The 97,470-nt window shown below is 70.3% G+C and carries 72 protein-coding genes; 30 read left to right on the forward strand and 42 right to left on the reverse strand.

Annotation, left to right across the window (positions count from 1 at the left end; translation table 11 throughout):
- Positions 1–306 precede the first annotated feature (306 nt).
- Positions 307–1,182: a GntR family transcriptional regulator gene (locus tag ETD86_RS03205; RefSeq protein WP_138664564.1), complete on the forward strand. Its 876-nt coding sequence runs from the start codon at positions 307–309 to the stop codon at positions 1,180–1,182.
- 2 nt (positions 1,183–1,184) lie between these two features.
- On the opposite strand, the gene ETD86_RS03210 is transcribed toward ETD86_RS03205, so the two are convergent.
- The 3 genes from ETD86_RS03210 to ETD86_RS03220 form a co-directional block, all read right to left on the reverse strand.
- Positions 1,185–1,769 (reverse strand): DUF4240 domain-containing protein, encoded by a 585-nt coding sequence (locus tag ETD86_RS03210; protein ID WP_138664565.1) that lies wholly within the window; start codon positions 1,767–1,769, stop codon positions 1,185–1,187.
- A gap of 620 nt (positions 1,770–2,389) precedes the next feature.
- On the reverse strand, positions 2,390–2,845 hold the full coding sequence (locus ETD86_RS03215; RefSeq protein WP_138664566.1) for a hypothetical protein: 456 nt from the start codon (positions 2,843–2,845) through the stop codon (positions 2,390–2,392).
- Positions 2,842–3,186: a hypothetical protein gene (locus ETD86_RS03220; protein ID WP_138664567.1), complete on the reverse strand. Its 345-nt coding sequence runs from the start codon at positions 3,184–3,186 to the stop codon at positions 2,842–2,844. Before ETD86_RS03220 ends, ETD86_RS03215 begins: the two co-directional genes overlap by 4 nt.
- Between ETD86_RS03220 and ETD86_RS58980 the strand changes: the two genes are divergently transcribed.
- Both ETD86_RS58980 and ETD86_RS03230 read left to right on the forward strand, forming a co-directional pair.
- The gene (locus ETD86_RS58980) at positions 3,171–3,293 is read left to right on the forward strand and encodes a hypothetical protein (protein ID WP_281286866.1); all 123 of its coding nucleotides are present in this window, start codon (positions 3,171–3,173) and stop codon (positions 3,291–3,293) included. The genes ETD86_RS03220 and ETD86_RS58980 overlap by 16 nt on opposite strands.
- Positions 3,294–3,510: 217 nt before the next feature.
- Positions 3,511–4,287 carry a hypothetical protein gene (locus ETD86_RS03230; protein WP_138664569.1) on the forward strand — a complete coding sequence of 259 codons (777 nt, stop codon included), beginning with the start codon at positions 3,511–3,513 and terminating at the stop codon, positions 4,285–4,287.
- A gap of 983 nt (positions 4,288–5,270) precedes the next feature.
- Here the strand turns inward: ETD86_RS03230 and ETD86_RS03235 are convergent.
- From ETD86_RS03235 to ETD86_RS03250, 4 genes are read right to left on the reverse strand one after another with little or no spacing between them, the layout of a single operon-like run.
- Entirely contained in the window at positions 5,271–5,459 is a 189-nt protein-coding gene (locus ETD86_RS03235; protein WP_138664570.1) for a hypothetical protein, read from the reverse strand.
- A gap of 30 nt (positions 5,460–5,489) precedes the next feature.
- Positions 5,490–6,512 (reverse strand): ABC transporter ATP-binding protein, encoded by a 1,023-nt coding sequence (locus tag ETD86_RS03240; protein WP_170222854.1) that lies wholly within the window; start codon positions 6,510–6,512, stop codon positions 5,490–5,492.
- On the reverse strand, positions 6,509–7,210 hold the full coding sequence (locus ETD86_RS03245; protein ID WP_138664572.1) for an ABC transporter permease: 702 nt from the start codon (positions 7,208–7,210) through the stop codon (positions 6,509–6,511). Before ETD86_RS03245 ends, ETD86_RS03240 begins: the two co-directional genes overlap by 4 nt.
- 22 nt (positions 7,211–7,232) lie before the next feature.
- Positions 7,233–8,105: an ABC transporter substrate-binding protein gene (locus tag ETD86_RS03250; RefSeq protein ID WP_138664573.1), complete on the reverse strand. Its 873-nt coding sequence runs from the start codon at positions 8,103–8,105 to the stop codon at positions 7,233–7,235.
- Positions 8,106–8,160: 55 nt separating this feature from the next.
- Here ETD86_RS03250 and ETD86_RS03255 point away from each other — a divergent pair, with 55 nt between their 5' ends.
- Positions 8,161–9,168 (forward strand): substrate-binding domain-containing protein, encoded by a 1,008-nt coding sequence (locus tag ETD86_RS03255; protein ID WP_138664574.1) that lies wholly within the window; start codon positions 8,161–8,163, stop codon positions 9,166–9,168.
- Here the strand turns inward: ETD86_RS03255 and ETD86_RS03260 are convergent.
- A complete protein-coding gene (locus ETD86_RS03260) occupies positions 9,163–9,441 on the reverse strand; it encodes a hypothetical protein (protein WP_138664575.1) in 279 nt (92 codons plus the stop codon). The genes ETD86_RS03255 and ETD86_RS03260 overlap by 6 nt on opposite strands.
- A 95-nt stretch (positions 9,442–9,536) precedes the next feature.
- Here ETD86_RS03260 and ETD86_RS03265 point away from each other — a divergent pair, with 95 nt between their 5' ends.
- A complete protein-coding gene (locus ETD86_RS03265) occupies positions 9,537–9,836 on the forward strand; it encodes a hypothetical protein (protein WP_138664576.1) in 300 nt (99 codons plus the stop codon).
- Positions 9,837–10,133: 297 nt separating this feature from the next.
- On the opposite strand, the gene ETD86_RS03270 is transcribed toward ETD86_RS03265, so the two are convergent.
- The 8 genes from ETD86_RS03270 to ETD86_RS03310 form a co-directional block, all read right to left on the reverse strand.
- Positions 10,134–10,940 carry a TIGR03943 family putative permease subunit gene (locus tag ETD86_RS03270; protein ID WP_138664577.1) on the reverse strand — a complete coding sequence of 269 codons (807 nt, stop codon included), beginning with the start codon at positions 10,938–10,940 and terminating at the stop codon, positions 10,134–10,136.
- A 10-nt stretch (positions 10,941–10,950) separates the two neighbouring features.
- Entirely contained in the window at positions 10,951–11,640 is a 690-nt protein-coding gene (locus ETD86_RS03275) for a TIGR03943 family putative permease subunit (protein WP_170222855.1), read from the reverse strand.
- Positions 11,637–12,662, reverse strand: a complete 1,026-nt coding sequence (locus ETD86_RS03280; protein ID WP_138664579.1) for a permease — start codon at positions 12,660–12,662, stop codon at positions 11,637–11,639. The genes ETD86_RS03275 and ETD86_RS03280 overlap by 4 nt, the downstream gene beginning before the upstream one ends.
- A gap of 855 nt (positions 12,663–13,517) precedes the next feature.
- Positions 13,518–16,865, reverse strand: a complete 3,348-nt coding sequence (locus tag ETD86_RS58985) for a S8 family serine peptidase (RefSeq protein ID WP_138664580.1) — start codon at positions 16,863–16,865, stop codon at positions 13,518–13,520.
- Positions 16,866–17,094: 229 nt separating this feature from the next.
- Positions 17,095–17,868 carry an ABC transporter ATP-binding protein gene (locus ETD86_RS03295; RefSeq protein ID WP_138664581.1) on the reverse strand — a complete coding sequence of 258 codons (774 nt, stop codon included), beginning with the start codon at positions 17,866–17,868 and terminating at the stop codon, positions 17,095–17,097.
- A complete protein-coding gene (locus ETD86_RS03300; RefSeq protein ID WP_138664582.1) occupies positions 17,865–18,902 on the reverse strand; it encodes a FecCD family ABC transporter permease in 1,038 nt (345 codons plus the stop codon). The genes ETD86_RS03295 and ETD86_RS03300 overlap by 4 nt, the downstream gene beginning before the upstream one ends.
- Complete coding sequence (locus tag ETD86_RS03305; protein WP_211369800.1) at positions 18,899–19,912, reverse strand: FecCD family ABC transporter permease; 1,014 nt, start codon at positions 19,910–19,912, stop codon at positions 18,899–18,901. The genes ETD86_RS03300 and ETD86_RS03305 overlap by 4 nt, the downstream gene beginning before the upstream one ends.
- Positions 19,909–20,757, reverse strand: a complete 849-nt coding sequence (locus tag ETD86_RS03310; RefSeq protein ID WP_170222856.1) for an ABC transporter substrate-binding protein — start codon at positions 20,755–20,757, stop codon at positions 19,909–19,911. Before ETD86_RS03310 ends, ETD86_RS03305 begins: the two co-directional genes overlap by 4 nt.
- Positions 20,758–21,093: 336 nt before the next feature.
- On the opposite strand from ETD86_RS03310, the gene ETD86_RS03315 reads away from it, so the two are divergent.
- Both ETD86_RS03315 and ETD86_RS03320 read left to right on the forward strand, forming a co-directional pair.
- On the forward strand, positions 21,094–22,722 hold the full coding sequence (locus tag ETD86_RS03315; protein WP_138664584.1) for an ABC transporter ATP-binding protein/permease: 1,629 nt from the start codon (positions 21,094–21,096) through the stop codon (positions 22,720–22,722).
- Positions 22,719–24,377: an ABC transporter ATP-binding protein gene (locus tag ETD86_RS03320; RefSeq protein ID WP_138664585.1), complete on the forward strand. Its 1,659-nt coding sequence runs from the start codon at positions 22,719–22,721 to the stop codon at positions 24,375–24,377. The genes ETD86_RS03315 and ETD86_RS03320 overlap by 4 nt, the downstream gene beginning before the upstream one ends.
- Before the next feature lie 41 nt (positions 24,378–24,418).
- On the opposite strand, the gene ETD86_RS03325 is transcribed toward ETD86_RS03320, so the two are convergent.
- A complete protein-coding gene (locus ETD86_RS03325) occupies positions 24,419–25,420 on the reverse strand; it encodes a methyltransferase (RefSeq protein ID WP_138664586.1) in 1,002 nt (333 codons plus the stop codon).
- Positions 25,421–25,427: 7 nt separating this feature from the next.
- Entirely contained in the window at positions 25,428–26,636 is a 1,209-nt protein-coding gene (locus tag ETD86_RS03330; protein WP_211369801.1) for an isochorismate synthase, read from the reverse strand.
- Positions 26,637–26,771: 135 nt separating this feature from the next.
- Here ETD86_RS03330 and ETD86_RS03335 point away from each other — a divergent pair, with 135 nt between their 5' ends.
- The 6 genes from ETD86_RS03335 to ETD86_RS03360 are packed head-to-tail and all read left to right on the forward strand — an operon-like array spanning position 26,772 to position 47,902.
- Entirely contained in the window at positions 26,772–32,168 is a 5,397-nt protein-coding gene (locus ETD86_RS03335) for an amino acid adenylation domain-containing protein (protein WP_138664588.1), read from the forward strand.
- Positions 32,161–33,321 (forward strand): saccharopine dehydrogenase family protein, encoded by a 1,161-nt coding sequence (locus ETD86_RS03340; protein WP_138664589.1) that lies wholly within the window; start codon positions 32,161–32,163, stop codon positions 33,319–33,321. Before ETD86_RS03335 ends, ETD86_RS03340 begins: the two co-directional genes overlap by 8 nt.
- On the forward strand, positions 33,318–34,361 hold the full coding sequence (locus ETD86_RS03345; RefSeq protein WP_138664590.1) for a Gfo/Idh/MocA family oxidoreductase: 1,044 nt from the start codon (positions 33,318–33,320) through the stop codon (positions 34,359–34,361). Before ETD86_RS03340 ends, ETD86_RS03345 begins: the two co-directional genes overlap by 4 nt.
- Positions 34,358–35,848: an alpha/beta fold hydrolase gene (locus tag ETD86_RS03350; RefSeq protein ID WP_138664591.1), complete on the forward strand. Its 1,491-nt coding sequence runs from the start codon at positions 34,358–34,360 to the stop codon at positions 35,846–35,848. The genes ETD86_RS03345 and ETD86_RS03350 overlap by 4 nt, the downstream gene beginning before the upstream one ends.
- 13 nt (positions 35,849–35,861) lie before the next feature.
- On the forward strand, positions 35,862–46,313 hold the full coding sequence (locus tag ETD86_RS57860) for a non-ribosomal peptide synthetase (RefSeq protein ID WP_138664592.1): 10,452 nt from the start codon (positions 35,862–35,864) through the stop codon (positions 46,311–46,313).
- Positions 46,310–47,902 (forward strand): (2,3-dihydroxybenzoyl)adenylate synthase, encoded by a 1,593-nt coding sequence (locus ETD86_RS03360; protein WP_138664593.1) that lies wholly within the window; start codon positions 46,310–46,312, stop codon positions 47,900–47,902. The genes ETD86_RS57860 and ETD86_RS03360 overlap by 4 nt, the downstream gene beginning before the upstream one ends.
- Here the strand turns inward: ETD86_RS03360 and ETD86_RS03365 are convergent.
- From ETD86_RS03365 to ETD86_RS59910, 14 genes are all read right to left on the reverse strand, one after another.
- Positions 47,895–49,637, reverse strand: coding sequence for an ABC transporter ATP-binding protein (locus ETD86_RS03365; protein ID WP_211369802.1), 1,743 nt, complete (start codon positions 49,635–49,637; stop codon positions 47,895–47,897). The genes ETD86_RS03360 and ETD86_RS03365 overlap by 8 nt on opposite strands.
- On the reverse strand, positions 49,634–51,376 hold the full coding sequence (locus tag ETD86_RS03370; RefSeq protein ID WP_211369803.1) for an ABC transporter ATP-binding protein: 1,743 nt from the start codon (positions 51,374–51,376) through the stop codon (positions 49,634–49,636). The genes ETD86_RS03365 and ETD86_RS03370 overlap by 4 nt, the downstream gene beginning before the upstream one ends.
- A gap of 11 nt (positions 51,377–51,387) precedes the next feature.
- Entirely contained in the window at positions 51,388–52,272 is an 885-nt protein-coding gene (locus ETD86_RS03375; RefSeq protein WP_138664594.1) for an energy-coupling factor transporter transmembrane component T family protein, read from the reverse strand.
- Entirely contained in the window at positions 52,269–53,942 is a 1,674-nt protein-coding gene (locus tag ETD86_RS03380) for an ABC transporter ATP-binding protein (protein WP_138664595.1), read from the reverse strand. Before ETD86_RS03380 ends, ETD86_RS03375 begins: the two co-directional genes overlap by 4 nt.
- Positions 53,939–54,502, reverse strand: a complete 564-nt coding sequence (locus ETD86_RS03385) for an ECF transporter S component (protein WP_170222857.1) — start codon at positions 54,500–54,502, stop codon at positions 53,939–53,941. The genes ETD86_RS03380 and ETD86_RS03385 overlap by 4 nt, the downstream gene beginning before the upstream one ends.
- A gap of 54 nt (positions 54,503–54,556) precedes the next feature.
- A complete protein-coding gene (locus ETD86_RS03390; protein ID WP_211369804.1) occupies positions 54,557–54,973 on the reverse strand; it encodes a Fur family transcriptional regulator in 417 nt (138 codons plus the stop codon).
- A 44-nt stretch (positions 54,974–55,017) separates the two neighbouring features.
- On the reverse strand, positions 55,018–55,740 hold the full coding sequence (locus tag ETD86_RS03395; RefSeq protein WP_138664597.1) for a class I SAM-dependent methyltransferase: 723 nt from the start codon (positions 55,738–55,740) through the stop codon (positions 55,018–55,020).
- 4 nt (positions 55,741–55,744) lie between these two features.
- Entirely contained in the window at positions 55,745–55,972 is a 228-nt protein-coding gene (gene rpsR / locus ETD86_RS03400) for a 30S ribosomal protein S18 (protein WP_138664598.1), read from the reverse strand.
- Positions 55,969–56,145 (reverse strand): hypothetical protein, encoded by a 177-nt coding sequence (locus ETD86_RS59905; RefSeq protein WP_425465611.1) that lies wholly within the window; start codon positions 56,143–56,145, stop codon positions 55,969–55,971. The genes rpsR and ETD86_RS59905 overlap by 4 nt, the downstream gene beginning before the upstream one ends.
- The gene (locus ETD86_RS57865) at positions 56,061–56,426 is read right to left on the reverse strand and encodes a CobW family GTP-binding protein (protein ID WP_246147566.1); all 366 of its coding nucleotides are present in this window, start codon (positions 56,424–56,426) and stop codon (positions 56,061–56,063) included. The genes ETD86_RS59905 and ETD86_RS57865 overlap by 85 nt, the downstream gene beginning before the upstream one ends.
- Positions 56,427–56,671: 245 nt before the next feature.
- Positions 56,672–56,956: a hypothetical protein gene (locus ETD86_RS56660; protein WP_211369805.1), complete on the reverse strand. Its 285-nt coding sequence runs from the start codon at positions 56,954–56,956 to the stop codon at positions 56,672–56,674.
- Between the two features lie 510 nt (positions 56,957–57,466).
- On the reverse strand, positions 57,467–59,788 hold the full coding sequence (locus ETD86_RS03415; protein WP_138664600.1) for a beta-galactosidase: 2,322 nt from the start codon (positions 59,786–59,788) through the stop codon (positions 57,467–57,469).
- A 23-nt stretch (positions 59,789–59,811) separates the two neighbouring features.
- Positions 59,812–60,807, reverse strand: a complete 996-nt coding sequence (locus tag ETD86_RS03420) for a LacI family DNA-binding transcriptional regulator (RefSeq protein WP_138664601.1) — start codon at positions 60,805–60,807, stop codon at positions 59,812–59,814.
- Positions 60,808–60,832: 25 nt separating this feature from the next.
- Positions 60,833–63,913: a dipeptide ABC transporter ATP-binding protein gene (locus tag ETD86_RS59910; RefSeq protein WP_211369806.1), complete on the reverse strand. Its 3,081-nt coding sequence runs from the start codon at positions 63,911–63,913 to the stop codon at positions 60,833–60,835.
- A 242-nt stretch (positions 63,914–64,155) separates the two neighbouring features.
- On the opposite strand from ETD86_RS59910, the gene ETD86_RS03440 reads away from it, so the two are divergent.
- On the forward strand, positions 64,156–66,297 hold the full coding sequence (locus tag ETD86_RS03440) for a family 78 glycoside hydrolase catalytic domain (RefSeq protein WP_170222858.1): 2,142 nt from the start codon (positions 64,156–64,158) through the stop codon (positions 66,295–66,297).
- A gap of 302 nt (positions 66,298–66,599) precedes the next feature.
- Here the strand turns inward: ETD86_RS03440 and ETD86_RS03445 are convergent, their stop codons facing one another.
- Positions 66,600–67,055 (reverse strand): hypothetical protein, encoded by a 456-nt coding sequence (locus ETD86_RS03445; RefSeq protein WP_138664603.1) that lies wholly within the window; start codon positions 67,053–67,055, stop codon positions 66,600–66,602.
- A 129-nt stretch (positions 67,056–67,184) separates the two neighbouring features.
- Between ETD86_RS03445 and ETD86_RS03450 the strand changes: the two genes are divergently transcribed.
- Both ETD86_RS03450 and ETD86_RS03455 read left to right on the forward strand, forming a co-directional pair.
- A complete protein-coding gene (locus ETD86_RS03450; RefSeq protein ID WP_138664604.1) occupies positions 67,185–67,646 on the forward strand; it encodes an SMI1/KNR4 family protein in 462 nt (153 codons plus the stop codon).
- Between the two features lie 103 nt (positions 67,647–67,749).
- The gene (locus tag ETD86_RS03455; RefSeq protein ID WP_138664605.1) at positions 67,750–68,187 is read left to right on the forward strand and encodes a tetratricopeptide repeat protein; all 438 of its coding nucleotides are present in this window, start codon (positions 67,750–67,752) and stop codon (positions 68,185–68,187) included.
- A gap of 414 nt (positions 68,188–68,601) precedes the next feature.
- Here the strand turns inward: ETD86_RS03455 and ETD86_RS03460 are convergent, their stop codons facing one another.
- The 3 genes from ETD86_RS03460 to dnaE form a co-directional block, all read right to left on the reverse strand.
- Positions 68,602–69,357, reverse strand: coding sequence for a DinB family protein (locus ETD86_RS03460; protein WP_138664606.1), 756 nt, complete (start codon positions 69,355–69,357; stop codon positions 68,602–68,604).
- Positions 69,358–69,791: 434 nt separating this feature from the next.
- Entirely contained in the window at positions 69,792–70,139 is a 348-nt protein-coding gene (locus ETD86_RS03465) for a DUF6300 family protein (protein WP_138664607.1), read from the reverse strand.
- Positions 70,136–73,693 (reverse strand): DNA polymerase III subunit alpha, encoded by a 3,558-nt coding sequence (dnaE, locus tag ETD86_RS03470; protein ID WP_138664608.1) that lies wholly within the window; start codon positions 73,691–73,693, stop codon positions 70,136–70,138. Before dnaE ends, ETD86_RS03465 begins: the two co-directional genes overlap by 4 nt.
- Before the next feature lie 419 nt (positions 73,694–74,112).
- On the opposite strand from dnaE, the gene ETD86_RS03475 reads away from it, so the two are divergent.
- The gene (locus tag ETD86_RS03475; protein WP_138664609.1) at positions 74,113–74,691 is read left to right on the forward strand and encodes a TetR/AcrR family transcriptional regulator; all 579 of its coding nucleotides are present in this window, start codon (positions 74,113–74,115) and stop codon (positions 74,689–74,691) included.
- Positions 74,692–74,920: 229 nt separating this feature from the next.
- Here the strand turns inward: ETD86_RS03475 and ETD86_RS03480 are convergent, their stop codons facing one another.
- Positions 74,921–75,802 (reverse strand): helix-turn-helix transcriptional regulator, encoded by an 882-nt coding sequence (locus tag ETD86_RS03480; protein WP_211369808.1) that lies wholly within the window; start codon positions 75,800–75,802, stop codon positions 74,921–74,923.
- A gap of 101 nt (positions 75,803–75,903) precedes the next feature.
- Between ETD86_RS03480 and ETD86_RS03485 the strand changes: the two genes are divergently transcribed.
- Positions 75,904–76,602 carry an SDR family NAD(P)-dependent oxidoreductase gene (locus ETD86_RS03485; RefSeq protein WP_138664611.1) on the forward strand — a complete coding sequence of 233 codons (699 nt, stop codon included), beginning with the start codon at positions 75,904–75,906 and terminating at the stop codon, positions 76,600–76,602.
- Between the two features lie 46 nt (positions 76,603–76,648).
- On the opposite strand, the gene ETD86_RS03490 is transcribed toward ETD86_RS03485, so the two are convergent.
- Both ETD86_RS03490 and ETD86_RS03495 read right to left on the reverse strand, forming a co-directional pair.
- On the reverse strand, positions 76,649–77,794 hold the full coding sequence (locus tag ETD86_RS03490; RefSeq protein ID WP_138664612.1) for a winged helix DNA-binding domain-containing protein: 1,146 nt from the start codon (positions 77,792–77,794) through the stop codon (positions 76,649–76,651).
- A gap of 32 nt (positions 77,795–77,826) precedes the next feature.
- Positions 77,827–78,252, reverse strand: coding sequence for a VOC family protein (locus ETD86_RS03495; RefSeq protein ID WP_138664613.1), 426 nt, complete (start codon positions 78,250–78,252; stop codon positions 77,827–77,829).
- A gap of 184 nt (positions 78,253–78,436) precedes the next feature.
- On the opposite strand from ETD86_RS03495, the gene pta reads away from it, so the two are divergent.
- From pta to ETD86_RS56670, 4 genes are all read left to right on the forward strand, one after another.
- Positions 78,437–80,515 (forward strand): phosphate acetyltransferase, encoded by a 2,079-nt coding sequence (gene pta, locus ETD86_RS03500; protein WP_138664614.1) that lies wholly within the window; start codon positions 78,437–78,439, stop codon positions 80,513–80,515.
- Positions 80,516–80,993: 478 nt separating this feature from the next.
- Positions 80,994–81,653, forward strand: a complete 660-nt coding sequence (locus tag ETD86_RS03510) for an SRPBCC family protein (RefSeq protein WP_138664615.1) — start codon at positions 80,994–80,996, stop codon at positions 81,651–81,653.
- Positions 81,646–82,359 carry a DUF998 domain-containing protein gene (locus ETD86_RS03515; protein WP_211369809.1) on the forward strand — a complete coding sequence of 238 codons (714 nt, stop codon included), beginning with the start codon at positions 81,646–81,648 and terminating at the stop codon, positions 82,357–82,359. The genes ETD86_RS03510 and ETD86_RS03515 overlap by 8 nt, the downstream gene beginning before the upstream one ends.
- A gap of 323 nt (positions 82,360–82,682) precedes the next feature.
- Entirely contained in the window at positions 82,683–83,078 is a 396-nt protein-coding gene (locus tag ETD86_RS56670) for a hypothetical protein (protein ID WP_138664616.1), read from the forward strand.
- 43 nt (positions 83,079–83,121) lie between these two features.
- Here ETD86_RS56670 and ETD86_RS03525 read toward each other — a convergent pair whose 3' ends face one another.
- Positions 83,122–85,563, reverse strand: a complete 2,442-nt coding sequence (locus ETD86_RS03525) for a ligand-binding sensor domain-containing protein (protein ID WP_138664617.1) — start codon at positions 85,561–85,563, stop codon at positions 83,122–83,124.
- A 359-nt stretch (positions 85,564–85,922) separates the two neighbouring features.
- On the opposite strand from ETD86_RS03525, the gene ETD86_RS03530 reads away from it, so the two are divergent.
- The 3 genes from ETD86_RS03530 to ETD86_RS03540 all read left to right on the forward strand — a co-directional run bounded on the left by ETD86_RS03530 (position 85,923) and on the right by ETD86_RS03540 (position 88,994).
- The gene (locus ETD86_RS03530) at positions 85,923–86,816 is read left to right on the forward strand and encodes a Gfo/Idh/MocA family protein (protein ID WP_170222859.1); all 894 of its coding nucleotides are present in this window, start codon (positions 85,923–85,925) and stop codon (positions 86,814–86,816) included.
- Between the two features lie 76 nt (positions 86,817–86,892).
- Positions 86,893–87,900, forward strand: a complete 1,008-nt coding sequence (locus tag ETD86_RS03535; RefSeq protein ID WP_138664619.1) for an NAD-dependent epimerase/dehydratase family protein — start codon at positions 86,893–86,895, stop codon at positions 87,898–87,900.
- 38 nt (positions 87,901–87,938) lie between these two features.
- Positions 87,939–88,994 (forward strand): dihydrodipicolinate synthase family protein, encoded by a 1,056-nt coding sequence (locus tag ETD86_RS03540; protein ID WP_211369810.1) that lies wholly within the window; start codon positions 87,939–87,941, stop codon positions 88,992–88,994.
- A gap of 31 nt (positions 88,995–89,025) precedes the next feature.
- Here ETD86_RS03540 and ETD86_RS03545 read toward each other — a convergent pair whose 3' ends face one another.
- Positions 89,026–90,231, reverse strand: a complete 1,206-nt coding sequence (locus ETD86_RS03545; protein ID WP_138664620.1) for a response regulator — start codon at positions 90,229–90,231, stop codon at positions 89,026–89,028.
- A 68-nt stretch (positions 90,232–90,299) separates the two neighbouring features.
- Between ETD86_RS03545 and ETD86_RS03550 the strand changes: the two genes are divergently transcribed.
- From ETD86_RS03550 to ETD86_RS03570, 5 genes are all read left to right on the forward strand, one after another.
- Positions 90,300–91,487, forward strand: coding sequence for a DegT/DnrJ/EryC1/StrS family aminotransferase (locus tag ETD86_RS03550; protein WP_246147568.1), 1,188 nt, complete (start codon positions 90,300–90,302; stop codon positions 91,485–91,487).
- Between the two features lie 86 nt (positions 91,488–91,573).
- A complete protein-coding gene (locus tag ETD86_RS03555; protein ID WP_138664621.1) occupies positions 91,574–92,821 on the forward strand; it encodes an extracellular solute-binding protein in 1,248 nt (415 codons plus the stop codon).
- Between the two features lie 56 nt (positions 92,822–92,877).
- Complete coding sequence (locus tag ETD86_RS03560) at positions 92,878–93,744, forward strand: carbohydrate ABC transporter permease (RefSeq protein ID WP_138664622.1); 867 nt, start codon at positions 92,878–92,880, stop codon at positions 93,742–93,744.
- Entirely contained in the window at positions 93,741–94,604 is an 864-nt protein-coding gene (locus ETD86_RS03565; RefSeq protein WP_138664623.1) for a carbohydrate ABC transporter permease, read from the forward strand. The genes ETD86_RS03560 and ETD86_RS03565 overlap by 4 nt, the downstream gene beginning before the upstream one ends.
- A gap of 66 nt (positions 94,605–94,670) precedes the next feature.
- A complete protein-coding gene (locus tag ETD86_RS03570; protein ID WP_138664624.1) occupies positions 94,671–95,636 on the forward strand; it encodes a dihydrodipicolinate synthase family protein in 966 nt (321 codons plus the stop codon).
- Between the two features lie 5 nt (positions 95,637–95,641).
- Here ETD86_RS03570 and ETD86_RS54795 read toward each other — a convergent pair.
- A partial coding sequence (locus ETD86_RS54795) for a ligand-binding sensor domain-containing protein (protein WP_170222860.1) occupies positions 95,642–97,470 on the reverse strand: 1,829 nt, incomplete at its 5' end.

The following is a 97,470-nucleotide window of genomic DNA, read 5'->3' on the forward strand; positions in this document are numbered from 1 at the left end:
GCCTTCAGCGTGTCGTCGATCTTCACATAGAGTGCGGTGGCGAGGGTGTTCAGGTCGTTCGTCACACAATGATCTTGGACACCCTCACCCTATTTCCGCAGGCGATCCCTTGGACTCATTCGTCTAGGCGGACCAGATCGGCCATCCACTCGGCGTTGGACCGCTGATCGTCGTGCCGTTCCTCCCCGCGCATAGGACACCACCTCCTTCGCTCGACTACTTGTACTACAGGTTGACAGACATGGCGCATGGCCGTCAACCTGTAGTACAAGTAGTCCTGAAAGCTTTACCCAAGGAAGGCGCATCATGGAGACCACCACCGACGACAAAGACGCCCGCTGGCGCGTCATCGCCACCGACCTACGAGCCGCCATCCTGGACGGCCGCTATCCCCCCGGCGGCGCGCTGCCCAGCGAACCCGAACTCGTCAGGACCTACGACGTCTCCCGCCCCACCGTCCGCAAGGCCATCGACACACTCGTCTCCGAAGGACTGGCCTACGTCATGCGCGGACGCGGCTCCTTCGTCCGTCCCATGCCCGAACGCCGTACCATCCTCATCACCGATCGCGACCGGCCCGACCTCGCCGCCCCCGGCAATCACCCCGACGTCCAAGCATTCGGCTGGGACCTCGCCCACCGCGACCGCGAACCCGAAGCCCCACTCTTCACCGGCGAGAAGACCCCAGCCAACCGCGACGTTGCGATCATGCTCGGAGTCCGGCCCGGCCACCCGGTCATCCACCGCCGCAGCATGTGGCACCGAGGTCACACCGCCGCCATCCACGGTGCATCAGCCCGGCTGGAGATCAACTCCTACACCAACGCCGACATGCTCCCCGATTGGGACGACCCAAAGCGGCTTGCGCAGTACCGCAAGCGCCCCGGCCTCTTCTACCAGTCCCTCTACCGGGAACACAGCCCCGTCCGCTGGATGACCCTCACCACAGCCCGCATCGCCTATGAAGACGAACGCGCCGCTCTCGGCATGGACTACGCCGAAGCCGTCCTCATCATCCGCCGCACCATGGCCCACCCCAACGGCCACCCCATCGAGGTCACCGAGGTCAAAGCTCCCGCCAACCGCTACGAGATCGGCCACCACCGCGAACTCGCCGACGAACCGGAAGCCGACCTCAGGCCGCAGGAACTCAGCGACAACGGTATCGACCTCGTGATCTAGGCTCAGCCGTAGAGTTCGCGCATGTATCGGTTGATTCGGGGGAGCCTGCGGGCGGACTCTTCCGCATTGTCGAGCTCCCATGCCTCGTCCGTGGGGTTGGGAAGCGCGAACAACTCGAAGCCGCGAGACTCAAGGGCATCCGCTAGTTCCTCATGCCCCTTGCCCGTCGCTTGGTCCCAGGCCTTGACGGCTACGTAAGCCAGGCTTTCAAACGTGGGCCAGTCATCGTTGGTCCACGTTTGCCGGTTCCGCGCCATGACGACAAGTCGCTGGACCGCTGGTACGTCCACCAAGGCATCGGGCTCACGGGCCACCCGTTCGAAGGTCTCACGGCCCTGGCCGACGAGCCACATCTGGAAGTACCAGAAGCCGTCGTCCGACCCGTCCAAGTACAGAGCGCGCACGGCGCCCCACATCAACCATGTATCGACCTTGCGCCGAGCCGTGAGTATCCACGCGTCGAAATCGACGATCTCCTCGGCGGAACGTTGCACCAACCGCTCGTGGAGCCATTCCAGACGAGCCTCTTTACCTGTGGTTTCACGCGCAGATTGCTCGATCAGAAGCCAGAACTCGTCCACACCCATGACGAGCGATCTTGGCAGACGAGAGACAGCCAGCCAAGAGGCACCGATCGGTCAGGCAGAAACGGCGAACCCCGGCACGGCCGAACGCCGACATGGCTCCGAACTGGCTCAGAGTTTCTTTACTGGTTCAAGGCGACGGCGCTCCGCGCCGCGCGCACGGCCCCGCGCCCGCCTGCCGTCCCGGGCATGCGGCCTGGGGGCCGGTCCCGGGCGGCAGCGGCTCGGGCCGTACCACCGCACGGCCGCCGCACCGCCGTACATCCCCTGCGGCCGACCTCCGCACCGTCGCCGTTCCGCCGCCGGCCCCCACCGCTGCGCGGCCCTTCGGGTGCTTCGCATGGGCGCCGGCCGCTCCACTCACGAGAGACGAAACGACTCTTCAAGCTTCATGCCTCCGGCGGGAGCACTCCGGCACCGAGGTGGGTGATCACCTCGCACACCATCGACTCAGGCAAGCCCAGCAGCCCGCCTCCTCCGTATCAAGCCCGGCTCTGACCGCAGGACAACGCATGACCGAGGAACGGCGACCGGCCAACGTACACGCGAAGCCGGGCTTGAGACTCCGTCCCCGGCCCGCTGCCGCTACGCGGTGAGTCGACGGCGTACGAGGTGGTCAGAGGTCACGGTCCCGTCTGTCCCCGTACGAGCGTGGCGCATATCTCGCAAGCGCGCGTGGCTGTGGGCGAGAAGGAGATGGACCAACCGCAGATGGGCAGCGGGTACACCTCCCCTCCGCACAGGCTGTTCTCCGTGTCCGCTGGGACTGCGTGCTGAATCGCATCGCGGCCTGAGCCTGACAGACCGAGGCGATAGTCGTCCTCCGGGCTGTCTGGCCCGCTCTCCAGCGAGTAGATGAGTAGGTCGTCCCACTGGACAGGCCAGCGCCGCACTCCGCCCGGTAGGTCGGCCCAGTCGGCGTCCAGTTCCACTAGCGCCAACGTGCCGCTGCGTAGGATCTCCGCCACCGTCCCGCGCTGCCCTATCAGCAACTCGCCAACGGCCCGGGTACGGGCGGGACTGTGCAGCATGTCCACGATCTTGACCCGGCTTCCCAGCTTCTCGCGAGGCTCCTTCATCCAGTGCCCGCTTCCGCCGCTTCCGGGGAGGGAAGATCGCGGACCGTCTCCGAGAGGGGATGGTGCCTTCGGAGATCCGCGTAGTGGAAGGCGATCCGCCGCGCAGCCCGTGATGGCTCGACGGCCGGATGGCGCGCGTACAGAACCCGCTTGCGCCGGTCGTCCCAGCCCGCCCGCCACCAGTACCACTCGCCGTCGCACCAGACCACGAGCCCGATCCACACGGACACCAGGCTCAGCCCGTAGCCGTCGTGCACGTCGGTGGAGACGCCGTGAGCGGCGAGGGCATCGGCCAGGGTATCGGCGGCGTACTTCTCCGGTCGCGATGAGGGAAGGCTCACAGCGCCTGCTCCGCTGTCTCCTGCTCCTTCAACTGCTCGGCGAGCTGGGCGACGTCGTCCGCATCGATCGTCCGGCAGAGGCCGTGATCTACTTCGTGCTGGGATAGGTGTCGGCCGTTTCGAGTTGCCCAGAGACGCCCTGCAGAACTACGCCAAATGCACCAACCAGGAAAAGCCGCCTGGAGGTCTTCGAGAATCACCGGTGTTGGCATGTGATCAGCGTGCTTACTTAAGAGTGACGAACCCACCGCGTTATTTAGACGTCCAGGACGTTATGGCGTTACGCTCAAAACGTCCCTGACGTCCTCCCTCCCGAGGAGTACCGTGGCCAACGTCGCCCTACGCAGCGCCATGCTGAACGCCCAGGTCACGAACCAGAAGTTGGCCGACCGGTGTGGTGTGGACGTCAAGACGGTGGAACGCTGGTTGCAGGACGAGGCTCGTGTCCCGCACCTGCGACACCAGTGGGCCGCCGCAGAGGCTCTAGGAGTTGAGACAGCCGTGCTATGGCCAGACGCAATTCGCAATACGGTGAAAACGGGGCCGGATAAAGAAGTCTTGTCCGTTTACCCGTATCGTTCCGCTTGTCCGAAATCAATCTGGCGCAACCTCATCAACGCGGCGCGTAACGAGATCGTGTTCGCTGGCTACACGAACTACTTCTTGTGGCTGGAACACCCGAACCTGGCGAAGGCACTCAGGCGGAAGGCCCAGCAGGGCTGCAAGATCCGGTTTCTCGTCGGCGACCCGGAAAGCGACGTCACACGCAACCGTGAGGAAGTGGAGAACGTCCCGTTGACCGTCTCCACGCGTATCCGGATCACGCTGTCGGAGATCGAGCAGCTCCGAGACGTCCCCGGCATCGAGGCCCGGTACGGTGACGAGCACATCGCCATGAGCGTGTTCCGGTTCGACGCGGAGATGCTCGTTACGCCCCATCTGGCCAAGCTCGTCGGTCACGACTCGCCGATGCTGCACCTGCGGCGGTACCAGGACGATGGCCTGTTCGACCGATTCGCCTACCATGCCTCCGAGCTGTGGAGCAACGGCCGTGACGTGTGGCAGCAGCCCCAGCCCACGGGCCAGGTCCTGGGTGACTAACTGAGTGACGATCGGCCCGGACGGCCCTGGACTCCAGGGGACCATACGGGATCGTATTCCCAGGTGGGGGCGGGTATCGGACGTGATCCCACCCCCTTGTGATGTGCCTGGGGGTCAAGGGGTCGCAGGTTCAAATCCTGTCGTCCCGACGGTGGAACGAGGCCGGTCGTCTTGGGTGAAAGCCCAGGTAGACCGGCCTTCTGTCTCTCTTGACGATCATGCTGATCATCTAGACCGCCTTCAGCTTGGGACCAGTTTGGGACCAGCCCGTGGTGAGATGGGCGCTCAGGGCAGCGCTCGCCGCGCTTCGTGACCACGCCGATCGCCTGGACGCCGGCGTCCGCGGCCACGAACATGTCCTCAGAGGACACGCTGATCAGCGTGCAGTCAGACGGTTCCGCGTCCAGCGGCGACCACCAGAATTTGAAAGCGCCATCGTTCTCGGGCCGCTGGATCATGCGTGATCACGCATGATGGACCAGGTCTGTAAGCCCGCCCGATGCTTCTGGCAGGGAAAACTCCCGCACCTGGCCAAAGGCGGCTGTTACTTGGAGGCCGGTGTGACCGCCAACGGACAGCAGCCCGGAGATGCCCGAGGCCTCCTCAGAGGTTCGGCTGGCATCTCGGCGGGCTTCGCGGGTGTAGCGACGCAACTCCTCGGCTTGGGCTGCGAGCTTGTCGGGGTGGGGAGCCCGGGCCAGCCCCTCCTCCAAGGCGGATTCAGCGGCGTGAGGATCGCTTCGGCTGCGGTGACGTCTCCGTTCAGCAGTGCGTCGGAGGCGCGGTGTTTGATCTCCTGGGCCTCCAGGAACAGCCGCTCGGCCCGCACGACAGGGTTGGGAACGCGTCCGGCAGCCTGGTCGCCGGGCACCATGTTGACCGAGGTCGGCGTGGTGACCGTATAGGTGGCCGGGGTCTGGGTCTCGGCGTAGGCAAGACGATTTCGGCGACGGTGGCCAGGCCAAGGGCCTCGCCGAGCTCGGTCATGATCTAGGTGCTGGGCAGTCCGCCGTACAGCAGCACCGAGGTGACCGGGCGTGCGGCGTGATGGTGATCGAGGCGGCCTGAACCACCTTGGACAGCAGGCCAGTGACTTCGGCGGCGATGAGTTGGACGGCGGTGGCGGGGTCTTCGGCGTGCAGGGAGGTGCCGCCGTCGGCGATGGCGGCCATGAGGCGCTCGTCGTGCCCCCGGCCGTCGTCTCAGTCAGCGGTGATCAATGACCGCGCGTGCCGAATCCTGACGCGGACGTGGCTGCCGATCGGGGGAAGCTCGGTGGTGAGCACGTCGCCGGGATGCAGGCAGGTCAGCGGGCCGGTGGAGGTATCGACGTCGACGCGGGTGGCGATGCCGAGTGCGACGGTTCGGCGCAGGGTTCCGGTCACCACCCGCACATCATCGGTTTGGACGGCGTGGCTGTCGGACGGGTCGAGAAGGAGTTGGGTGTGCTCGGGCCGCGCCGCGAGGGTGAGCGTTCGGCCGGTGAGAGCTGGCGGGAGGAGGTTGGTGTAGCCGAGCAGTCGGGCCGTGTCGGCGTCACTGGGGTGGTCCAGCACCTGGGCGGTCGGGCCGTGCTGGCGGATCCGGCCGTCGATCAGCAGCGCGGTGTCCTCGGCCAAGGCAAGGGCCTCCTCCCGGTCGTGGGTGACCAGGATCGTGGCGGTGGGCTGCCCGGTCAGCGCGGCGCGCAGGTCGGCGAGCAGATCGGCGCGGGTGGTGCTGTCCAACCCGCTGAACGGCTCGTCGAGCAGCAGTACCCGAGGTCCGACCGCGAGTGCGCGGGTGATGCTGACCCGTTGAGCCTCGCCTATGGACAGGCTGCGGGCATCCCGGTCGGCGAGGGGCGCCAGGCCGAGCGCCTCGATCCACGGCCATGCGCGGATTCGGGCCTCGCGGCGGCTCATGCCGCGAAAACGCAGTCCGCTGATCACGTTGGCGGCCACCGTGCCGCGGCGCAGGATCGGCCGTTGCAGCACGGCGGCGATCGCGTCGCGCATCAGTGACCGTGTCGCGGGGCGGCCGTCGAGCAGGATCTGGCCGCTGACGCGGTGGCTGCTGAGCAGGCCAAGCGCGCGCAGCAGGGTGGACTTGCCGGCGCCGTTGGGGCCGAGCACGGCCAGCGTGCGCCCCGAAGCGACGTGCAGTTCCGGCGCGCTGAGCAGTTCCCGGCCTCCGGCGTGTACGCGCAGGTCTCGGCACCCGATCCCGGTGCTCAGGTCGCTCACCGCAGCACTGTCCGTCGCTGTTGCATCAGAGTCAGCGACAGGTTCACGGCGAACGCGATCAGCAGCAAGATCATGCCGAATGCGATGGCGAGCGAGAACTGGCCCCGGCTGGTCGCCAGTACCGCAGCTGTGGTCAGCACCCGGGTCTGCCCGGCCAGGTTGCCCCCGACCATCTGCGCGGCCCCGACTTCACTGACCACTGCGCCGAACGCGGCCATTGCCCCGGCCAGCAGCGGCAACCTGGCCTCGCCCAGCAGCGCCGCGAACGCGCGGATCGGAGTCGCGCCCAGAGCCTGCATCTGAACCCGGAAGTCGGGATCGACCTGTTGCAGCGCGGCCGCGACCAGGGCGACCACGATTGGGGTGGCGATCGCGGCCTGAGCGATGACCATCGCGGTCGGGGTGTAGAGCAGTTCGAGCCCGCCGAGCGGCCCGCTGCGCCACAGCAGCACGGTGACGAACAGGCCGACCACGACCGGTGGCATGCCCATCCCTGTATTGGCTGCCGCCAGGACCATCCGCCGGCCTGGGAAGCGGGCCAGCGCCAGGGTCGCGCCCAGGGGCAATCCGATCAGCAGGGCGATCGCGGTTGCGGTCAACGAGACTCGCAGGGTCAGCATGATGATCGACCAGCTGTCCTGGTCCCCGGAGAGCAGCAATCTGATCGCGTCTAACAGCCCGTCGAACAGCACGTCCATCAAGTAACTCCCCCGGCCATGCTCACTGGCCCAGTTCCGCCTCGTCCGCGCCCGCGTCCGGGGTGAACAGCGGTTGGCCGAACTTCGCTCGGCCGAACGCACCGATGAGCCGCTGCGCGGGCGGGGCGACGATCCAGTCGGCGAAGGCCTTCGCGCCGTCGGGCTGCACCCGATCGCCTGCCTTCTTGGTCATCTCGATGACGTGGTAGACGTTGAGCAGGCCCGGATCGCCCTCGCTGAGCACCTCCAGCGCCAGAGTGCCGCGCTGGGTGACAAAGGTGGCCCGGTCCGACAAGGTGTAGGCGGCCTTCTCACTGGCGACCCGCAGGGTCTCGCCCATGCCCTGCCCGGTGGACTGGTACCACGATCCGCCCGGGGGCACCGCGGCCTTGGACCAGAGGTCCTTCTCCTTGGCATGCGTACCTGACTCATCGCCCCGGGAGATGAACACCGCCTGTGCGGCCGCGATCTTCTTCATCGCCTCAACGCTGCTCGTGCCTCGTATCTTGGCCGCGTCGGCCCGTGGACCGACCAGCACGAAGTCGTTGTGCATCACCAGCCGTCGCGAGCCGGCGCCGCCCTCGGCCACGAACTTCACCTCCGCTGCGGGGGAATGCACCAGGAGCACGTCGGCCTCCCCGCGACGGCCCAGCTCGATGGCCTGCCCACTACCGACTGCCAGGGTCTTGACCTGCCAGCCGCTGTCGCGGGTGAACGCCGGCAACAGCTCATCGAGCAACCCGCTGTCCTGGGTGCTGGTCGTGGTGGCCAAGATCAGCGACTTCTCCGCCGAAGCGTTTGACGCCGGCCCGGTGGAGGACGGGGCGGTCCCACACCCGGCCAGTAAGACAGTCGCGACCCACGCGAAAACGGCCAAGAGCCGTTGAATCATCATTGTGGCCCTATCTGTGCTACTTCAGAGCAGTGCAGCAAGTGTAAATTGTGCAAGCGTGACCCGATATCGGGAGATCTGCACCGACCTTGCCCACCGGATAGGCGCGGGGGCCCTCCACCCAGGCGACGAACTGCCGGGGGTCCGCGATCTCGCCCAGCAATGGCACACCACCGCCTCAACCGTCAGCCGAGCGCAGCGCCGGCTGGCCGACGCCGGAATGCTCGAGTTGGCCGACCGTCGCCGTGCACGCATAGCCCCCGGCGCTGCGCTCGCTGCCCGGCGGTTCCTGCACGCGGACTCGGTTTTCACCCTCGCGGGCAGCGACGATCCCGCTCTCGACCTCCTCACCGGCGCGCTGGACGGAAAGCTGAGAATCGTCGCACGCGAGGGCAGTGTCGCCGGCCTCGGCGCGGTGCGCCAGGGTCGCGTCGACGGTGCCGCGATCCATCTGCTGCACCACACCGGGGTCTACAACGCGCCTTTCGCGCTCGGAATGTTGCGCGGCCTGGAACCGCACCTGATCCATCTCTGGCGACGCGAGCAAGGGCTGATCGTGCTGCCGGGCAACCCCCACCACATCACCGGCATCGCCGATCTCGCAGAGCGGCGGGTCGCTACCCGACGCCCAGGTACCGGGACCCGAATCCTTCTGGACCGGCTGCTCCTCGCCGCCGGTCACGACCCGGACAGGCTCCGGGGACCGCAGGTAGGGACCCATCTCGAGGTTGCTCTGGCCGTCGCCACCGGCACCGTCGACGCCGGCCTCGGAGTCCGCTCCGCCGCGACCGATCTGGACCTCGAGTTCATTCCCCTGACTTGGGAGGACTTCGACATCGGGCTAGTCGGGCACGCCCTCGACCCGGCTGCTCATCTCATCGCCGCGCTGCACACGCCGGCCCTGCGTGACAGGATCTCCTCACTCAGCGGCTACGACACCTCCAGGTCCGGCGTCGTCACGAAACTCTCCGACACGGACCCGAGTGGGCCTCCTGTGCCGGGACGTGGCCAGCGCCGCCGAGCGGTCCCGGACACCCTCTCGCCGGAAAGCGCAGGCACTCTATGACGACCGGAGCACCTGCGGGCTCGGTGACGTGCCCGCAATCGTCATCCAGCACACCGGGCAGGTAGTTGTGTTGCCGCCCTCCACCCAGATCTCCCGGCGCCGGATCGCCTTGCGCAGCGCCACCAGCGCACAGCTCGTACGGATACGCTCGACACAGCTGCGCTCGTCGGCCACCGCCCGTTCTCCTGGCGCGCAGCCTTCCTGGTCGCCGGCTATCTGATGCTCCCAGGTCGGCGCCACCGGCGGGCTGCCGCTCCTCGTCGCGGGCTTCATCGTCCTGTATCCCGCCGTCGCCCCCTCGATGGCGCTGACCACCAACCTGGTCGTCGGCTCGGTGCCGCCGAACAAGGCGGGCGCGGCCTCCGGGCTTGGCCACCACCTGCAGCGATCTGGGCATCTCACTCGGCATCGCGATCCTCGGCAGCATCGCCGCCGCCGTCTACCACGGCCAGGTCGGCGCCGACCTGCCCGCCGGCCTGCCGCCCGAGGCCGCCGCGGCCGGCCGTGACAGCCTCGACGGCGCGGTCGCCGCGGCGCAGACGCTGCCGGGCGAGCTGAGCAGCGCCATGCTCGCTCCCGCCCGGGCGGCGTTCGCCGGCGGGCTCAACACGGCGGCCGTCGCCGCCGCGGTCATCGCCGCCGCCGCGGCGGGTTGCTGGCGGAGGTGACCGATGCCGAGATCGGCCAGGCGCCGCAGAGCTGGCCTCGCTGCTCCTGGCTCCCGGCGGAATCCTGTACGCGTGGGAGCCGACCCGAGCAGGCCCCGCTCAGCCTTCCTGCGATCAGCCTCCTGGAGCGGGGATTCGACCAGCTGGACGGGGAACCTCAGGCGGCGGCGCAGCCCGCTGCTCGGTCGCAAGTTCGACCGGCGGGCCGTGCAGCGGCTGCTCGACACCGGCCAGGCGGCTCCGGGCTCGTTCGCTGTTCGGCTCGCCCGGGACGAACGCCGATCGCTCAGCACATGCTTATTCATACGGTTCGTCGGGCACGGCCATCGGTTCGATGCGGGAAACGGTCATCTCGGGCGGAGTGTAGGTGCCCGTTCTCCGGGGACTTCGCGGGATCCAGGTGCCGGTGACTCGTACCCAGGAATCGGTCGCGGGCGCGGGGGCGCCTTTCACCATGACCTGCATCGTGAGGGCGTCGGCGGCGCAGCAACTGATCCGCATGCGTGTCAGGTACCACGCGTCGTCCCGTCCGGACGGGACGACGAAACCGGTCAACCGGACGGTCTTGCCCCGCAGGGATCCACTGGGGTCGTCCCAAGCCAGATTGGCAAACTCGATCATGCTCAGCACGTTCACCCGGCCGTCTTTGAGCACGGTGGGGCGGGCCTCGACGAGAGTGGGCGGAGGCACGTGGGAGGTCTGCTCGGACTGCCGGACGGCGAACGAGCCGAGGGCCGGGGGAGCGACCAGGAAGATCATCGCGAGCGGAGCCACCAGCATCCACGCCACCCGGTGCCCTCCCGCGTGCTTGTGTTCGTGTTTGCGCGTGGGGACGACCGCATCGCGACCGAGCATCTGTGCCAAGTACGTCTCCTCGGCCGCGCGAGCGCGGAGGAGCTCCTTCTGGCGCGTTGCGCTCCTGCACCTGTGGTGGTCCAGAGCCAAGGCGGCCGCGGCCAGGACGACCAGCACCACGCCCGCCGCGATCACCAGCGGCCGGAACCCCGGCTTGACGTAGTTGGCGAAGTCCGCGGAGAAGGCGGAGATCTTCAACAGCGCCCCGCCGAGCAGGAGGAGCAGGAGGTTCTGCGTGACCCGATTCACCGGCGCAACCCTATTCGTACGGCTCCGCCGGCCGCTCGACGGCGGTCACAGCGGTCGCGGCCAGGGCCGGAACCACGTAGTCATCGGGCACCCCGTCCCGCCACGGAACCCAGGTGCCCGTGACCGCCACCCACGAGTCCTCCGCCGGGGCGGCCGCCCCCTGGACCGCGACCTCCAAGGCGAGCGCGTCGGCGGCGCAGCAGCGGATCCGCATCCGGGTCAGATACCAGCTCCTGCCGTCCTCGGCCGGGACGGCGAAGCCGATCAGCCTGACCTTCCTGCCGGCGAGCGACGGCCCCGGCCTCGCGTAGGCGCGCCCGATGAACTCGCCCAGCGTCAGCTCCATCACCTCGCCTCCCGTCAACGCGCTGTAGCCCCCGGTCCGGACGAGCGCCGGCGGGCCGTCGCCGTGCCTGGCCGCGAAGGCGCCGAGCGCGGGCGGGGCGATCAGCACGATGGCGAACACTGGCACGGCCAGCAGCCACGCCACCCGTGGCCCACGCTGGTGGGCGCCGGGCCGGTCCACCAGCCCGGCGACGACGGACAGCAGGCCGAGAACCGCCAGCACCGCACCAGCGCCCACGAGCAGCGGTCGGAAACCGGGCTTGACGTAGTTGACGTACGTCGTGGAGAACGCGGAGATGCTCAGCACTGTCGCACCGAGGATCAGCAGGACGGCGCCCTGCGTCTGGCGGCTCACAGCAGTGCCCAGCCTGCGACGAAGCTGACCCCGATGGCGAGGACCAGCGTGAGCGGCGCGAAACGCCAGGCGAAGGCCCGGCCGAAGGTGCCCGCCTGCAGGGCGATGAGCTTCAGGTCCACCATCGGCCCTACCACCAGAAACGCCAGCTTGGCCGTGGGGGAGAACGCCGTGAACGACGCCGCGACGAACGCGTCGGCCTCCGAGCAGATCGACAGCAGCACCGCCAGGAACGCCAGCACCAGCACGGACACGACCGGCACCCCGGCCACCGCGGTCAGCCAGTCGCGGGGGATCACCACGTTCAGGGTCGCCGCGGCCAGCGCGCCGACCACCAGGAACCCGCCGGCGTGCAGCAGGTCATGACGCATCGCGTCCACGAACACGCTCATCTTGCCCTCGCCGGTCTCGACGGTCCGGCGGGGCGTCGGCAGCCACGCGGTGCGCCCGAACCGGGCCCAGGTCCAGCCGGCCAGCACGGCCACCGTCAGCGAAGCGGCGAATCTGGCCACCACCATCGACGGGTCGTCGGGGAAGGCCACCGCGGTGGCCACCAGCACCACCGGATTGATCGCCGGTGAGGCCAGCAGGAATGCCAGCGCCGCCGGAGGCGCCACACCGCGCGCCATGAGCCCGGAGGCCACCGGCACCGACGCGCACTCACAGCCGGGCAGCACCGCCCCCGCCATACCCGCCACCGGCACCGCCGCGTAGGTGCGCCGGGGCAGCGCCCGCGTCCAGAACGAAGCGGGCACGAAAGCAGTGATGGCCGCCGACAACGCCACGCCCAGCACCAGGAACGGCAGCGCCTGCACGCACACCGCCACGAACACGGTCGCCCAGGTCTGCAACGCCGGGTGTGTCAGGTACGGCGCAAGCAGGAACCGTCCCGCTGCCAGCAAAGCCACGAGGACAAGAAAAGCCCAGGGCAGCCGGAACCCACCCGAGTCCCGCTGTGACCCGGACTCCGGCGGCAGGTCACTCTGCAAGACCGGCCGATCTGCCGCGCTCGGCTGCGACATCACCCTCCCCACCCGCACCAGGTACGCGGAGCAGACTAACCCGGCTGTCGCACCACCTACACCCTGATGGCGCACAAGGCCCAAGCCCGCGACCGCGCTGACGGTGACGGGGGCGCCCCGCCGGCCTCGCGAACCTGCACGGTGAACGATCCCCGCGCCCAGGTAAGGCGTGGCCGAACAAGGCATGTTCGGCGAAGTACACCCGCCAGGTTCGCGACGACGCCGACCACCGAGGCGGTGAACACATGCCCGGAGTCCCGCCAGCGTAATTACGTCGTTGTACCGAATCCTGCAGGGCACGCTTCTCCACCTGGGAAACTCCTCGCCGTTTTCAAGGCCAGTTCATGTATGTGTCGGAAGGAGACGACGGCAGCTATCGCTGACAGTAGGAGCACGCTTGCGGTAGTGGTCCGCTTGAACGAGCCGCTGTTCAGCGAACGTACTGCCATACCCGTGCAGGGCATTTGACCTGTGAAAACCGCTACCCCTACGTTCTGGGGGTCAAGGGGTCGCAGGTTCAAATCCTGTCGTCCCGAGCAGGTTTTCGCTGGTCGAGCAGGGTGTCACTCATCAGGGTGGCACCCTTTCGCATTGCTGGGTGACTAACTGAGTGACTACGGGGCGGATCTGCTTGCGGTCGACGGCTTCCGTCACAGCCGTGCCGCTGTGGCCGACCAGGCGGGCGATGTCTTCCAGGGGACGCAGGAGTCGGAGAGGAGTGAGAAGAAGCTGTGGCGCATCTCGCGGGGCGTCCAGTAATACGCGGGCATCCCGGCGTCCTTGACGATCTTCCCGAACGATTATCATCGCGCGCGGTAGCCGCGGGCGGTTGTTCCGCCCGCGGCTGCGGTCAGATCATTGGACGGTGATCTTGTCCACTTCGACGGTGATCCCGCGGACCTGCGGTGTCGAGGTGGCCGTCGTCACCTTGCCGACGCCCGGGCTGACCCCCTTGACCTTCATCGAGTACGTCAGGGTGCCGCCGGGAACCGCGGGTGTGCTCTTGACGACGAGGTCTTCGGTGGGCGGCCCGGTGATCTGGTCGCCTGCGGTGCCCTCCTGGTTCTCGGCGCCCACGGTCAGGCCGTAGCTCGCCGGGGGTGCGCCGGGCAGGTTGGCCGGGTCGTAGGCGTAGCTGACGTCCTCCGTGCCGTTGAGCCCGATCCACTGCTGGAACACCTTGGTGTCGGTGGTGCCGAAGAGGTTCAGCCGCCACTCCACCACCAGCCACCTGTTGGCCCCGCTGGACAGGATCGTGGCGAGAATGCCTGGGGCGCCGGTGCCGTCGAGGTCGGTCCAGTAAGGGGCGAGCACGCCGTTCGGGCGTGCCGGGTCGGGCAGCGTTTGCGGGGTAAAGGTGATGTCGCCGGAGGTGGCGCCGCCGGCGACGCTGTAGCCGTTGGAGGTCACGCCGAGCCTGGTGTGGCTCTGGCCGGCGAAGGTGAACGCGGGAAGGGTGAAGTTCACCGCCTGCTCGTCACCGACCGGGATCGGGGTGACGCCGAAGGTGTCCAGCGGGACGTACCCGGCCGGTCCGGCGCCCGGTGCGATCGTCGGCCTGGCGGGCTGCCTGGCGGCCAGTGTCGCCTTCGTGGTCGCGACCTGGGTGCCGATCTTGGTGGCTCCCGTGACGCTGTTCAGGCGCAGGCGGGCGTCGAGCGTGCTGAGCGCGGTCACCTCCGCGTTCTCGAGCGTGTTGTTCTGCACGGTGACCGTGCAGGTGGACTCGCCGGTGTTCCTGGCGATGGTCTCCGGCGCGCAGGTCTGGTCGACCGGCACCGCGCCCTCCTGGCGGAAGAACGCCACGGGCAGGTGCAGCGCGCGCGAGCCGCCGACCTGCTTGAGGTCCACCTGGCCGAAGTACTGCCCGTCGGGCAGGTCGGGCGCGGTGATGACCACGCTCAGCTTGGCGCTCTTGCCCGGCGCGACGGAGAAGCGCGGCGGCAGCACCGTGATGTCGGCGCCGCTGACGGTCTTGCCCGAGGTGGTGAACGTGAGCGTCCTGTTCGTCACGTTCGTGACCGTGCGCTTGGCGGTGATGACGCCCGGCATGGTCGGGGCGTTCACCGACGGGAGGTTGAGGTCGATCCGGTTGAGCGGGTCGGCGGCCGAGGCGACGAAGCCGGCCGCGCTCTCGTCCAGCGTCAGACCGGGGTCGCCGGCCTTGGTCAGGTCGATGCGCCCGCCGCCCATGTCGAACGGGTCCGCCGGGGTGGTCCGGTCCTGCTTGGTGACCGTGGTCTTCGCCGTGGTCTCCAGTGCGGACTTCACCTGTCCGGGTGTCCAGCCGGGATGCAGGGCGAACAGCAGCGCGGCCGCCCCCGCCACGTGCGGCGCCGACATGGACGTGCCCGAGATGACCTGGTACAGGTTGCCGGGCGGTCCTTCCGGAGGCGACTCGGGGGTCGGGGTCATGCCCGCCATGATGTGCAGGCCGGGGGCGGTGACGTCCGGCTTGAGGAAGTCCCCGCCGGGGCCGCGCGAGGAGAAGTGGGTGATCGCGTCGCCCTGCCAGGTGCTCTTGGCGCCCTGGGTGAAGGACGCGGCGGCGTCCGGGTGCGCGGACAGGAAGCTCAGCAGGGTGTCGGCCTCCGGCTTGTCGACGTGCACCGACGGGATCCAGTGGGCGTCGGTGAATACGTCGAACGGGAAGCTGTTGTAGAGGATCATCCCGGCCGCGCCGCCCTGCATGACGTTGTAGCCCTTCAGCACCCGGTTCGGGCCGCGTTCGCAGGCGACGATCTTGCCGGTGAACAGCCCGGCGGGCGCCGGGGCGTCACACAGCGGCCGCGAGTACGGCGGCGCCGAGGCGAGCACCACGGGCAGCGGCGAGCCGATCCCCGGCGTGATCGAGGCGCCCTTGATCGTCGCCGTGGCGCCGCCGCCGGTCAGCGTGATCGTGGACTGGAACGTCCTGGTCTGCGTGGAGGCGGCCACCGTGGTCGTCCAGGGGCCGAGGTGGTCGGTGGTGTCCGGGCCGGGCCCGGAGTTGCCCGCCGACGCCGAGACCAGCACGCCCGCCGCGTACGCGTCGAGGAACGCCAGCTCCACCGGGTCGCTGTACGGGTCGCTGCCGCCGGAGATCGAGAAGTTGATGACCCGGACGCCGTCCAGGATGGCCCGCGCCACCGCCTGTGCCGAGTCCGAGGGGAAGCAGCCCTCCGCTCCGCACACCTTGTAGACCGAGACCGCGGCGCCGGGCGCGATGCCGTGGATCGGGCCGCGGCTGATGCCCAGCGGGTTCGCGTCGGCCACGGGGCCGCCGGCGGACGTGCTCGCGGTGTGGGTGCCGTGGCCGTTGGAGTCGCGGGCGCTGTCGGGGTAGACCTCGCCGCCGAAGACCGCGTTGTACGTCTCCAGGAACGGTTGCCCGCCGACGAGTTTGTTGTTGCAGGTGAACGGGTCGCCGGCCGGAGTCGTCGGGTTGTCGCCGAAGTCGCACACGCGCGGCGTGCCGTCCTTGGTCGGCCCCGGATCGGGCAGGCCGGATCGGGCGGCGAAGGACGGGTGCTCGGGCCAGGCGCCGGAGTCCAGCACGCCCACGATCACGCCCTTGCCGGCCGAGTCGCTGCCGCCGAGCTTGCCGTAGACGGTGGGCGCGCCGATGAAGGCGGGACTGGAGTCAGTGAGGAGCTGCTGAGGCTTGTCCTCCTGCACGGCGACCGCGCCGGGCAGCTTCAGCACTTCGGCGGCCTTGTCGCCGGGGATGCGCAGCGCGATGCCGCCGTACACCGTCCTGATCCGCTGGCCGACCTCGGCCCCGGGGACCTTCCTGGTCAGCTCGGCGAGGAAGGCGTTCTCGACCTCCTCGATGTGCTCGCCGTACCTCCTGGCCTCGGAGCTCCTGGTGTCGAGGGCCCTGCCGGTGACGGCCGGGCTCGTACCGGGCAGGCCGGGCAGGCCGCCCTGGTAGGCGGCCAGGGAGTCGTAGTCCAGCTTGACCACGACGTTGACCGGCTTCGATGAGGTGTTGCGCAGCAGGGCCGGGTCGCTCTTGGCGAGCTTGCCCGTCGGGGACTTGGCGCCGTCGACGACCTCGGCGGGGGTGAGGGGAGTGGACGTCCACTGCTTCGCCGACGGGGACGGGGTCGGGGGCGTGGGTGTTGCCAGGGCCGCGGCCGGGCCCATGGCGACGACGACGCTCAGCCCGACGGAGACCGGGACAAGCCGCCGCACGCGGGATAAGAGGGCGCTGGAAGACACGAAGTACCTCCGCTTTGAGGGGGCTGCGTGGACCCGCCAGGCCGCCCGGGAGGTGTCGTGTCACTCCGTACACAGGCACACCGGAGAGATCACTGACCCTCCCCGGTGGGTGACGAGTGGAACGTCTGCCCGGTAGGGCGTCGGTTCCGAACCGGAGTGTAAGCAGCGATCTCCTGACCGGGAACCCTACTGACTTGCCAGAATCCTGTCGGCGATCCGGCACATTTGGTCATAGGGGCGTGTCGAGCAGGCAGCGAGGAGTCCCGTGCAACTCGTCGGTGACCACGCGACCGGCCACCCCGAACACCTCTGCCAGCAGCTCCGGCGTGATCACGTCCTTCGGCTTGCCGTCTGCCCACACCCGTCGCCCGTGGAGCGCGACGATGCGTTCGGCGAATCGGGCGGCGTGGTCCAGGTCGTGCAGGACGGTCACGACGGTGAGGCCGCGCGTCGCGCGCAGGGTTCTCACCAGTTCGAGGACCTCCAGCTGGTGGCGGATGTCCAGGTGCGCGGTCGGCTCGTCCAGGAGCAGGATGCCGGTGTCCTGGGCCACGGCCAGCGCCAGCCGTACGCGCTGGCGCTCGCCGCCGGAGAGTGTGTCGAGGACGCGGTCGGCGAGGTGGGCGACTCCGGTCAGCTCCAGCGCCTGCTCCATGGTGTCCGATTCCCACAGCAGGCCCAGCGGTCCCCGGTGCGGGTATCGGCCCTGGCGGACGAGCTGGCGCACGGTCAGCGCGGGAACGGGCGGAAGGCTCTGGTGCAGGACCGCCAGCCGCTGGGCCACCTGCCTGCGGGACAGGGTCCCGAGCTCCGCGCCGCCGAGCAGGATGCGGCCGGACGACGGCTTGAGCAGGCCCGCGATCAGGCGCAGCAGCGTGCTCTTGCCGCATCCGTTGACGCCGACCAGGGCCACGAACTCGCCTGGCTCGATGGTGAGGTCGACCCCGGCCAGGAGCGGGCGCGGGCCGTACGAGAAGTGCAGGTCCTGGACCATGACGCTCATTGCGATCTTCCCAGTCTGATCAGGATGGCGGAGCCGGCCAGAGCGGTGATCACGCCGGTCGGGACGCCGAGCCGGTGTGTGCCGTTGAGGAGGTGGCCGGCGAGCTGGGCGAGGGTGTCCGCGCCGGCGAGCGCGATGGCCCCGGCGACGGCCGCGGTGAGGACGCCGCCGCCCAGCCTGCGGGCGACGTGCGGGGTGACCAGGCCGACGAAGGCGATCGCCCCCGACAGGCTGGCCGCACCCGCGGTCAGCGCGATCGCCACGGTCAGCGCCACGGCCCGGCCGAGGCCGGGGTGCAGGCCGAGCGAGGCGGCGTGATCGTCGCTGGGGGACAGGACGGCCAGCATTCCCGAGCAGGCCCACGCCACGGCGATGCCGCCGGCGATCCACCAGGAGGCGACGGCCAGGTGTTCCCACACCCGCCCGTCCACCGAGCCGATCAGCCAGCGCAGCGCGTTGCCGAATCTACTGGGCTGGTAGGCCAGCAACATCGTCGTCAGCCCGGCCAGCAGCGCGCTGCCGAGCAGGCCGTGGACCACCAGATTGGCCGGGTCGCGGTGGGCCGACAACAACCAGGTGATCCCGCCGCCCAGGGCGCCTCCGGCCAGCGCGGCGAGCAGTGCCCCCGCCGCGGAGTCGGCGGGGAACAGGCCGAGGGTGAGCCCTCCCAGGATGCCGAGCACCGCGCCGGGGTTCACGCCGGAGAACTCGGGCGCGGCCAGCGGATTGCGCAGCGTCGCCTGCAGCACGAATCCGGAGACGCCCATGGCCGCGCCGGTGAGCAGCGCGGTGAGCAGCCGCGGCACGCCCAGCTCCCACACGATCTTCTCGGCCTGGCCGTTCACCGTGCCGTCGAGCAGGCCGGCGATCGCGCCGAGTGGCTGTCCGGAGACGGCCAGGTGCGTGGCCGCGACGACGAGGAACAGTATGGCCACCGCGGCCACGCGCCCGGACCCGGCCCTGGGGACGGCCGTGGTGTGGGTGCCCGGCTCATCGGGGACGTCAGCGGGCGTCCGCCTTCTCGCGAGCGTCATGCGGGTGCTCGCCTTCGCAGCAGGAGGGCCCCTGTCAGCACGCCGGCCAGCGCCGTCCACGCCCCGAGAGGGGTCTCCACCGGAGCGAACGCCAGCCGCGCCGCCACGTCGGCCGTCAGCGTGACCAGCGCGCCCAGCGCGGCCGACCAGGGCAGCCAGACCCGGATGCCCGCATGCGGGCGCAACCTCCTGGCCACCACGGGGGCCAGGAATCCGACCCATGCGATGGGGCCGCAGGGACCCGTCACGACGCCGATCAGCAACGCCGACACCGCGAGGACCCCCAGCCGGGCCCGGTTCACGCGGCTGCCGAGAGAGGCGGCCGCGTCGTCCCCGAGGCGCAGCAGGCCGAGCGCGGGCACGCAGAGCACCACGAGCGGGATCGCGGCGGCGAACCACGGCAGCGTCCTGGAGGCCTGCTCCCACATCAGGCCGGACAGGCTCCCGACGAGGTAGCGGAAGAGCATGTCGTACTGGAGGCGGTCGGCGGTGGCCATCACGGCCAGCAGCAACGCCTGGATGCCGGTCGACACCGCCGCGCCGATCAGCAGGACGCCGCCGGCGGTCCGGCCCGTCCTGGCCGCGGCCAACGTGACGAGCCCGCCGCACGCGGCGCCCAGGAGGCCCGCCAGCGGATACAGCGAGAGCGGCACGGGCAGAGCCCACACCACGCACACGCTCACGGCCAGCGCGGCCCCGGTCGAGACGCCGATCATCTCGGGCACGGCGAGCGGGTTCCTGAGTGACTCCTGCAGGAGCAGCCCGGCCGTGCCGATCGCGGCGCCGCCGGCCAGGCCGATCAGCACCCGGGGGACGCGCAGCTCCCACACCACGACGTACGCGATCGAATCGGGGGAGGCCGAGAGGAGGTCCTGCGGGGCCACGAACGGCGTGCCCAGGCACAGACCGGCCAGGGCCACAACGGCGAGGCCGAGCCCGGCCGCCCACGGCGCGACCGCGACCGGACGCCCGGCGGCCTTCGCCGGACGTCCATCGAGCGCAGTGCTCACCCGGTGGCCTTGGCGAGCGCTTCGTCCAGGATGATGCCGAACGCCCTGGTGCCGCGGCCCGACGCCCACAGCTCGGTCGGCACCTCGAACACCTTGCCCGACGCCACCGCCGGAACGCGCTCCCACACCGGATTGTCCTTGTAGCTCTCGGTGACCGAGGTCCCGAACGACTGGACGAAGATCACCTGGGGTGCCTTGGCCAGGATCTCCTCGATGCTGTAGGCCTGCGCGGTCTCGAAGCCGCCGCCCTTGCTGGGCCAGGGATAGGCGAAGAAGCGTGACATGAAGTGGCCCAGCACGTCTTCGGTGGTGTTCACGCCCACCGAGGTCCCGCCGTACATCGCCAGCACCGGCCTTTTGTCCAGCCCCGCTGCCTTGGCCCGGGCGACCCCTTCGGCGAGTTTGGCGCGGAACCTGCTCTCGGCCGCAGCCTGCTGCTCCCCCCGGTCGGTGAGCTGAGCCAGCGCACGCAGGTATCCGACCGAGTCCTCGTACGACTTCACCTGCACCACCCACAGCGGCGCGAACTTCTCCACGGCCGTCCTGAGCTGGTCGTGCACCCCGGCGAGTCCGATCACCAGGTCGGGCTTCGCCTCGGCGATCTTGGCGACGTCCTCGCCGCCGAAGCTGCCAGGGATGACCGGAACGGCGGCGCCCTTCGCGCCCAGGTAGTCGGGGCGGGACAGCAGCTTGGGCAGAGTTGTGGCCACCGGCGTCAGGCCCAGCTCGACGAGTGCGTCGTCGCACAGGCCCGTCAGGCAGACCACGCGCTCAGGCTTCTTGGGCAGTGTGAACGTCTTGCCGTGCGGATCGGTGACGGTCAATGCCGCACTGACCGGAGTCACCGGCGAGTCGGTCGAGACCGAGGGTTGCGGCTTCGCCGAGGATGCGGCGCTGGTTCGCGGACCGCTCTGGCCACAGGACGCCACCAGGGCCAGTGAGATCAGGGCGATGAAAAATCCCTTCATCGCCGGTCGGCCCCGTCGGCGTCCGCGACCGCCGGCCAGGCCTGTTGCCCGCCGAGGGAGAAAGCGCCGCAGCGCATGGAACCTCCAGATGTGAAAACCATTATCAACACTAGACAGTGAAAATAGTTATCATTTACGCTCGCTTCGCATCAAGGGGCAAGGTCGAACTTCCCCGGATCAGGAAGGACGGCTGTTGGAGAGCAAGGACAGCACGTGATCGTTCATCGCCGGCTGCTGCAGCTGGCCGACAGCGTGAAAGGGCCGATCGCGGCCTGCGTGGGGCTGGGACTGGCGGTCAGCGCCGCCTATGTCGCCCAGGCGGTCCTGGTCGCCGCGGCGCTGGCGGCCCTGGTGCGCGGGGATGCGCCAGCCGCGGTGCGCCTGCTCGCCTGGGCGTTTGCCGTGATCGCCTTACGCGCGGCGCTGCTGTGGGCCAGGGAGACGGTGAGAGTGTGGGCGGGCGCGCTGATCAGGGCCAGGCTGCGCGACCGGCTGATCGTCCACCTGAGCCGGCTGGGCCCCGCCCACCTGGCCGGCGTCCGCACGGGGCACGTCCAGACCACGCTGGTCGACGGCGTCGAAGGGATGGACCCGTACTTCAGCCGCTATCTGCCGCAGGTCGTGGTCACCTTCTGCGTGCCGGTGGCGTTGGTCGGCTGGCTGTTCTCGGTGAACGCGGCGGCCGCGACGATCCTGGGCGTCGCCGTGGCGGCTGTCCTGATCATTCCCAGGTTCTGGGACGCCACGTTGCTCAGGCGGGGCCGCGGTCGCTGGGCCGCCTTCGCGGAGCTGGCCGCCGACCATCTGGAGGCGATGCAGGGCATGGCCACGCTGCGGGCGTTCGGGGCCGTCGGCACGCTGGGGACGCGGCTGGCCGGGCGGGCGCACGACCTCTATCTCACCACCATGCGCCAGCTCAGGATCTCGCTGGTGGAGACGGGGGTGAGCGCCTTCTTCATCCAGGCGGGCACCGCCGGGGCCATCCTCGCGGCGACGACGGCGGGCAGCGCGTGGGAGATGTTCGCGGTCCTGGTGATCGCCGTGGAGTGCTTTCGTCCCGTGAAGAACCTCTCCGAAGCCTGGCACGCCGGATATCTCGGGATAACGGCGGTCGATGGCGTCGAGGACCTGCTGTCGGCGCCCCCGACGGTCGAGGACCGCGGGACGCGGCACGACCTCCCCTCGGCACCCGCCATCAGGTTCGAAGACGTCACCTTCACCTACCCGGGCTCGAAATCTCCCGCCGTACGCGAGGTCGACTTCACCGTCGAGGCCGGTCAGACCGTCGCGCTCGTCGGCCCGTCCGGCGCGGGCAAGAGCACCCTGGCCGCCCTCCTGCAGCGCCACTACGACCCCGACCGGGGAACGATCAGCGTCGGCGGGGTCGACGTCCGCGACCTCACGCTCGACGCGCTGCGCGGCGGCGTCGCGGTCGTGGCGCAGGACACCTATCTCTTCCACGGCACGGTGGCCGAGAACCTGCGCCTGGCCCGCCCGGACGCCACCGACGAGGAACTGACCGCCGCCGCCCGGCTGGCCTGCGCCCATGACTTCATCGCCGAGCTCCCCGACGGCTACGACACGCGGCTGGGCGAACGTGGGGCGACGCTCTCGGGCGGGCAGCGGCAGCGCCTGGCCATCGCGCGGGCGCTGCTGGCCGACGCCCCCGTCCTGGTGCTCGACGAGGCCACCTCGCACGTGGACGCACGTACCGAGCAGGCCCTGTCCGAGGTGCGGCGGGGGCGTACCTGCCTGATGATCGCCCACCGGCCCGACACCATCCGTCAGGCCGACCGCGTGGTGGCCCTGGAGAACGGAACCGTCCTGGAGACCGTGGCATGACCCCGTCCATCCGCTGGCTCGCGGGCGCGGTCGGCGCCCACCGCCGGGCCTTCTTCTCCACCCTTGTCGCGAACCTGCTGGGCCAGCTCGCCGCGCTCGGCGCGGCCGTAGCCGGCGCCTGGCTGGTGGGCCGCGCGATCAGCGGGCAGAGCGCGCCGCTCGACCTGGCCGGCGCGGTGCTCGGCGGGCTGGTGGCGGTGGCGGTGCCGGCGGCGTGGTGGGAGTCGTACGTCGCGCACGATCTGGCGTACCTGGTGCTGGCCAAGCTCCGCGGGCAGGTGTACGACGCGGTCGCCAGGATCGCCCCGGCCCGCCTGCTGGGCCGCCGCAGCGGGGACCTGTCGGCGGCCGTGCTGTCGGACATCGAGACCCTGGAGTGGCTCTTCGCCCATACCTTGGCGCAGCTCATCACGGCGGGCACGGTGCTGGCGGCCGGGAGCGTGGCCGCCGCGATGATCGACCCCCTGTTGCTGCTCGTGTCGCTGCCGCTCGCGGCGTGCGTGCTCACCGTGCCGCTGTGGCTGCGCAAGGCCTCCCGCGCGCAAGGCGATGAGCTACGTGCCGCCACCGCCGAGCTGACCTCCGACGTGGTGGACACCGTGCAGGGCATGCGCGAGTTGACGGCCTTCCGCGCACTGGAGCGCCGCAGGGACCTGCTGGCGCGCAAGACGAGCCGGCTGGCGCGCGCCCAGGCGGCGAACGCGGCACGCGGCGGGCTCGAGGCGTCCGTCACCGACCTGCTCATCGCCGTCGCGGCGGCCGGGACACTGCTGCTGATCGCGACGGTGATCCGGTCCCCTGGAGACGCACCGGTGGCCATGGTGCTGGCGGCCAGCTCGCTCGGCCCGGCGGCGCAGGTGGCGCTGCTGCTCAAGGAGTACGGCACCCTGCGTGCGGCGGCCGATCGGGTGCACACGCTGGTCACCGCGCCCGCCAACGTGCCCCCGCCGCGAGAGGTTCTCGAGGTTTCCGCCCAGCCGGACGTGGTCTTCGAGGACGTGCGCTTCCGGTACACGCCCGACGGACCCGAGGTGCTGCGCGGGGTGTCCTTCCGCATTCCGTACGGCAAGACCGTCGCTCTGGTCGGCGCCTCCGGCGCGGGCAAGTCCACCTGCGTGTCACTGCTGCTGCGCTACTGGGATCCGGACAGCGGCCGCGTCCTGGTGGGCGGTGTGCCGCTGCCACGCATCGCCGGCCTCCACCGGCACGTCACGGTGGTGCCGCAGGACGTGCACCTGTTCGCCGGCACGATCGAGCACAACGTACGGCTCGGCGCCCCGGGCGCCGACGTGGCGAGCGCCCTGCGCACCGCCCAGCTCGCCATCGACCCGGCAGTGCCGGTGGGCGAGCGGGGCGTCACGCTCTCCGGCGGCCAGCGCGCCAGAGTGGCCGTCGCCCGGGCGCTCGCCACGGGCGCGCCGGTGCTCGTGCTCGACGAGGCGGTGGCCAACCTCGACACCGACAACGAGGCCCGCCTGGCCGAGGCGCTCCGGGAGGCGGCCGCCGGCCGGGCCACGCTCGTCATCGCGCACCGCCTGTCCACCATCCGCAGAGCGGACCACATCGTGCTCCTGGAGGAAGGACGCGTGGCCGCCGAAGGCTCTTACGACGAGCTCAGCGAGCGGCTGTCCCACCTGTTCGCGCGACAGTCGTGAAGGTCGCCCACGACGTGGTCAGACCGGCTGAACGCCGGCACTTAAGGCTTGCGGGCGGGTAGCAACGCCAGCCCGATCGGCAGATCGGCCGGCTCCTCGGGGATCAGTCCCGCCTTGACGAGCAGCTCGGCGTACTCCTCCTCGGTCCGTTCCCGTCCGGTGGTCATCACGAGCATGTGGAGGTCGAAGGCGAGGGTGAGGACGGGATCACGATGGGTGGGGATCATTCGCTCGATCACGAGCAGTCGCGCGCCGGGCGGCATGGCGGCCGCGCAGTTGCCGAGGATGGTCTGGCACTGCGCGTCGTCCCAGTTGTGGAGGGTCCGGGACAGCACGTAGAGGTCGCCGCCGGGCGGGACCCTGGCGAAGAAGTCTCCGCCCACCGTCTCGCAGCGCGACGCCATGCCCAGCGTCGCCAGGTGCGCGGAGGCGGCCGCCGCGACCTCGGGCAGGTCGAGCAGCACGCCCCGTGCGTGGGGGGCGGCCTGGAGCAGGACCGCCAGCAGTGCGCCGTTGCCGCCGGCGACGTCGACGACGGTGCGGACGACCGACAGGTCGCACGCCTCGGGAACGGCCCGCATGAAGGCCGCGGTGGCGGCCATGCCCTCGTTGTAGATCGCGGCTGCGTCGGGACGGGCGCCCAGGTGGTCGAAGACGGAGTTGCCGAAGGCCTGGTCGAAGGCGGGGGTGCCGGTGCGCAAGGCCTTGTCCAGATGCTCCCAGGCGCGGGCGAAGTAGTCCTCTCCGTACAGGACGGCCAGTCCGCGCAGCGATCCCTCGACGCCGGTGCGGAGCAGCCGGCCAGAGGAGGTCAGGCCGTAGGCGGGGCCGGGCCGCCGCTCTAACAGGTCCAGGCCGGAGAGCAGGCGCAGCAGCCGGGACAGGGGCTCGGCTTTGAGGCCGAGCGTGTCGGCGAGCTCGCCCGCTGACCTTGGTTCGCCGGCCAGCGCGTCGAACAGGCCGAGACGGGTCGCCGTGTAGACCGCGCGGGCGGTCCAGGGCGAGATCAGCGTCGTGAGCAGGCGGGTGGCTTCGTCGTGCATGGGGTTCCTAACGGGGGTCGGCTCCGATGGCGTACTGCATGGCCTCGAACTTCAGCCGGGTCTCCGCCAGCTCGGCGGCGGGGTCGGATTCGGCGACTATCCCGCATCCGGCGTACAGCCGGGCCTGGTGGCCGCTCACCTCGGCGCAGCGCAGGGCGATACCGAGTTCGCCGTTGCCCGCGGCGTCGAGCCACCCCACCGGGCCGGCGTAGCGGTTGCGTCCGGCGGGCTCCAGCTCGCGGATGAGCTCCATGGCCGGTCCTGGGGGAGTGCCGCAGACGGCCGGGGTGGGGTGGAGGGCGGCGGCGACGTCCAGGATGCCGCGGCGTGCCGAAAGCCTGCCGCTGATGGCGGTGGCCAGATGCTGGACGTTCGCGAGAGGGAGAACGTGTGGGTCGGCGTCGGCGTGCAGGTCGGCGCAGAGTTTCTGGAGCGTGTTTCGTACGGAGTCGGCGGCGTGGGCGTGCTCGGCCCGGTCCTTGGCGGAGGAGACGAGGGCGGCGGCCAGGGCCGCGTCCTCCTCCTGGTCCCGCCCCCTCCGGGTGGTGCCGGCCAGGACGAGGGATTCCACGTGGTCGCGGGTACGGCGCACCAGCAGCTCGGGGGTGGCGCCGACCAGCCCGTCGCAGGCGAAGGCGTAGCAGCCGGGAAAGCGGCCGGCGAGTCTGCGCAGCAGCGCCCGGGCGTCGAACGGCTCGGCGGCGAAGGCCGACAACGACCTGGCCAGGACGACCTTGCCGAGCCGGCCGCCGCCGAGCACGGCGAGGGCCTTCTCCACGCAGCGCATCCAGTCCACGGCGCCGGCGTAGTCGTCCTCGTAGGTGACCCCGGCAGGCGACCGGACAGGCATGGCGGGAGTCGGTGGACGCACGCCCACGGTCGTCAGCCAGGCTCGTCCGCTCCGGCGGGCCAGGATCGTCGAGGGCACGATCATGATCGAACCGACGGCTTCGAGGTCGAAGGTGAACGCGCAGAAGGCCACGGGTCCGGAGCCCGGCTCGCCGACGCCGTCCTCGACCTCCATCCGGCCGAAGAGGTCGGTGAGCCGCTCCTGGGCCTCACCGAAGCGGTCCGCCCCGGGCGGGACGGGCACGCGGGCGGCCTCGCCCCAGCCGACGAGGCCTTCGCCGTGCCGTACCCAGGCCAGACCAGAGGGGATGGGGATCCGGGCGATGAGGTCTCCCGGGTCGGGAATCTCGACTGTGCGTGCGATCAAGGTAGCCGCCACAGAAGAGAACGATAACTGTTTTCATAGTTTGCACAAGCCCTTGACGATATGTCCCTCAGATCCTTAGTGTCCGAGGCGGAACGATTATGAAAATCTTTTCCGTTGGCCTGAGGAAGGCGGTCCATGACCACCACCACCCAGCTCATCGCCCAGCTCCAAGGCCTCGGCGTACGCCTCTGGCACGAAGGTGATCAACTGAGGTACCGGGCCCCGGCAGGTGTCATGACCGCGGAGCGGCTGGCCGACCTGCGAGCGCACAAGGCCGGAATCCTCCAGCGCCTCCGGCAGGAGTCCGGGCTGCCGGACGTGCGTCCCGACCCGGCCGCGCGACACGAGCCGTTCCCGCTGACCGACGTGCAGGCGGCGTACCTGCTGGGCAGGAACGACGCCTTCGACTACGGCGAGGTCGCCTGCCACGGCTACATGGAACTGGCCGTCTCGGAGCTGGACGAGCCCCGGCTCGAGGACGCCTGGAACCGGCTGATCGCCCGGCACGACATGCTCCGCGCCGTCATCCACCCCGACGGATACCAGCAGGTCCTGCCCGAGGTGCCCCGGCAGCGCATCCCCGTCACCGGCGACCCGGAGGAGGTCCGGGCGGAGCTGTCCCAGCGGGTCTACCGCACCGACCAGTGGCCGCTGTTCGACCTGCGGGCGACTCCCGGCCGGCTGCACTTCTCCATCGACCTGCTGATCGCCGACTACCTCAGCATCCAGCGGCTGCTCACCGAGCTGGACGAGCTCTACCGGGACCCGGACCGAGAGCGTCCCGAGCTGGAGCTCACCTTCCGCGACTACGTCATGACCGAGCGGTCGACCCGGCAGGCAGGGGCGGACAGGTACGAGCGCGACCGCGACTACTGGTGGAGCCGCCTGGACGACCTGCCTCCCGCCCCCGAGCTGCCCCGCGCGGAGGGGGACGGCGCGGGCTTCGAGCGCCACACCGTCACGATCGACGCCGGCCGTTGGGCGGCGCTGCGCAGGCGGGCCGCCGAGGAGAACCTCACCCCGTCGGCGGCCGTGCTGGCCGGCTACGCCGAAGTCGTCGGCAGGTGGAGCGGCAGCCCCGCCTTCACGCTCAACCTCACACTGCTCAACCGGCTGCCGCTGCATCCGCAGGTGGACGTGCTGGTGGGTGACTTCACCTCTCTCAGCCTGCTGGCCGTGGAGCCGGCGGCGCCAGAGGCCGGCTTCGCCGACCGGGCCCGGGACCTGCAGGCCCGGCTCATGACAGATCTCGACCACCGCACCTGCTCCGGCGTGGAGGTGATGCGCGAGCTGGCCAGGCGGAAGGGCAGGGCCGCGGCCCTCATGCCCGTCGTCTACACCAGCACCATCGGGCTGGACCAGGACGCGGAGGCGCCGCCGCCCGGGAGCCTGCTGGCCGAGCCGCCGGTCGCGGGTCTCAGCCAGACCCCGCAGGTCTGGCTCGACTGCCAGGCCATCGAGCAGCGCGGCATGCTGGTGATCAACTGGGACGTCAGGGCCGGCGTCTTCCCCGACGGGATGATCGAGGACGCGTTTGCCGCGTTCACCGCCCTGCTCGACCGCCTCGCGGCGGGCCTGGGCTGGCACGAACACACACTGGTGCCGCTGCCCGAGCCGCACCGGCAGCGCAGGGAGGCGGCCAACGACACGGCCGCGCCGCTGCCGGACGGACTGCTCCACGAGGCCGTGGTGGCCCAGGCACTGGCCGCGCCCGCTCGGTCCGCCGTCATCACGCCGGACCGCACCCTCACCTTCGGCGGCCTGCTGGCCGAGGCGACCGCCGTGGCCGCGGCGCTCCAGGACGTGACGGGCCAGATCGTCGCGGTCTCGATGCCCAAGTCGGCCGAGCAGGTCAGCGCGGTGCTCGGCGTCCTGCTCGCCGGCGCCGCCTACCTGCCGCTGGACGACGACCTGCCCGCCCGCAGGCGCGAGACCATTCTGCGCGACGCCGGAGCACGTCACGTCCTCACCTGCTCGGGCTCCGGAGCGCAGTGGCCGGATGATGTCCGCGTCATCGAGGTCGACGCCCTGGAGGCCACCGGCCATGAGCCGCCTCCGGCTTCCCGCGCCCACCCTGACGACCTGGCGTACGTGATCTACACCTCTGGCTCCACCGGCGCACCCAAGGGTGTGATGACCAGCCATCGGGCCGCTCTCAACACCGTGCAGGACATCAACCAGCGCTTCGACGTCGGGTACGGCGACCGCGTGCTCGGCCTCGCCGGCCTGGGCTTCGACCTGTCGGTCTACGACATCTTCGGCCCCCTCGCCGTGGGCGGCGCGCTCGTGCTGCCCGATCCCGCCCGACGCGCCGACCCCTCGCACTGGGCCGAGCTGATCGCCCAGCACGCCGTGAGCCTGTGGAACTCGGTGCCCGCCCAGCTCCAGATGCTCCAGCACTACCTGGCCACCACGCCCGCCGTCGAGCTTTTCACCCTGCGGCTCGGGTTGTTGTCCGGCGACTGGATCCCGGTCGGGCTGCCGGGGGCGATCCGCGCCCGGCTGCCGCTGATGGAGCTGGTGAGCCTCGGCGGCGCCACCGAGGCGTCCATCTGGTCGATCGCCTATCCCATCGACGAGGTGCCGGCCGGGTGGCGGAGCATCCCGTACGGCAGGCCGCTGGCCAACCAGACCTTCCACGTCCTGGACGCCCAACTGCGTCCCCGCCCCGAATGGGTGGCCGGCGAGCTGTACATCGGCGGCGCCGGTCTGGCTCAGGGCTACCTCGGGGATCCCGAACGCACCGCCGAGCGCTTCATCGTCCATCCCGAGCTCGGCCGCCTCTACCGCACCGGCGACCACGGCCGCTACCTGCCCTCTGGCGACATCGAGTTCCTCGGCCGGACCGACACCCAGGTGAAGATCCGTGGCCACCGCGTCGAGCTGGGCGAGGTGGAGGCAGTGCTCGCCGAGCACCCCGCCGTCGCCGCGGCGGTCGCGCTGGTCGACGGGGACGACCCGCTGCGGCGCAGGCTGGTGGCCTTCGCCCAGGTGGCCGCAGGCGCGAAGGCAGACGAGACCGAGCGGGCCGCCGTGGCGGACGCGGGGATCGCGGCCGCTGAGAAAGGCCGGGCCGCCGAGGACCTGACCGCGCTGACCGCCTTCGTCGACCTCGCCGACCGTGCCGCGCTGATCGCCATGGCCGCCGCTCTGCGTGGCGCCGGGCTCTTCGCCCACCATCAGGACGCGCACACACTGCCTGACATCGCCGCCATGCTGGCGGTCGCGCCGCAGCACCAGCGGTTGCTGCGCCGCTGGCTCGCGGCGCTGACCGCGGACGGGCTGCTGCACCGCGACGGCGAAGGCCGCTACCACGGCCTGGCCCTGGCCACTCCGGAACTGGTCGAGGAGCGGCTGGCCGTGCTGGACGAGCGCGCCGCCGCCTTCGACTTCGGCGGCGAGCTGGTCACGTATCTGCGGGCCAGCGCGGCCGCGCTGCCGGAGCTGCTGCGCGGCGAGGCCAACCCGCTGGAGCTGATGTTCCCTGGAGCCTCGACCGAGACGGCGCGGGCCGCCTTCCGCGACAACCCGGTGAACCGCTACCTGAACGACGTCCTCGTGGCCGCGGTCACGGCACTCGGCCGGCCGCTGCGGGTCCTCGAGGTCGGCGCCGGCGTCGGCGGCACCAGCGCGGCGCTCATCCCCGCCCTGGCCGAGCTGGATGTGGAGGTGGACTACCTGTTCACCGACGTCTCGCCGTTCTTCCTCAACGACGCCCGCGAGGCGTTCGCCGCCTACCCCTGGGTCCGCTACGGACTGTACGACCTCAACCTCGACCCCCGCGCCCAGGACCTGCAGCCCAACTCCTTCGATCTGATCGTCGCGGGCAACGCCCTGCACCTGGCCAAGGACGCGGCGGCCGCCCTCGCCGCGCTGCGCGAGCTGCTGGCCTCCGGCGGCTGGCTCGCCTTCATCGAAGGCACGGCGGAGAACCTGCCGCTGATGGTGTCCATGGAGTTCACCGAGCAGTTGACCGGCTTCACCGACCTACGGCAGGCGGCCGACCAGACCCTGCTCACCCGCGAGCAGTGGACGGAGCTGATCGAGGAGGCCGGTGGCGAGCTCACTCTGGCCGCCGCCCTCACCGGCGAGGGGCGGTCGCTCCTCGGTCAGCACGTCTTCGTCGCGAGATTCAAGGCCGATCGGACGCCGGTGACCGTGCCGGAGCTGGAGGAGCACCTGCGGGCACGGCTGCCGGAGCACATGGCGCCCGCGCACCTGCAACTGCTGGACGCCCTCCCGCTGACCGCCAACGGCAAGATCGACCGCGCCACGCTGCTCGGCTGGGCCACCAGACCGGACGAGGACGAGGCGTCCGCCCCGGCCGCCGAGCCGCTCGACGAACTGGAGGCGCGCCTGATCGTCCTATGGGGCGAGGTGCTCGGCCACGGGCGGCTGGGCCGGGGCGACGACTTCTTCGTCTCGGGCGGCGACTCGCTGCTGCTGGCCCGGCTGGTCGGGCAGATGATCGAACGGGAACCGCTGGCCGCGGGACACGACTTCGGCGCCGTGCTCGGGCAGGTGTTGCGCCGGCCCACGGTCGCGGCCATGGCGGCGTACCTGCGGTCAACGCCCGGCGAGGCGGGAGCCGAGTACTCCCCGCTGCTCACCCTCAACGAGGGCGACGGCGTTTCCACCGTGCTGGTGCACGAGGGAACCGGCTCGCTCGCCCCGTACCGGGGGCTGGTCACCGCGCTCACCACCGCCACGCCCGGCCTGCGCCTGCTCGGACTGGAGCCCGGCCACGCCGGCGGCTACGCCGGGCTGGACGCCGACGGGCTCATCGAGCGCCTGGCCGGCGAGCACGCGCAGCGGCTCATCGACGCGGGGATCGACCGGGTGCGGCTGGTCGGCTACTGCATGGGCGGGCTGATCGCGACCGAGACCGCCAGGATCCTCACCGAGGCGGGCGTCACCGTCGACGCCCTCACGGTCATCAGCTCCTACCGGGTCCCGTACGAGGTCGAGGACGACCTCGTCATCGAGTACGCCTTCGCCAGGGTCCTCGGCGCCGACCTCGCCGCGCTCGGCTACCCGACCGACGACCGGCTCATGGCCGCGGCGATGGAGACAGCCGTGGCCGGCACGGGACGGTTGCCCGACGGCGCCATCGCCGCGCTCAACGACCGGTTCGCCGACCTCGCCGCCGGCTTCCGCCGCCTGGGGGAGCGGCGCCGGTCCGAGCGCCTGGCGGCGATCGTCGCGGCCATGCCGGCCGGGCGGTTCCCGGTGGACGAGGGCTATCTGGAGACGATGTACCAGGTGTTCCGGCACAACCTGCGCGCCATCGCCCGCTTCCGACCCGACCCGTACGCCGGCGACATCACGCTCCTCAGGGACGGCGGGCTCGTCCAGCTCCTGCCGCCCATGCAGGAGGAGATGACCGCGTACTGGCAGGAGGTCTGCCTGGGCGAGCTGCGCATCGTGGACATCCCCGGCGACCACTTCACCTGCATGTCGTCCCCGCACGTGGAAACCGTCGGCCGCATCCTCGGCCAGGAGTGGAGCCCGGGAGTGAGCACTGATGAGTGAGCCGCTGGTCGGAGTCATCGGCGCGACCGGCACCGCCGGACGGGCGGCCGTGGCCGCACTGACCGACCTGACCCTGTGGGACGCCGCCGGTCCGCCGCCTCGCCTGCGCCTGGGCAGCCGCAAGCGCGAGGCGGCGGACCGGCTGGCCGGACAGGCCGGCCACGGGGCGCAGGCGGCACAGGTCGACATCACCGACGAGGCGTCCCTGCGGTCCTTCAGCCAGGGCTGCGATGTCGTGCTCACCTGCGCCGGGCCGTCGTTCGTCTTCGGCGACCGCGTGGCCAGGGCCGTCCTGTCGGCGGGCGCCGACTTCGCGGACGTGTCCGGATACGACCCGGTCCACGCCCGGCTCAGCGCGCTCGACCCGCCCGCGTTCGGACGGACTGCGGTGCTGTCAGCCGGGATCTACCCGGGGCTGTCCACGCTGCTGCCGCGCTGGCTGGCCCGGCAGGGCTTCGACAAGCCGACCGCGCTCACCGTCCACCTGGGCGGGCTGGAGGCCGCACCCGAGGGATCGGCCGCCGACCTCGTGCTCAGCCTGCGCGACGGAGCGGTCTGGGGCTCCTCCGGCTCCGGGATGGCGGCCTGGCGGGACGGCCGCAGGGCCGACCACGTGTTACGCGCCGTCCCGGACACCGAGCTGCCCTTCTACCCCGACCGGGTCTCGCTCCAGCCCTTCCTGAGCCGGGAGGCCGAGCGGCTCGCCACCGACCTGGGGCTGGTGACGCTCGACTGGTACAACGTGTTCGCCGGCAGCCAGACCCGCATGGCCTTCACCCGGATGCGCACCGGCCAGCCCGCCACCGAGACGGAGCTGGCCGAGGCCACCCAGGCCGTCATGCGCGCCTCCATGCTCGACCTCAGCGGGCGCGAGCCGTACTACCTCATGGTCTACCGCATGGACGGCCTCGCCGGCGGCGTGCCCGTCACCCGCACCGCCGTGCTGCGCACCCGCGACACCTACCAGGTGACCGGCATGGTGGGCGCCCTGGCCGTGCGGACCCTGCTGGCGGGCACGCTGCCGCCCGGCGCTCACTACGCCGGCGACGCGCTCGACCCGGAGACAGCCGTCGCCGCGGCCCGCCGCCTGCCCGCGGTCGGCACGCTGGAGGTCATCGAGGCGGGCGCGGACTTCGAGGCCGGGACGCTGTGACCGGCACGCTCCGGGTGGTGGTCTGCGGCAGCGGCTTCGGCCAGGTTTACCTCAAGGGCGTGCTGGCCGCCGAAGGGTTCGAACTGGCCGGGATCCTGGCACGAGGCAGCGACCGCTCCCGGGCGCTGGCCCGGCGGTGGGGCGTGCCGCTGCACCAACGCCTTCCCGAGGACGTCGACGTGGCCTGCGTCGTGGTACGCCCCACCCATGCGGGCACCGAGCTGGCGCTGGAGTTCCTGCGCCGCGGCGTCCACGTGCTCCACGAGCAGCCGATCAGCGGTGACGAGCTCGCCCGCTGCCTGCGCGAGGCCCGGCGGGCCGGAGCGGCCTACCTGCTCAACTCCTTCTACGTTCACTTGGAGCCGATCCGGTCCTTCGTGGCGGCCGCGAGGGCGCTGACCGCCAGGCGGCAGGTGCTGTTCGCCGACGCCGCGTGTGCCGTGCAGGTGGCCTACCCCATGGTGGACATCCTCGGCCAGGCGCTGGGTCGGCTGCGGCCGTGGTCGCTCGCGGACCTGGCGCCGCTGCCCGCGCCAGGCGGGCCGTTCCGCAGTCTGCACGGCACGCTCGCGGGCGTGCCGCTCACGCTGCGCGTGCAGAACCAGCTCCACCACAAGGACCCCGACAACCACGCCCACTTCCTGCACCGGGTGGCGATCGGCACCGACGCCGGGGTGCTGACGCTGGCCGACACGCACGGCCCCGTCCTGTGGAGCCCTCGCCTGCACGCGCCCCGCGACGCCGACGGCAACCTGGTGCTGGACGGGTCGGCCGCACCGCCGCTGACCGCCACCGTCCCCCTCGGCCCGCCCGGCGGCGACTCCTTCGCCCACCTCATGGACGCTGTCTGGCCCGGCGGCGTCGCCCACGCACTGGCGCGACTACGGGAGGCCATTCAGGGAACGGCCGACACGATGCGCACCGGCCAGTACCATCTGGCCACCTGCCGGCTCTGGGAGGAGCTGACCCGCAAGCTCGGCCCGCCCGACCTCGTCGATCTGCCCGAGCCCAGGCCGCTGCCGGTGGAGGAGCTGACATGAGCCGGGCGGTGCGGCGGTTCGAGCCGCGCCCGCGCGCCTCGACGCGGCTGTTCTGTTTCCCGCACGCCGGCGGGGCCGCCAGCGGCTACCGGGCCTGGGTTCCACTGCTGCCGCAGGACGTCGAACTGGTCGCGCTCCAATATCCGGGCCGGGAGGACCGGCTGGCCGATCCGCTGGAGAGCACCATGGCCGGGCTGGTGGCCCAGCTCGCCGACGCGGTCGAGCCGCTGCTCGATCGGCCGTACACGTTCTTCGGGCACAGCATGGGCGCCGCCGTCGCCTACGAGGTGGCGCTGGAGCTGCGGCGCAGGCACGCGCCCCGGCCGGTGCGCCTGTTCGCCTCCGGCCACGAAGGACCCGGCCGCGCGCGCGGCGGAACCGTGCACCTCAGCGACGACGCGTCGCTCGCCGCGGAACTGGCCAGGCTCGGCGGATCGGGCTCGCACCTGCTCGACGACCCGGAGCTGCGGGCCCTGATGCTGCCGATCATCCGCAACGACTACCGGCTGATCGAGACCTACCGCCCGGCCACCGCCCCGCCGCTGGACTGCCCCATCACGGCCCTGCGCGGCACGAGCGACCACGACGTCACCGACGCCGACGCCCGCGCCTGGGCCGAGGTCACGACCGCCGGCTGTGAGGCGCTGGCCCTGCCCGGAGGGCACTTCTACCTGCTGCCCGAACGCGAGCGGCTGGTCCGGGCCGTCGTGGCGCGCCTCCACCCCGACCACCAGAGGAGTCCCATGACCACCACCGAAGCCAACCCCTTCACCGAGGACTTCCGCGACGACTACATGTACGTCGCCGAGATCTACGACCTGCTGTCCGGCTCCCACTGGGAGCAGATCCGCCACCACCTCGTCGGCGCGCTCGCGGACGTCGACCCCTCCTACGGGCCCGTGGTGGACCTCGGCGCGGGCACCGGCCAGGCCACCCACGTCGTCGGCGCCACGCTGCCCGATGCGCGGATCATCGCCACCGAGCCGTCCTCCGCCATGCGCATCGCTCTGATCAACAAGCTCGCCAACAACCCTGATCTCAAACGCCGCGTCACCGTGCTGCCCTCGCTGGCCCAGCACGCCGAGCTGCCCGATCGCATCAGCGCCGTGACCGCTTTCGGCATGATGGGCTATCTCACCGAGGCCGACCGCAAGGAGCTGTTCAGGAAGCTCGCCGAACGGATGCCGCCGGGCGCGCCCATCGTCATGGAGCTGATGGCGCTGTCCTCTCCCCAGGAGATGGTCCCGGCGAGGATCGCCCGCGAGCAGCTCGGCGAGCACACCTACGAGGTGTGGATGCGCGGCGAGCCCGGCGGGCCCGGAACCATGCGCTACGCCTCCAGCTTCACCGTCACCCGCGCCGGCAAGGTCGTGAAGCGGATGTACGTCGAGCAGGAGTGGTTCACGTTCGGCATCGAGGAGCTGGAGGCCGAGTCGGGGATGCGCGGCCACAAGCTCACCAACGAGATCATCGTCCTGACCCGCTGAGGGAGACCACGCCGTGCCCCTGACCTTGGAGATCGTCCGCAACACCGTGGCCGACCTGCTGCAGCGCGATCCAGGCGAGATAGGCGACCATGACAACCTGATCCGCTGCGGGATGGACTCGATCACGGCCATGCGCCTGGCCGGCCGCTGGCGGCGGGCCGGCGTACGGCTCGACGTTGCCGAGCTGGCCGAGACACCCACCATCGGCCACTGGTGGTCGCTCATCTCCGCCCGCCAAGGGCAGCCACTCGAGGCGGCCGTCGAGGTGAAGGTGGACGAGGGCGTGCCGTTCCCGCTCACACCCGTGCAGCATGCGTACTGGATCGGGCGGCGCGAGGGCCAGGTGCTCGGCAACGTCGGCTGCCACGCCTACATCGAGTTCGACGGGCTGGGCGTGGCGCCCGAGCGGCTCCAACGCGCCGTGCGTGCCCTGGTCCACCGCCACGCCCAGCTGCGCACCCGTTTCCTCGACGACGGCACCCAGCAAGCCCTCCCGCCCGATGACCCGGCGGTGTGGTCGCGGCTCACGGTCCACGACCTGACCTCCCTGGACGCGGCCGGGGCGGAGAGCGCGCTGCTGGAGCTGCGCGAGACCCTGTCGCACCGGCTGCTCGACGCCGCACACGGCGAGGTCTTCGACGTACGGCTGTCGCTGCTGCCCGGCGGCGCCACCCGCATCCACTTCGAACTGGACCTGCTGGTCGCCGACGTGCTCAGCCTGCGCATGATCCTCACCGAGCTGGCCGCGCTCTACGCCGACCCGCACGCCCCGCTGCCGCCCATCGACTACAGCTTCCAGCGCTACCTGGCCGAGCAGGACGTCCTGCGGGCGGAGGCGCGGGCGCGCGACCGTGCGTACTGGCAGGAACGCCTGGCCGACCTGCCCGGCGGCCCGCAGCTCCCGCTCGCCGTGCCGCCGGAGTCGGTCACTGGTCCGCGTTTCGTCCGTCGCAGCCACTGGCTGTCCGCCGAGGAATGGGAGCGGCTCGAACGCCGGGCCAGGGAGCACGGCCTCACCCCTTCCACCGTGCTGGCCGCCGCCTACGCCGAAGTGCTCGCCGCCTGGAGCGCCACACCGCGCTTCCTGCTCAACCTGCCCTTGTTCGACCGGCACGATCTCCATCCTTCCGTCGGTCACCTGGTGGCCGACTTCACCAGCCTCGTCCTGCTGGAAGTGGACGCCTCCGAGTCGTTGCCGTTCGCCGAGCTGGCCCGCCGCATCCAGGCCCGCCTGCACGCCGACCTCGCGCACACCGATTACTCGGGGATCGAGGTGCTGCGTGACCTGACCCGCGCCCACCCCGGCTCGCCGCCCACCGCCCCTGTCGTCTTCGCCGGCAACCTCGACGGTGAGCTGGTCGATCCCGTCTTCCGGCGGGAGCTGGGCGAGCTCGGCTGGATGATCTCCCAGACGCCGCAGGTGTGGCTCGACTACCAGATGGTGTTGCACGACGGGCGCCTCGTGATCTGCTGGGACGCGGTTGCGGAGCTGTTCCCGGCGGGCGTGCTGGACGCGATGTTCGCCGCCCATGGGCGGTTGCTGGAATGGCTGGGATCGGCGGACTGGGCTGAGCCTGTGCCGTCGCTGGTGCCCGAGCCTCAGGTGGTCGTGCGGGAGCGGGTGAACGACACGACCGGGCCGGCACCCGGGCGGTTGTTGCATGAGGGGTTCTTCGCGCAGGATCCGGAGCGGGTGGCTCTGGTGTGGGATGGCGGTTCGTTGTCGTATGGCGAGCTGGCCGACCGGGTGTTGCGGGTGGCCGGATGGTTGCGGTCTCGCGGGGTGCGGCCGGGGGATCCGGTGGGCGTCGTGCTGCCCAAGGGACCCGAGCAGGTGACGGCCGTCCTCGGGGTGCTGGCCGCCGGGGGTGTGTATGTGCCGGTCGGGGTGGATCAGCCTGCCGCCCGCCGGGAGCGGATCTTGTCACGAGCCGGCGTCGAGGTGGTGCTGACCGAGCTCTCGCTCGGTGAGCGGCTGAGCGAGCCCGTGCAGGTGGACCCCGAGCAGCCGGCTTATGTGATCTTCACGTCCGGCTCGACCGGAGAGCCGAAAGGGGTGCAGGTCAGCCACCGGGCGGCGGTCAACACCATCGAGGATGTCGTGCGTCGCTTCGGTCTGGGCCAAGAGGATCGGGTGCTGGCGGTGTCGGCGCTCGACTTCGACCTGTCGGTGTTCGACATCTTCGGCTTGCTGTCGGTGGGTGGCGCGGTGGTGCTCATCGGCGAGGACGAGCGGCGCGACGCTGAGCGCTGGGCGCAACTGGTGGCGGACCATCAGGTGACGGTGTGGAATTCGGTGCCCGCACTGCTGGACATGCTGCTGACCGCCGGGGGAGGCGGCGGCCTGCGGCTGGCGCTGGTGTCCGGCGACTGGGTAGGCCTGGATCTGGCGCCGCGGCTGGCCGATGAGGCGCCGGAAGCGCGGTTGATCGCCTTGGGCGGGGCGACCGAGGCGGCGATCTGGTCGAACTACTGCCGGGTTCCTGCCGAGGTGCCCGCGCATTGGCGGTCGGTGCCCTATGGGAAGCCGCTGGGCAACCAGCGCTTCCGGGTGGTTGACGCCCGAGGGCGAGACTGCCCGGACTGGGTGGCGGGCGAGTTGTGGATCGGCGGTCTGGGGGTGGCCGATGGCTACCGGGGTGATCCGGAGCAGACGGCCGAGCGGTTTCTGACGGTCGAGGGGGTGCGCTGGTATCGCACCGGGGATCTGGGCCGGTACTGGCCGGACGGGACGTTGGAGTTCCTGGGCCGGGCCGACGCTCAGGTGAAGATCCGTGGTCACCGGATCGAGCTGGGCGAGGTCGAGGCGGCTCTGCAGGCCGAGGTGGCGCAGGCTGTCGTCGTGGCCTCGGCGGATCGGCGGCGGTTGCTGGCCGCCGTGGCATCCGACGACGTGGATGCGGAAGCGCTGCGTGCGGGGTTGGCCGAGCGCTTGCCTCCATACATGATCCCGGATCGGCTGGTGTCGATGGCGGCGTTGCCGTTGACGGCCAACGGGAAGATCGACCGCAACGCCGTGCGCGCCCTGCTGGAGGAGACAGAGGAGGCGAGGGCGTTCGTCCCACCGCAGGGGTCGGTGGAGGAGACGGTCGCTGCCGTCTGGCGCGAACTCCTCCACGCCGAGCGGGTCGGGCGTGACGACGACTTCTTCTTCCTCGGCGGGGACAGCCTGATCGCCACTCGCCTCGTCACCCGCCTACGCGAGATGGGCTTGGCGAACGCGACGCTGGCCAAGCTGTTCCGCACGCCGGTGCTGGCCGACTTCGCCGCAGGGCTCGCGCTCACCGGCGACGAACGGGCCGAGACATATCCGGCGATCATGGCCGATCACGCGAACCGCTACGAGCCTTTCCCCCTCACCGAGATCCAGCGGGCGTACTGGCTCGGTCGCGCGGCCGGACTGCCCCTGGGCGGCGTGGGCACCACGTTCTACCTGGAGCTGGCCGGAGCCGACATCGACCCGCCGCGTCTGGAAGAGGCGTTGAACCGGCTGATCCAACGTCACGAGATGCTGCGGGCCGTCATCGGCGACGACGGCCGCCAGCGGATCCTCCCCGAGGTTCCCCGCTTGCGGATCCCCGTAGAGGAGGCTTCCGACGCCGTCACCGCCTCGGCACGTCTGGAGGGCGCACTCGCTCGGCGTGTGTTCGACCTCGGCCGGTGGCCGCTGATCGACGTCCGGGTGGTACGCCACAGCGAGGGCGTGCGGCTCGGGATCACCCTGGACTACAGCGTGTTCGACGCGCTCAGTGGCCAACTGCTGCTCTCCGAGCTGGCCACCCTCTACGCGGACATGGAGGCGGAGCTGCCGCCTGTGGGCGTGTCGTTCCGTGACTACGTGCTGAGTTCGGTTCATGAATCGGCGGCGCGGGAGAGGGCGGAGGAGTACTGGCGGGACCGGCTCGACGAGCTGCCCCCGGCTCCGCAACTGCCCTTGGCCGTCGATCCGGCGACCATTGCCAAGCCGGTATTCGTCCGGAGACGGCACACCGTTCCGGCCGGTCGCTGGGCACGGATCAAGGAGCAGGCCAGGCGGCACGGCGTCACCCCGTCGGTGGTGCTGCTGACCTGCTACGTCGAAGTGCTCGCTGCCTGGTCCGGGCGTGATGACCTCACCGTCAACCTCACCCTCTTCGACCGCCCGGCCTCCGGCCATCCTGATATCGGGAACATTCTCGGCGACTTCACCTCTCTGCTGCTGCTCGCCAACCGTCCCGACCCCGGAGAGACCTGGCTGGCCGCTGCTCGACGCCTGCAGGAGCAACTCGCCGAGGACCTGGAGCATCGCGCCGTCTCCGGGCTTTGGGTGCTGAGGGAGCTCGCCCGCCGGTCGGGCTCGGCGCGATCGGATATGCCCGTGGTCTTCACCAGCACCCTCGGCCTGGACGACGACCTCTCCAGGCGGCTGCCCGACGGCTTTCCCCAGATCGTGAACGGGCTGTCGCAGACGCCGCAGGTGTGGCTCGATCACCAGGTGATGGAGCTGGGCGGGGAGCTGGTGCTGTGCTGGGACGCGGTGGAGGAGCTGTTCCCGGCAAGTGTGCTGGACGCGATGTTCGCCGCCTATCAGCGGTTACTGGAACGGCTGGGGGAGGGGAACTGGTCGCAGCCGGTGCCGTCGTTGCTGCCCGGGTCGCAGCATGCGGTGCGAGAGCTGGTGAACGCAACGGTCGGCCCGGTGTCGGGGCGGTTGTTGCACGAGGGGTTCTTCGCGCAGGATCCGGAGCGGGTGGCTCTGGTGTGGGACGGCGGCTCGTTGACCTACGGCGAGCTGGCCGACCGGGCGTTGCGGGTGGCCGGGCGGTTGCGCTCTCGCGGGGTCGGTCCTGGCACGCCGGTCGGGGTGGTGCTGCCCAAGGGACCCGAGCAGGTGACCGCGGTCTTGGGCGTGCTCGCCGCGGGAGGCATGTATGTGCCGGTGGGGGTGGATCAGCCTGCCGCTCGCCGGGAACGGATCTTGGCGCGGGCCGGCGTCGAGGAGATGCTGACCGAGCTCGCGTTCGGCGAGCGGCTGAGCGAGCCCGTCAAAGTGCACCCCGAGCAGGCGGCCTACGTCATCTTCACCTCCGGCTCGACGGGAGAGCCGAAGGGCGTGCAGGTCAGCCACCAAGCGGCCGTGAACACGATCGAGGACGTGATCCGCAGGTTCGACATGGACGAGCAGGATCGGGTGCTGGCGGTATCGGCGCTGGACTTCGACCTGTCGGTGTTCGACATCTTCGGACTGCTGTCGGTGGGCGGCGCGGTGGTGCTCATCGAGGAGGACGAGCGACGCGACGCCGAGCGCTGGGCGCAGTTGGTGGCCGAGCACGGCGTGACCGTGTGGAATTCGGTGCCCGCGCTGCTGGACATGCTGCTCACCTCGGGAGGAGGTGCCGGGTTGCGGATCGCGCTCGTGTCCGGCGACTGGGTGGGGCCGGATCTGGCGCCCCGGCTGGGCGAGCAGACGCACCTCATCGCGCTGGGCGGGGCGACCGAGGCGGCGATCTGGTCCAACTACTGCCGGGTTCCTGCCAAGGTGCCCGCGCACTGGCGGTCGGTGCCCTATGGGAAGCCGCTGACCAACCAGCGCTTCCGCGTGGTCGACAGCCGAGGACGGGACTGCCCTGACTGGGTGACGGGGGAGTTGTGGATCGGCGGCCTCGGCGTCGCCGACGGCTACCGGGGCGATCCCCAGCAAACCGCCGAGCGGTTCGTGACCGTAGAGGGAGTGCGCTGGTATCGGACGGGGGACTTGGGCCGGTACTGGCCGGATGGGACGTTGGAGTTCCTGGGCCGGGCCGACGCTCAGGTGAAGATCCGCGGTCACCGGATCGAGCTGGGCGAGGTCGAGGCGGCTCTGCAAGCCCACCCGCACGTCGGCCAAGTCGTCGCCGTGACCTCGGCCGACCGGCGCCACCTCCTCGCCGCCGTCACCGAGTCGATCCCCCGAGCCGCCGCCGAGGCGACGCCGCGGCCCGCCGGCCCGAAGCCACAAGAGCTGCCGGAGACATGGGAACTCGAATCCCGGTTGGCCGAAGCGCTCCTGACCGGGCTCCTCGCCGACGAGTTCGGAATCACGCCCACCATCGAGGCCGCACTGGCCCGGAACGGCGTCGACGAGGTCAACCGGCCGATCGCGGACGTGTGGCTGCGGTGGCTGGAGCGGTGGGACGTGGTCCAGGCCACCCCGACCGGTCACGTGCCCGGCCCGCGGTTCGACCACTGCCGTGACGCCTCCATCTGGGCCGACCTCATGGACCGCGCGGAGGGGACGCACCTGGCCCTGATCGCCGGCCGCCTCGCCGAGCGCCGAGGGGACCTGGCCGCGATGCTGCGCGGGGACCGAGAACCCCTCACGCTGCTGGACGACCCGGTGCTGTCCCCGGAGGGACAGGCGGCGCTCCGGCCGGAGACCGCGACGACCCTGCAAGTCATCGCCGGACGGCTCGCGGCTCTCGCCGCCGAACTCGGCCGACCACTGCGGGTCGCCGAGCTGGGCGCGCGGACCGGCCGCACCGCGTGCCGCATCCTGGACGCCATTCCGCCCGGCTCTGTCCACTACACGCTGCTCGACGAGTCCCCGGTGCTGCTGGACGCCGCGAAGGAGCGGCTGTCCGGCACCCCGCACCCGGTCGGGTACGCCCAGGCGCCGACCGGCACCGTGCCCGCCCCACTGCGGCACGCCTTCGATGTGGTGATCGCGGCCGCTTCCCTGCACCGATACCCCTCCGTCGCCGCGGGCGTGGAACTCGCCTCGCTGCTCCTGGCCCCCGGCGGGCTCCTGTACGCCTGGGAGCTCACGGAGCCGGCCCCGCTCACCCTTCAGACGATCAGCCTGCTGGAGCGCGGCTTCGACCGGCTGGACCGGGAACGAAGGCGGCGGCGCAGCCCGCTGCTCGACGCCGACCGGTGGCGGGACGTGCTGACCGCAGCGCACTTCGATCACATAGCCGTCCTGCCGCAGGGGCCGTTCTCGGTGCTGCTGCGTGCCGCCCGCCCGGCCACGCGGCCCGTCGCCGACCCCGACGAGGTCCGTACGTGGCTGCGCGGCCGGATTCCTGGGTACCTCGTCCCTGACCGCGTGGAGGTCGTTCCCTTCCTGCCGCTCACCGGCAACGGCAAGGTCGATCGGCGGGCCGTGCAGCGGCTGCTGGACACCGGCGGCGGGGCCGGCGGCTCCGCCACCCCGCCGCAGGGTCCGCTCGAAGGGGTCGTCGCGGCGACCTGGAGCGAGGTGCTCGGCGGTGGCGAGGTGAGCCGTGACGCCGACTTCTTCATGCTGGGCGGCGACAGCCTGGCCGCGACCCGGGTGGTCGCGCGGCTCCGGGAGGCCGGGGTCGGCGGTGTCACGATCGGGCGGCTGTTCAGCTCTCCCGTGCTGGCCGATTTCGCGGCAGGCCTGTCCATGGACGGCTCCCACACGGCGGCCCTGACGCTGCCCGCCGACCCCGAGCACCGCCATGACCCGTTCCCGCTCACCGAAGTGCAGCAGGCGTACTGGCTGGGGAGGCAGGTGGACTACACGCTCGGCGGTGTCGGCTCGCACTGCTACTTCGAGTTCGAGGGAGACGGCATCGACGTCGGGCGCCTGGAGGAGGCGTTCAACCGGCTCGTCCGGCGGCACGAGATGCTGCGCGCGGTCGTCACCGGCGACGGGCGGCAGCGGATCCTGCCCGGGGTGCCCCGCTTCGTCATCCCCGTGGCCGACGTCCTGGATGACCGGTTCGACCAGGCGCGGGCCGATCTCCGCACGGAGATGTCCCACCAGGTAGTGGACCTCGCCCGGTGGCCGCTGCTGGACGTCCGTGCGGTCCGGGCCGCCGACGGGCGCGTGTGCTTCGGGCTCAGCCTCGACAACTTCGTCTTCGACGGGTTGAGCATGATGATCGTCCTGTCCGAGGCCGCTCGTCTCTACGACGACCCGGAGGCCGAGCTGCCGCCCGTCGGGATGTCGTTCCGCGACTACGTGCTCAACTCCGCTCCCGATCCGGCCGCGCGGGAGAGGGCCGAGGACTACTGGCGGGAGCGGCTGGACGAGCTGCCGCCGGCTCCGCAGCTGCCCCTGGCCGTCGATCCGGCCACCGTCACCCGGCCGGCCTTCGTCCGCAGGCGGCACACCATGCCTGCGGACCGCTGGTCACGCATCAAGCAGCGGGCCAGGCGACACGGGCTGACCCCCTCGGCAGTGCTGCTGACCTGCTACGCCGAGGTGCTCGCGGCCTGGAGTGGGCGCTCCGACGTGACCGTCAACCTCACCCTCTTCGACCGGCCCGCGCCGGGACAGCCGGGCGGCCACCCGGACATCGCCCGGGTCATCGGCGACTTCACCTCCCTGCTCCTGGTCGGCCATCGGCCCGAGCCGGGCGGCGGGTGGCTCGACGCGGCCCAGGCGCTGCAGCGCCGGCTCGGCCACGACCTGGAACACCGCGACGTGTCCGCGGTGTGGGTGCTGCGGGAGCTGGCCCGCCGCTCCCAGGGCGCCTCCGTCGGCATGCCGGTCGTCTTCACCAGCGCCCTGGGACTCGACGACGACCTGTTCGACCGCGCGTTCCAGGCTCCCTGGCGGGAGAGCTGGTCGGTGTCGCAGACGCCGCAGGTGTGGCTGGATCACCAGGTGATGGAGCTGGGCGGAGAGCTGGTGCTGTGCTGGGACGCGGTCGAGGAGCTGTTCCCGGCGGGCGTGCTGGACGCGATGTTCGCCGCCTACCAGCGGTTGCTGGGCTGGCTGGACGTGACGGACTGGGCTGAGCCTGTGCCGTCGTTGGTACCCGAGTCTCAGGTGGCCGTGCGGGAGCGGGTGAACGACACGGCTGCGCCGGTGCCGGGCCGTCTGTTGCACGAAGGGTTCTTCGCGCAGGATCCGGGGCGCGTGGCGCTGGTGTGGGACGGCGGCTCGTTGACCTACGGCGAGCTGGCCGATCGCGCGTTGCGCGTGGCCGGGTGGTTGCGCTCTCGCGGGGTCGGTCCTGGCACGCCGGTCGGGGTGATGCTGCCCAAGGGGCCCGAGCAGGTGACCGCTGTGCTGGGCGTGCTGGCCGCCGGGGGCATGTACGTGCCGGTCGGGATCGACCAGCCTGCCGCTCGCCGGGAACGGATCCTGGCGCGGGCCGGGGCGCAGGTGGTGCTGACCGAGCTGATCTTCGGCGAGCCACTCGACGAGCCCGTGAAGGCGGATCCCGGGACAGCGGCTTATGTGATCTTCACCTCGGGTTCCACCGGAGAGCCGAAGGGAGTGCAGGTCAGCCACCGGGCGGCGGTCAACACCATCGAGGATGTCGTGCGTCGCTTCGATCTGGGCCAGGACGATCGGGTGCTGGCGGTGTCGGCGCTGGACTTCGACCTGTCCGTGTTCGACATCTTCGGGCTGCTCAACATCGGGGGCGCCGTCGTGCTGATCGGCGAGGAGGAACGGCGCGATGCCCACCGGTGGGCGCAATTGGTGGCGGGCCACCAGGTGACGGTGTGGAATTCGGTGCCCGCACTGCTGGACATGCTGCTGACCGCCGGGGGAGGCGCCGGGTTGCGGCTGGCGCTGGTGTCGGGCGACTGGGTGGGGTTGGATCTGGCGCCCCGGCTGAGGGCCGGGGCGCAGCTCATCGCGCTGGGTGGGGCGACCGAGGCGGCGATCTGGTCGAACTGCTGCCCGGTCCCTGTTCAGCCGCCCGCGCATTGGCGGTCGGTGCCCTATGGGAGGCCTCTGGCCAACCAGCGCTTCCGCGTGGTCGGTGCCCGCGGCCGTGACTGCCCGGACTGGGTGACGGGGGAGTTGTGGATCGGCGGCCTCGGCGTCGCCGACGGCTATCGAGGCGATCCGGAGCAGACCGCTCAGCGATTCGTGACCGTGGCGGGCGAGCGCTGGTATCGCACCGGTGACCTGGGCCGCTACTGGCCCGACGGGACCTTGGAGTTCCAGGGCCGGGCCGACGCCCAAGTGAAGATCCGCGGTCACCGGATCGAGCTGGGCGAGGTCGAGGCGGCTCTGCAGGCGGAGGCGGCGCAGGCTGTCGTCGTGGCCTCGGCGGATCGGCGGCGGTTGCTGGCCGCCGTGGTGCCCGAAGACACCGATGCGGACGCGGTACGGGCCAGGCTGGCCGAGCGGTTGCCCGCCTACATGATCCCGGACCCGGTGGTGCCCATGGCCGCACTGCCGTTGACGGCCAACGGCAAGATCGACCGCAACGCCGTGCGGACCCTGCTGGAGACCGGCGACGAGCTCGGGGACGACCCGCCGCAGGGCCCCGCCGAGATCGCGCTGGCGGCGATCTGGGCCGAGCTGCTGGATGTCCCCGCCGTGCCCAGGAACGCCGGATTCTTCGCACTCGGCGGCGATTCGCTGGTCGCGACACGGCTGGTGGAAGCGGTACGGCGGCGCCTCGGCGCCGAGCTGACCGTGCGGCAGGTGTTCGCCACCCCCACCATCGCGGCGATGGCCGCACAGATCACCACGGAAACCGGCGAAGCGTGGGAGGAAGGCGCGATATGAGCGGTACGGACTGGACACCCTGGCCCGAGGAGTTCGCGGAACGCTACCGCAAGGAGGGACTCTGGGCGGGGCGGCCCTTCGGGGAGTCGCTCACGCATTGGGCCGAGGAACGGGGCGCGAGGACCGCCGTGGTGGCGCCCGACCACCGGTGGAGCTACGCGGATCTGGACCGCAGAGCCGATCGGCTGGCGGCGGGCCTGCACCGGGCGGGGATCAGAGCCGGGGACCACGTGGTGGTGCAGCTGCCCAACCTGGCGGAGTTCGTGGCGTTGCTGTTCGCGCTGTTCCGTCTGGGCGCGCTGCCGGTGATCGCGTTGCCGGCGCACCGGCGCAGCGAGATCCGCTATTTCTGCGAGTTCACCGAGGCGGTCGCGCTCTTCGTCCCGGACGTGCACCAAGGCTTCGACCACCGCGAGCTGGCCGCCGAGATGCTGGCCGGCGTGCCGTCAATGCGGCACGTCTTCGTGGCCGGGGACCCTGGCTCGTTCACGGCGCTGGCCGACGTGGACGCCGACCCCGTGCCGCTGCCGGCCCGCGACCCGGGCGAGCCGGCCCTGCTCCTGCTGTCGGGCGGCACCACGGGCGTGCCCAAGCTGGTGCCGCGCACCCACGACGACTGGTACTACAGCGGCCGCGCGGTCGCCGAGGCCTGCGACTACGACAGCTCCACGGTTCACCTCGTCACGTTGCCGATCGCGCACAACTGGACGCTCACCCACGGCCTGATGGCCACGTTCCATGCCGGCGGGACGCTCGTGCTCGCGCCGAGCGCGGACCCTGACGTGGCCTTCCCGATCATCGCCGGGGAACGGGTCACCGACACCGGCATGGTGCCCGGCGTGGCGCTGCTGTGGATCGAGGCGACCGAGTGGACCGACGACGACCTGTCCAGCCTGCGCCAGGTCACCATCGGCGGCACCAAGCTCAACCCCGAGCTGGCCAAGCGGGTGGAGCCCGCTCTGGGCTGCCGCCTGCAGCAGGCGTTCGGCATGGCGGAAGGGCTGTGCGGCTTCCACCGCGGCACCGATCCGCAGGACATCAGGCTCCTCAGCCAGGGCCTTCCGGTCTCGCCGCTGGACGAGCTGCGCGTCGTTGACTCCGCCGACCGCGACGTGCCGCCGGGCGAGGCGGGCGAGTTGCTGGCGCGCGGCCCGTACACCATCCGCGGCTACTACCGCGCACCCGACCACAACGCGCGGGCTTTCTCCAGCGACGGCTTCTACCGGACCGGCGACGTGGTACGGCTCCTGCCCACCGGCCACGTCGTCTTCGAAGGCCGGGTCAAGGACCAGATCAACCGGGGCGGCGACAAGATCGCGGCCGAGGAGCTGGAGAACCACCTGCTGGCCCACCCGCAGGTCCGCGACGTGGCCGTGGTCGGCCTGCCCGACGAAGTGCTCGGCGAACGCATCTGCGCATGCGTGATCCCCAAGGGTGACCAGCCGGCTCTGGACGACCTGGTGGACTTCCTCGTCGAGCGTGGCGTCGCCCCGTACAAGCTGCCCGACCGCCTGGAGCTGATGGAGTCCTTCCCGCTGACCGGCCTCGGCAAGGTCAGCAAGAAGGACCTCGTCGCCCGGCTCAGCTAGCGGCCAGACGCCAGCCGGCGGCCCGCTTGCGCTCGTCCCAGAAACGGGCGTACCGGCCACCGCCGGCCAGCAACTCCCCATGAGTGCCCAGCTCGGCGATGCGGCCGCCGTCCAGCACCGCGATCTGGTCGGCGGCCGCCACGGTGGACAGCCGATGCGCGATCACCAGCACCGTGCGGTCACGCGCCAGCTCGGCGATCGCCGCGCTCACCGCGACCTCGTTCTCGGCGTCGAGGGCGGCCGTCGCCTCGTCGAGCAGCACGATCGGCGCGTCCTTGAGCACCGCCCTGGCGATGGAGACCCGCTGGCGCTCCCCGCCGGACAGCCGCGAGCCGCCCTCGCCGACCCGGGTCTCCCAGCCGGCACCGAGCCGGGCCACCACCTCGTCCAGCCGCGCGGCCTCGGCGGCGCGCCGGACCTCGGCGTCGGTGGCGTCGGGGCGGCCGAGCCGGACGTTCTCCTCGATGGTGCCGTCGAACAGGTAGACGTCCTGGAAGACCAGCGCGAGCCGGCTCATGAGGTCGGCCGTGGGCAGCTCCCGCACGTCGACGCCGCCGATCCGGACCGCGCCGGAGTCCACGTCCCAGAAACGGGCGACCAGGCGGGTGACGGTGGTCTTGCCCGCGCCCGACGGCCCGACCAGCGCCGTCACCGTGCCGGGCGGGCAGCGCAGCGTGAAGCCGTCGAGGACGCGGCGCTCGCCGTAGCCGAAGCTGACGTCGTCAAGCTCCACGGTGGCGTCGGCCGGGATTGGACCTTCGGAGACGGTGGGCAGTGGCTTTGCGTGCATGACCTCGCCGATGGCGTCGAGGGAGACGCGCGCGATCCGGAACATGCCGCCCAGATCGCCCGCCTGGATCAGCGGCTCCACGAAACGCGCGGCCAGGATCAGCACCGCGATGGCGTCGGGGACGCGCAGCGAGCCGCCGAGCGCGAGGTAGGTGCCCATCACCATGATGGTCGCGAAGCCCAGCTCCACGACCAGCACGTACACGCCGAACGGGCGGCTGGCCCGGCCGAGCTTGTGCAGGTAGGCGTCGCGGTGCCCGGCCAGCGCCCGGTCCAGCGTGGTCCACCCCTCCTCGGTACGTCCCGCGGCCCGCAGGACCTGCTGCGCCTGGGCGAACTCCACCACCCGGTCGGTCACCTCGGCATGCGCGTGGTCCTCGGGGCCGTGCGTGTCGCGCAGCACCCGGCTCACCCACGCGAACACCGCCAGCGCCACCGGCGCCGTGACCACCAAGGCCAGCCCCATCCGCCAGTCCACGAAGAACGTCACCACGATCACGGTGACCGGGGTGGCCACCGCCATGACGATCTGCTGCAGCAGCGTCGACGGGATGCCGGTGACGTCCTGCACGGACGTGGAGGTCAGGCGGGCCAGCCGTCCCGCGCGCCCGGCGGTGAACCACCCGAGCGGCAGCCGCACGACGTGCTCACCGATGCGGCGCGCGAGCCGGTCGCCGATGCGCTCGATGCCGACGACGTACCCGGTGTTGGCGGCGTGCCACAACAGCAGCGCCGACAGCACCGCGCAGCCCGCCGCCACGGCCAGCCACGGCAGCGCACCGCCGGTGTCCCCGGACAGGAGGGCTCGCAGCAGCGGCAGCAGGGCCGCGAACACGCCGCCCTGCGCGACGCCGGCGAGGGCGAACCACACGATCTGGCCCCGCATGCCGCTGGAGGAGCCCATCAGCTCCTCGGCAGTGCCGATCATCAGCCGGTTCCTGCTCATGCCTTGACCTCCGTGTTCTGCGCCCGCCACAGCCGCGCGTAAAGGCCGTCCGCCGCGAGCAGGCCCTCGTGCCTGCCCCGCTCGACGATCCGGCCCGAGTCGAGAACGAGGATCTGGTCGGCCCCGGCGATCGTGTGCAGCCGGTGCGCGATCACCATGACGGTACGGCCCGCGGCCAGCTCCGACAGCGCCTCCTGGATGGCCGCCTCGCTCTCCGCGTCGGCGTGCGCGGTCGCCTCGTCCAGCACCACCACCGGGGCGTCCTGGAGGATCGCCCGGGCGATCGTGACGCGCTGCCGCTCGCCGCCCGACAGGCCGCCGCCGTCGGAGCCGAGCACGGTGTCGTACCCGTCCGGCAGTGCCATGATCACGTCGTGGACGCGGGCGGCCTTGGCGGCGGCCTCCACCTCCGCGTCCGTGGCGTCCGGCCGGCCCAGCCGGATGTTGTCCCGCACGCTCTCACGTAGCAGGACCACGTCCTGGAAGACGATCGCGACGCGGCTCAGCAGCTCCCGGCTCGGGATGTCCCGCACGTCCACCCCGCCCAGGGTTATCGCGCCGCCGTCGGGGTCCCAGAAGCGGGGCAGCAGCCTGGCCATGGTCGTCTTGCCCGACCCCGACGGCCCCACCAGGGCCGTCACGGTGCCGGGGGCGAGCACCGCGCTGACGCCGTCCAGCGCGGGCGGCGCGTCCGGCGCGTACGAGAAACGCACGTCGTCGAAGACCACGCGCCCGTCGGCGGGCCGCCGCGGCTCGGCCGGCTCCGCCAGCGGCAGCAGGCCCAGGAGCCGGTCCACGTGCGTGGCGCCGAGCTGCCCCTGGCGCAGCATGTTGGCCGCCGACCCGACCTGCAGGTACGGCCCCGGCAGGCCCACGCCGACCGCGAGGAACGGCAGCAGATCCGCGGGCGGCAGCCAGCCGGCCGCCACGAAAGCGGTGCCGCTGGCCAGGATCCACACCAGCATGGTGGCCGGGGCCAGCCCGATGTTCATCGCCGTGGCGGGCCTGCCCATCGCCGCCGTCCACGCCAGGCACCGCTGCGTCAGCGTGGTGACCGCCTCGTCGAAGCGCTGGGACGCCCGGGCCCGCCCCCCGTACGTCTTGACCACCTCGATGCCGTCCACGAGCTCCACCGTGGCTTTGGCCAGCTCCGCCTGCGCCCGGTTGTAGGTCCCCATGTGGGCCTGGTAACCGCGCTTGAGCATGGGCGACACGACCGCCAGCACCGCCGCGACGAAGCCGAGCAGCGCCAGGGTCATCCGCCAGTCCACCAGCAGCAGGTACACGATCCCGACCAGCGGCGCCACCACCGCGCTCGTCATGTCGCTCAGCGCGTGGGACACCAGGTGATGCATCCCCTTGATGTCGTCGGAGACGGCCTTCTTCACCTCGCCCGAGCCGTGGTCACCGAACCAGCCCAACGGCAGCCGTCCCAGATGGCGGGCCAGGCGGCTGCGGATGCCGTACTCGAAGTGGCCGTTGGCGACGTGGCAGACCGAGGCGGAGGCCCCCATGAAGAAGGCACGCAGCACCGCCCCACCGGCACCCGCGATCGCCCACGGCCACACCGCGCCACCGGACAGCAGCGCCCGCCCGACCTCGGCCACCGCGATGAACGGCACCATGGCGAACAGCGCCCCGACGCCGGCCAGCGTCATCCCGAGGACCAGGCGGCCGCGTACCGGCCGCAGCATCTCCGCCAGCGCACCAGGGCGTACCAGCGCGTCGTCGTCGGCCATGTCAGACTCCCTCACCAGTGGAACGACGTGAGCAGGCGAAGCTGGCCGCTCAGCGCGACCGCCACCGCCAGCAGGACGGACACGGCCCAGCAGGCCGTCACGAACCACACCTCCGCGCGGCCGAACCGAAGCCGGTGGCGCTCGGTCCGGGTCGGGTGCGCGCCGAAGGCCCGAGCGTCCATCGCCAGCGACACGCGCTCGGCATGCCGGATGGCGCTCGCCTGCAGCGGGATCAGCATCCGCCCCGTCCTGCGGACGCGTCCGCCGGTGACCCCGCGCACCCGGTGCGCGGCCGTGATCACCTCGAGCTCGTGTCGGAAACGCGGCACGAACCGCAGCGCCGCGAGCGCCCCGTAGGCGAAGCGGTACGGCACGCGCAGGTTCTGGACGAGGGCGCGCACCAGGTCGGGCCCGGTGGTGCCGACGCCGCCGAGCAGCGCCAGGGACAGCAGGGCGAGCATGCGCAGCGTGGTGGCCAGGCCGTACTCCAGTGCGCCCGCCCGCAGCCCCAGCACCACCACCGGGGTGCCCGCCGTGACGTGCTCGGCCGCGAGCAGGGCGAAGAGCAGCGTGAACCACGCCAGGGCGGCGGGGATGACGATGAGGGACCAGCGGGGGCGCACCCCTCCCGCGGCCCACGCCAGCGCCACCGCCGCGACGGCGAACAGGCCCGGCGTCCACGGGTCGCGGACCAGCAGCAGGAAGAGCATGGCCGGCAGGGTCGCCGCGATCTTGGCCAGAGGGTTGAGCCGGGCCAGGAAGGCGCGGCGCGAGGGCCGTCGGACAGGGGGCTCAACGCGGCCGGGGAGCGCCTGCCCGGCGCCGCTTTCCGGCCGCTCGTGGCGGGGCTCCTCGAGTCGCTGATGCTGCTCGGCCGCGGAGTCGCGTACTGTCATGCGATGTCCCCCAGCCGGGTCAGACCCGCCCAGTGCGGATGACGGTGCGCCAGCAGGGCGGCCGCCCGGCGCAGGGGCGGCGGCCGCAGTCCCGCCTCCTCCAGGAGCGCGTCGTCGCGCAGGACCCGTTCCACCGCCCCGTGCGCGACCAGGCGGCCTCCGGCCAGCAGCGCGACGTGCCTGGCGTGCTCGGCCACGAGCTGCAGGTCCTGGGTGACGATGACCACGGTCCGGCCCTCGTCGTTCAACGTGAGCAGCAGGTCGAGCAGCTCGGCGGCCCGGGAGCGGTCCTGGCCGAAGGTCGGCTCGTCCAGGACGAGGACGTGCGGCTCGCAGATGAGGGCCGTGGCCACCGACAGGCGCCGCTTCTCGCCGTGCGACAGCGTGAAGGGGTTGGCATCCCGGTGCCGTGCTAGGTCGAAGCGTTCGAGCAGGCGCGACACGCGCTCGCCGGCAGTGATCCCGCGCACGCGCAGGCCGTGGGCCAGCTCGTCGGCGACCGATCCGGTCACGAACTGGTGCTCCGGGTTCTGGAAGACGAACCCGACCAGATCGCTCAGCTCACGGGCGGCCAGCGCGGCCACGTCCTTCCCGCCGATCCGCACCGCGCCCCGAGGCGGCGTGCGGACCCCGGCCATGGCCTGGGCCAGGGTGGACTTGCCCGCGCCGTTCACGCCCACGATGGCCAGGAAGTCCCCGGCCGGCACGTCCAGCGAGACATCGCGTAACGCCGTGCGCTCACCGTGGCGCACGGTGAGCTCTCGGACGGCGATCGCCGTGGCCTGCGATGGCGGGGCGGGCCGAGGGACGGACGCCAGCGGCGGGAGCGAGCAGCGAGCGGCGAGCGCGGCGCCGAGTTCCTCCGGCGTCAGCGCCGTGGTGTCCAGCTCGACCCCGACCGCGGCCAGCCGCCGCGCGGCCAGAGCGGCCGTCGGCAGCCACACGCCAGTAGCCGCCGTCTCCTCCACACGTGCGCCGAAGACCTCCAGGGGCGGCCCGGACAGCCGCACCGACCCGGCCGCGTCCAGCACCACAACGCGGTCCACGTGCGCGATCACGTCGTCCAGATTGTGCTCGATGAGCAGCACGGCCGCGTCCACCTGGACAAGGTGGCGATACAGCTCGTACGCGGCCACCGGATCGAGGTTGGCCGTGGGCTCGTCGAGCACCAGCACCTCCGGCCGCATCGCCAGCGCGCAGGCCAGGGCCAGGCGCTGGCGCCCGCCCCCGGACAGCGTCGCCGGATCGTCGCCGGCTCGGCCGGCCAGCCCGACCTGCTCCAGCGCCTCGGCCGCCCGGCGTTCGACCTCCACGGCCGGCAGCAGCAGATTCTCCAGCGCGAAGCACACCTCGTCCAGCACGGACCCGGTCACCACCTGGGCGTCCGGGTCCTGGAACACCATGCCCACCCGGCCCGCCAGCGTGGCGACCGGAGTGGTGCGCGTGTCCAGGCCCGCGACCGTGACCACGCCGTCCAGCTCGGCGGGCACGCTGTGCGGCACCAGCCCGTTGACCGTGAGCGACAGGCTCGACTTGCCGCACCCCGACGGGCCGAGCAGCAGGACAAACTCGCCCGGCGCGACCGTCAGGTCCACGCCCGCGCCCACCCAATCCGGGCCCCCGTCGTAGCGGACACGAACGCCGGTGGCCTCGACCAGCGCCTGCGTCACGAGGAGCCGCCCGCGACCTGCCGCCGCGCACCGCCCACCCCGGCCCGTGCCAGGGCCCGTACACCCAGGAGCGACAGGTAGCCGAAGACCGGTGTGCTCACCGTGGCCAGCGCCATCGCCCCGGCCATGGTGGCGGCCGACATCTGCTCGCCACCCAGGCTCACGATCAGCAGTCCTCCGCTCAGCGCGCCGATGAACGCCGACGTGATCAGGAACATCGGGGTGCCCCAGATCCGGTACCGCGTGATCATGAAGGGGATCTCGATGAACAGGCCCCACAGGAACATCGTGATCAGCATCATCCAGCCGTACGTGGACAGCGGCATGCCCACCAGACCCGCCACCGTGCTGGCCAGAACCCCGGCGCCGGGGCGCCGCATCATCGCCAGCCCCATCAGCGCGGGCACCGCCCACAGGCCGTAGATCAAGCTGACCAGCAGCGGGAACGCCGCCGTCAGCGCGACCGACAGCACGTTGAAGGGAATGAGCAGCAAGCCCGTGGCCACACCGATCGCCGCGCAGGTCATGATCGCGCGGGTGTCGAACCGTCGTACGGACATAGGGGGCTCCCGTTGAAGATCAGGACACATGCATAGAAATGATAATGGATTTCATTATGTATCGATAGGGTCCGTCGCACGAGCTGATCGCTGCCCGCTCTCGCAGGCCGCGCATACGCCGTACACCTCTTCGGCTCTGAAACCGTCGACGACGTTCTCCTCTTGCCGTTCGGCCACGAGCCCGCAGACGCGGCAGACGAGGTGGTGGTGCCCGGCGGTGCCGCACAGCCGGTAGACGGCCTCGCCCGCGTGTATGAAGACGTGCAAGAGCCCCGCCTCGGTCATCGAGGAGAGTGCGCGGTAGACGGTGGTGAGGCCGATGTTCTCACCGCGGTCGTGCAGTTCTGCGTGCACACGCTGGGCCGAGACGGGCAGCCGGTGGGCCGCCAGGACGTCGAGGACGAGTAACCGTTGACTGGTCGCCCGGATGCCGGCGGCTTCCAGCATCGGACCCCACCGAGATCTGTCCACCTTGCCTCCCCTCGCCGAAGAGCGGCGGCCGGGCCGTCCCGCGTTCAGACCGCTCTGGTGATGAGCCACAATCCGAGGTCGGCGGGGCCGATGGGCGCCGCCTGCAGCCCGTGCTCGATGACCTCTGCCTTGAGCTGGTCCTGCCCGAGGACCCACCAGGTGTAGGAGACCTCCACCTGCTCGTCCGGCTCCCCGTCCTGGATGGCGCGGTAGGTCATGTGCCAGGTGATCAGGCCGGGGCCGGCGGGCTCGGCGCGGCCCCAGCCTTCGTAGCGGCGGCGTCCGATGCGAAGTTCGGAGAAGCGGGTCTGCGGCACGGCCGTTGGTTCGGCCGGGGGTTGCAGGTTGAGCACGGCCCGCCCGCCGGGCAGGAGGCGTTCGGCGAGCAGTTTCCAGATCGTGTGGCGGTCGGCAGGATCGAAGTGGCCGATGACGTTCATGGCGACCAGGGCGCCGAGGCGGGGCGGCAGCGCGGCTTGGAGCAGGCCGCTGGGCAGTACGGTCACCCGGTCGCGCAGTTCCGGGCTCTCGTACACCCGGGCCATCAGCACCGAACGCAGGCCGGGTGACGGCTCCACCGCGAAGATCTCCGCCTCGGGTAGAGCCTGCGCGATCGCCCGCGTGCCGTGCCCGCCTCCGGCTCCGACGTCCACGGCTGGCCCTGGGGCTCCGCGTAGCGCCTCGGCGAGTGCTGGTCCCAGGATCGTCCAGTGGGGCGCGAGCATCGCGTCGACGAACTCGGCGGAGCGCTCGTACTGATCCGTCATGTGATCACCTGGCCTCGCGGGAGGAGTAGGGCAGCAGGGCCATCTCCCGGGCGTTCTTGATGGCGCGGGCGATCTGCCGCTGCTGCTGCACGGTCACGCTGGTCACCCGGCGGCTGCGGATCTTGCCTCGGTCCGAGATGAACTTCCGCAGCAGGCCGGTGTCCTTGTAGTCGATGTGGCCGATGCCGAGCAGCGGGTTGGTCTTCTTTCTGGGTGTATGGCGGGGCTTCACGCGCTCTCCTTCAGATCCAGCATGGGGGCGAACGGGTCGTCGTGGCCGGCCCACTCCGCGGCGCCGGGCAGGGCGTCGTCGTGGTCGATCAGGCACGAGTCGAGCAGGGAGATGATGCGGTCGCGGTCCAGGTCGGGGCCGGTGAAGACGAGGTGCTGGACGCGGTCGCCGATGATCGGGTTCCAGTCCAGCGCGGCGGCGAGGATCGGCGCAGCAGGTCGGTAAGGAGATCCTCACGGACGGTGCAGGTCATGCAGCCGTGCGCCAGGCGTATCTCGGCGCGGTCCAGCGTGCCGGACACGTCGCGGACCATGCGCTGGATGCGCCCTGCGTCGATGGGGCGCAGATCGTGGTGGATGGCGACAGCACCGGGATGACGCCGCAACAGCCGATCGACCGCGGCGGCCCGGGCGCTGGCGTGCAGGCCCGCGACCAGGGCGACAGGGACGGGCACAAGACCTCCTCAGTGCAAAATGAAAACCATTGTCGATATCATCGCATATGCCGTCAACCCCCGCGGGGCGCGAATCGGGGCTCCGGCGCGGCTTCCGAGGTTCTGACGGCGCGGCACGATCGGCGCGCCGGCCGGGTCGCCGAGGTATGGATCCGCCCGATATCACGATTTCGGGCGTAACCTGAAATGTGGCAGAACCCCTATAAGGGATCTTCGGTGACGAACCGATAGGGAGTCTCGACATGTCAGTGACTGCCGAACACCGCCAGCACGCCGACCACACTCACGAGCATGGACCCGGCTGCGGGCACGTGGCCGTCCCGCACGACGATCATGTCGACTATGTCCACGACGGTTGCTTGCACCGCATCCATGACGATCACGTGGACGAGTGCGAGCCCAAGGCGCACGCCACGCATGAGAGCCATGACCACCAGCACGGTCCGGAATGCGGGCACGTGGCCGTTCCGCACGACGACCATGTCGACTACGTCCACGACGGACACCGTCACGCCTCGCACGAAGGTCATTGGGACGACCACTGAAGACAGCGAACCCATGCGCCTCGTCTGAGGCCTATGTGCATGCTTCTGCCTGGCCGTCCTGCGAGCGGTGAGCGGCTCCGGCGGCACCGTCGGCCGGCCAGCCTGCCGCCCCGTGCGGCTCTCCTGTCAGCGGCCCGATCTCCTCAGGGACGCCGATGGACTTCCCGGCATCGGGGTTAGCGGACGCCTCCAGTGATCGGCGGGCCACCGTCGAATCCGACGCCGACGCCCAACGGGCCCGCGTCGCCTTCGACGACCCGCACGCCTGCGGGCAGGCCACCGCACCACTGTTCGATGTCCTCTTAGGATCCCGCTATGTCGAGGCCGACGATGCCGGTGGGCCGGCGGGTGTGTGGTGCGGTCAGCGCGTGTGGTCTTTCCTCGTACGGCACCGGCCAGTGGATGAGGCACATCGCAGGAGTCTGTACGCGCCGTCGCTTCCGGCCGACGCAAGGAAGCCGCCGACGAGTGCCGCGCGGTTGCCAGGACCACGATTCATCGGCTGCGGTCGCGGCGCGACATGCCGATCACGGTCGCTCCTGGAGCCAGGCGGCGACGAGGGAACCTGTGGGTCTGGTAATCGATCACAGTGGCGGAGAGGATTTGCGTGCTTCGTCCCGTCTGCTTCTTCCTCGCGGCCTCGGGCAGCCATACCGGCGTCCGCTCGTCGAGGGGATAGATCGCGACCTGCGCCTCGACCGTCAGCGCACCGTGGGGCGGCGTGATGTCGATGTCCCAGGGCGCGCCGTCCCAGAAGAGGTCTTCCGTACGGTCGCCGACCGTCGCGGTGGCCACGTCGCCGACCAGGTCGAGGCGCAGCAGCACACGCTCGCCCGCCAGCCCGTCCGTGGGCACCGTGATCGTGTAACGGGCCGCGTGGGCGGCGAACGTGCCCGGGTCTGGCGCTGAGGCACGGCCGGGGACGGTGATCGGGCGTACTGGGGGCGGCGTGGCCTCGGCGGTCCGCACGACCTTCACAGGAACAGGTGCACAGGACGCGTTGATGTGGTGTCGCTCGAAGACGTCCCCGCTGAGGATGTCGACCGTGGCAGGACCGGTGCTGATGGCGGCGAGGTCTCCATCCTCCATCAGCACGATGTCGGCCTCGGAGATCACGAGCCGCCCGTCACCGGGCACCCAGGCGTACCGGGCATCGACGGCGTCAAGGACCAGCAGCCGCAGCCGCGCCCCTTCGGGCGTCTCGACCGTCAAGAGTTCGCGCGAGCCCGGCAGGTCCTCCAGTATCACCTCGCCGTCCCGCTCGAACACCGGATGCCCGCTCACCCGCGTGCCCGCGGGCAGGGACAGATGGCCGGGCACCCCCTCCGCCTTCGTCAGGACCAGCACCGGATCGTCACCCTCCAGCACGGTCAGCAGCCCGAGAGTGGCCCAGTTGACCGTGACGCCGTGCACGCCGAGGTGGACCGGCCAGCACACGAACGTCCCGCTGGGGATGTCGATCGGCCGGTGCGGGAACACGACGCGGGTCTCGTCGAGCTCGATGTCGAAGCGCACGCCGTGGTGGGCGGGCAGCGGCTCGTACGGCTGGTGCGTGTTGACGAAGACGAACCCCTCGCGCCCGTCCGAGCGCAGCGACCAGCGCAGCGTCGTCCGGTCGTGCACGTCGAGCGCGCCCGGGATGGTGGCGTTCATGCCCGCCAGCCGGTCGCCGAACGCGGCCAGGAAGGCGTGCTGGTTGCGCAGCAGGTGGAAGCTGTCGCGGGTCTGCAGGTGGGCACCGATCGGGGCGTGGAAGTCGTAGTTGTGGACCGGCAGGTCGTTGGGGTAGCCGGTGGCATGGGATTCCTGCAGGCCGGGGCGGGGGTTGGCGCCTCCGGCGTACATGTAGTAGCCCTGCCAGACCGAGCCGCTGCCGAGCTTGCACAAAGCCACGGCCGCGATGTCCTCCCCCGCGGGCCACGGGCGGCGGTGGTAGGCGGTAGCCATGCCGCCGCCCAGCTCGCAGGTGGCCGCCGGGAAGTCGGGATGCTTGGTCCCCGGCACGCCCGTGCTCTTGTCGCCCGCCAGGTCCTTGCCGATGCCCGGGTCGTCCCACTGGTGGGAGAAATGGAAGTGGGTGCGGAAGGAGTCGTGCCAGCCGTCCGCGGTGTCCACCCAGAAGCCGTCGGTGTAGCCGCCGTACAGGGGGAAGACTTCGCCGACCGGGATGTCGGCGCTGCCCCAGGCGGTGGCCGTCCACAGCGGGGCGTGCAGGCCGGACGCGCGGGCGAGCCTTTTGAGGGTGACGATGTGGTCGCGCTGGTCGTACAGCTCGTTCTCGAGCTGGATGCCGATGATCGGCCCACCGGGCCCGCACAGCCCGCCGAGCCGCCGCCCCAGATGGCCGAACCAGCGCCGCACCTCCGCCAGGTAGGCGGGGTCGTCGCTGCGGGCCGGGGCCACCCAGTCGGGCAGCCCGCCGTTGCGCACCTCACCGTGGCACCATGGCCCGATCCGGACGATTACCTCCAGGCCGGTGTCGCGGCAGAGCCGGACGAACGCGGCCACGTCCAGATCGCCGTCGAACAGCGGTTCCCGATCCTGACGCTCCTGGTGGTGGATCCAGAACACGTAGGTGGACACGACGCTGATCCCGCCCGCCTTCATCAGTCGCAGCGCCTCCTGCCAGCGGTGCCGAGGCAGGCGGCTGTAGTGCAGCTCGCCCGTCACCGGAATCCACCGGCGGCCGTCGCGCCACAGGGAGCGGCTGGTGAGGTCGAGCCCGGGCCGCGTGTCCTCGGCGCCGGCCATGGGGGTGCGAGTCTCGGGGAGATCCCAGGGGATGTGCTTCACGGCATGGGTGGCCGGGTACGTCATGTGAACCTTTCGAGAAGAACGATTTAAGCGCTCGCGCGGCGGACCAGCCGGGTCGGTACGTCCACGGACGGCATATCGCGCCCGTCGATACGAGCCAGGATGGTCTCCACCAACGCTTCGGCGCCTCCCGGACCGGGCGCGATGGTGGTGAGCGGCGGGTGGAGCGCGGCGACCGCGGGAATGTCGTCGAAGCCGACCACGGCCAGATCGTCCGGGATGATACGACCCAACTCGTGCAGACAACGCACGGCACCGATCGCCAGCACGTCGGCAGCGACGAACAGCCCGTCCACCTCCGGAAAGCGTTCCAGCAGGTCACGGCAGGCAGCGTAACCGTCGGCCTGGGTGAAGGCGCCGGCTACGGCTACCCGGTCGGGGCCGTCGAGCAGGCCACGGGCGGCGTCCAGTCGAGCCCGGGCACCGGCCGAGACGAGAGGGCCCGCGATGACTCCGATGCGCTCGCGCCCGAGGCCGAGCAGGTGCTCCACGGCCTGCGTCGCGCCCATCCGATCGTCCACGGTCACGTGGGGAAGGCCGGGCCGGGGCTCGTCGAACAGCCGTCCGGCCGTGACGAGGGGCACGTCCCCCTCGGTGAGCAGCGGAATGAGCGGATCGTCGGGATCGGCGCTCATCAGGATGGCGCCGTCCACGTGCCGTGCCTGCGCGTGCCGTACGACGTGGGCACGCTGCTCGTCCTGGTCGGCGAACATGAGCACCGCGCTCTTGCCCCGCACGGTCAGCTGCTTGGTCACTTCCTCCAGCCTGGTGGTGAAGACCGTGTTTTCGGCCAGCACGCCGATCGGCTCCGACAGCACGCAGGCCACACAGTTGGAGCGGGCGAAGGCGAGGTTCTGGGCGCTCCTGTTGGGCACGAACCCGAGCCGCTCGATCGCGGCCAGCACCGCAGCACGGGCGGGCGGGCTGACCCAGTTGTGGCCGTTGATGACGCGGGAGACCGTTCCCTTGGACACTCCCGCGGCCTCGGCGACGTCGTTGATCGTCGGGCGGTTATGGGCCATGATCCCATTCTCTCATTCGTGTCCGTCACGAGGTGTAGTGGCGGGGGTCGGGCACCGGGACGGCGTCGAGCAGGACTCGTGTGTAGTCTTCCCGCGGTTCTCCGAACAGGGCGGCCGTGGTGTTGAGCTCGACGAGTCTGCCATGTCGCATGACGACGACCCGGTCGCAGATCGCCTCGACGACGGACAGGTCATGCGAGATGAACAGATAGGTCAGCCCCAGCTCGGCCTGTAGTCGCTGGAGTAGTTCGAGGATCTGGGTGCGTACCGACACGTCCAGGGCTGAGACGGCCTCATCGGCGATGACCAGCCGTGGCTGGGTGATCAGCGCGCGGGCGATGTTGACCCGCTGGCGCTGGCCCCCGGAGAAGGCGTGCGGGTAGCGGCTCATGTGGTCGGGGCGCAGCCCCACCATCTCCAGTGCCCAAGCCACTCGTTCCTTCATTTCCCCGCCTTTGGCCAGGCCGTTGACGCGCAGCGGGTCGGCAATGACGTCCAGGAGGGTCATGCGGGGATTGAGCGAGGTGTACGGGTCCTGAAAGATCATGCGGACCTGTGTGCGGAGTTTCTTCAGCTCGCGCCTGCCCAGCGCTGAGACGTCGTGTTCGGCACCGTCGGCGTCCCAGTAGGCGATGTCGCCCGAGGTGGGTTTCTGCGCGGCCGCCAGGCAGCGCCCCGTGGTGGTCTTGCCCGATCCGGACTCCCCGACGAGGCCGAGCGTCTCACCGGCGTAGATGTCGAAGCTCACACCGCGCACGGCTTGGATGGAGCCGTCGAAGGTGACATGCAGGTCGTCGATGGCGGCGATCCTGGGCGGCGCCTGGTCCTCGGGGGTACGGGCCGTCACGATCGCCGCGTCTGGCGGGCGGGCCTTCCACACGCCGGGACGAGAGCCGAGCAGGTGCTTGGTGTAGTCGTGTCGCGGGTCGTGGAAGATCTGGTCCACCTCGCCGTGCTCGACGACGACCCCGTCACGCATCACGGCGACGGTGTCGGCCACTCGCGCCACCACTCCGAGGTCGTGGGTGATGAACAGCATGGACAGGTCGTCCGCGGCCTTGAGCTCGTCGAGCAGGTCGAGGATCTTGGCCTGCGTGGTGACGTCGAGCGCGGTCGTGGGCTCGTCCGCGATCAGCAGTCGCGGTTCGCAGGCCAGGGCGATCGCCGTCATGACGCGCTGGCACATGCCGCCCGAGAGCTGGAACGGGTAGCTCGTCATCCGGGCACGGGGCTGTGCGATGCCCACCTTCTCGAGTAGGAGCACGCCGCGTTCCCACGCTTGTGCCTTGTCCAGGCCGAGGTGGATCCGCAGCACCTCCACCAGATGACTGCCCACGGTGTGCATGGGGGACAGCGACGCCATCGGCTCCTGGAAGATCATTGAGATCTGCCGGCCGCGGATGGCCCGGATGCGTGCACTGCGCGGATCCAGCGACAGCAGGTCGACGCTGTCGCCATCTGGGTCGGGGGTGAACAGCGCTGTGCCGTGCTCGATGTGGCCGCCCGGGTCCAGGATCTGCAGCAGCGAGCGCGCCGTGACGCTTTTGCCGCTGCCCGACTCGCCCACGATCGCCAAGGTGGTGCCGCGCGGCAGGTCGAAGCTCACGTCGTTCACGGCCTTGACCACGGTGTCGTGGTTGCGGAAGCAGGTACGCAGGTTCTCAACCTTGAGGATCATGCCGGTCCTTCCCGTCAACGGCTGTAGGGGTCGGCGGCGTCGCGGAGCCCGTCGCCGAGGAAGTTCAGGGCGAGGACGACGACGATGACGGCCAGGCCAGGCAGCAGCAGCCATGGCGCCGTCGTGACGGCTCGCAGGTTCTGCGACTCCTGCAACAACACGCCCCAGCTCACGTCGGGGGCCTGGATGCCCAGTCCGAGGAAGGACAGCGCGGTCTCGGCAAGGATCATCCCGGGGATCGACAGGGTCAGTGAGGCGATGAGGTGGCTGCTCATGGAGGGCAGCAGATGGCGGCGGATGATCCGGGCTGCCGACGATCCGTCCAGCCGGGCGGCGGTGACGTACTGCTCCTCGCGCAGGGCCAGGAAGCGGCCCCGTACCACCCTGGCAAGGTCCGTCCAGCCGATGACCGCCGTTGGCCACCTGTACCGCCATCAGCTCGGCGTCCCCGATGACCTCCAGCGACACCCGGTCCAGATAGGGAAGCTGCCGCCCTTCCGGGTCGGTCTTCCAGTAGTACGGATTGCGCTCCAGCACCAGACGTGATCCCTGCCCGATCGGGTCTTTGACCACCCAGCACGCCACCGTCGGCAGTTCGGTGCTCTGCCAGCGCGGCAGATCCCAGTAGCCGCGGCCGACCTTGGAGTAGAAGTAGTCGCCCCAGGTGGAGAACCCTGCCTCGGCTGCCTTCCGCTCCACGTCAGGGTTGTGGTCCTTGTGAAAAGCGGCCAGGTAGTGCTTCGGGTAGAGCGTGAGGATGTAGCCGTTCGGCGAGGCGAGCCTGGCCAGGAAGAAGCCGTTCGGGGCGGCGAACCTGAAGGTGAACGTGTGATCGTCCACCTTGGCGATCTCGCCCGCCTCGCCGGCCACCATGAATTCGGGTGAGGGGGTTCCGCCGAGGTCCTTGTGGCTCATCACCTCGTCGTAAGCGAAGACGATGTCCTCGGCGGTCAGCGGGGCGCCGTCGGACCAGCGCACGCCCTTGCGCAGGCGGAACGTGAACAGGCGGCCGTCCTCGCCGATCTCGACCGACTCGGCGATGTTCGGCGTGGGTGTGGTGAATGCCTCGTCCCAGTTGAGCAGGGCGTCCGTGGCCGCATACGTATATGCCTGGTAGATGGAGATCGCGCCCAGCATCCCGCTTCTCCATGTGCCGCCATAGTCCCCCGGGCGCTCTTTCGGCGTGATGACCAGTGGCTTTTCCGGCAGTCTCTGCGGCAGAGGCGGCAATGCGCCCGCTTTGACGCGGGCGGCGAGCATGGGTGCTTCCTTCTGGCCCGGCCCGATCGCTGCCGGCCTCTCCGCGGTACGCGGCTCGATCGCGAAGAAGCCGCAGCCGCCGGTCAGCCCGGCAGCTCCTGTAAGGGTCCCCGCCAGCAGAAAGGACCGCCGGCTGACCGGGTCACGGAGGGATTTGCGATGCGTCATCGTCACGCTCCAGACGCACGAAGGTCAGGCCACACGCGTAGACAGCGCAGGCGTTAAATCGTTACAATCGCGGACTCTAACCGGTTACAGCCATGTGTCGCAATACACACTTTTCGCCGTCCGTTTCGCTTCAGTACCGGCCCCAGCCAGGGTAGGAGTGGCCTCGCATGACCCCCGATGGGCAGATTTCCCCAGCTCAGCGCGATATCGCACCAGCGGTGTGGATCACTCATCCCGATTGGGTGACACCCGGCCCGAATATCTTCCGGGCGCCGGTGCTGATGAGGGCGTTCGACGTCCACGGGCCGGTACGCAGCGCACGGCTGCTCATCACCGGACTCGGAGTGTGGACGGCGACGCTCGATGGCCGACCGCTCAGTGACGCGGAGCTCGAGCCCGGCGTCACCGAGTTCCGCATCCGCGTCGCGGCGACCACGCTCGATCTCACCGGCCGGCTCAGCCCCGGCCGGCACCATCTGCTCGTCGAGCTCGGCGAGGGCAGCGCCCACGTCCGCGACGTTCCTGGCAGGTACACCAAGTTCACCGCGTCCCGCCACGCACCACGGCTGCTGGCCCGGCTCGATGTCGACTACGCCGACGGCACCTTCGAGACGATCCGCTCGGATTGCTCGTGGCGTGCCGCCCTTGGCCCGACCCTGTTCACGCACTGGTACGGCGGCGAGGAGCACGACGCCCGAGCGGGGAGGACCTCCTGGGTCGACGCGGTCGAGCTGGACGATCCAGGGCCGGACCTATGGACGCGCGCGGCCCCGCCGGTCAAAGTCGTCACGACCCTGTCCGGCGTCACCCGCACACCCACCCCGGACGGCTTCGTCTGCGACTTCGGCGTCAACCACGCCGGGCGGCCTCTGCTCACCGTCAGCCCCCGCGTGCCGTCCGGCACCCGCATCGAGTTGTGGCCCGCCGAGCACATCGACTCCGGCGGACGCGCCGACCAGAGCTCATCGGGCGGCCCGGTGTTCGACACCTGCGTCACCGCAGGCGGCGCCGAGCAGTGGCATCCTCGTTTCTGCTATCACGGCTACCGCTACGTCGAAGTCAAGGTCCCCGGCGGTTACGCCGACGCGATCGACCTGCGCTCCCAGCAGCTGATGACGGCCGACCGGCGTACCGGCCGCTTCTCCTGCACGGATCCCACCTTGCAGGCGATCTACGACCTGACCGATCGAGCCGTTCAATCCAACCTCATGAGCGTCCCCACCGATTGCCCGCACCGCGAGAAGCTCGGCTGGCTGGAGCAGACCCACCTGGTCTTCGGCCCCGTCTCCCACCTCTACGACGTCAGGGATCATTTCGCCGACCTGATCATCCACATGATCGACGCGCAGACGGCCGAGGGCCTGATCCCGAGCATCGCCCCCGAGTTGGTCGTCTTCGAAGGCGGCTTCCGCCACGACGTGAACTGGGGAAGCGCCATCTGGCGGCTGCCGGAGCAACTGTGGCGCGTCTTTGGAGACCTCGATCCCGCCCGCCGCGCCTGGACCGCCGCCCTGCGCTACCTCAACTATGTGACCTCGCAGGCAAGGGACGGCCTGCTCCACGACGGACTGGCCGACTGGATCACACTGGACGAGTCCACTCCAGCGCCGCTCGTGCACGGCCACGGGCACCTCGCCATGCTGGCGTCCGCCGCCACCCTGGCCGCCGCTCTCGGCAAAGATCCCGCCCGCTTCCTGCTCGCCGCAGACCAGGTACGACAACACCTCCAGGCGCGATACGCCCCCGATCCCACCCGGATCGGCAGTGGCTCCCAAGCCTCCCTGGCCCTGGCACTCGACGCCGGCCTTGTCGCGGACCGGCACCGCCAGCAGGTGACCGAACAGCTCGCCCGCCTCGTCGAGCACGGCAACCACGCCGTCACGTCCGGCGAGATCGGCCTGCCCGCTCTCTTCCGGGTGCTCGGCGCGGCCGGACACCATGACATCCTCCACCGGCTGGTCACCCAGGCCCACAGCCCTGGCTACGGCGCCATGATCCGCAGCGGCGACACGGCACTCGCCGAATCCTGGCAGAACAGGCCAGGCCAAGCCTCCGCCAACCACTTCATGCTCGGCTACGTGGCCACCTGGTTGACCGAGGACATCGCCGGCCTCAAACAAGCCACCGACTCTGTCGGATGGCGACGCGCGGTGGTCGCTCTCCACGGCCTCGATCTCGCGGACGCCGCCGAGGTCTCCTACGACATCCCGGCGGGAACCTACCTCCTCCGCTGGGAACGCCATCACCGCGGGGCCGAGATCACCGTGCGCGTCCCAGAACACGGCCAGGTGTCCTTCGACTGCCCTGCCGGCTACACCTTGACGAGTCCCGCCTTCATGACGCTCCCGCCGGGAGAGCACCATCTCCGAGTGGCCAAGAGGTAGTCGTTCTTGTACCTCTGTGCACCGTCGCCAGGTCATGTTGGAGGCGCTCGCTCCAAACGCCCGAGGAACTCGTATGTGTCAACACTCGATCTCACCGGGTTGCCGCTGACCGCGCTGCGCATCAGAAGTCCTCCTCGGTAATGGGTTCGACAGTGCGACCGCTACATCGTCTACGGCCTCACCGGCGGGGCAGAGAAGGGTTAAGACACGACCACTGCTCGACACAACGCACCCCTCGGGGGCAACAAAGGCCTGGACCGGGCGAGCCTCCCTCCGCCGGTCCGGGCCTTTCCCGCGCAGGGTCATTCGGGGCCTTGGGCGGGAATCCCCTCGATCCTTCCCCGGTACGGGTGCGGGCGTTTCCAGTACTCCTCCCACCAGAGCAGTGCCGCCAGGTGCCATGGCAGTTCGGGGCGGTACGACCGGATCACATCGGGGTTCTCGGGGAGCGTGAGCAGGAACCGCCAGTACTCCTCGACCGCGCTTTTGACCGTGGGCATCGGGCACGAGGTGGGCGGGGGGCCGCCAATGTGGGCGAAGACTGCGGCGAGATTCGACATGCTCACCTCGTAGTCGTTGCCGTCGTAGCCGGCCGTCTGGCTGCGACCGGACAGCACGTCGTCGACGCGGGCGAGCGCGTCGAGGCAGCAGTCGAAGGAGAATCCCATGTCGAAGCTCAGCCACAGGCCGAGATCGACGAGCTCCGGGTCTTCCGTTCGGAACTTGATCGACCGGTCGGAGTCTTGATAGAAGTGCACTGGAACTCCCTTGTGCTCAAACATTGGCGTCGATTTTCTCGAGTCATGGCTGAAGACGCACGCCCCCCGGAGCCACCGCACGCTCGGCAAGCCGGGAAGGGCGGCGGACATCGCGGCGCGGAGGCTGAGATGGGCCTGCGCTTCCCCGACGACCTGCGCGCGTCGCTGCTGCGGCACGACGGCTCCATCTACCTCGACGACACCTGGGCCTTCGGGTTCCTGGGCAACTCGAACGCGAGCGTCGCGGAGATCCTCCACGACTGGCGGGGCCCGTGCGAGATCGACTGCGAGAACGAGGGCGACGGGGACGACACGAACGCGCGCACGGAATGGTGGGTCGGGCGCATGCTGGCCGTCGGCGCCGACGGCATGGGAGACCATCTCGTGGACGATTCGGCGCAGAGTGATGTCGGCACGACCGACCACGAGGGCAGCATGAGTTTCAGGCCCGGCGGAGTCCGTATCCGTTCGTTCCACGCCCTGCTGAAAGCCACCGCCGACGCCATGGAGAACGGCACGTCCATCGGCTACGGGAAGCCCAGGGCGGTCGCCGGAGAAGTGCAGTGGGACGTCCTCGATCTCGGCCCCTGAGCCGCCGGAGGCGGCGGCGCAGCACTGCGGTAGATCGACCAGACCACCATCGCGGCGGGCCGGCCGTTCGCCGCGGGGCGAGCTGGGACGGTGGAGCGAGGCCGTGCCGGTCTCTGAGCAAGCCGTCCAGCTGTACGGCCAGCTGGCAGAGGGCAACCGGGATGCCTACCTCCCCGACATGGCCATGTCGTTGACCAACTACGCCGTACGGCTGGTGGAGGTGGGGAGGGAGGCCGAAGCTGCCGAGGTCTCCGCGCAAGCCGTCCAGTTGCACCGTGAGTTGGTCGAGATCAACCGGGATGCGTTCCTTCCTGACCTGGCCGGCTCGCTGATGAACCACGCTGTCCGGCTGGCGCAGGCGGGACGGACGGTCGAAGCGGTCAAGCTCTCCGAGCAGGCCGTGGAGTTGTCCGGCGAACTGGTTGAGGTCAACCGGGACGCCTACCTCTCCCACCTGGCGGGCTCGCTGACCAGCGCATCGGGCAAGCCTCGAAACGTCGATCGGCCTCTCAAGCCCTGGCAGGACGTCCATAGACAGTGAGATCGACGAATAGGGACTCTCCCCGAAACTGGGGAACAGTCTCGCTAGGCTCCGGTGCCGGCGTCGACCGTGTTGGCGGACGGTGACGGTCACGGCCCGTAGGTCGGGCGCGAAGTAGTGCCGCCAGCCATTCGCGCCCGGCGTGATGCCGTCGTACAGCAGAACCAGCACCTGCCCCGCGATGCATCCGCCGCCGAGCCGGTAGTAGCCGCTGCCTTCGAGAAATCCAAGATCAAGGCCCTCTGGCGAGCCACTGCAGACGCACCAGCATCGGGAGCAGCTGGTCGAATGTCGAACGTCAGCCAATTGAGCCAGCCCGTGCGCAGGTAATCGAGCCACTCGAAGGGGGGTGCTCACGAAGGACAGTAGAGCCGTTTGCGGCTGGAGGTCATTTCCGGCCGGGTCGGCGCCAGTTCAGGCACCGGCCTCGAGCACGGCGAGGTCACGCACCGCATATCGGTGATGCTCGGCCTCTTCCTTCAGCACCACCTTGAGGCAGCGGCGCACGACGTACTCCTGGTCGGGATACGGGTCCGCCGGCTTGCGACCGCATACCCGATCGAGCTCGGCCTCGGTGAGCCCGTCGACGACACGCCGCATCGTGGCCATGCGGGCGAGCCGCGGCGCGAGCACTTCGTCGAGCGTCGGGGTGGCTTCGAGGGTGAGACCGAGCTTCGCCGTCGCGTCGGGCGGCATCCCGCCGTAAGGGAAGCCCAACGGGTGGTACGGCGCTTCCTCCTCCAACACGGCATTGCCGAGCCAGGCATCGCCGGCGAACAGCAGGTGCCGTTGGGTCTCGATCAACGACCACTCGCCGTTGACCTGCTCGTGCAGCTTGGCCTCGGGCAACAGCCTGGCGCGGTCGAGTGTCGCCGCCCACAGCGTCTCGATGGCATCCCAAGCAGCCCGGTAGTCGTCGGGGGACGCGGCGTCACGCGCCAGCACCCGCGTGGGGTGCCGCCGGTCGAGCTCGGCCTCGACGTAGGCGGTCACGTCGACGTCGTTGACGACGAGACGCTCGAAGTCGCCACCGAGGTAGACGTCGCTCCCATAGCAGTCGACGATCTTCAGACCGCTGACCTCGCAATCGCGGATCTCGAGACCGGAAAGGTCGCACAGGTGGATGCGGGCACCACGGAACTGGTCACTCTGGGCGTACTCAGCAGCCATCGTGGCAGTCTTCCGCACCCGTCCCGCCCGCGCCACCTTGGGCAATGTCGATCACGTGGAACGACCTCCGCGCCATCATCGCCATCCCCCGGAATCCCGTTGAAGGATCAACAGAAGGATCATGGACGCGGATGACCAAGTTGAGGCGACACGCACACGTCGTGACCTGGCTCAATAACCTGATCGCTGACAGTCGAAGCAGGAATGGACGCCGTGCGACATGGGGATGCGGAACAACTGGGCGCTGCGCGCCGGCACGACCACCACGCTGAGCACGGCCGCTTCCTGACCGAAGTTCGTGTCCCTGCGCCTGTGACGGGCTGATGAGGACGTGAAGGCACCGGGACGCGGGCGTGCTCCACCATTCGCAAGCCCCGCCTCCAGGACATCCTGAAGGCGGGGCTCCTGTCCGCTGGCGTCTCAGGTGCGGGCCGTCAGAGGTTTCCGCTTCGCCACAGTTCGACCTCTGTCTCGAGCCGGCGCTCGTCCAACGGCGGCACCGACATGCCCTCCGTCCAGACCACGAGTAGGTTGACGAACTCCTCGCTGTTATCGCGCTCCACCCGCCCATGCACGTGGAACCATGTGATCAACGGTGCCGCGTGCGGCGCGTCGGCATCGCAGTCGGCGCACAGGACGACGTCGCTCCGCCCGTCCACCAGCTCGCCACTGGCGTTGACCCATCCATGCGGCATACGGGCCAGGAGAAGCGCCTCCTTGCCGCAGCGCGGACAGATGGGGGACTCGTCGGTGGTGATGACGTCGATCTGCCGCTTGCTCACAGAGCGATCGCTTCGGGCCCGAACAGCTGCTTGACGTCCGCGGCGAAGCTCGGTTCGGCGTTGACGGAGAACTCAGGCACGGCATACGCCACGGTCTTCCCGGTGAGTGCTCGCACGTTGATCCTCAGCGGTACATTGCCCTGGTGCAGCTTCAGCACGTTGCGCAGCTCTTCTATGGCCCGTTGCGTGAGGCGTTCCTCCCGAACCTGGATGGTGACGGGATGCCCGGAGTCGCTGGTGATGCCGGACACGTCGATCGCGACGAGGTCCTGCGCGAAGACCGAGATCGCGCCGTCTCGGTTGTTGATCTGGCCGCCGACCGACACCACGACATCGCTGCGGAGCTCGGGCGCGTACAGCTCATAGCTCTTGGGGAAGAACAAGCACTCGACGGCCGCGTCCATGTCCTCGACCGTGACGATCGCCCACACGTTCCCGGCCTTGTTGACACGCTTCTCGACTTTGGTGATGAGGCCGCACACCCGGACGTCCCCGCGGTCGTCACGGCCTGAGTCGAGCAGGTCCGCGATCGTGGTGTCCCGGTTTCGCGCGAGCAACCGCTCGGTGCCTGCGAGCGGGTGGTCCGACACGTACAGGCCGAGCATCTCCCGCTCGAAGTCCAGCCGTGTCTTCTTGTCCCACTCCATGTCCGCGGGGATCGTCACAGAGAACGCCGCGTCGTCGCCTTCGTCATCCACGCCGCCGAACAACGAATCCTGGCCGTGGGCCTCGTTCTTCTTGATGTCGATGACCGACTCGACCGCCTGCTCGTGAATCATCAGCAGTGCCTTGCGCTGGTGGTCGAGCGAGTCGAACGCCCCCGCTTTGATCAACGATTCGATGACACGCTTGTTGCAGACCGTCAACGGCACCTTGCCGAGGAAGTCGTTGAAGTCCTTGTAGCGGCCCTTCTCCTTGCGGGCCTTCACGATGCCGTCGACGACGTTCTCACCGACGTTGCGGACCGCGCCGAGCCCGAACCGCACCTGGTCCTCACCGACCGCCACGAAGTCGAGTTCGGAATCGTTGACGTCCGGGGCGAGGACCTGGATGCCCATCTTGCGGCACTCGGCCAAGTAGACCGCGGCCTTGTCCTTGTCGTCACCCACCGACGTGAGCAGGGCGGCCATGTATTCGGCGGGGTAGTTGGCCTTCAGGTAGGCGGTCCAGTAGGCGACCAGGCCGTACCCGGCGGTGTGCGACTTGTTGAACGCGTACCCGGAGAACGGCAGCATGACGTCCCACAGCGCCCGGATCGACTCATCCGAGTAGCCGTTGTCGCGCATGCCGGTCGAGAACTTGTCCCACTCGGCGTCCAGGACCTCTTTCTTCTTCTTGCCCATGGCCCGGCGGAGCATGTCGGCGCCGCCGAGGGTGTAGCCGGCGAGTTCCCGGGCGACCGCCATGATCTGCTCTTGGTAGACGAGCAGGTGGAAGGTGGTGCCCAGGATCGGCTCCAGGGCGTCTTTCAGCTCGGGGTGGATGGGGTCGATGTCCTGGCGGCCGTTCTTGCGGTGCGCGTAGTTGGTGTGCGCGTTGGCCGCCATCGGACCCGGCCGGTACAGCGCGAGCACGGCGGCGATGTCCTCGAATCGGGTCGGCTCCATCAGCTTCAGGAGCTGCCGCATGGGGCCGCCGTCGAGCTGGAACACGCCAAGGGTGTCGCCGCGTGCCAGCAGTTGGTAGGTGCGTTCGTCGTCGAGCGGGAGCGTCAAGGCATCGAGCTCGACGCCACGGTTCTGCTTGATGATCTTTACGGCGTGGTCGATGATGCCCAGGTTCCGCAGGCCCAGGAAGTCCATCTTGATCAGACCCATGTCTTCACAAGACGGATAGTCGAACCCGGTGATGATCACCTTGTCCTTGTCCCGCATATGCATGGGGATCAGGTCCAGCAGCGGGGCTGACGACAGAATGACCGCGGCTGCGTGCACACCCGTCCCGCGGATCAGCCCCTCGATGCCGCGGCCGGTGTCGATGACCTTGCGCACGTCCGGATCGTTCTCGTACAGCGCGCGGATCTCGGCACCTTCGACGTACCGGGGGTGGTCCTCGTTGAACATGTCCGCCAGCGGGACACCCTTACCCATGACGTCTGGCGGCATCGCCTTGGTGATCTTGTCGCCCATGGCGAACGGGTACCCGAGGATGCGCGAGGCGTCCTTGACAGCGGCTTTCGCCTTGATCGTGCCGAAAGTGTTGACCTGTGCGGTCGATTCGGTGCCGTACTTGTCGGTGACGTACTGGACCATCCGGTCGCGCTGACGGTCGTCGAAGTCGAGGTCGATGTCGGGAGGGCTGATGCGTTCGGGGTTGAGGAAACGCTCGAACAGCAGGCCATGCTCCAGCGGGTCGAGCTCAGTGATGCGCGTCGCGTACGCGACGATCGAACCGGTGGCACTACCACGGCCCGGCCCCACGGCGATGCCGTTGTCGCGCGCGTACTTACAGATGTCGGCCACGACCAGGAAGTAGGAGGAGAACCCCATCGGGCCGATGACCTTCATCTCGGTCTCGTACCGCTCCATCACCTCGGCCGGCACCGGCGTGCCGTACCGCATCTCCAGGCCGCGCTCGACCTCCTTGCGCAGCCAGGATTCCTGTGTCTCGCCCTCGGGCACGTCCGGGTACTGGGGCATGCGGTCGACGTAGGCGAACACATCGCTGTAGTCGCCCACCATCTCGGCCACCAGCAGCGTGTTCTCGCACGCCTGCGGCAAGTCCTTGAAGAGGGCGTACATCTCGTCGGCGCTCTTGAGGTAGTAGCCCGACCCGTTGAACCGGAACCGGTTGGGGTCGTCCTTGTTCTTGCCCACCCCGACGCACAGCAGGCTGTCGTGCGCGTCAGCCTGGTCCTCGGTCACATAGTGGCTGTCGTTGGTGACCAGCAACGGGATGTTGAGCTGCTTGGCCAGGCGCAGCAGGTCGGCGCGGACCTCCCGCTCGATGTCGATGCCGTGGTCCATCAACTCGAGGAAGTAGTTCTCCTTGCCAAAGATCTCTTGGTACTCGCCGGCAACCCTGACCGCCTCGTCGTACTGGCCCAGCCGGATCCGGGTCTGCACCGCGCCGGACGGGCAGCCGGTGGTGGCGATGATCCCGGACGCGTGCTGCGAGATCAGGTCCTGGTCCATCCGGGGCTTGGAGTAGTAGCCCTCGAACGACGCCAACGAGGACAGCCGGAACAGGTTGCGCAGCCCGTCCGCGTCCTTGGCCCACATGGTCATGTGGGTGAACCGGCCGCCGCCGGAGACGTCCTTTCCGCCCTCACCGTCCGCCACACCGGTCTCAGCGCGCTGGCCCCAGAAGACGGGTTTCTTCACGTACCGGTTCTCCGGGGCCACGTAGGCCTCGATGCCGATGATCGGCTTGACCGGGCTGCCCTTCGCGACTTTCTGGAACTCGTAGGCACCGAACACGTTGCCGTGATCGGACATCGCGATCGCCGGCATCCCGAGCCGCTCAGCTTCCTTGAACAGCGGTTTCATCTTCGCCGCACCGTCAAGCATGCTGTACTCAGTGTGAACATGCAGATGCACGAACGAGTCGCTCACTCATTCCCCCAACGTCCCGGCAGCCCAAATCTTCGCCTGAGCCTATTCCTTCTCAAGGGGCTGTCGGGGCGATGCGATACAGAGTCGCATGGGTTGTTGCCACCCTGTTGCCCACGCTCCGTGCACGGCCCGTTGACGTGGCCATATACCGCCCGCAGGGCCCGTTTGCCAGCGGGGGGCCGGCTCAACGCCGTCTGGACGAAGTCCTGCGGGCGTTGCCGGTGATGTCGCGGGCTGCGGTCAGGCGGGTGCCGGTGAGCGGGTTGAGGCGTACGGAGAACTGGCGCTCGTCGTTGTACTCGGCGCTGCCGTAGGTGCGCGCCTTGGGGGTGCGCTCACGGAACGTCCGATCTTCCTTGGCGGGGACGCGCGGCGATGTCAGGCTATGTCATCACTGTGGTTCCGGTTACGATCCGGAGATGGCACGTTGGGCACCTGGGGCGTCAGATCGGCTGCAGCGGGCGGCGATGGAGCTGTTCGCCGAGGACGGCTTCGAGGCGACGACCGTGGCCGGGATCGCCGGGCGGGCCGGGGTGACCGAGCGGACGTTCTTCCGGCATTTCGCGGACAAGCGCGAGGTGCTGTTCGCCGGCGAGGAGCAGCTCGAGGCGGTCTTCGTGGACGCGATCGCCGACGCGCCGGCGGACGCGTCCGTGGCCGGCCTGCTCGTCGCGGCGCTCGATGTCGGGGGCCGGACCCTGCAGGACGTGCGGAGCCGGGATCTCGCCCACGTGCGGAACGAGATCATCACGGCGAACGAGCAGTTGCGCGAGCGCGAGCTGCTCAAGCTGGCGAAGCTCTCCCACGCCGTGACCGCCGCGCTCGTCGCCCGCGGCGTCGCCGAGGTGACCGCTTGCCTGGCCGGTGAACTGGTCGTTCTGGTGTTCAAAACGGCCTTGTCCCGGTGGATCGCTCCCGATGAGACCCGTGACCTGGTCGAACTGCAACGGGAAGGTCTCGCCGCGATCAGCGGCCTGACGCGTGCCGAGACCGTGTGACCCGCCGTTGACGTTGTCGATCGCCGGTTGGGATGGGGGAGCGGGCGTCTTGGTATAGGCAGGAGGGCGGTATCGATCACGGCGCCCGCTGGGGTACGGCCTTCGATGCCGGCGACGGGTGCGTCATCGGTGATGATGAGGAGGACCATGTCGGCACAACGTCGGTCGGCGGCGCGCTGTCGTTCGACCTGCTCACCGGACCCCTTGCTTCGGACGGTTCGTACCCCGCCTACCGGCGCGTGTGCGAGCCGCTCGTGGTGACCGGCGGGCCAGCGATCACGGCGAGTCGCAGCTTGGTCTCGTCCGTGCTGCCGGGCACGGCAGTCATGATCACAATCTTGAGCTCGGAGTCACCGTCGGTCAACACATCGCAGTCCACTGTGACCGGCCCCACCGAGGGGTGCTCGATCGTTTTCTGGTCTTCACGGTGAGCGGCCACCATACCGATCGCCCACAGTTCGGCGAACCGCTGGTTGCCGGCACTCAGCACGCGGATCAGCTCTGCCAGGCGCGTGTCGCGAGGGAAGCGGCCGGTGGCCCGGCGCAGGTCGGACACGACGGCGGCGTCGGTGGCGTCCCTGTCCAGTTCGGTCACAGGCCATAGGGCGAGGTGAGCGGGATCGGCGCCTGCCGGGAACCTGTCGCGGGCGAAATTGCGCAACTGCGGCGGCGACGATGAGGGATCGCCCAGCAGCGCGGCCCAACTGCGGTTCCACCAGATCAGCTGCCAATCCGCCGCGAACACCGCGACCGCGACGTCCCCGAGCCGGGCGAGCACACGGTGAACGCCGGGTGGGATGTGGTCGGAGATCGCGCCGTCCGCAGGCGGGACGAGGCGGGCCAGCCGGTACAGATGGTCCCGCTCGGCGGCGGACAACTGCAGGGCGCGCGCCAGAGACGCCACCACCTGCGCCGAGGGCGTTGTGGCCCGCCCCTGCTCCAGGCGCACGACGTAGTCGACCGACACGCCGGCGAGTTCGGCGAGCTCCTCGCGGCGTAGCCCGGCCGCGCGGCGTGCCGGGCCCACCGGCAGCGCCGCGGCCGACGGGGGCAGCCGATCCCGCCACGTGCGGATCATCGCACCTAGCCCGGCCCCTGGTGTCGCGGTCACGATGCCATCTTCCCGCATCCTCGCTCAGCGATGGTGGTACTGCTGTTCCTACCGTTGAGGCGTCCCTGGCCGGGTGCCGCGGGTGGACGAACAATGAACGCATGACGATCATCTTCATCACCGGAGCGAACAAGGGGCTTGGCCGGGAGACCGCCCGCCGCCTCATCGACCTTGGTCACACCGTGCTTGTCGGAGCACGCGACCCCGAACGGGGCGCGGAGGCCGCTGCCACATTCGGCGCGCGGTTCGTCCCCATCGACGTGACCGACGACGCGTCCGTCACCGCCGCGGCCGCGAATGTCGCCGAGCACGAGGGCTCGATCGATGTTCTGATCAACAACGCCGGCATCCACGGACCCTCCGGTGATCCCAGCACCCTGACGGGCGCCGACGCCCTCGGTGTCTTCGACGTCAACCTCGCCGGTGTGGTCCGAACGACCACCGCGTTCCTGCCGCTGCTGCGCCGATCATCAGACCCGGTCATCGTCAATGTCAGCAGCGGAATGGGCTCGCTCGCCTACACCCACGACCCGTCCCGGGCCGAGTCTTCTGCCATCGTGCCGCTCTACACCGCCTCTAAGGCGGCGCTCACGATGCTGACCACCCAATACGCCAAAGCATTCCCCGATATCCGCGTCAATGCCGCCGATCCCGGTTACACGGCGACCGACCTCAACGGCCATACCGGACCCCAGACCGTCACCGAAGGGACGGACGCGATCGTCGGCCTCGCAACCGAAAAGCCCGGCGCCGGCTCCGGGCGCTTCGTCGACCGCACCGGTGAGATCGCCTGGTCCTGAACCCGGCAGACACGCCGCTCGGCGGGACTCGGCGTCGTAGCGGTGTTCAAGTGCGGCGGCGAGGGCCGGCCGAGGCTTCAACGGCCTGGCGCCAGTGGGGAGCCGAGTCGATCTGTACGTGGTCGCTGTCCTGGTCGGACAGGAACGACGCCAGCGCCCGCCCCTCCTCCGCCACGGCGGCGAGGTCCGCTGGAGAGAAGCGGCGCAGCGGGGCGACGATCACGGTGCCGGCCTTGACGTTCCAGGTCGCGGCCACCCGGCCGTCGACCAGGACCACGCGGGCGCCCGCGACCGACAGGCCGCGGTGGTCGTCGTCGACGATCCGGCTGCGGTCGTGGTAGCCGAGCAGCGCGTTGTCGAACGCCGGCAAGAACCGCACCGGGGCGGGTGTGTCGGGGTCGGGGCGCGGTGCGCCGGGGAGGTCCAGCAGTTCCCGGCCTCGCTCGTCCCGGAAGGTGACCAGTTCCCCGCGTACCGCGGACACGGCGGCCGGCAGTCCGGCCAGGCCGCACCAGGCGCGCAGGTCGGCTGCGGCGGCGGGGCCGAACGCGGCAAGGTAGCGCCGCACCAGCGTCTGACCGACCGGGTCGGAACCGTCCGGGGACGGAGGGTCGATCTCACGCCCCAGCCAGGACGAGAGCAGGACGTTGCGCACCCCCGCTCTCGTGCGCCACAGCCCGCGCGGCGGAAGCTGCGCGCCCGGGACGAGGGCGGCGACCAGCATTTCCCCCAGCGCCCGCGGCCCCGGCCCCGGCCAGCGATCGGCGAGCGCCCGCGCGAGCTCGCTCATCGAACGGGGCTCACCGTCCGCCATGACCGCTCGGCCCGCCGCGGCGAGCTCGTCGAGATCCACCCCGTCGAGCTCGCGGCGGTACGTCCCGAGCACCCGCTGCCGCAGCATGACGTCGTGGCGGGCCCGCCAGGCCAGGGCGTCGTCGGCGGTGAGGAGGTGGACGGTGCGGCGCATGAGGTGGGTACGCACCACGCTCCGCCCGACGAGCAGGTCCGACAGCACCGCCGGGTCGAACGCGCGCAGCCGCGACCAGAGCCCGGCGAACGGTTCCTGCGGTTCCTGCGCCTGCAGGCCGCACAGATGCGCGACGGCGTCGAGGACCGGCAGGTCGGCGCGGTCGAGGAGCAGTTGCCGGGCGAGCGTCGCGCGGTTGAGCGCCCGGGTGCCGAGAACGGTCATCGCCTCATGCCGCCGCGCGTGCATTTCGGAGTTCAGGACGCGTCGTAGCCGCTGACGACGTCCACGACCCACGTGACGCCGAACCGGTCCTTCAGCATCCCGTAGAGGGGCGCCCACTGTGCGGGCCCCAGCGGCTGCAGGACGGTCGCGCCGACGGAGAGCTTCTCCCAGTACGCGGTGATCTCCCCGGCCGCTTCGCCGCGGAGTGAGACGAAGAACGCGTTCGCACCGTGGTCCCACGGCAGGCGCGAAGGCACGTCGTAGGCCATCACCCGAAAGCCGTCGCCGGCGGCCACCTGGCCCCACATCACCTGGTCGGCCTCGGACGGCTCCTGGACGTTCCCGGCGTCCTCGTACGTGACCACGGCCATGTCCCCGCCGAACACGGACTGGTAGAACGTGAGCGCCGCGCGGGCGTCACCACGGAAGTTGAGGTGGGTCACAACGTCGACGGACATGATCCGCTCCTTGCCTTTCGATTCCTCTTGGCTCGGCGATCACAGTGACAGGAGAAGCGGACAGGGTGTGGCCGCTTCTCCTGGCAACATGGGGACCATGCCGAAGTGCGCCTGCCGAAAGCCGCATCCGTGCAGGTCAAGCGGCATGTGAGTACGCGTCGAGGACTCCGCGACAATGGTGAACATGACACGTGCGGTGTACGTCGCGGCGAGCGAGGCGGGAAGCAACAAGGGCACGGTCGCCCTGGGCATGGTGGAGCTGCTGTCCCGGCAGGTGGAGACCGTGGGCGTGTTCCGTCCGGTGGTGCGGGCGGGGCGTGAGGACAACCTGATCAACACCGTCCGGAGCAGGTTCCAGCTCGGCCTCCCCTACGAGATGTGCGCCGGCGTCAGCTATGACGAGGTGCACGCCGATGCCGAGCGTGCGGCCGGTGACATCGTGGCCCGCTTTCGTGCGCTCGCGGGGAAGTGCGACGCAGTGGTCGTCGTCGGGACCGATTACACCGATGTGGGCGCCCCGACCGAGTTCGAGTTCAACGCCCGGCTGGCCGCGGACCTGGGGACGCCGGTGCTGCACGTGGTGAGCGGGAGGGACAGGACGGTCTCGGAGATCGCCGCCGCGGTCGAGCTGTCGTCCCGGCAACTGGCGCAGCACCACGCCCGGGAGCTCGCCGTCGTGGTCACCCGGGCGGCTGCCGAGCACATCGCGATCGACCATCCCACGCCCGTGTTCGTGCTGCCCGAGGCCCCCTCCCTGCGCGCCCCCACCGTCGCCGACCTGCTGGATGCCTGCGACGGGAGGTTCTTCCTCGGCGCGCGCGACGGGCTCGGCCGGGAGGCGAGCGCGCTGATGGTGGGCGCGATGTCGTTGCCCAGCATCCTGGACCGCTATACCGAGGGGGCAGCGGTGATCATCCCCTCCGATCGGGCCGCCGCGCTGCTGCCCGGGCTGATCGCGGCGCATGCGGCGCCGGGCTTTCCCGCCCTGTCGGCGGTGATCATGACGGGCGGCACGGATCTGCCCGCCCCGGTGGACCGGCTGCTGCGCAGCATGGCCATTCCTCTGCCGGTCATCGCCACCGACCACGACACCTTCGACACCGCCACCCGTCTGTCGGCGGTGGAGGGCCAGTTCACGCCCGAAGCCGGCGGGAAGACCGACACGGCACTGCGGTTGTTCGCCGAGCACGTCGACGGCCGGCTGCTGCTCGATCGGCTGGCCATCGCCAAGACCGACGTGGTCACCCCGCTGATGTTCGAGTACGAGCTGCTGGACCGGGCGCGTACCCGGCGCAGGCACATCGTGCTGCCCGAAGGCGAGGAGCCGCGCATCCTGCGCGCGGCAGACGTTCTGTTGCGCCGTGGCGTGGCCGAGCTCACCCTGCTCGGCGACGAGGAACGCATCAGGGAGCAGGCTGCCCAGCTCGGCCTGGATCTGGAGCAGGCCAGAGTGCTCGACCCGTTCGACGCGCGGCTGCGCGAGCGGTTCGCCCTCGAGTACGCCAGAGTCCGGGCGCACCGGGGGATGACCGTCGAGCTGGCCCGCGACACCGTCACCGACGTGTCCTACTTCGGCACGCTGATGGTGCACACCGGCATGGCCGACGGCATGGTCTCGGGGGCGGCGCACACCACCGCGCACACCATCAGGCCGGCGTTCGAGATTCTTCGGCTGGGGCTGGTCTCCAGCGTGTTCTTCATGTGCCTGGCCGACCGGGTGCTGGTGTACGGCGACTGCGCGGTCAACCCCGATCCGAGCGCCGAGCAGCTCGCCGACATCGCGATCTCCTCTGCGCGCACCGCCGGCCTGTTCGGCGTCGACCCCCAGATCGCCATGCTGTCGTACTCGACGGGCGCCTCGGGCGCCGGCGCCGATGTCGACAAGGTCCGCACCGCCACCGCGCTGGTCCGCGAGCGCCGTCCCGACTTGCCGGTGGAAGGACCGATCCAGTACGACGCCGCGGTCGACCCCTCGGTGGCGCGGACCAAGATGCCCGGCAGCCAGGTGGCAGGGCGCGCCACCGTCTTCGTGGTGCCCGACCTCAACACCGGCAACAACCTCTACAAGGCCGTCCAGCGCAGCGCCGGCGCCGTCGCGGTGGGACCGGTGCTCCAAGGGCTGCGCAAGCCCGTCAACGACCTGTCCCGCGGCGCCACCGTCGCCGACATCGTCACCACCGTGGCCATCACCGCGGCCCAGGTACGCGACGACGAGCCAAGCGCCGGCCGCGAGGACCGGGCAGGGACGGCAACACGCCACTGAGGGATATGCGCACAGGTCAGTCCGCCCCCTCCAGCGGCACCTGACCACGGACTCTGGCGATGTCCACCGCCCGATCCGCGGCGCGACGACACCGTAGGACCGGACGGGATCCGCAGGGAACCGCATGCCGCCGATCCCACGAGGCGCCGGCCCCGGCGGGACGGCGGCTGTTCCGGCTGATCGGGCTGGTGCCGGACTGCCGAGGTCCTTTTTAAGACTTGACTTATATAAGCGGTGAGTGAGATTCTCGGTGCCGTGCAGGCGTCGCGCGGCCGGCACCCCGCGGCTGTACGACGGACTCGGCGTCACTTCGGGAGGCCGACATCTGGCTGGAACGCATGCGCCGGTTCTGGAGCCGGCGTCTGGACGCGTTGGGCGCAGAACTCGCGCGCGGCAAGCGTGAGCGCGAACGGCGCGACAACACGGCCGGGACGCCGCCTTACGGGCAGTCCATCGGATCCGAGAGCGAGGAAGACACATGATCGACATCGTCAACCAGATCAACGCCATCCACCGGGAGCTCGGCAACCAGGCGGTGGCCACCGGCGAAGGGCGGTCGCTGCTCCTGCGCCGCGCCTACGACGCCCCGATCGAGGACGTGTGGAGCGCCTGCACCGACCCCGACCGGATCAGCCGATGGCTGGCCCCGATCGAGGGCGACCTGCGGCTCGGCGGCACGTTCCAGCTCAAGGACAACGCCGGCGGGGAGATCCTGCGCTGCGAGAAACCCCATCTGATCAAGGTGACCTGGGCCATGGGGGAAGGCATGGCCACCGAGGTCGAAGTCCGGCTGGCGTCCGGCGACGGCGGCGGCACCGTCTTGGAGTTGGAGCACGCGGCGCCCGCCGAGATCGTCGACGAGATGGCGCGCACCTACGGGCCCGGCGGCACGATCGGGATCGGCGGCGGCTGGGACCTCACGCTGCTCGGCCTCGACCTGTTCCTGAGCGGCGCGGAGTTCGATCCGGCGACCTGGGAGGACACGTCCGAGGCGAAGGAGTTCGCCACTCGTAGTTGTCACGCCTGGGGGACCGTGATCCAGGCGGCCTGGGGGATCGGCGACGACGACATCGCGGCGGCGATCGCGTTCGGAGTGCAGCACTTCGCTCCCGAGAGCGGAGGTAGCGGCAATGGCTGACCGCCCCGGATCGATGACCGAGCCGGTCGCCGCCGTAGGGTGGACGAGGACGCTGCTGATCTGCGGCATCGTGGCCGGCCCGCTCTACATCGTCGTGGTCGTCCTGCAGATGCTCACCAGGGACGGGTTCGACATCAGCCGGCACCCGGCCAGCATGCTGAGCAACGGCGAGCAGGGATGGATCCAGATCGCCAACTTCGCGGTCAGCGGCCTGCTGTTCGTGGCGTGCGCGATCGGGCTGTACCGGGTGCTGGGGCCGGCGTCGGGCCCTGGCGGCACGTGGGGGCCGCGGTTGGTCGGCGTCTTCGGCGTCGGGATGGTCGCCGCGGCCGCCTTCTCCGCCGATCCCGCCGACGGCTTCCCTCCGGGAACGCCGGTCGGCCCGCCCACGAGCATCAGCTGGCACGGAATGGTGCACTTCCTGGTCGCCGGGGTCGCCTTCCTCGCCCTCAGCGCCGGGTGCTTCGTCTTCGCCCGGAGGTTCGCCGCGGCCGGTCACCGCGGGTGGGCGGTCTTCAGTGCGGTGACCGGTGCGTTCTTCCTGGCGACGTGGGTCTCGATATTCGTGCTGCAGGGCGCCCGGGCGGCCAATATCGCCTTCGCCGTCGCGATCGCGCTCGTCCTGGTGTGGACATCGCTCCTGGCCAAGCACCGGCTGACCCTGCCTCGGGAGGAGCAGTCGCGGGGGACCCGCCCTGTTGGGTGAGGTCGGGTTCTCGGGAGCCGGCTGACGCCGGAGGGGGCAGCAGCGCGTCTTCCAGCAACTGCATGAGCATCAGGCCGATCAGGGCCGCCACGGGGATGGCCAATGCCGCGAGGATGAGTCTTCACCTCCTGTGGTCGCGCCGCGTCGGGCGCTCGCGATCCGACAAGGGGCCGCCCTATGCTCCGGGCGCGTCTAGTGATCGGTCACTTCTATCGCGCCGGGACGGCCAGGGTGGCCGCTGTCGTCTCTTCCGCCAACCCGCGCCCTCTACCTCGCACAACGTGGGCTAAACAGTGCTCCTCGATGTACGCCACCCCGTACGGATGGCGGGTCGTGTGGATCGCCTAAGCTGTAACGGTTTCTACGACATCGAGCACCGGATACCTTCCGATCATCACCTTTTGTTGGAAGGGTGGTGTTTCGACAGGGGATTTGGCGACTGCAGGGATGAGGATCAGATGACTGATGGCTCTCGTCATCAGCGCATGAGGGAACTACCGCCACCTTGGCCCGGCGACCGCTACGAAGTCCTGTGCCAGCGTCCTGCGCCTTACCCAGGTTCGCGGGATCAGTACCACTTCGCGGAGTACGCCGTGGAATCGGCGCGGGCGCTGGAGAAGGCCGGTCTCGTCACTCGTGTTGCCGTGATCAGGATGGCCGATGACACCGTCATCTACGATCCCGTCGCCGGCGTGGAACTGCCTCCGGGTCAATGGTGAGGGCGCCGATCGTTCTCACCGTCACACGCTGCGGCAGAGCTCGTCAGGGCGTCACCGTGAACCTGTGGAGGCGTTCGCCGATGCGGTAGTAGAGGCCGCCGAAACGGTCGGCGGTCAGGCCTTCCATCCCGGCCGCCGTCCGCAGCACGGTCATCGCCTTGGTCGATCTGCTCACCTTGAAGATCTGATCGCCCAACGTGCCGTACACGTGGTCAGGGTCCTGGGGGATGGTCAGCAGGACGCCGTCGCGCCAGGCCAGGCCGGCGCGGGACGTGTAGTCGGGGTCGGGGAACAGCCGCGTGGTCGTGATCGTGTCCGGACGGGCCGGGTCGAAGGTGATGAGCGAGCCGCCGGCCAGGCCCCACACCTGGCCGTCCACCTCCGTCAGGGCGGTGACGGCCTTGGGCGCGATCAGCGGGAGTGGGTGGGTCCGGAGTGTTCCGGTCGTGGGGTCGTAGGAGAAGAGGGTGGCCGAGGCGCCGGGGGCGAAGACGGGGTTGACGCCCAGTGCGCCGCGCGTGGAGGTGCCGCCGAAGACCTTGCCGCCCGCGTACGCGAGGGAGACGACGGCCTGGTCCGGCACCACGCACAGGGTGCGGCCCGGTAGGCCTTCCCGCCAGATGCTCAGGGCGCCGCTGCGCTTGCCGTACTTGGGGACGGTGCCCATGTAGACGGTGCCGTCGGGGGCGGCGGCCAGGGCGTAGGGGCGGTCCTGCGGAGGCGGGCCCTGGCCTGCGCCGCAGTCGTGCGCCTTGTCGCCCGCGTCGCCGCCGGTGTAGTGGAGTGTGGGTGGCCAGGGGCCGCCGGGGGTGTGGCTGTAAAGCTTCGCCGAGGGGTAGGCGGCGATGTAGAGGCGGCCGTGGGCGCTCATCATGCTGTCGGTCTGGCTGAGCCCGGTAAGGGTGGGGGTGTCCGGGCTGTTGTCGTCCACGTCGCCGTGCAGCGGGTCGTAGACGCCGGTGCCGCCGGTGAGATAGCCGCCGGTGTAGATCTTTCCGTCCGGACCGGTGCCGAGCGCATTGATCGCGGCAGGCAGGACCGGTGTGTCCGGAACGAGGCGGCTGCTCCACTGGCCGGTCGCGGGCGTGTACTTGAAGATCCTGGTGCCGTCGGTGGCCGCGCCGAGGCCGGTGAGCGTGCCGCCCGTCCAGGTGTAGCCGGTCACGTCCAGGCCCGGCCGGACGGTGGTCGCCTGCACGGTCCTGGCGGCCAGGTCATAGGAGTGCAGCAGGCCTTCCTTGACGAACCAGATCCGGCCGTCGCGCTCGGGCGAATGAGGCAGGTCGGCGTCGGTGATGGCGGCGTCGGTGACGGCCTGGTACGAGCCGTCGGCGTTCCGGATCACCTGCAGGACGAGCAGCGTACGGTCGAGCCGGGCGAACAGCCTGCCGCCGGTCCACGTCAGGCCGCCCACCATGGAGTTGTGCGCGTAGGCGGCCGGAAGGAGGCTGTCCGTCCGCCCCGTCACGTTGTCGAACCTGACCAGCGCCGCGTTCGTGCCCGTGCCCAGGTAGGTGGCGTTGGCGGCCGGATCGTGGGCGATGCTGCGGACGTACTCGGCGCCGGCCACGGCGGGCACGCCGCCGATCGTGGTGAAGGCGCCGTTGTCGTACTTGAAGTAGCGGCCGTCGTTGTACGTGCCGCCGTAGACCTTGCCGCCCGCTCCCGGCTCCAGGTCCCAGATGAAGGAGTAGCCGCCCTCGGCCCGGCCCAGGCTCGTCATCGCCGCCTGGCCGGGCACGTACCGGTAGAGCATGGAGTTGGGGTAGGTGCCGAGGTAGACGCTGCCGTCGGTGGCGGTGGCCGCCGCCCAGCCGCCGACCGTGGGTGTGGTGGCGGTGTCGGGGATGGTGACGGTCCTGGTCACCCGCTCGGTGGCCAGATCGATGACGGCCAGGCGCGGGTTGGCGTCGGCGGTGCCGGTGTAGAGGGCGTAGGCGTTGTCCGCGTCGAACGTGGTGGCGTTCGGCACGCTGCTCTGGATCTGCACGCCCAGGTCGGTCGCTTCCTTGCTGATCAGCACCTCGTCCCAGTAGGCGGTGCCGACGTTCGCCACGCCCGAGTAGATGAGCGCGGAGACGGTGGCCGTGCCGGTGGGGGCGATGCCGGAGGCCGTCACGGTGTTCCAGCGTCTGCCGGACACCGAGGCGAAGGTGCTGCCGAGGAGTTGGCCCGACGAGCCCCTGAAGCGGAGGTAGAGGCCGGCGCTGCCGCTTTCGGTCCAGACCGTTGCGAACGCCGTGTAGCGGCTGCCCGCCGTGGCGGGCAGCCCGGGCAGGCTCTCCCTGCCGTACGCGGCGGCCGCGTCGGCGTCCTCCACGCGGGCCGTCGTGCGGCCCTCCCAGACGACGGGCGCCACGCCTCCGGGGCTGTGCGAGCCGCTCCAGCCGGAAAGGCCGTCGTCGAAGCCGCTGTTGGAGATGCGCAGGTCGGCCGCGTGGGCGATGGGTGAAGTCGCCAGAGCGGCCGTCAGCACGAATGCCATCGCCACCGCTGAGGCCACCCGCCGGGTCCGTGCGGGCCGGGGCCCGCCTCGACCGCTCGGGGGAGGGCTCGTGGGGATGTGGGTGGTCCACGGGGATCGGATCTGGCGCGTCAACCGGGTCTCCTTGGGGGCGGATCTCCAGTAAGTGATCACCTTCGGGATTATGGCCATGACCGTAAACTTTCGGGTGACCGCCGTCAATGCTCGTGACAGCGGCAGGCCGGAGGCGCCTGGGTGCTCATGCCGGCGTCCTGCTCGCCATGGCGGCGGTGTGCGCCTCTGACGGCACGGGCATCGGTGCCACGGGTGTCATGATGGCTAGGTTTCTCGAAGCCACAGCCGGACACGGAGGACAGACCGTGCGCATCGCTCTCGCCGGGCTCGCCACCAGCCATCCCTACACCGACGCCCGCACCCTGTCCCGCCATGCCGAGCTCATCGTGTGGGAGCAGGATCCGGAGCGGATGCGGCGGTTCACCGATGAGCATCCGCACGCGAAGGTGGCGGGCAGCCTCGAGGAGCTGCTGGCGGGCCGGCTCGACGGGGTGGTGCTGACCGTGCCCAACCCCCAGGTGCCGCAGGCGCTGGCGAAGGTGCTCGAAACGGGCGTGGCGTGCTTCGTCAACAAGCCTGCCGCCGCCAGCCGGGCCCAGCTGGAGCAGCTCGACCGGCTGCCCATCCACGACCGCGTGCTGTCCGGCTCGGTGCTGCGCTTCGCGCCGGCCTTCGCGGGAGCGGGGGCGCGGGTCGACCGGGACGAGGTGCTGGCCGTGCGGGCGACCGTACGGCACGACGTGGGGATCTGGGCGACCGGGTACAACGCCTGGCAGGACACGCCGGGCGAAGGCGGCGGGACGATGGTCACCATGGGGATTCACGGCGTGGAGCTCCTGGTGGCGCTGCTCGGTCCCGACGTGCGGCTGGTGGGCGCCGCGGGGGCGCGGCGGCATTATGCGACGCTCCGGTCGGAGGACACCGGGGTGATGGCGCTGCGCTGGGACGACGGCATCACGGGCACGGTCGAGATCCTCGGCGTCTCCGAGTCCGAGTCCTACGGCGTCACGCTGTACAAACGCGACGTCACCGAGACGATCGTGATCGAGAGCGGGGACGATCCGGTTCGGGGGCTCGGGTACGAAGGGACGGTCGAGGCGTTCCTCGCGATGGTGGGCGGAGCGCCCAGCCCGGTGCCCTGGCGGGAGACGAGGGCCGTGCTCGACGTGCTCGTCTCCGCACGCGAGAAGACCGCCTGAGCAGCCCCGGCCCGTTGACAGGTAGACTCTGCCAAGGTTACGGTCTGGACCGTAAATAACGGATGGAGGAGACCGCGTGCGGACGACAGGGGAACTCGAGGAGCGACTGGCACGGCCGAGTGCCGGGCTCGTCGACGATCTGGGCAAGCTCGACGGCGACATCATGATCCTGGGCGCCGGCGGCAAGCTCGGCCCGAGCCTGGTACGCCTGGCACTGAACGCCACCGGAGGCAGCAGGCGGATCATCGCCGTGTCCCGCTTCTCCGAGCCGGGCCTGGCCCAGGCGCTTCAGGACGAGGGCGCCACCGTGGTGGCCGCCGACGTCGCCGACGAGCGGGCGCTGCGCGACCTGCCGGACGCGCCCAACGTGCTGTTCCTGGTCGGCGCCAAGTTCGGCACGCAGGGCCGCGAGCACGCCACCTGGTTCACCAACGCCTACCTGCCGGGCCGCGTCGCCGACCGGTTCGCCGGCAGCAGGATCGCCGCGCTGTCCACCGGGAACGTCTACCCCCTCGTCCCCGTCGCCGACGGTGGCAGCACCGAGGACTCGCCCACCGGACCCGTAGGCGACTACGCGATGAGCTGCCTGGGCAGGGAGCGCGTGCTGACGCACTTCGCCGAGACGAACCGCACGCCCATGTCGCTCATCCGCCTCAACTACGCGGTCGAGCTCCGGTACGGAGTGCTCGTCGACCTCGCCCAGAAGGTGCTCGCCGGAGCGCCCATCGACCTCACGACAGGCCAGGTGAACGTCGTCTGGCAGGGCTACGCCAACGAGGTCGCGCTCCGGTCGCTGCTGCTCGCCGACGTGCCGCCGTACGTGCTCAACGTCACCGGCCCCGAGCTGATCTCGGTACGGCAGGCCGCGCGGGCACTCGGCGCGGCGCTCGGCAAGGAGCCGGTGTTCACCGGGGAGGAGGCGCCGACGGCGCTGCTCTCGAACGCCTCCCGATGCCACCGCCTGTTCGGCTACCCCAAGCTGACCCCCGCCGAGCTGATCGAGCACACGGCGCGCTGGGTCGCCGACGGCGGGCCGCTGCTGGGCAAGCCCACCAAGTTCGAACGCCGCGACGGCCGTTTCTAACGCACGTGCTCACTTCAGACGACAAAGGGGGACCTCACGTGCTCGGCACGGCTCAAGAGGCGCAGACGTCCGTGCGCGACCTGTTCAAGCGCGGTCTGGTGATTCCGGCCCATCCGCTGGCCCTGACCGAGGACAGGAAGCTGGACGAGCGCCGCCAGCGCGCACTGACGCGCTACTACGTCGAGGCCGGCGCGGGCGGGCTGGCGGTGGGCGTGCACACCACGCAGTTCGCCATCCACGGCACCGGCCTGCTGGCACCCGTGCTCGAACTGGCCGCGGGAACGGCCAAGGAGTCCGACCGCGAGGTGGTGCTGGTGGCCGGCGCGACCGGGTCCACGGAGCAGGCGGTGGCGGAGGCCGAGCTGGCCAGGTCGCTCGGGTATCACATGGTGCTGCTCAGCCCGTACCGGGAGCTCGACGAGGATGGGCTGATCGAGCGGGCGCGCGCCGTGGGCGACGTGCTGCCGGTCATCGGCTTCTACCTGCAGCCCGCGGTGGGCGGGCGCCCGCTGTCGCGCGATTTCTGGACGCGGCTGGCGGCGATCGAGTCCGTGGTCGGCGTCAAAGTCGCGCCCTTCGACCGGTACCGCACCCTCGACGTGCTGCACGGCGTCGTACGGGCGGGGCGGGCCGGGGAGGTGGCGCTCTACACGGGCAACGACGACCACATCCTGGCCGATCTCATCACCTCCCACCGGGTCGTCGTGGACGGGCGGCAGGTGGAGGTGGAGTTCGTCGGCGGCCTGCTCGGCCAGTGGGCGGTCTGGGTGCGGCGGGCGGTGGAGCTGCTGGAGGAGGCCAAGCTGGCGCGGTCGGGCGACGACGTGGCGATACGCCGGCTGCTCGGCCTCGACGGCCATCTGACCGACGCCAACGCGGCCATCTTCGACTCGGCGAACGGCTTCCGCGGCTGCATCCCCGGCATCCACGAGATCCTGCGCCGCCAGGGATTGCTGGCGGGCCGCTGGTGCCTCGACCCGGAGGAGGAGCTGTCACCGGGGCAGCTCGCGGAGATCGACCGCATCTGGGCCGCCTACCCTTGGCTGCGCGACGACGACTTCGTGGCCCAGGGGCTGGACCGATGGCTGGCCTGAGTGACGGGTCTCCTCGCGGATCGAAGGACGGCTAGAGGGTGAGGCGGTAGAGGGTGAGCGGACGGCCGCTGGAGCCGCTGGTCAGGTTGCCGGTGCGTTCGGCCAGCCCGGCCAGCTCCAGCCGGTGCAACATGCGCCGGGCGGTGCGCTGCTGGACGGCGAGCCGCTCGGCGATCTCGCGGGTGGTCAGCGCCTCCCCGCCGGCCGCGTCGCGGGCCTCAAGCAGCTTCTCCAGGGTCGGCACCGACAGGCCCACGCGGCGGGCGATCACCGACAGGTGCTGCCCGCCGGAAGGCGCGCTGATCACCGACTCCAGCACGATGTCGGTGTCGGCGCGCAACGACAGCACGGCCGCCACGTTCCCGATGCGCCGGGCCCTGGCCAGTGCCCGGCGGGCCAGGCTCTCGGCTTCGGCGGCGCTGCGCCCGAGGCCGAAACCCACCCGCGCCACGCCGCTGTGACCGGCCAGCCGCGCCAGCATGGGCAGCCCCGTGAAGCCGCCCGTGGCCTCGAAGAGCGGGCCGCGAGTGGTCACCAGCAGGTGGGTGCCGCCGCGGAAGGCGGCCAGCGTGCCGCCCAGCGCGCCCGCCTCGCGCAGCAGGCCCTCCTCGCTGTCCACCTCGACCAGGCCGAGCACGATCTGCGCGTCCTCCTGGGCCTGGCCCTCGGCGGTCAGCAGGAGCTGGCGCAGCGCCACGCGTACCGAGTGCTCGGACGGCGCCAGCCGCAGCACCTGCATCTCGTCGCGCAACGCCTCGTGCACCGAGCTGAGACAGGTGATCACCGGGTGGTCAGGGGCGCGGCGGTGGAAGGCGATGATCTTCTTGGAGGTCGTCTCCGGCCGGTAGCCGAGCGTCCGCAACTGGTCGGTGGGCAGCCCGGCCCCGACGAACGTGGCGGTGACGTCGGCGGGGGAGATGGTGTCGATGGACAGACGGGTGATGTCCCGGCCCTCGTGCTGGAGTCGTACCAGGGCGCTGAGCAGCGTCGCGCCCGAGTAGTCGACGAACACGGCGGGACGGGAGAGCACGTCGGCGCCCCGGGCCAGCATGTACGGCACGATGCCGGTGAACAGCCAGCCCTCGACCGAGCCGGCGTGCGCCTCGACGATGGCCGGCGCCTGCGACTCGTGGTCGTAGTCGAGCCGGAGTGTGCCCACGCCGGGCTGCTCCTCGCAGGTGGCCGCGACGTCGTCGACCAGATCGTGCGGGCCGACGACTCCGATGACGATACCCACCCGCGCCTCCTTCTCCCTCATAACGGTCTAGACCGAAAGGCTATCCGGTGACCCTGCACTTTCCCAATATGGCCGAACCCGCAGGCCGTACTCTCGGCGACGAGGAGGTGGCGGCGCTGGATCGGGTCATCCGCTCCGGCATGCTCAACTCCGTGTGGGGGACCGCCGCGCGGGCGCTCGAACGCGAGGTCGGAGCGTTGTACGGCTCCCGCCACGCGATCGCGTGCGCATCCGGCACCGCGGCCCTCCACCTGTCGGTCGTGGCGGCGGCGCCGGATCCCGGTGACGAGATCATCACGACGCCGATCACGGACTTCGGGACCGTGGCCCCCATCTTGGCGCAGAACGCGGTTCCTGTCTTCGCCGATGTGGATCCGTCCGACGGCAACCTCGATCCTGATGCCGTGGCCGCGCTCATCGGGCCGCGTACCCGCGCGATCATGGCGGTGCACCTGTTCGGCGCGCCCGCCCGGATCGGCGAGCTGCGCGACCTGGCGGACGCGCACGGCCTGGCGCTCATCGAGGACTGCGCCCAGGCGTGGCTGACCGAGCTGCCCGGCGGTGGGTACGCGGGCACGGCCGGGCACGTCGGCACCCTGAGCCTGCAGCAGTGGAAGCACATCACCTGCGGTGACGGCGGCCTCACCATCACCGACGACGACGAGCTGGCCAGACGTATGCGGTTGTTCGCGGACAAGGGATGGGACCGGGCCGCGGGGCGTTCGCACGAGAGCCTCGGCCTGAACTACCGGATGACCGAGCTGCAGGCCGCCGTGGCCGGGGCCCAGCTCGAGAAGCTGCCCGGGGTCGTGGCGTCCAGGCGCCGCACCGCCGTGGAGCTCATCGAGGCCCTGCGCGGGCTGGGTGAGGGGGAGGGGACGGCGATACGGCTGCCCCGGCCGGACGGCTCCCAGGTCGCCATCGAGCTGCCCCGGCCGGACGGGCACGCCTGGTGGTTGTTCCCGCTCGTCCTGCCCGGCGGCGACGCGCCAGAGCTGGCCGCGCACCTGGGCGCGGCCGGGATTCCGGCGCGGGCCGGTTATCTGAGAGAGCCCCTCAACCAGGCACCGTTGTGGGACAGGCCGATTTACGGCACCTCCCGGTACCCTCTGGAGGGCTACCGCCCCGCCCCCTGTCCCGAGGCCGAGCGGCTGGTCGGCAGCACGCTCCTGATCATCGACTGGAACGAGCACTACACGTCAGAGCACGTCAAGGTCATCGCCGACGCCGTCGCGAACTATCCCGGCAAGGCGTAGTTACGTTCATGTATCAAGCATTGACCGGACATCCCTCGATCACTAGGTTTCGGTCAGGACCGGTATTCAGGAAAGGAAAGCCGCCGATGAGGAACATAGCGGCAGCCGGCATCGCGGCCGCCCTGAGCGTCGTGATCGCCGGATGCGGATCCGGTGGCTCGGGTTCGGACAAGAGCACGGTGACCCTCTGGATGTACCCCGTGATCGCGGACCAGGCCAAGAACAAGGCCTTCTGGGACAAGGTCGAGAAGGACTTCGAGGCCAAGAACCCCGCGATCGACATCAAGATCGACCAGCAGCCCTGGGACGGCCGGCAGGAGAAGATCACCACGGCACTGGCCTCCAAGAAGGGCTTCGACCTGGTCGTGCTCGGCCCGGACCAGATCCCGCAGTACGCTCAGCAGGGCACGCTGGAGCCGGTGGACGACGTGATCGCCGCTGACAAGGCCGCCTACCTGCCCAACGCGCTCACCGCGTTGACGGTGAGCGGCAAGCTCTACGGCGTCCCCATCTACCAGACGATCACCGCCCCCATCTACAACAAGAAGCTCTTCGCCGACGCGGGCGTCACCAAGGTGCCGGAGACGCTGGCCGAGCTGAAGGAGGCCGCGCCCAAGCTGGCCGCCAAGAAGGTGGCCATCCTCGACTACCCCGGTAAGCCCGAGGTCTCGCTCAACCAGAGCTTCTACCCGATCCTGTGGGCCAACGGCGGCTCGGTGTTCTCCCCCGACGGCAAGAGTGTGACCGTCAACAGCCAGCAGGGCATCGACAGCCTGCAGTTCCTGCTCGACCTGAAGGCGGTCGGCGGCCTGCCCGAGAACACCGCCAGCAAGAGCAACGACATCGAGGGCGGCGCGCTCGCCGCCGGCAAGGCCGCGATGTACCACGCGGCCACGGCCCTCAACGCCGACCAGCTCGGGGCCGCCATCGGCGCGGAGAACGTGGGCGTCGGCCTGCCGCTGGAAGGCAGCAAGCGCGTCGCGTTCGGCATCCCGGGCGGCCTGGTTCTGGCCAAGCACTCCCAGAACAAGGACGCGGCCAAGAAGTTCGCCGGCTACATCGCCTCTTCCGAGGTGGGCGGGCCGCTGGCCAAGGAGTCCGGCTTCTTCTCCCCGCGTTCCGACGTGACGATCCCCGACCAGTCGGCGACCTCAAAGGAGTTCGCCAAGTCGCTGCAGTACGCCTACCCTGGCGACGCCCACCCCAAGGCCCGCCAGGTCATGGCGATGATCTCGGCGCACATCCAGGCGGCGCTGATCGGCAAGGAGGACGCCAAGACGGCCCTCGACGCCGCCGCCAAGGAGGGTAACGAGCTGCTGGCCGCCGGCGGCTGACATAATCCGGGCCTCCCCTCGGGGAGGCCCGTCTTCTCGGAAAGGTGTGAAACCCGGTGCGCCATCGCCTGCGTGATCCGGTCACGGGACTGCTGTTCGTCCTCCCGATGCTCGTGCTGTTCCTGATCTTCAGGATCTTCCCCACCCTCGGGGCGGCGGGCATGAGCCTGACGAACTGGAACATCGGCGGCGAATGGAGCTTCACCGGCGCCGACAACTACGCGCGGCTCGTGAACGACCCGAACTTCTGGTCCAGCCTCCGGGCGACGCTGGTGTACACCGTCATCTACGTGCCGCTGGTCATGGCCGTCTCGCTCGGCACCGCGCTGCTGCTCAACTCGATCGTCTTCATGCGCGGGCTGTTCCGCGGCATTCTCTTCCTGCCGTATGTGACCAGCTTCGTGTTCGCCGGCATCATCTGGCGCTGGATCTACGAGTTCGACGGCCTGATCAACGGCCTCCTGGCCAAGCTGGACCTGGGGCCGGTCGCCTTCATGGAGCGCTCGGAGCTCGTGCTGCCCGCTCTCGCCCTGGTCTCCTGCTGGAAGGGCTTCGGCTACTCGATGCTGATCCTGCTGGCCGGGCTGAAGGCCATCCCCGGCTCGTACCTGGAGGCGGCCAAGGTGGACGGCGCCGGGCCCTGGCAGCGCTTCCGCGGCATCACGCTGCCCCTGCTCAAGCCCGCGCTCTTCTTCGTGCTGGTGATCGAGACGATCGCCTCGTTCCAGGTCTTCGACACGATCTACGTGATGACCGGCGGCGGGCCGGCCAAGGCCAGTTACACCCTCATCTACGGCATCTTCGAACGCGGCTTCCGGTTCTGGGAGTTCGGCTACGCGGCCACGTGGGGGATGGTGTTGTTCGCCATCGTGCTGGTCATCTCGCTGATCCAGCGCCGCTTCGTCGGCAGGGAGAACACATGACTGTGACGGCCACGCGCCCCGCCACCTCCCGGGTCCGGCCGGCCGCCGCGCCGCGCCGCCACGGCAGGAGGTGGCCGCTCTACACGCTGCTCACGATCATGTCGCTGCTGACCCTGGGCCCGTTCATCGCGATGGTCATCGTGGCGCTCACGCCCAGGGGCGAGCCGACCGTGCCCGTGCAGTGGCCCGACTCGCTCACCTTCGACAACATCACGCAGGTCCTGAGCGCCTCCGGGTTCGCCGAGTGGACGATCAACTCGCTGATCTACTCGGCCGTCTCCGTGGTGATCATTCTGCTCACCTCGTCGATGGCCGGCTACGCGTTCGCCAAGAAGCGGTTTCCCGGGCGCGACACCATGTTGTGGACGTTCCTCGCGACCATGATGGTGCCGTTCCAGGCCACGCTCATCCCGCTGTACGTGCTCGTCTCCGACTTCGGCGGCGCGGACACCTTCTGGGGGCTGATCGTGCCGACGCTGGCCAACTCGCAGGCGGTCTTCCTGATGCGCCAGTTCATCCTCGGGCTGCCCGACGAGTTGTTCGACGCGGCCAAGGTGGACGGGGCCTCGGAGCTGCGCGTCTACTGGACGATCGTGGTGCCGCTGACCAAGCCGATCCTGGCGACCCTGGGCGTGTTCGTCTTCCTGTGGCACTGGAACGACTTCCTCTGGCCCCTGGTGATCTCGCAGAGCGACGCCACGCGGACGCTGACCGTGGGGCTGACGGTGCTGAAGACGGAGGAGCTGCAGTGGTCGATGCTGATGTCCTCCGCTGCGATCTCGGCGGTGCCGTGCCTGCTGGTCTTCTTCCTGCTGCAGCGTTACCTGGTCAACAGCATTGCGATGACCGGGCTGAAGTGACCGGTTCCCCTCCCCGGAGCTGAACGGCCTACGCTTGTCGCCCGGAATGTCGGTGAGGGGAGCTTGATGAGTACGCCGATCGACCCGCGGGCCGCCCAGCTTCGTGACCGCCTGCGCGGGGCCGTGGTCGCCGCCGCCCTGACGCCGATGACCGCGGCGGGGGAGGTGGACCTGGACCTCGCGGAGGCGTACTTCCGGCGGCTGGCCGCCTCGGGCGCCGACGCCCTGGCCGTCCTCGCCCACACCGGCCGCGGTCCCTTCCTGCCTCCGGATGTCCGCGCCGGGGTGATCGCCCGCGCCCGCCGTGTGGGCGTCCCGGTCATCGCGGGCATCGGCGGCACCCCTCCGGCCGGCACGCGGATGGCCGCCGAACCGGGCGCCGAACCGGGCGCCGAACCGGGCGCCGAACCGGGCGCCGAGCTGGACGCGGTGGCGGAAGCGCGGATGGCCGCCGAGCTGGGGGCCGACGGGGTGCTCGTGTTCCCGGCACCGGGGGATCGGGTGGCGCTGCACGAGGAGGCGTGGGCGGCCGCCGGGCTGCCGATGATCGCCTTCGACCTGTACACGGACCCGTGCCCGCCCGCCACGCTCCGCGAGATCCTCAGCCTTCCCGGTGTCGCCGGGCTCAAGACGGCGTTGTTGTCGGACGCGATGGGCTGCCAGGAGACGATCGCCGTCACCCGCGAGGCCGGCAGGCTGGCCATCACCGGTGAGGACCGCATGTTCGGCCCCTCGCTCCTGTGGGGCGCGGAGGCGGCGCTGGTGGGCATCGCGGCCGCGTCGGTGGAGACGACGGCGGCCGTGATGCGCACGTTCGCGGGCGACGGCCTGCGCGGCTTCCAGAAGGCGTCGGCGCGGCTGGACCGGCTGGCGGCGGCCACGTTCACGGCGCCCATGGAGGGATACGTCCAGCGCATGTTCTGGTTGGCCGCCGCGGAGGGCCTCATCCCCGAGTCCCACGCGCACGACCCGTACGGCCCCGCCCTGCCGGACGGCGAACGCGCCAGGGTCCTGGCGGCCGCCGCCTCGTAGCCCGGTCAGATGGCTATGCGGATGAGGTTGCGGCCCTTGAGGCCGTAGAGGGCCTTGCGGGACGGGTCGATGTTGATCCGGGAGCCGCCGCCGAACCAGTCGCTCGCCAGGCCCGCCACGAGCTTCCGGGACGTGAGGCCCACCAGGTCGATCTTGTAGATGGCGTCCTCGTCACTGGTGTACGCATGCCGCCCGGCGAGCACCAGGTCGCCGCCGCGGTCGCACACCTTCAGCGTACGGGTGACCTTGCGCCGGAGCAGGTCGTACTCGAACAGGACACCGCCGTCGGTGATCCCGTACAGGGCGAGCGGCGTGTGCTTGAGGCTCGTGACGGCCTTCGCGCCGGCCATCGGCTCGATCTCCCACTTCACCCGACGGGTACGCAGGTCGAACGCCGCCAGCCTGGCCGTGGACGTGACCGGAGGCGCGCCGAGCCCCTCCTGCGTGCTGGTGCCCAGGTAGACGGTGCCGAGCAGGGCGGTCAGCGAGAACACGGTCTGCCGCTCGACGACCGGCCGGTAGGTGTCGAGCTTGCCGGTCCGCGGGTCGTACACGTCGAGCGCGCCGTTCTGATGCCCCGGCTCCGGCTGGGTGGACATCACGATCAGCCCGGTCAGCTTGTCGTGGACCAGGTCCTTCGGCCGGTCCTGGTTGTGGCCGGTGCGGAAGAGCAGCTTGGCCTCGGGGTCGCCGGCGCGGTGGGAGTAGAGGGCGGCCTGGGTGTAGATGCCGAGGTAGGTGGTGTCCTCGACGGTCATGATGGTCTTGGGCTCGCCACCGATGGCCAGCCGGGTGACCTGGCGGGTGGCGAGGTCGTGGATGTCGCAGCCGCCCTTGCCGCCGACGTAGACCCGCTCGCCGTCGCTGTGCACCGACATCGGCTCCTCCGGGGCGGCCCGGAAGCCCTTCTGCACGTGGCTGACGTAGTCGATGGCGCCGGTGGCCGGGTCGTAGACGAAGACGCCAGGGTCCTGCATGCCGTAGATGAGTCCGTTGTGCTCCAGGATGCGGACGGTGGCCGCCTCCGGGAACGGCACCCCGAGCACCTCGTACGTTCCGTTCGCGATGTGGTAGCGGTAGAAGGTCCCGGAGGGACGGCCGGCGAAGTACACCCAGCCGTCGTGGATGAGCACCGAGACGACGTACTTCTCGCCCGGCGCGGTGGCCTTGACGACCTTGTACGCGGCCGGGTTCGCCTTCTCCAGCACGATCAGCTCCGCCAGCGAGTTCATGCCGCCCGCCACGTGCGTGTCGCTGATCGACATGCTCGACACCCAGTCGCGGTCGGCCACCTCGGCGGGCAGCAACTCGCGTTTCTCGCCGGTCTGCCGGTCGATCGCGATGAGGTGGGCGTTGGTGCCGACCCCGGCGTAGACGTGGGTGGCGTCGGCCTGGATGCTGCGCACGTACGCCTCGCCCGGAGCCGGCTGGCCCAGGTCGCGGCTGACGCCGGTGGCCGGGTCGTACTCCACCACGCGACCCGGCTGCGACATGCCCAGGTAGACCTTGCCGTCGGGCGAGGCCGCCATGGTCCAGATGTACGGGTCCGGGTATTCGGCGAGCCTGGTCGTGGTGCCCGTGAGCGTGTCGATCTTGTAAAGATCCGATCGGGAGTGGGTCCCGACGTAGACATCGGTGCCCGTCTTGCACATCGCCCAGATGCCCACCCCGGTGGGGATCTCGAAGTGGGCCGTGACCTTGTCCTGGCCCAGGTCCCAGGCGCCCACGACGTTGGGCGCCAGGCCGCGTGAGCCCATGTAGCACACGTCGCCGACGAACTCGGCGTTGCCCAAGGGGCTGACGACGCTCGCCGGGCCGAGGTCGGTGATGGTGC

This window comes from Nonomuraea turkmeniaca (assembly GCF_005889735.1).
In the GTDB taxonomy this organism is placed as follows: Bacteria; Actinomycetota; Actinomycetes; order Streptosporangiales; family Streptosporangiaceae; genus Nonomuraea; species Nonomuraea turkmeniaca.

Excerpts from the sequence above, each read along its gene's own strand:
- ETD86_RS03385 (WP_170222857.1), bottom strand. The coding sequence starts at position 54,502 with ATGTCCGTACGACGGTTCGACACCCGCGCGATCATGACCTGCGCGGCG.
- ETD86_RS03325 (WP_138664586.1), bottom strand. The coding sequence starts at position 25,420 with ATGCACGACGAAGCCACCCGCCTGCTCACGACGCTGATCTCGCCCTGG.
- ETD86_RS03250 (WP_138664573.1), bottom strand. The coding sequence starts at position 8,105 with ATGATGATTCAACGGCTCTTGGCCGTTTTCGCGTGGGTCGCGACTGTC.
- ETD86_RS03550 (WP_246147568.1), top strand. The coding sequence starts at position 90,300 with ATGGCCGAACCCGCAGGCCGTACTCTCGGCGACGAGGAGGTGGCGGCG.
- ETD86_RS56670 (WP_138664616.1), top strand. The coding sequence starts at position 82,683 with ATGGCGGGTCGTGTGGATCGCCTAAGCTGTAACGGTTTCTACGACATC.
- ETD86_RS03570 (WP_138664624.1), top strand. The coding sequence starts at position 94,671 with ATGAGTACGCCGATCGACCCGCGGGCCGCCCAGCTTCGTGACCGCCTG.
- ETD86_RS03360 (WP_138664593.1), top strand. The coding sequence starts at position 46,310 with ATGAGCGGTACGGACTGGACACCCTGGCCCGAGGAGTTCGCGGAACGC.
- ETD86_RS58980 (WP_281286866.1), top strand. The coding sequence starts at position 3,171 with ATGAGGGAAGGCTCACAGCGCCTGCTCCGCTGTCTCCTGCTCCTTCAA.
- ETD86_RS03295 (WP_138664581.1), bottom strand. The coding sequence starts at position 17,868 with ATGAGCGTCATGGTCCAGGACCTGCACTTCTCGTACGGCCCGCGCCCG.
- ETD86_RS03555 (WP_138664621.1), top strand. The coding sequence starts at position 91,574 with ATGAGGAACATAGCGGCAGCCGGCATCGCGGCCGCCCTGAGCGTCGTG.
- ETD86_RS03235 (WP_138664570.1), bottom strand. The coding sequence starts at position 5,459 with ATGGCCGCCATCGCCGACGGCGGCACCTCCCTGCACGCCGAAGACCCC.
- ETD86_RS03340 (WP_138664589.1), top strand. The coding sequence starts at position 32,161 with ATGAGTGAGCCGCTGGTCGGAGTCATCGGCGCGACCGGCACCGCCGGA.
- ETD86_RS03495 (WP_138664613.1), bottom strand. The coding sequence starts at position 78,252 with ATGTCCGTCGACGTTGTGACCCACCTCAACTTCCGTGGTGACGCCCGC.
- ETD86_RS03335 (WP_138664588.1), top strand. The coding sequence starts at position 26,772 with ATGACCACCACCACCCAGCTCATCGCCCAGCTCCAAGGCCTCGGCGTA.
- ETD86_RS03565 (WP_138664623.1), top strand. The coding sequence starts at position 93,741 with ATGACTGTGACGGCCACGCGCCCCGCCACCTCCCGGGTCCGGCCGGCC.
- ETD86_RS03280 (WP_138664579.1), bottom strand. The coding sequence starts at position 12,662 with ATGTCGCAGCCGAGCGCGGCAGATCGGCCGGTCTTGCAGAGTGACCTG.
- ETD86_RS03415 (WP_138664600.1), bottom strand. The coding sequence starts at position 59,788 with ATGACGTACCCGGCCACCCATGCCGTGAAGCACATCCCCTGGGATCTC.
- ETD86_RS03300 (WP_138664582.1), bottom strand. The coding sequence starts at position 18,902 with ATGACGCTCGCGAGAAGGCGGACGCCCGCTGACGTCCCCGATGAGCCG.
- ETD86_RS03320 (WP_138664585.1), top strand. The coding sequence starts at position 22,719 with ATGACCCCGTCCATCCGCTGGCTCGCGGGCGCGGTCGGCGCCCACCGC.
- ETD86_RS03395 (WP_138664597.1), bottom strand. The coding sequence starts at position 55,740 with ATGACGGATCAGTACGAGCGCTCCGCCGAGTTCGTCGACGCGATGCTC.
- ETD86_RS03490 (WP_138664612.1), bottom strand. The coding sequence starts at position 77,794 with ATGACCGTTCTCGGCACCCGGGCGCTCAACCGCGCGACGCTCGCCCGG.
- pta (WP_138664614.1), top strand. The coding sequence starts at position 78,437 with ATGACACGTGCGGTGTACGTCGCGGCGAGCGAGGCGGGAAGCAACAAG.
- ETD86_RS03460 (WP_138664606.1), bottom strand. The coding sequence starts at position 69,357 with ATGGCTGCTGAGTACGCCCAGAGTGACCAGTTCCGTGGTGCCCGCATC.
- ETD86_RS03370 (WP_211369803.1), bottom strand. The coding sequence starts at position 51,376 with ATGGCCGACGACGACGCGCTGGTACGCCCTGGTGCGCTGGCGGAGATG.
- ETD86_RS59910 (WP_211369806.1), bottom strand. The coding sequence starts at position 63,913 with ATGACGCATCGCAAATCCCTCCGTGACCCGGTCAGCCGGCGGTCCTTT.
- ETD86_RS03525 (WP_138664617.1), bottom strand. The coding sequence starts at position 85,563 with ATGGCATTCGTGCTGACGGCCGCTCTGGCGACTTCACCCATCGCCCAC.
- ETD86_RS03210 (WP_138664565.1), bottom strand. The coding sequence starts at position 1,769 with ATGGGTGTGGACGAGTTCTGGCTTCTGATCGAGCAATCTGCGCGTGAA.
- ETD86_RS03450 (WP_138664604.1), top strand. The coding sequence starts at position 67,185 with ATGGGCCTGCGCTTCCCCGACGACCTGCGCGCGTCGCTGCTGCGGCAC.
- ETD86_RS03515 (WP_211369809.1), top strand. The coding sequence starts at position 81,646 with ATGGCTGACCGCCCCGGATCGATGACCGAGCCGGTCGCCGCCGTAGGG.
- ETD86_RS03375 (WP_138664594.1), bottom strand. The coding sequence starts at position 52,272 with ATGACAGTACGCGACTCCGCGGCCGAGCAGCATCAGCGACTCGAGGAG.
- ETD86_RS03260 (WP_138664575.1), bottom strand. The coding sequence starts at position 9,441 with ATGAAGCCCGCGACGAGGAGCGGCAGCCCGCCGGTGGCGCCGACCTGG.
- ETD86_RS56660 (WP_211369805.1), bottom strand. The coding sequence starts at position 56,956 with ATGACCTTCGTGCGAGGCGTGACGGTGTCCGTCGTGGACGTAGTCGAC.
- ETD86_RS03245 (WP_138664572.1), bottom strand. The coding sequence starts at position 7,210 with ATGGACGTGCTGTTCGACGGGCTGTTAGACGCGATCAGATTGCTGCTC.
- ETD86_RS03420 (WP_138664601.1), bottom strand. The coding sequence starts at position 60,807 with ATGGCCCATAACCGCCCGACGATCAACGACGTCGCCGAGGCCGCGGGA.
- ETD86_RS03475 (WP_138664609.1), top strand. The coding sequence starts at position 74,113 with ATGGCACGTTGGGCACCTGGGGCGTCAGATCGGCTGCAGCGGGCGGCG.
- ETD86_RS03350 (WP_138664591.1), top strand. The coding sequence starts at position 34,358 with ATGAGCCGGGCGGTGCGGCGGTTCGAGCCGCGCCCGCGCGCCTCGACG.
- ETD86_RS03365 (WP_211369802.1), bottom strand. The coding sequence starts at position 49,637 with ATGAGCAGGAACCGGCTGATGATCGGCACTGCCGAGGAGCTGATGGGC.
- ETD86_RS03485 (WP_138664611.1), top strand. The coding sequence starts at position 75,904 with ATGACGATCATCTTCATCACCGGAGCGAACAAGGGGCTTGGCCGGGAG.
- ETD86_RS03510 (WP_138664615.1), top strand. The coding sequence starts at position 80,994 with ATGATCGACATCGTCAACCAGATCAACGCCATCCACCGGGAGCTCGGC.
- ETD86_RS03215 (WP_138664566.1), bottom strand. The coding sequence starts at position 2,845 with ATGAAGGAGCCTCGCGAGAAGCTGGGAAGCCGGGTCAAGATCGTGGAC.
- ETD86_RS03205 (WP_138664564.1), top strand. The coding sequence starts at position 307 with ATGGAGACCACCACCGACGACAAAGACGCCCGCTGGCGCGTCATCGCC.